Source organism: Akkermansiaceae bacterium, assembly GCA_019634595.1.
Classification (GTDB): Bacteria; Verrucomicrobiota; Verrucomicrobiia; order Verrucomicrobiales; family Akkermansiaceae; genus Luteolibacter.
The window spans coordinates 1-107,405 of the sequence record JAHCBC010000008.1; the positions used below are offsets into that span (position 1 = coordinate 1).

Here is a 107,405-nt window from a genome sequence, read left to right on the forward strand (position 1 = left end):
ACTATGGAACCGAAGAAGATCACCGCGTCCGGGCTGATCTGGATCGGTGATGAAGGGGCGACGTCCAACGCGCTGCTAGTTCCGGTGGAGGTGGTGACTCCCGCGTTGAACCACAATGAGGAGGAGATCTTCGACCGCCTGTTCGGTGCGGAGGAATTGAAGGTGGCGAAGATGGAAGATTCGCTAGACGAGAATGGGGTCCTAGACATCGACGCCGATCCGCATCGGTTCCATGTCCGGATCCCGTCGAGATTGGGAGGGAAGCCGGTCACGGCGAAGCTTGGGACATCGGGGAACTTAGGACTGGGATACAACGATCCGGTGACGGAGATCCCGCTGACGGCGAATCCGTTCCAGCAGGAATCGCAATCGCAGTTGTTGGTGTCCGACGAGGTGGACGACAACGCGGACGTTCAGGACGAACAACCGGGTGACCGGACCCACCGGATCATGCCGTATGGGGATGTGGAGATCAGCGAGGTCAAGATCGGATCGGTTAGATATCCGCTCAGCATGAAAGTGCGGGTAAAGCCGCAAAGGATCGCCGAAGTGAGGGTGATTTTCGTCGGGACGGCGAGTGCCTATCAGGGAGAATTCACCGAATTTATCAAGGTCGCCAAAGAACGATTTGCTCAGTCTGGAATCCATCTGGATGTTGATACGAAATCGATACCCGCACCGACCACGATAAATGAAGATGATTTTCATCATGACGATGGCGTGGCAAATAATCATTACGGCGGAGGTAATCTTATTCACCAGAATATGAAGGATGTCGTTGCATTGGCGGATTCAACGGAAGGTGTCGGTCTGCGGACGTTCACTCTTTTTGTCGTGAACAGAATAACTGGAGGTGATGTCGCCGGTCGTGCATTCACCAAAAAATACACCGCTCCAATCGACCAGCCATACACGAATAGGGCGGTCCTATCAGCTGAGCATATCATTGAGAATCCACAGGATCCGGGAAATCCTAGAAAATATACTTTAGGTCATGAATTGGGTCACTTGCTCACCAATGATGGTCACTACGGCGGCGAATACGGAGGGACGAATCTTCCTTTATACAAGATTCGGCAGAATCTGATGAAAGAAAACCCCGATCCGGTTGATGCGCTGGATGGGCCGAAGCGACTTACCATCGAACAGGAAAAGAAGATCAAAAAAACCTTAGATGATTTAAATAAATGAAAGTGTTCCGTATTTTTCAATTCCTGCTGATATACACCTCGGTTATCTCATCCGGTGTCTATTCGGCAACGATTTATCCTGAATCGGAAGATCCCAATGAGTTCTCCCGCCAAGTGGAAGAGTTTATAATCGCCCGATCAAGCTCCGGCGGACTAAGAGATGTTTACGACCGCACCAATGAAAATTTGCTGAAGGAAGATAAACGCGATTGGGAAGAGACCTTCGCGCGAATGATGAGAAAACCACAAGATTACGGAATCAATCGATCATTTTTGGCCTTTGAGGCGGCACGTTTCAGGGGCAAAGCAAAGGACGCTAGGATCGTCGCCGCCCTTCCACCACTGCTGAGTGCGTGCATTCAAGATGCGGAAGAAAGATATAGCCGCTATGCAGCACAAGGTAAATCCGACTATCCGTTGATCCGTGCCGGGCTAGCAGGGTTCATACCCGGTGCCCTCGAATCTGGTTCACCTGAAATCCTCCAGTCTATCCTTGATTTCATGATTTCACCAGCCGACCAGCGTATTAATCTAACGGAAAGCAAGTCGACGGACCACGTTGTTTCCGCGCTTCAGGAATATGGTAATCCAAATCACATCGAAGCGGCCACAATACTTTCCGAAAAACTTCGCGAAAAAGGCAAGGCAGATATTGCCGATGACATCGTACGGTCCGTGGAACGCATCAAGAAGCACGCTGGAAGGAAACAAGCCACCTCAACCGGAAGAACCGGCGAATCATCCAATGACGCTTCCACTCCGGATGGCGAAGCAACGAAATCCGCCAGCGAAAAGCCCCTGTGGCCATGGATTGCCGCCGGGGGGGCGCTCATCGCCGCGCTGGTGGCGTATCTCAGGATGAAACGCACCCAAGCCTGATTTCCACAATCCTTTTCCCGCTCACTCCTCAACCGGCACGGCCCGGAGGGCGGGACGCTCCTCTTCCACGGGCAGTGCCCTGCGGATGCGGGGCTCTTCCTGGACGGGGACGGCGCGGCGGGGTGGTTCCTCGCGCTGCGCGGGGCGGGGTGAGGGGGAATCCTGTACCGGCCTGGCACGCGGGGCGGCGGGCGGCTCGTTGAGATCTTCCTCGCGCACGATCTGCGCCCGCGCTGGGTGGATGGGGCAGAGGTCTTCGCGGGGCAGGGCGATGTCGGCGGGCACGGAGTCGTTGTAGGCGGTGCCCGCTTCCTCGCAGCCGGCGGTGGCGCGTTTGCTGGAAAGCCGGCACAGGCGGCAATCGACCAGATTGACCTTGGTGGTGAGGTTGCCCGCCTTGTAGCCCAGCCGGTCCGCGGTCTTCATGATGTCCACCCATACCGGCAGGGCGAGGGTGCCGCCGTAGCCACCCTGGATGGTCTTTTTCGGCTGGTCGAAGCCGACCCACACCGCGCAGGTGAGGGAGGAGGTGTATCCGGCGAACCAGGCGTCCTTGAAGTCGTTCGTCGTTCCCGTCTTGCCGCCGCAGGGTTTGTCAAAGCCCAGCTTCTTGACGGAGGCGGCGGTGCCGGTGGAGGTCACCTGGTTGAGGATCTTCGAAATGGACCACGCGGAGCCGGAGGACGCGGCCTGGTAGGAGAGCGGCTGATTCGGGTAGAGGACGTTGCCTTCCTTGTCCTTGATCTCGGAGATCAGGTAGGTGCGGTAGCGCACGCCGTCATTCGGGAAAATGGTGTAGGCACTGGCGATCTGGCGTGGGGTGGCTTCCCACGCGCCCAGGAAGGAGGCGGGGTTCTCCGGCATCGGCGTGCTGAAGCCCACCATGCGGCTGAATTCCTTCACCTTGCCGATGCCCGCGTAGTTCCCCACGCGGATGGACATGGTGTTCCGGGAGCGGATCAGGCCGTAGGAAACCGGCTCCATGCCGCCGAATTTCCCGTCGGAGTTCGCGGGACGCCAGTTGCCCCCGCCCTTGATCTCTCCGGGTAGCAGCGGTCCGTCGCTGATGCGGGTGTCCGGCCGCAGGCCCTCGTCGAAGGCGGCCAGATAGACGAAGGGTTTGAAAAGCGAGCCGATCTGGCGGAGCGCCTGCGTCGCCCGGTTGTAGCGGGATTCATCCGCATCCCGTCCGCCCACCACGGCCAGGATCGCCCCGGTGCGGTTCTCCACCACCACCGCCGCGCCCTGGATGTAGTCCGGCTCCTTGCCCAGCCGCTTGTCCTCCGGCAGGTCGCGCCACGCGCCGCGGGTGCGGTGCGGGTAGCCGGAGTAGCGCTCCACCTCGCGCAGTTTCTTGTCCAGCGCCTCCTCACCCCGCTGCTGGATGCGCATGTCGATGGTGGTGACGATGGTCAGGCCCCCCAGCTCGATGTTTTCCTTCTCCAGAATGATCTCCAGGTCATTCCGGATGGCATCCATGGCGTAGGATTCCTCATGTTCCCGGCGCCACATCGGGCGCACGGAGATTTCGTCCTTCTTGGCGGTGTCCGCCTGTTCGCGGGTGATCGCCTTCGCCGCCACCATCCGGTCCAGCGTGGTGTCCCGCTCCCGCCGGGATGCTTCCATGTTTTTGAAAGGATTGTAGGCATCCGGCCCCCGGACGATGCCTGCCAGCAGCGCGGATTCCGACAGGGTCAGTTGCGACGGGTGCTTCTCGAAGTAGATCCGGGAGGCCTCGCCGATGCCCTTGATCTGCCGCCCCCAGTTGATCTGGTTGATGTAGGCTTCCAGGATCTCGTCTTTTTTCATCCGCTTTTCGATGCGGAAGGCGATGCCGATCTCGAGGAACTTCCGGTCCAGTTGTTTGATCCGGTCGCCGTTTTCGCCCCGCTTCAGTTGGAAGATGTCGGAGGAAAGCTGCTGGGTGATGGTGGATGCGCCCTGCCGCTTGCCCTGCAGGTTCATGATGACCGCCCGGCCGATGCCGATGAGGTCGATCGCGCCGTGCTTGTGGAACCGCTCGTCCTCCCGGGCGAGGATCGCCTTGCGGAAATCCTCCGAAACCTGCTTCAGCGGGACGATCGAGCGCTTTTCTCCGTGGATCCGCCCGATTTCCTGACCCTGGCGGTCGAGGATGATCGAGCGTTCCGGCATCGCATGCAGTCTGGAAAGATCATAGCGGGAGGCGCGGAAGCCATAGACCACCGCCAGCACGCCCAGGCCGTAGAGTCCGGCGACCAGCGGATACCCCACCATCCGGGACAGGAGCCGCACGGGGGTTCCGAAGGGCCGCGTCAGCGCGTTGAACAGGTGGAAAGGCCAGAAGATCAACAGCGAGAGCAATCCCGGCGAGCTGCGGCGACGGTTCGAATCAGACGGGTTGCGTTTTGGCATCGGCATGTGAAGATTAGCGCGTCATGGAACAAGGTTCCACCTCAGATTGCGGGAGAGACGAAACATTCGTTTCGCGCCGCTGTTGAACTATTAAAACGATGAAGACGCCCCTCGTATTCACCCTGGTTCTGGGATGGTCGCTGGCATGGCTGGCAGCCCGGGAGCCTGCCCGGAACATTGAAGACCTGATGAATCTGGAGCGGAAGGTTTCCGATGTCGCCATCAAGGCGATGCCGGCGACGGTGGCCCTGGTTTCCGACAAGCTCGGCTCGTCCGGTTCCGGTGTGATCGTCAGCGAGGACGGCCTGATCCTGACCGCCGCCCACGTCATCCAGGGGGCGAAGGAAATCAGCGTCGTCTTTCCGAATGGCAGGCAGACGGAGGGCAAGGTGCTGGGTGCCAACTATTCGAAGGACATCGGCATGGTCCAGATCCTGGAGAAAGGCCCGTGGCCGCACATGGAGCAAGGGGTTTCCAAAAGCCTTGAGGCCGGGGATTGGGTCGTGGCGATGGGGCATGCCGCCGGCTACGATGCCGCGCGCACCCCACCCATCCGCTTCGGGCGGGTGATGTCAAAGGGGCCGGGGAATTTCCTGACGACGGATTGCAAGCTCATCGGCGGTGACTCCGGCGGGCCGCTTTATGATCTGGAGGGCCGCGTGGTCGGGATCAATTCCTCCATCGGTGTTTCGCTCCAGAACAACAACCATGCCGGGATCGACGGATTCAAGGCGGACTGGGAACGGCTGCTGGCCGGTGAGTCGTGGGGGGAACTCCAGATGAACCCGCTGATGAACCAGGAGCGTCCGGTGCTGGGCATCAGGACGGCGGAAACCAGGGGGCGGGGCGTCGGTGTCTCCAGCGTGAGCCAGGATGGCCCGGCCGCCAAGGCGGGGCTCAAACGCTATGATGTCATCGTCTCCATCGATGGGACCGAGATCCGCGACCGCTCGGATCTTGAGGAAAACCTCATCAAACGGCAGGCGGGGGACAAGGTGAAGGTCGGCGTCATCCGGGATGACAGGACCCTCGAACTGGAGGCCGAACTTGTGACGCTGGAGTCGCTGACGAAGAAATAAATGAAACCGTTTCCGAAAATGAAACCACTTCCCCTGCTTTTGTCCCTCCTCCTGGTGCCAGGGCTGTTGCCCGCCCAGTTCCCGGGCCAGCGGCAACAGCGGGAGGAGGTTGATATCCCCCTGCTCACCCCCGCCGAGCGGAAGACCGTGGAACAGCAGCGCGAGGAATTCGCCAAGGCGGTTGGCCCCGCCCTTTCCGCCGCCTCCAGATCAACCGTCCGCATCTGGTACAAGGGGCCGCGCCGTGAGGTCAGGGCCGCGTATGGCACCGTGATCGGGGATGGCACGAAGATCCTCACGAAATGGAGCCAGGTCATGAAGGCGGTGGACGACTTTCGCGTGGAGGACGGGAACCGGGAGGTCCGTCCTGTTAAAATCACCGGCGTGTACAAGGAGGAGGACCTCGCCATCCTCACCATCGAGGGTGCCCCGCTCACCCCGGTGAAGTGGACCGCAGCTCCCCTGGATCTCGGCGGCTTCCTCGTCGCCGCCCAGCCGGACGGCCGTCCGGCCGGCTACGGGGTGGTCAGTGTGCTGGAGCGGAATCTCCGCACGGAGAGCCGTGGCTTTTTGGGGGTTACCGGGGATGTCAATCACAGCGGCACCGGCGTGAAGATCGGTGGTGTGACCGAAGGCTCCGGAGCGGGTGCGGCGGGCCTCAAGGCCGGAGATGTGATTCTGAAAGTGGGTGACCGGGAGATTTCCGGCTTCAGCGAACTCCAGAACGCCCTCTGGGGAGCGAAGCCGGGCACCGAGGTCGAACTCACCATCCGCAAGGGAAACCGTGAGGAAAACGTCAAGGTCATCCTCGGCAGCCGTCCGGAAATGCAGCAGTTCGCGGAGGGCAGGCTCATGCAGATGGAGCGGATGGGCAGCCGCCTCAATGAGGTGCGGGATGAATTTTCCAGCGTGGTCGAGACGGACATGGTCATCGAGCCGGAACAGGCCGGTGGTCCGGTGGCCAACCTCAAGGGGGAAGTGGTGGGCATCACCATGTCACGCTCCGGGCGCACCCGTTCCTACGTCATGCCCGCCGCGGCGATCGAGGTCTTGTTGAAGCAGGCCTCCACGGATCCCGCGCTCGCCGCCACCGAACGCAACGAGGAGCGGGAGCAGCAGCTCGCCCTGCGGGCGCGTGAGGCCCAGGGCGCCCCACGTGCCAGGATCGTGGAGCCGGATGAGTTCCAGAAAATGCAGCGTCACCAAAGTGACATGGGCAAGCTCGCGGAGCGCATCCAGTCGGAGCTGGAGGCACTGGAGAGAGGGGAATGAAACAAAAACGGCGGCCGTGGCAGGCCGCCGCTTTCCGGTTCCCGGGATCAGAGGCAGATCCGGCGGAACAGCACGTCCAGCGGGAGCTGCATGCCGATGTAGAAGTCCCCGAACTCGGCATACCGGGCGGACACTTCGTCAAAGCGCATTTCGTACACGATCGCCTTCACGTCGATGGTGTCCTTCGCCAGCAGGGTGACACCCCATTCATATTCATCCAGGCCGGTTGAGCCGGTGATGAGCTGGAGGATCCGGCCGGAATACGTGCGGCCCACGCGGGCGTGGCCGCTCATCAGTTCGCGGCGTGCATCGTAGTCCAGGGAGTACCAGTTGTCGTTGCCGGTGCGGCGCTTGGACATCGGGTAGAAGCAGATCACCGGCCAGTCAGGCAGCACCGGGTAGAGCCGGTGTTTCAGGTAGTGGGCCATCCGCTCGTCGAACTCCTTGAGTGCCTTTTCGAACTCCTCGCTTCCTTCCGTGAGGCCCTTTTCGGCGACCAGCGTTTCCGCGGCGTATTGCTCGCGGGTGGTGGTGTATTCGGAGCTTTCCGTCTGGGAAAGGTAGGAATAGGCCGGGGTCAGGATCTCCGGTCCCAGGGAAAGCGTGAGTTGCTTTTCATAGGCATTCGCCACCTGGAGGTCCGGGGTCAGCAGCATGAAGCCGAGATCCGCCTTCGGTGTCGCCACGGAGAAGATCAACAGGTGGGTGTCCGGGGTGGCGCGGATTTCCTGGACCAGTTCGGTCAGGCGGGTCTTCGCCTGGCGCTTCTCCTCATCGCTGAAAAGCGACCACTGGGCATGGTCAACGTGGTAGAACAGGTGCATGACGTGCCAGCCTTCGCGCGGCACGATCGGGGTGATTTCCTTCGAGGACATGATTCAGCGTCGTTGGGTTGAAATGGGGATTTCGAAGATCTTCTTGAATTCGTTGCCGGAGGCATTTTCGGAAGTTCCTTCGAGAACTTCAATCTTCCATGGTTTGGTTTCGCCCGTGCGGTAGGCGGCGAACATCCCCTGGTCATCAAAGCCGGCGGTGGCCACGATGGTCACGGTTCCCTTTCCGTTCACGGGGCGCGTCACCCCATCGCCCACGATCGCGCCATCGGAGTCGCGGAAAAGGACGCGGACGGCGCCAGGCCCGCCGGAGACGCCCAGCTCCACCACCGGCAGCAACAAGGTGCCGCGCCGGACCGTTTCCCCGCCTGAGATGTCCGGTTCACGCCAATAGCTGCTGATTTTGTCGGCGGAGATGATCTTTCCGGCGATGGGCAGATCCCCCGGCGTGAGGGGCTTCGGATCTTCGGGGATCTTGTTCACCGAGTAGGCCAGGAAAAAGAGAAGGCCGCCCAACACCAGGGCAAGGAATCCGGCCAAACCCATCCGCTCCACCTTTGAGAGGCTCCTGGAAAGCTCCTTCACCGCGTTGGAGACGGGTGCCGCCGGGCTTGGGGCTTCCTCGTCCTCCACCGGTCCGGGCTTGGTGGTGGACGCTTCGGCATCCGCGTCCCCCGGGGTCTCTGTCCCGCTTCCGGGTGGGGTTGTTCCTTCGGTGGAGTCCGGCGCATCCTGGGTTCCTGCATTCCCAGTGGCGGATTTTTCCAAATCGGCGAAAGCCTCGTCGGGAGCTGTGGCAGTGGTGGTCCGGTCGGAAAGCCCGTCGTCGCCCCCGTCTGCCGGGGCCTGGGGTTGTGGCCGTTTTTTCGGCGGGGATTGCTTGAAAACCAGATCCCGGCGGGTGCTGCGGGGGGTGATGGGAAGCGTGGTGCGGCCTTCCTGGTTCTTTCCTGTCTCCCCGGCGGAGGGTTCCTCCACCTCCGGAGCGTCCGGCTCGGAGGTTGCTGCGGGGGCGGGTTCGTCCAGATCCCAGAGATCCTTTTCCAGGGCGTCTTCGGCACGGTTCTCCTTGATGAAACCGCGGCGCGGTTTGGAGCGTTTGCCGTCGGATTGGGGGTCGGGCTCGGGTTTCATGGGTGCGGGGGGAAGTTATGGACTGGCCGGATGGATAGCCAGAGAGAAAGGCAGGGGCCGGAAATTGTAAATTTCCAGTTGCAAGGCTGGCCCGCCGCCTGCATCCAGAGCACAGCAATCTGTTGAACCTCATGGCGGACATCGAAGACAAGAATGTGGAGAACGTATCCGGCAAGTTCTACGTGGACAGCCAGTGCATCGACTGCGATCTGTGCCGGGAAACCGCACCGAACAACTTCACCCGTGCGGATGACGAGGGGTATTCCTTCGTCTACAAGCAGCCGGAGAACGAAGAGGAGGAATCCCAGTGCGTGGAGGCCATGGAAGGCTGCCCGGTCGAAGCCATCGGTGACAATGGCTAGACCCCCCAGAAAGCGGGGGAGTGGAGATACAGCGCGGCACGCGGCCATCCGCGAGGAAATCCTGCGCGAATGGCGCGGCGGGGATGAGGCGGACGACCTCACCGCCGGGATCCACCTGGCCTCGAAGTGGGTGGATGCCGTCCTCCGGGCCACCGGCACCCATGACGGCCTCCATGAAGACCAGGTCCGGAGCGCCTGGAAGGAGCTCGCCGGTGATTTCATTTCACGCCACGCGGAGCCGGTATCGGTCAAGGACGGCCATCTGGTCCTGCGGGTGACCCAGCCCGCGATGCGCTTCCATCTGGAGCAGATGAAGCCCATGCTGCTCACCCGCATCCGCGAGCAGCTCGGTGCGGAGCGGATCAAATCCGTCAAATTCACTCTGGGCTGAACCGATCCCATGTTCCGCAATCTCATTTTCGACTGGTCCGGCACCATCGTGGACGACCTCGGCCCGGTTATAGAGGCCACTAATTTCGTCCTCGGGAAATACGGCATCGGTCCCATGGACCGGGAGGAGTTCCGGCGGCGGTTCCGCCTGCCCTACCGGGAGTTCTATGACGAGCTGCTGCCCGGCATCGCCCTGGAGGAGCTGGAGGAACATTTCCGCCCGGCCTTCGACGGGGCGACGTCCACGGTCTTCGTCCTTCCGCACGCCCGGGAGAAGCTCGACTGGTGCCGGGAGCTGGGCATCCGCACCTTCGTCCTCACCTCCATGGATGCCGTCGCCTTCGCCCGGCAGTTGGATGAGTTCGGCCTGAAAGGCCACTTCGAGGCGACCTACGCCGGCGTGCTGGACAAGCGCCAGTTGATCCACCGCATTCTGGAAACCCACGGCCTCGCCCCGGAGGAAACCGCCTTCGTCGGGGACATGATCCATGATGTGGAGACGGCCCGGCACGCGGGCATCGCCTCCATCGCCGTGCTCACCGGCTACAATCATCCGGAGGTGCTCGCCGCCGTCCGCCCGGACCTCACCGTGCCGGATCTGGGCGTGCTGCGGGGTGTCCTGTCGAAGCGGAAATCCTCCCGTCCCGTCTCCACCGTCGGCGCGCTGGTCCATGACGGTGCCGGAAAGGTGCTCATGATCCGCACCCACAAGTGGGGGAACCGCTGGGGCATCCCCGGCGGGAAGATCGAGCGGGGTGAGCCATCCGAGGATGCCCTCCGGCGTGAGTTGAGGGAGGAGACCGGATTGGAAATTTCGGACATCCGCTTCGTCATGGTGCAGGACTGCATCGACTCGCCCGAGTTCATGCGGCCGGAGCATTTCATCCTGCTGAACTACGTCGCACGGGCATCCGGCACGGACGTCACCCTCAACGATGAGGCCCAGGAATACCGCTGGGTTTCCCCGGCGGAGGCCTTCGGACTGGATCTGAACGAACCCACGCGCCTCCTGCTCCAGGAAATCCTTTCCAAGAACCTGCTGCCATGACCCAGCCCGACCAGATCGAGATCCGCCGCCTCAAGGTTTCCGCCCACATCGGTGTGCCGGATGAGGAACGGGCGGAGGCGCAGACCCTCCTGCTCACCATCCGGATGACGCCCAGCCGCAGCTTCGATGACCTGGCAGACGATATTTCCCGGACCACCGACTACTACGCCGTGTCATTGGAGATCGAGGCGCTCGCCGCGGAGAAACCGCGCCGCCTGATCGAGACGCTCGCGGTGGAGGTCGCGGAACACCTTCTGACACATCATCCTTTGGAACGTGTGGCGGTCAGCATTGAAAAGCATATCCTCCCCAACACGGAGTGCGTCGCGGTGCATGTTGAGCGGGGGAGGTGAGCTTGCCCAAATTTCTTGTCACCGCAGCGCCGGATCTGATATAGGCGTGATCGATGTCCAACCACTCCACCTCTGGATGGATGTCGCACGGGCGGATGGTCGGGATACTGGCGGCGGTCGTGCTGGTCGGTTCATCACTCGGATGGTTTGGCTCCGCCGCCGCTGTGAAGGTCATTCCATCGCTGGCGGAAGCCCCGCAAAAATCATCCGGCGGGGAAGTTCCGGAAGGCGGTGCGGAACCCCAAGGTAAATGGAAGACGGGGGAACGTCCTGCAAAGCCGCCGGGAAGAAAGCCGCTGTCCCGGGAGGAGATCGCAAAATTCGCGGCGGAAGATGAGAAATTCCGCGCGGAGGCATGGCAGCCTTTTTGGGACGCCGTGCATCGGGAAGCGGAGAGCAATCCCAAGCTGCGCGCTATTCTGGACCTGAGGGAGAGTCTGAGTGGAGATTCCAAGGCGTATGGCGACTTCCGCCGTAGCCTGCGCGATTGGGAGATGGCCGCGGAAGGCATTCAGGAGAAAACCGCACGCAACGGGATGTTTTTCGTCGTGGATGATACCGCTGACCTGCTGTGGAAGATATCCTGGTGGCAGGATGAAAGATTCCGCTCATTCATGGATCCGGATGACATACAGGTCCGGCGGAATCTGGCGAAGGACCTGGTGGACCATGACATCGACCCCCGCGGACTCTTGGGTGAGCCTGCGGAGGCGCGGGCGGCGATCGAGGTGATAGAGCGGCAGTTGCTGGAAAAATTCCACAATGCGGTGGCCGCCAGTGGGACTCCGCGGGATCTTTTCAACGAAACAAACCTGAGGCTGATGGCCAACAGCCATCACTACGGACTCTTGTACGCCGAAATCCTGAAAGAGGTGAGTACGGAAACAAAAGCGCTCGAAAAGACGGCACATCAGGAGATAGCCGCCTACCGGAAGGAGGCCGAAGAGCGGATGCGGGGCGGATCCCCATGATGAAACCATGAACCAGCCCTCATCATCATCTTTCTCCCGCTTCGGGTGGCTCGTTGGCGTCGTGGCGGTTGTTTCAGTCATCGCGGGCTCCGGCTCGTTCTTCGCCGTCCGGCAACTTGGACATGGAAGCGGAGGGACGGAAAAAGGTGGGCAGGCTTCCACTTCCCCGCTGGTCGTCCCGCCGGATCGCCGTGCCCCGGTATCTTCTTCCAAGCGCGATCTCTTCGACCCCGCGAATCCCCTTTCCTCCGCGGAGTACAAGCAACTCTATGAAGAGGCACTGAAGAAAGAGGCACAATCAAATCCCGAACTCGGAAAGGTGCTCGGATTGCACGAAGCCTATCAGAAGGACAATAGGGCACTCGGTCCGATCACGGAGGGGATCAATGCATGGGTGGAGAAAGGTCAGGATGCTGCGGAGAAGACAGCACGGCGTTCGCTCTTCAATGGGATGCATTCCATCACCCACATGCTTGCGACCACCTACCAGTGGAAAGAGAAGGATTTGACCGCCATCACCGATCCTCAGGATGCATTGGCCCGCAGAAATCTCGCCAAACAGTTGATCTCCGAGGGGATCGATCCGGGGCCTCTCCTTGGAGATGTGGAGACGGCACGGGGCGCGATCGATTCCATCCACCTCCAGCTTTATGAGAAACTGGAAGCACGCGTGGCGGAGGCAGGTGCGCCCGGTGAGCTGTTCAACCAGCGAACCTTTGATCTGATGATCAACTACAGCCTCGAGGGTCATTTCAAGGCGAAGAGCTACAGGCTTGCCAGCGAAGAGACCCGGAAACTGGCGGATGCTGAATACCAGATGAGGGTGGGCGGAAAGTTGCTCCGTCCCGGTGAGCGTTGATGAGGATCGGGCATTTCCTGCGATGGAGTTCCCGGAAAAAGGGAGAACAGGGCAATACCCCCCCTCCCCCCATTGGGAGAAAAAAAACGGCGGCGGACCGCGTGGTGTTCTTTCTCCGGAACGGGGTTATGGGAAGGGGGTGACCCTCCGTGCCTTGTTTAGGGTGGCGCACGGACCTAGCCCCTGCCACTCGGTTGTCCCCCATGATGTTGTCGAGGCGGGGGTAGATGGATCTCGGCCGGATTCCCCGCGGCGTCTGTGTCCACGGGCCGGCCCGCCGGGGCATGCGGGATGTTCTCCCCAGGCCGCAGCGGTACTGTGGCCATGGTAGGTGGTGGCGGGATTTCCTGCGAGCAGGGGTTGTTCCGTTGTTGTTCCATCATGGGGATCAAACGGGGAGTTTGACAGATGGGGACGGATCTTGGTGGAGTGTGGGATGATGCGTTGGCAGGGCGTTGCGGTGGTGGCGGTGTTGCTGGCCGGAGCGTTCCTCGCGGGCCGGTGGAGCGTGGATGTGCCGGAGGCTGCGGTTGCTGGTGGTGGCGCGGAAAACAGAACGCGTGCGGGAAGTGGCACGCGCATCGAGGTGGCGGAGGATGCCACGGCACCGCGGATGCGGGTGCGGCGCGAGCGCCAGACGGATGACCGGAAGTTGAAGGCCGCGACGGCGGAGGTGCCGAAGAAGCATCTGGAGGAGATGGTGGCGGCGACCTATTTGCGCGGAGACCTGGATACGATGATGATGGGCGTGGAAGGGCAGGATGGGACGAACTTCGAAGTGGCCCTGCGGATGCTGGGCGCGGGCGAGGCGGAGCGTCGGGATGCGATGGCGGTGATGAAGCAGGCGCGCCAGGAACTGCACCAGGCGGAGCGGCGGATGATCACGGTGAAAAAGGCGGCGACGGTGCCGGACATGATCACCCTGGACCGCAGCGCGATGACGGGGGTGTCCAAAGGTGTGGCGGAAAAGGCGAAAGCCGGGCTGGAACAGGCGCTGCCACCGGGGATCTCAAAAGTGGTGCTGGAAGGGATCAGTTGGGGGACGCTCTACATGAATCCCAGGATGCCGGACGTGAGGCTGACGCTGGAAGGAACAGATGACGGCGGCATGCGGACCAGAATGTTTGACGGATACCGGGAGGATGTGGGTCTCACCCGAACGGACATTCCGAGGAATGGGGACGGGACTTATCCTGCGGAGAAGATCTTCCCGAAGTGGAAAGAACTGGTTGGAGGGATGACATTGATGCCGACGGAGGGGCAGTGATGGTTTGTCACGGAGGATGCTCCGGTGGTGATTGTGACGGAATCGGAACATGAAAAGCAGCGCGGAGGCTGCCCGGATGATGTTTTTGTCACAGCGGGAATGGATTTGATTCCCGGACCGACCATGAGAATCGACATCGTAACGGATACCTTTCTGCCGGATGTGAATGGCGTCGCCATGACGCTGGGACGGATCACCGATGGCCTCCGCGAGCGGGGGCACCGGGTCCACATCATCCGCACGGGTGAGGGGAGCGGCAACCGGGAGACGGTCGCCGCATCGATCCCGCTTCCGGGATACAAGGAGGTCCGCGTGGGTCTTCCCGGGCCATTCCGGCTGCGGAAGCGCTGGCTGAAGAAACGGCCGGATGCCGTGTATGTGGCGACGGAAAGCCCGCTTGGCAGGTCCGCGGTGAAGGCGGCGAAGACGCTGGGCATCCCGGTCGCCACCGGCTTCCACACGAATTTCCACGAGTATCTGGAACAATACCGGCTGGGTGGGCTGGAACCTGCCGCAAAGGCGTGGTTGAAGCGCTTCCACTCCGCCGCGGACTGCACGCTGGCTCCGTCTCCGGAACTGGTGGCCCGCCTGCGTGAGGAAGGTTTCCGCGAGGTGCATCTGCTGGGCCGGGGCGTGGATTCCGTCCTGTTCGCCCCTGAAAAGCGGTGCGAAGCCCTGCGTGCCTCATGGGGCGCGCGGATGGGGGTTCCGGTCGCCATCGTCGTCGGACGGGTCGCTGCGGAGAAGAACCTGGAACTGGCGATGAAGGCGTTCGAGCGCATGTGCCAGACCGTGCCGGATCTGCGCTGCGTGGTGGTGGGGGATGGCCCGGTGCGCGCGAAGCTGGAGGAAAGCCATCCATGGGTCCACTTCGCCGGGGTGAGGACGGGTGAGGATCTGGCGGCGCACTATGCCTCGGCGGATGTGCTGCTTTTCCCCAGTGAGACGGAAACCTTCGGCAACGTCCTGCTGGAAGGCATGGCGAGCGGGCTGGTGACGGTGAGCTACGACTATGCCGCCTCCGAGCGCTACGTGATGGGCGGCGTGAATGGGCTGAAAACCGAGCGTGGCGACGGTGAAGGATTCATCCGCCTGGCGGTGGAGGCGCTGGCGCAATCTCCGGAAATGAGATCCGCCGCCAGGGAGACCTCCGGCAGGCTCGGCTGGAGCGAGGTGGTCCGCGAGTTCGATGAACGCATGCAGCGCATCGCCGCGACCGGCCGCGCCGCGGACCCCATGCGGGTGAAGCGCCGCAAGCTATCCTGCCGCACGCTTTTTCTCTCCGACATCCACCTTGGCATGGCGGACTCGAAGGCGGTGGAGGTCGTCCATTTTCTGAAGCACATCCAGTGCTCGAAGCTGGTGCTCAACGGCGACATCATCGACGGCTGGGCGCTGCGCCGCGGTGGCCGCTGGAGGGGAAGACACAGCCGGGTGATCCGGAAGATCCTCAAGATGATGGAGAAGGATCATACCGAGGTGGTTTATCTCCGGGGGAACCACGATGACATTCTGGAGCGCTTCCTGCCGCTCGCCTTCGGCCGTCTCAAGGTGGCGAAGGAACACATCCACGTTTCACCCACCGGCAAGCGATACCTGGTCGTCCACGGCGATGGTTTCGACAGCGTTTCGACGAAGCACAAGTGGCTCGCCTCCATCGGTGCGGTGGGTTATGACACGCTGCTGAAGGTCAACCGCGTCTATAACAAGTGGCGCTCCTGGCGGGGGAAGGAGTATTTCTCCCTCAGCAAGCGGGTGAAGGCGAAGGTGAAGTCCGCAGTCAGCTTCGTGGACAAGTATGAGGAACTGCTCCAGGAGCTGGCCCGCCACAAGCGGTGCGAGGGCATCATCTGCGGCCACATCCACACGCCCGAGGACAAGCAGGTGGGGGACATCCACTACCTCAACTCCGGTGACTGGGTGGAAAGCCTCACGGCCATCATCGAACACCACGACGGACGCATGGAACTGGTGAAGTACGCGGACTTTTTCCAGGAGTGCGATGAGGTCGCCGAAGCAGGCGTGGTCGCCGCTGCCGTCGCGTAAGCGGAGATTTCACCGCACCTTCATCTTCGTTTCACATTCGGCTGCGATGACAGCCGCATGTTGAAACGCATCGCACTGCTGTTGGTTCCCCTGCTGGCATCCGCCGCTCCGGAAGACACGCCGGGACTGGATGGGGCGGAGGTGAAGATCCCCTACTCCGAGCTGAAGCGGCTTCTTGCCAAGGAGCCGTTGCGGGTGGAGGCCAAGGAGCCGCCGCCGGTTCTCCTGTCGGCGAAATACACGCTCATCGATGCGGATGACGGACCGCTGCTGGAGGCGGAGTTCCAGGTGGCGGCTTTCGGTGGGGCACAGGCCGCGGTACCGTTGGTGAAGTCGGGGGTGGGCATGGAGGTGATCGAGCCGGCGGATGCGAACGTCATCGTCCGTGACGGGGAGATCCAGCTTCTTTCCGACAAGCCCGGCAGGCAGCGGATCAAGGCGCGTCTTCTGCCCGTGGTGGATGGCGGGGCTTTCGTTTTTTCGCCCGCCGGATGTCCCTTGGTGACCTTCGGGGCCGGGGAGATCCGTGACGGTCGTTCCGTGCGCCTGTCATCCGGCGGAGCGGTGAGAGTGCTGGGCGCGGGCCAATCGGTTCCGCTTATCGGGATGGATGGGGAAATCGAGGTGAGGTTCCTGGGAGAGGAAGAGATGCGTGAGGCGACGAAGCCTCCGGAACCCTCCGAATGGTCATGGCATCACGAGGCACTGGTCCTGCCGGGAGAAAGCGTGATCTCGTACCGCGTGATCTCCCGGGCATCATCGGTGGCGGGTTCGGGTGTGGCGGCGTCGCTCGTCCTGCCGCCGGGTTCCCGCGCGGTGCGCGTGACGGGTGATGACCTTGCGGGGCACAGGGTGGTGGGTGGCGCCAACCGGGTGCAGACGCTGGCGGTTGATTGGAAAACCCGCGGACTGCTGGAGCGTGAGATCACGTTGTTCTACGAGGTGCCCTACCGCCCGTCGGACCGCAGTTGGAAGCTGCGGGTTCCGGCTGCGCCCGGATCGGAGGAAACGCTGGCCCGTTACTTCATCCCGGCGGTGCCCGCACTGTCCTACGCCGCGGAGGGATTGGCCGGGCCGATGTCCCCGCGGGGCCTGCCGGAGACATTGTCACGCGAGCTGAAGGGCGCTTCTTATCATGAGATCGAAGGTGTTGCGGAAGTGACGCTGGCGGTCACCCGGCTGCCGGTCGCCGCGGTGTCCGACGCCACGATGGATGATGCGGCATGGTCGGTGAAGGTGGAGCCGGACGGATCGGTGCTGTTGGAGGGCGTGATGACCGTGACCCACAGCGAGGCGGCGGCGCTCCTGTTTGACACGCCCGCCGGACTGTCCCTGTTGAAGTGCTCCGTGAACGGCCGGCCGGTCGCCCCCGTGAGCATCGAGGGAGGAAAGCTGGAACTCGCGCTTCCCGCGGAAGGCCGGCCGGCGAAGGTCGAGTGCTCCTTCACCGGTGGCATCGGTGCGCTTGATCCGGTGGAAGGCACTTTCTCAATCGGACTGCCAAAGACGCCGATGTTCATCCGCGCGCTGCAGTGGAGGATCGATCTCCCGCCCGCCTACCAAGCGGAGATTTCCGGCAATATCACGCGGGTGAAACCAACGGCGGATGATCCCCCTTCGCGGGTGGTGGTCCGGAAAAACCTGTGCCGTGACGAGCGTCCGGAAGCCCATGTGTTCTACACGCGCAAAAGCTCCGGCTTCTGATTTCTCCGATTCTCCTCCAACCCATACATTTTGACATGAAACTGATCCACATCGTCGTTTCCGTGGCCATCGTCGCCTGCACTGCCATCGCGTGGTTTTTACTCGGTTCCGTTCTTTCTGAACGCACCCGGAAATCTTCTTCGGACATGGCGGCGGAGGTCGCCGGTGTCTGGGGGCCTGCCTTGGTGCAGAAGCACCCGGAGGCATGGTTCGAAACCCCCAACGCGCCCGGCGGACGGGCGATGTTGCCGCCATCGTCGTCAAAGATCACCGTGGACCTGAAGTCGGAGCCGAAACGCCGTGGTCTGGTGTGGCACCGGACCTACCGGGTGGACTTCAGGGCGGAGTATGTTTTCACCAATCCCACGCGCATCCCGCAGACGGTCTATGTTTCGTTCCCGCTGCCGGACCACTCCGCCGGACTGAACGGCTTCCGCTTCCTGCTTGATGGAACCTCTCCGGCGGAGCAGGTTCCTGCGGCATCCGGCGGGATGGCGCGGGCGGTGGTGGTGCCCGCGCTTGGCTCGGTGACGCTGCAGGCCGGCTACGGCACGCGTGGTGCGGACAGCTTCAGTTACCGCTTTCCGGACAACCGGCGGGTGACGGGGTTCGACCTGGTGATGAGGACGGATTTCGAAGAGATCAACTTTCCCGTCGGCACCGGATCTCCGGGGGAAAGGGCGCGTAGCGGAGATGGCTGGGAACTCCGCTGGCTCTATCCGGATGTGCTCGGCGCGCCCTCCATCGGGATGGACATGCCGAACTTGCTCAACGCTGGTCCGGTCGCGGCGAGGATCGCCTTTTTCGCGCCGGTGTCGCTGCTTCTGTTCGTGGTGGTGGTGCTGCTGATCGCCGCGCTGAAAGGGGTGCCGCTGCACCCGGTGCATGTGTTCTTCGTCTCGGCGGGCTTCTTCGCCTTCCACCTGTTGTTCGCCTATCTGGTGGATCTGCTGCCGCTGCCACCGGCTTTCGGGATCGCGACGGTTGTCTCCGTGATGCTGGTGTGCGGCTACCTGAAGGCCGTCGGTGGACGGACCCTGTTCAGGATCGCGCTGCCCGCCCAGCTCGGCTACCTGGTGTTGTTCAGCCTGTCGTTTTTCTTCGATGGTCTGACGGGCATCACACTGACGGTCTGCGCGGTGCTGACGCTGGCCTTGCTGATGGCATTGACGGCCAAGGTGGACTGGAGGGCGTTTGAAAAGGGGCGTGCCGCATGAAAAAACCTCGGCGCTTGGCAAACGGGTGATGGCTCTGCAAGAGTGGAGACGTATCACCAACTCCGGATCATGAAACCCATCGCCGCCGTTCTCCTATTCGCCTGCATCGCCACCGCCCAGGATCTGAAACCACCGGCGCGGGCGTTCCCTCCGGTGGGTGACAAGCTCAGCGAAGCGGACCGTGCCACTCTTGCGGAGGAACTCAGGCTGGTCCAGGAGGAGTTCGACACGCTGCCGAAGAAAAAGGAGAACGCGAATGCGGAGATTTTCCTGAAGGCGATCCGCTACGCTCTGGACTACACGGAATACTACAAACCGTCCGATGCCGGCGCCGACCGTGGATTGCTCACGGAGGCCCGCAAGCGCATCGCCGCGCTGAAAAACGGCGAGCAGCCATGGATGACCGCCAAGGGGCTGGTGGTGCGGGGTTACTACAGCCCCATCGACGGTTCGCCGCAGCCGTTCGCACTGGAGATTCCCCAGGACGCGCCGGATCAGAACGCCCCGGCGTGGCTCTGGCTACAGGGCCGCGGTGAGACCCGGACGGACCACCATTTCATCGAGGAACGCCTCGGAAAGCCGGGCCAGTTCCGTCCTCCGGGCACCATCGTGGTACATCCCTGGGGACGCTACTGCGTCGGCACGAAGAACGCGGGCGAACAGGATGTCCTCCACGTGCGCGAGTTGCTGGTGGCCGAGGGCCGCATCGACCCGAAGCGGGTGGCCCTCTGCGGATTTTCCATGGGCGGTGCGGGTGCCTGGATGCTGGGCGCCCACTATACGGACAAGTGGACGGTCGTGCATGCCGGGGCGGGATTCGTGGAGGTGCGGAAATTCCAGAACCTGAAGGATGAGGTGGTCGCGGCCATGCCTCCGTGGGAGATCACTCTCTGGGGCCAGAACGACGTGCCGGACTACGCCCGCAACCTGCTCAACGTCCCGCTCGTCGCCTACAGCGGTGAGAACGACAAGCAGCGGCAGGCCGCCGAGATCATGACCGAGGTGCTGGCCAAGGAGGGCCTCACGCTGAAGCACCTCATCGGCCCGAAGACCGAGCACAAGTATGAGCCGGAGGTCAAAAAGGAGGTGGAGGCGGAGATCCAGAAGGTGCTCCTCAATCCTCCCGCATCCTACCCGCTGAAGCTCACCTACCAGACGAAGACGCTGGACTACTCGGAGATGTATTGGATCGAGGCCACGGGTCTGGAGGAACACTGGAAAGACAGCCGGATCGATGCCTCCATCGACGCGCCGTTGCCCTCCGCAACAAAGGCGGAGATCAAGACGAAGAACATCACTTCGTTGAAGTTGCGTTCCTGGAACGGCGAGAATTTCGGTGGCCCGCTCGCGGTTAGCATCGACGGTCAGGATCTCACCGCCAACGGTGGCGGAAAAGCCATCCTGCTGACGAAGGCGGATGGTAAATGGACCGCCGGTGCCGCGGAAGATACCAACACCCTCCGCAAGCGTCCCGGACTGCAAGGCCCCATCGATGATGCCTTCACCGGCCCATTCCTGTATGTGCTGCCGGACGGTCCGTGCGCCACGCCGGAGGCGGAGGCATGGGTGAAGGCGGAGCTGGCGTACCAGACCGACCGCTGGAGGTACCTCATGCGCGGGGATGTCCGGACGAAGAAGGCGTCGGAAGTCACGCCGGACGACGTGAAGAACTATAACCTCATCCTCTGGGGTGACCCGAAGGCGAATCCGCTGATCCGGACCCTGCTGCCACGCCTGCCCGTCCAGTGGACGGCGGAGAAGATCAGCGTGGGGGAAAAGAGCGCGGCATCCGCCGGACACATCCTTTCCATGATCTATCCCACCCCGGCCGGGCGCTACATCGTCCTCAACAGCGGCCTCACCTTCCGCGAGAACCACAAGAGCAATGCGGTGCAGAATCCGCAGCTTCCGGATTGGGCGATCATCGATCTCTCCGTGCCGCCGGATGGCAACGCGCCGGGCAAGGTGGTCGCAGCGGATTTCTTCGACGAGAACTGGAAACCAAAGAAGTGACCCTCCCATGAAACTCCCATCCATGCTGTTCCTGCTGGCTTTCGCCCCGCTGGCGGCCCACGCCCAATCCAACGCCGAGATGAAAGAGGAGGCCGGTGGCATCCTCGACAAGTCCGACAAGGCGATGAACAAGGCCTACCAGCAGTTGCTCTCGATCCTGGGGGATGAAGGGAAAAAGCGGCTGCGTGAGACGCAGCGTGCCTGGCTCGCCTACCGGGACGCCCAGGCCGGTTTCGACTCCCACCACATGGCAGGGGGGACGGGGGAGGGGCTGGAGCGGCTGGGCAGCCTCAACATGCTCACGGAAGAAAGGACGAAGCGCCTGCAGGAGGACTACAAGCGCTTCAAGGAACTGCAGTAGGTCCGGATTATTCCGCGGACAGCTTGCAGTCTTGGATTTCCTGCTCGCCGGTCGCCTTGTCCACCTGTTCGGGGATGATGTGGCCGGCGATGAGACCCGGACGGACCTTGCTGCGGACAAAGGCGGACTCGCCCGGTTTCACGGTGATGGTCGCCTTGTGGGTCCACTCCGTGGACATGGAGACCACGTGCTGGCCCGGCTTCTGGTCGGAGTAGATGAATCCCTGTCCTTCCGAGGTGCCCACTGCCGTGCCATCGATCTTCACCGAAGGTTTGATGGCAGCTCCGAAGGAACTCGGACGGTAGATGAAGACCCTGCTGTGGCCTTTCGCCACGGCGGGAAGGGTTGATTTCGCCTCGGCATAGCTCGGGCCGCTCGCGCAACTGACGAAGCCGAGGGAACCGGCAAGGAGGGCGGAGGCGAAAAGGGCGCGTTTCAGGGTGACTGGCATCCGCGGACTTTCGGCGCGGAGTCGTGGCCCATCAACCCCAATCATCCCTTTCCATCAGATAGTCATGTCCCGGACGTCTTTGTGGTGAACAGGTTAAACCGGGTTCATCACGGTGACGGTTGGCCCGTTCACTCGATGTCCATCCGTTTGAAGATCGGCTTCAATGCTTCCGCCCAGACCTGGTAGCCCGGCTCCGCGAGGTGCAGCTTGTCCGCCGCGAAGTGCTCCGGATTGGCGGGCTTGCCCTCCTTGTTGGCATAGAGGGTGAACAGGTCCAGCACCTCGAAGTCCTTGCCGGGCTTGCCCAGCTTCAGGATGCGGGTGTTGATGTCCGCATAGGCTCCCGGCTTGGCGGGTGCGTCCGCCTTGTCGCGTGGAGGGATGGTGCAGACGATGATGGGCACGCTGGCTTTGTAGGCCCGCGCCTGTTTGATCAGTTCCTGGATGTTGGCCTCGATGGTGGCGGGATCCCCGTGGGCGCTCAGGTCATTCGAGCCGATGTTGATTACGATCGCCGCCGGTTCCAGATCCAGCACATCCTCCTTGAAACGGAACACCACCCCGCGGCTCACATCCCCGCCGATGCCGCGGTTCGCCACTTTCAGTCCGGGGAATGAGGCGGCCAGGGATTTCCAGCTTCCGGTGAGCGAGTCACCGACAAAGACGACCGCGCCCTTGTCTTTCTGGCGTTGGGTCCAGAAATAGTTCCGGTTATCCGTCATCCAGCCGTGGACCCGGATGACGCCCTGTCCCGGCCAGGCGGATGCTTCCTTCGCATCCGGAAATGGGGTGGGTCCGTCGGCTGCCGCGGCTGGCAGCAGGGAGGCCGCGAGGATGGCTGCGGTGAGGATGGGGACGGTCAGGCGGTGGAGATAGGGTTTCATGGGTGCCGGCAAAAATGGCATCCCGTGACGATCATTGCGAGGAGCTTCTTTTCTATCGAAACCAGCCGCCGCATGGGCTTTCATGATGGCATGCTCTGCCGGTTGGAAATCAGGGATCGCAAGCTCGCGGAGACCGGTGACGAAAATGCGCCGATCCTGCTCTACACGGATCCCACGGAGGAGGAACGTGCATACCTCATCGACGGGCTTGGCATCGACCGCCATACGCTCGCCTCTGCGCTGGACCCGAACGAACTCGGGCGCGTGGAATTCGAGCCGGACCATGCCGCGATCATCATCAAGCGGCCCAAGCAGTATTGCTCCGACGACAACTTCTTCTTCAAGATCAGCTCGGTCGGCATCTTCATGTTCGGGGAGCGGTTGGTGTTCGTCGTTTCCGAGGAAGGGTTGCGTTTCGAGGGGAAGCATTTCCAGCAGATCCGCAACCTGGGGGACGTGATGCTGAAGGTGATCTTCCGCTGTGTGTGGCATTTCGAGGAACACCTCAACGTCTTCAACATGATCGCCGAGGAACTGGAGCAGAAGGTGAACACCTCCATGGAGAACAAGCACCTGCTCCATATGTTCACGCTGGAAAAAAGCCTCGTCTATTACCTCAACGCCATCGGCAGCAACGGCAGGGTCATCGAGCGGCTGAAGGCGTCCATCAGCCGGCTGCGGCTCACCCCGGAGGACTGCGAGTTCCTCGATGACCTCACCATCGAGAACGCCCAGTGCCAGGAAATGGCGAGCACATACAGCCAGGTGCTCTCCGGTCTGGTGGGGGCCAGGGTCAGCGTGGTCAGCAACAACCTGAACGTGACCATGAAGCGGCTCATGCTGGTGACCATCGGCCTGATGGTGCCCACCGCCATCTTCAGCATCTTCGGGATGAATGTGAAACTGCCTGTCGTGGAGCATAGCGGCGCGCTCGGATTCTGGGTCATCCTCGTCTTGGCGGCTGCGTCCGCGGGAGCGGTCTTCGTGGTTTCCAAGTGGATGAAGTGGTGAGGCCGCGGCCTAACGGAATCTAACGCACGCGCGTAGCCGCGATGGCGTAATGGTGGCCGGGCCGGTTTTGTGACAGTCTATCCCTGTCAGCGCGGACGGCCCCCGACGGACGCGAAGACAAACTCCCCCCACACACATCCCCCCGAAAGCAGATCGGCAGAAAGTCCCCCCGGCTTGTCTGCCGATTCGCTTTTCAGGATACCGTCCCGGGACCTACGCGGGCACGTAGCCATGATGGCGTAATGTTGGATTGGCCGGTTTTGTGACAATCTCTCCATGTTAGCGCGAACGACTTTCCCCCCACGTGAGCGCAGGGCTGGAACTCCCCCCGAACAGCCCCCCGACAGAACCGGCAGATGAAGCCTCCCCCCCGGGCTCATCTGCCGGTTTGCTTTCAGGCTCCCAGCACGCGCCTGACCTCCGCGTGGGTGGCCAGCACGTGGGGATCCCGCCGGAGTGTTTCCGCGTAGGTGGTGCCGAAGCCTCCATCCTTCGCGTCCGCTTCCAGCAGCGCGCGGATCTCCCCTTTCAGGGCCTCCGCGCGTTCATCCGTGATGGGCTCCTTTTTGTCGAAAAGCGCGTCATCGATCCGGGCGATCAGGCGGGTGAACGGTTGCAGCCACTCGAACCATGGGTCATGGGCGAGCAACTGGAGGAACGCCCCGGCGGACGGGATGGGCCCGGCGGCGTGTTCATACACCGCCCGTTCCGACGTGATCAGTTCCCGGTGCAGCTTCAGCAGGCCGTTGCGTGCGGCCTTCAGTTGGTCGATGGAGTTCATGATGAGGTTTGTTTGAGCCAGTTCCGTGTTGCGTCCAGTTCCGCGGAGGTGAGCTGATGGCCGGTGGGGATCTCCACGTGTTTTACCTCCGCCCCCGCGCCCCGCAGCATGGCCGCGAGACGGCGGGCATTTTCGAGAGGCAGGATCGGGTCCGTGATGCCGCTTGCCAGAAAGACATCCGTCCCGGTGAGGTCCGGTGCCTGGTCCGGAGTGAGCGGCACCATCGCCCGCAGGAGGACGGCGCGGTGCAGCACGCCGGGACGCAGCAGCATCAGGCTGGCGGCGATGTTCGCGCCGTTCGAGTAACCGAGGGCGGTCACCCGCTTCGCGTCGAAGCCGTACTGCCCCGCCGCCGTCGTGATGAAGTCCGCCAGTTCGTGCGTGCGGTGGATGAGGTCCTCTTCATCGAAGACGCCCTCCGCCAGCCGCCTGAAAAACCGCGGCATGCCGTTCTCCAGGATCTTTCCCCGCGGGCTGAGCACGTTGGCCTCCGGTGCCAGCGAGCGGCCCAGCCCGATGAGGTCGTCTTCATTTCCCCCGGTGCCGTGAAGCAGCAGCAGGGTGTCCGCCCCCGCCACATTGGTGGCGGGGATGAAACGGTGGATGAATCCCAGGTCGTTGGAGGTGGTGTTCATGATTGCGGTGCGGTGGAGGGTTGGTAGTCGAGTGGCTTGATGTTCGCTTCGATGGAGGCGCGGTGGGGTTCCAGGAATGGAGGCAGGGCCAGCGTTTCACCGAGGTGCTCGGGATCCTCACCGTCAGCGGCGAAGCCCGGACCGTCCGTGGCGATCTCGAACAGGATGCCGCCGGGGATGCGGAAGTAGAGGGACTTGAAATAGTGCCTCTCCACTTCCCCGGAGGTCTGGTAGCCGTGGCTTTCGATGTGCCTCTTCCAGGCGATCAGTTCGTCCTCGTCGCGGACCCTCCATGCCACGTGGTGTACGCCACCCGCGCCTTGCAGGCCGCGTTGGGTGGAGGCGTCCAGCCTCAGCTTCGCGCCCACACCGCCGTCCCCGGTTTCAAAGAGGGAGGCATCGGCGGAGCTTTGGCGGAAGCCCAGCACTCCGGTGAGGAAGCGGGCGGTTTGGTCGAAGTCCGCGACGGTGAGGTTCACGGAGCCGAGACCCACGATGGCGGCTTCCAGCGGCACGGGGCTGCCGTGCCATGGATGGATCTCCCCGGCCACCGTCGTTTCGGCGATGAGCCGCAGGTGCTGGCCTTCCCCGTCCTGGAAAGGAAGCGTGGGCAGGCCGTCCACGGTTTCGATCTCGCCGCGGGTCACACCCTGGGAGTCCAGCCACTTCACCCAGTGGGCGAGGGAGGCTTCGCCGCCGGAGACGCGCAGGCCGGTTTCGGACACGGTGCCCGCTCCGTTCCGTGCGGGGCGGATGCCCGCCCAGTCGAAGAACGTGAGGTCGGTGCCCGCGCTGCCGACAGCGTCTGCATAGAACAGGTGGTAGGCGGAAACGTCGTCCTGGTTCACGGTGCGCTTCACCAGACGGAGGCCGAGCGTCTTCGTGTAGAAATCGAGGTTGGCCTGGGCGTTTGCGGTGACGGCGGTGACGTGGTGGAGACCGTGGAGAACCGGATGTGTGGTGGTTTTCATGGCCGCAGGATGCACCGGACGGGCGGTTTTGGATAATGCGGAGATGTATGGCTGAGGATGCGCGGAAGTATGACCCCATCCGTGACAAGGTGCAGCTTCCTTGACGGGATTCCACCTCCGGATAGCGTGGCCGGAATGAAATCCATCAGAACGCTTTTCCGGATCTCCGCCCTTTCCCTGGTGGTGGCCTGTGCCGCCACCCTCCATGCGGAACCCGCCCCCCTCAAGCTGAAGGACAATGATCTCTGGGTAATGGTGGGGGACAGCATCACCGCCCAACGCCAGCACTCGAACTACATCGAGATGTACTACCGCACGCGCCACCCGGAGCTGAAGCTGCACTTCCGCAACTCCGGCATCGGCGGCAACCGCACGCAACATGTGCTCGACCGCTTTGACTACGATGTCGCTGCCTGGAAGCCCACCATCGTCAGTGTCGAGCTGGGCATGAACGATGTCGGCGGGGAGTTCGCCAAGACGCTGCCCGCTTACGTGAACGGGATGAAAAAGATCATCGCGAAGATCCGGGAGATTCCCGCCACGCCGATCCTGATTTCCTCCAGTCCCGTCGATGACGGCAGCAAGATGAACGACTGGCGGGGTGACCGCTGCAAGACCATCCACCCGTTCACGGAGGCGCTGCAGAAACTGGCGGCGGAGGAGGATGTCCTGTTCGTGGACCAATACCATCCGCTCATCGACGTATGGGGCGACAACCGCCGGAAAGGCGCGGAACTCGCCGCGAAGAATCCGCAGCCGGAGCCAACCCCCGCCCCGTCACCCGATGGCAAGCCCGCCAAGCCGAAGCTGCCCCCTTCCCTCATTCCCCTCGGCGGGGACCCCGTCCACCCCGGTCCTGTAGGCCAATACACGATGGCGGCTGTCATCCTGAAAGGCCTGGGTGCCGGCGGCGAGGTCAGCTCCGCCACCGTTTCCGCGGATGGAAAGGTCGGCGAGACGAAGGGATGCAAGATCAGCGATGTGTCCGCTGAGGGAGGGAAGCTTTCCTTCACCCGTCTGGATGAGACGGGATTCTGGCCGGTCCTGTCGTCGGGCAAGGCAGCCTTCGACCTGCTGCCCTCGGGACTGGATCTGTCGCAATATCTGCTCAAGGTCACCGGCCTGCCGGAGGGCGAGTATAACATTTCCATCGATGGCAAACCGGCTGCGAAGGCGACCTCCAGACAACTCGCGGAGGGCTGGAACATGACCCTCGCCATGACCGAACGCTCCTCCGCCATCGGCAAGCTGGTCCAGCAACTCCAGTCGCCCCTCAACCAGGCCTGGCGCAAGGCGAGCAAGGAAAAGGACGCCGAAAAGATCGCCGCAGCGCAGGCTGCCATCGAGGCGTGCGAGAAGGAACTGCAGGCCCTCGTCCAGCCGGTGCCGGTGAAGGTCGCCATCAGCAAGTGAGGTCCTGCCTGGGCGCGCCATTCCGTGATTCCATATCCGTTGCGGTGGGGTAGGATGCCGGGATGGGCAGACCCTATCGCAAGGCAAGCCGCCAGACACTCGTCTGGCTGGTCATCTGTCTCTGCGGTGTCGCGGGGCAGATCGCGCTGATGATGTCGGTCCCGGCCTTCAAGACCATGGGGCCGGTGCAGGCTTTCGCGCTGGGGTCGCTTCCATTTTTCGTGGCGCTCGCCCTTGCGTATGTCGTGACGGGCCGCCTGAAGCGCGGACGTTTCAGGAGAATCTCGGGAACGCTCACGCCGATGGGGTTCGATCTCGCGCTGAAGCCTGGTCCCGAAGGAAAGAAGGAATTTTTCGCCCCGCTGGAGCCGTTGCAAAAATGGATGGACCTCCGGCCCGGCGCGGACGGCATCGAATGGTTTGGCACGCGTACCGGGCAGCACGGGGAGGTCAGGTTGTTCGAGTATGAATATGTCACCGGCACCGGAAAAGGGACGCAGATCCACATGCGGACCATCGTCGCGTTTCCAGCGGATCGTCAGGTTCCCACCGGATGTGCGCTGGGGCGGCTGGATGGATTCCGGGTTGCCAGGATGTCGTGGTGGACGCGGAGGCTGTGGGCGAAGCACTCCCTGAAGGATGGGGTGTTCGGGCGGTTGGACGGCTGGGTGTCCACCGGAGATGCGGAGACGGGACGGCTTTTCCTCTCTCCCGGAGTGATGGATCAACTCAGGTCCGCGCCACGGGGAGAGTCATGGTATATCGGCGGCGGATGGGTCTGTTGTGTCTATGACGATCCACTGGAACCGCAGGATCTGGTCAAGTTCATGGACCGGGCATGGCATGTCTTTTCCGCCGCTGGTGCGGCGGGCTGACAAATGTGGAAGGCGGACGCCGGATCACTTTTTGAGCATGTCGATCAGGAAGGCCTCGGCAGTGGGATGTTTCACATCCGGAGCGCCGGGATAGACGAATTCGCACGGCACTTTCAGCGCGGTGAGCTTTTCATGCAGCGGCACTCCGTAGTTCGCCGAGTGCGTGGGATCCTTTTCCACCTGTCCCATGGCGGGAGGGGTGCTGTAGATCAGATAGATGGGAGGATCGTCCGCGCTGGCGTGCTCGATCGGTGAGTATTCCTTGATGAGCGGCAGCAGTTCCTCCCGCTTGGTGAGGAATTCGGCGAAGCGGGTGTCGCGCGACTTCACGCTGGCGGGGTCCATGAAGCCGAAGGCGTGGCCGCCGTAACGGCTGTTCGGCGTCCATTCCTTGCATTGCTTCGGGTCGAGAGATGTCTGGCCGCGGGTGCCCGCCGCGCACAGCAGGCGGGTGGATTCGCGTGAGATGGGGTCACTGCTTTTCGGATCGGCCATGTCGTCGTGCATCGCCAGCCAGAGGCTGGTGCATGCGCCTGCGGAGCCTCCGGTGGCCGCCACGCGGGTCTTATCGATGTTCCACTCCGCCGCCTTCGAGCGGACGAACTGCAGCGCGCGCGCCGCATCCTCCAGCGGTGCCTTCACCGGCGGATGGATGCCAGCGACCTGCGCCTGCCAGGTGTAGCGGTAGTTGATGGAAACGACGGAGATCCCCTTGTCCAGATAGGCGCGGAAGTCGGTCTTCTTGTCCTTGTCTCCCGCCGTCCATCCGCCGCCATGGACGAAAAACAGGAGCGGCGTGGGCTTGTCGGAGTCCGTCTTGTAGAAATCCAGCACCTGCCGTTGATGGGTGCCGTAGGCGACATCGGCCATGGTGGGAGGCACCGCCGGTGCGGCGGGCTTCGCGGGAGTTTCCGCCGCGATGGCGGCCAGCGGCATCAGGGCGAGCAAAAGGGTTTGGCGCATGATCGGAACATGGCGACCCACGGCGCGGAGATCAACAGGGGAAACACGCTCCCATTTCACGGCAGCAGGAACCGGTGTCGCTCCGCATGGGAAATGCCCAGCGCCAGCAGCGAGTCCGCATCCGCCCCCAGCTCCCGGCCCACGATCTCGTGTTCGTGCCTCAGGTTCGTGTGCACCAGATACGGATTGTCCGTGTTGATGCAGTAGGCGATGCCTTCCTTGGAAAGATCCCTGACGAAATCACCCACGCAGGCGAAATCCGGCACCACCCGCGTCACGCGGTTCACGGTCGGGCAGAGTTCCAGGCAGATGTCGTGTTCCTTGAGGATGGAAATGATCCGTTCCCGCTGTTTCCCCTCCGCCTTCCGCAGCTCGATCCCGTGGCCGATGCGATCCGGCCGCACCGCCTCAAGCACGCGCAGCATGCCCTCCGGTCCGGTGCCTTCGCTTTCGCCCACGTGGTAGGTGATTTTCAACCCGGCGTCGCGAGCCTTCTCCATCATCGCCGCCACCTCGCTCATCCATGGCTTGCTCAGCTCCAGCGAGCGGGACTCCGGCCCTGCCATGTCGATGCCCACCACGCCATTCGCGCCGTTGAGCGAGCCGCGGCTTTTCCATTTCACCGCCGCGTCGATGATCTGCCAGTTCGCCTCCAGCGGCAGGTCCCGCCCAAGGGAAAGGATGATGCCCGTAGCCACCCCGTAGTGGAGGGAGGCCCGCTCCAGCCCCTGCATGACCGCGAGGATGATGGCGTCCATGGTGTGCAGCCCGTGGCGCATGCGCTTCTGCGGGTTGAAGCGCAGCTCCAGCGACTGCACCCGCGCCCGGCGGTAGGCCTTTGCCACCACCTGGTAGGCGGACACGCTCGCGGCGGAAGGGGAGGACTGGATCTCCTCCGTCACCTGGAAATAGCGGCCCAGGAAGTCATCGAGCGATTTCACCTCGTCGGGCTTCGCCGTCAGGGAGGCGTGGAAGGTGTTGAAATCCACATACTCCGTCCTCAGTCCGTTGTCGCAGAGGATCTCCCAGAGCACGGAGGACGGAACCGCGCCGCCAAGGTGGATGTGCAGGTCGTGCATGCGCCATTGTGCCGGAGCGCATGCCGCTTGGCAACCCGCATGCCGCCATGGTGCGATCCAAGATGATGGGGGTGATGACCACTGATTTCACTGATTTACTGATTCCGGAAAGAGGGGATTTTTCATTCCCAATCAGTAAATCAGTGGTATCGAATCCTCCCCGGTTCTTGTGTTTCCCAAACGACCTGGTGTTGGACATGCCTCGATCCGTCTCTCCCATCCGCGTGCATCCCCGTTTATTTGGCTCCGCCCAGTCCACTGCGGTTGAATCTTCCATCCGACATCCATTTTGTTGCGTGACTCCGGCGTGTTCCGGGACATCTTGCGCGCGTGTCTGAGACGGATTCCCACCATCGGTTCGGCGGCATTGCCCGGCTTTACGGCCAGGCGGCGCTGGAGCGTTTCCTGAAATCCCGCGTCGCCGTCATCGGCATCGGCGGGGTGGGGTCGTGGGCGGTCGAGTCGCTGGCGCGTTCGGGCATCGGCCACCTGACCCTGGTCGATCTGGATGAGATCTGCCTGACCAACGTGAACCGCCAGCTCCACGCGATGGATGGCCAGATTGGCCGGCAGAAGGCGGATGCGATGGCGGACCGCGCAAAGGCCATCCACCCGGACTGCGATGTGCGGATCCTCCATACCTTTTTCACGGAACGGAATGCCGGGGAGATCCTCGATCTGGGTTTCGACGCCGTGCTCGATGCCATCGACTCCGTGAAGCACAAGGCCCTGCTGGTGGCGGAGTGCCACCGCCGGGGCATCCCCGTCGTCACCTGTGGCGGGGCGGGCGGCAGGAGGGATCCCACCCGCATCCGGGTCACGGACCTGGCCTACAGCGGAAAGGACGCGCTGCTCCACCAACTGCGCCGCACCCTGCGGGCGGACCATGCTTTCCCGAAGACGCCCATCAACAGCAAGCCGGACCCGCTGGGCATCGACGCCGTCTTTACCGATGAGCCGCCGCTGTTCCCGCAGTGCGATGGCTCCGTCTCCTGCGAGCGTCCGGAAGGCACCAACCTGCGCCTCTCCTGTGAGTCCGGCTACGGCACCGCCACGCACGTGACGGCCAGCTTCGGCCTCATCGCCGCGGGCCGGGTGCTGGAAAAGCTCGCCTCGCAGGCATGAAAAAAGCGGCCGGATGGGCCGCTTCCTTCGAAATTTGTTGGATCCGCGTGCGGATTATTTGACGCCCTTCTTCGAGAGGCGGGTGCCGACAGTCGCGCCTTGGCGGGCTTTGAACTTCGGGTTGCTCTTGCAGATGACGTAGACCGTCCCTTTGCGTTTCACGACTTGGCAATCAGCGTGACGGCGTTTCGCGGAGGCGAGGGAAGAGAGAACTTTCATGGCTGAAAAATGGTTGGGGCTGCCGGTGGCGGGCGCGACCGGGACGCGGAAACTACCGGGCGGGACCGGGATGTAAAGCGATTTCTTGTCCTTGGCGGAAAATCACCAGATGCCGGTCCACGGATTTGCCGGGGGCGTCCGGCAGCGGGCGGGACTTCGCGTGCCGCAGGTTTGCCAGCAAGGTGGCTCCCCGGGTCCGCAGCGCGGCGACGAGCAGTTCGTGCTCCCTGTCGAAATAGGACGTGCAGACCAACAAGCCGGACGGCTTCAGCCGCCCCAGCGCATTGCCCAGCAGGCGGTCCCACACGGCGGGCTCATGCCAGTAGTTCTGGTGCCGGATGAAGATGAAGTCGAAGGCGGGCAACTGCCGCATCCGGTCCGTGGCGGCGGCGTCCCCGCAGCGGAACCCGATCTCCCCGTCCGGCAGCGCCCAGCGGGCCGCCGCCTCCGCGATGGCGTCCGGACGGAGGTCGATCCCCAGGTAGAAGCCGATCTGCATCGGCTCCAGTGCCTTGGCCAGCGCGCCGGTTTCGTCCGCCCGGCCACAAGCAAGGTTCAGCACGACGAGCGGTCCCGGTGCCTGGAATCCCGCGGCCCGAAGACCGTCACGCAGCAACGCCTCCAGCCGGACGACGTCCTCGTCCGTGCCCGGGTAGCGGAATGGCCTGCGCTGGATCACGCGCGGAAGTTTCAGGGAAAAGGGAGGATGGTCAATCGTTCGTCAGCGGTTGGTCAGCGGTCAGTGGGGCGGTTGCGTCTTCTCCTAATGACTGTTGACCAATGAACCGCTGACCACTTCCTTGCAAAAATGCGTCGATTTGGTCACAAGTTCCGCGTGCCTCCGACATCGCCGACCCGCCCTATCAATCCGCAAGTCCAGAAGCTGGTGGCGGACATCGGCAACCAATTCGCCGTTCAGGGGGAGTTCGTCCTCGGTGAAGAGATCGACAGCGGCCACATCAACTCGACCTACCGCGCCAGCTACCGGCTCCCGGACGGCGCGGTGGAGCGCTACATTTTCCAGGCGATCAACCGCAATGTCTTCAAGGATCCGTATGCGGTCATGACCAACGTCGAGCTGGTCACCCACCACATCAACGGCAAGGTCCTCCGCCGGAAGCACGACCTGGGCGGGCAGACGCTCAACCTTTTCCCCGCCCGTGTCGGCGGGTTCTGGGTGGAGGACGCGCAGGGCGCGGTGTGGCGCTGCTACAACCACATAGAGGACTGCGTGACCTACAACATCGTGGAGAACGAGCGGCAGGCCTACCAGGCGGCGCACGCCTTCGGCGCGTTCCAGGATCTGGTCAGCGACCTGGACGCCTCCGTCATCATCGACACCATCCCGGACTTCCACAACACGCGGAAACGCTATGATCGTCTGGCGGAAATCATCGCCGCCGACCCCTGCGGGCGTCTCGCGAGCGTCCGGGCGGAGGTGGATTTCATCCAGGCGCGTGAAACCCTCGTGGACATCCTCCTCGATCTCGCCGCCGCCGGGCAGATCCCGCTGCGCGTCACGCACAATGACACGAAGATCAACAACGTCATGATCGACGCCCAGACGGATGAGGCGGTCTGCGTCATCGACCTGGACACCGTCATGCCCGGTCTGGCGCTCTATGACTTCGGCGATCTCATCCGCACCGCCACCAGCCCGGCGGCGGAGGATGAGCAGGACCTTTCGAAGGTGAAGATGCAGATGCCCATGTTCGAGGCACTGGTTCGCGGCTATCTGGATACGGCGGGCGGTTTCCTCAATGAGACGGAGGTCCGCTACCTCGCTTTTTCCGGAAAGCTCATCACGCTGGAGGTCGCCATCCGATTCCTGACGGACTACCTGGAAGGCGACGTGTATTTCAAGACCCACCGCCCCGGCCAGAACCTGGACCGCTGCCGCAACCAGATCCAGCTCGTGCGGGAAATCGAGGCGCAGGAACCGGCCATGAACGCCTTTGTCGAACTCCAGCGCCGCCAGAGCCGATGAAAGTCGCCTATGTGACTCCCTATGCCTCCGGGGATGTCCACGCCTGGTCCGGCTCGGTCTTCCACGTGAGGGAGGCGCTCGCAAATGCCGGGTGTAAGATCCTGCCGGTGGACTCGCTGGCCGAGAAGGGCCGCTATCTTGGCAAAGCCCGGGAGATTCTCATCAGGAAGCTCACGGGAAAAACCTACCTGCGGGATCGCGCGCCAGCGTTGCTGGACAGCTATGCTTCCCAGGTGGCCACCCGCTGTGCGGCGTTGGAGCCGGATGTCATTTTCAGCCCCGGCACCATTCCCATCGCACATCTGAAAACCGGCAAGCCGGTCGTTTTTTGGACGGACGCCACCTTCGCGGGCATCACGGATTACTACGCCGCATTCACGGACCTCAGTCCCCGGACGCTCCGGGAAGGCCGGGAGATGGAGCAGAGCGCGCTCACCAACTGCTCGCTGGCCATCTACACCTCGGAGTGGGCGGCGAAGAGCGCGGTGGACCACTATGATGTCGATCCCGCCAAGGTGAAGGTGGTGCCCTTCGGCGCGAATGTATCCTCCGCCCGGGATGAGGCGGTGGTGCGCGGTCTGGTCGCTGCACGTGATCCGGCAACCTGCGAGCTGCTTTTCGTCGGTGTGGATTGGGAGCGCAAGGGCGGCCCCGTCGCGCTGCGGACGGCGGAGATCCTGAAGTCACGCGGTCTGCCGGTCCGCCTGCATGTCGTGGGGTGTGAGCCTCCCGGGCAACTGCCGGATTTCGTGGTGCGCCATGGATTCATCTCGAAGAAATTCCCGGCCGGCGCGGCTCGGCTGGCGAAGCTGTTTTCGGACGCGCATTTCCTCATCGTACCATCGCGGGCGGAGTGCTTCGGCCTCGTCTTCGCGGAGGCGGGATCGTTCGGCCTGCCATCGCTCGCGGCCATCACCGGCGGAGTGCCATCCGTCGTCACCTCCGGAAAGAACGGAATGCTGTTCCCGCTGGAGGATGAGGGCGGGGGATACGCGGATTTCATCCAGTCGCTGATGGCGGACCCGGTGGCCTACGAAGCGCTCGCGCTCGGATCTTTCCATGAGTTCAAGGCACGCCTGAACTGGGACGTCGCGGGTGAAACCGTCGTCTCGCTGATGCAAGGGCTGGTAGGGTAGCGAACCTCGTGAGAGGTTCGGCTGGGTGGACTCACCATGGCCGACCGGCTCCGGTTCTCCGGTGGACTTCCCCACAGCCGGAAGTCTCACGACTTCCGCTACGGCGTCACGCCTTCACCAGCGTCATCACGCACTCCAGGTGGCGCGTGTGCGGGAAAAGATCGAACGGCTGCACATCCGCCAGTTGGTAGCCGCCTTCGGAGAGCTGCTTCAGGTCACGCACCTGGGTCGCCGGGTCGCAGGAAACATAGACCACGCGTGACGGGCCGAACTTGATGAGCTGGTCCAGGAACTCCGGCGTGCAGCCCTTGCGCGGCGGGTCGATCACCACGGCGGAGTTCGCCGCCGGGAAGCTGATGACGTCGAAGATCGCCTCGGCGGAGGCGGTGAGGAACTCCGCGTTGGTGATGTTGTTGCCCTTCGCGTTCTTGCGCGCCCATTCGCAGGACGTTTCGGAAACCTCGACGCCGGCGACTTTCTCGAAGTGCTTCGCCAGCGTCAGCGCGAACAGACCGGAGCCGCAGTAGGCATCCACCAGGTACTTCGCCCCGGCGGCGACCGCCTGCTTCGCGACGTAGCCGGTGAACAGCGGCAGGATGAACGGGTTGTTCTGGAAGAAGTCGCCCGCGAGGAACTGGAAGGTGAGGTCGCCGACTTTCTCGATGGCGGTCGCCTTCGGGTTAGTCTCCACCTTTTCGGCCGTGGCCCTCAGCAGGATGGTCGCGCCTCGCTTGTAGCGGTGGGTGTTGCCGCGGATGTCCTCGCGGATCGCGGGCAGCGCGGCGTTGATTTCCTTCATCGCGATCGGGCACTGCGGCACGTCCACCAACTGGGAGCGGCGGCCGTTCATCAGGAAACCGATGGGGCCGATGCGGCCATCCTTCTCCTTCTCGAAATGCGGCGTGATCTTCGAGCGGTAGTTCCACACCTGCTCGGAGGAAAGGCAGTGGTTCACCGGATACTCGATGCCCGCCATGTGCTTCATCAGCTCGCCCACCTGGCGGGTCTTCCAAGCCAGTTGCTGGTCGTAGGAAAGGTGCTGGTACTGGCAGCCGCCGCAGTCGCCGAAGATCGGGCAGCCGGGTTCCACGCGCTCCGGAGATGGCTTCAGCACCTCCACCAGATCCGCATGGGAGCAGTTCTTGTCATTGCGGAAGACGCGGGCGCGCACGGTTTCGCCGGGCAGGGAAAACGGCACGAACACCACCCAACCATCCACCCGCGCCACCCCGGATCCCAGGTTGGTGAGGGACTGGATCTCCACATCAATTTCCTGATGGTAGGCGAAAGGATGCGGGACAAACTTTTTGGGCGGGCGCTGCATGGGACAGGGCGGGCGAGCCTGTGCGGGGATCGCGGACGGGGCAAACGAATTTTGTGGGAGCCGAAACCTGCCTTCCGCTTGGAATGGGGAAGGTGGCAGGTCATCAACTCATTCGGTTGAAAGATGGGACGGGAAATCCATGGCCCCATGGAGGATGCGGATCACCTCCACGTTGGTGCCTGTGATTGCGAAAAAGATGACGTGCCTGCCGCTGCGGATGGAACGGCAACCACCGGGCAGATCCGTCCGCAGCCTGAATGCCTCGGGATGGATACGGATCTTCTCAAGTGCCTCCCAGATTGCCTCGAGGTAGCGGGTTTCCTGTTCTTCGCCCCAGGCTTGGAAGGTATGATCGGAAATACCCTGGAGATCGGAAAGAGCGGCTGGAGAAAGGACCAGGTTCATCTCCTGCCACGTGCCCGTGCCATGAAGTCGGCTTTGTTCGTAATGGATACTCCTTCTCCCCGCTTCAGTTGGTCGATGCCCACACCAAGCTCTTCCTTAAGCCGCTGGGTGATGGCATCGCGCTCAAGCATCATCCGCAACGATTCCCGGACGACCTCACTGGCGTTGTTGTAGAGTCCGGATTCGACCTTCAGTCGGACCTGGTGCTCCAGTTCTGGCGTGAGGGAAACATGCATGGAAATGACAACCTCGGATTCCTTGCAGACTAGCTCGTCTCCAAGGATTGTCAATCTTTGGAGGTCGCCGCGGCCGACCGCCGGAATTTAAGGGCCAGGCGTAAGGACCACCGTCGCCTCGTTTGAAATCAGCCCCCGTGAATCGCTCACCGTGTAGCGGAATGAGTCTTCCTTCTTGCCGGTGGCACCCGGGGTGTAAGTCAGTTTTCCGGTGGCTCCGGAAATGCGGATGGTGCCGTGTGCCGGGGCTTCGGTGATGCTCACGCCATGGATGCCCAGCGGGGCGTTGAAGCCGACGTCATTGTCCAGGACGTCGATGGCGGTGGGGCCGGACTTTCTCATCTGGATCTCATCATCCTCCGCCACCGGTTCCTGGTCGGTGGTGGAGGACCGGCGGTAGGCATTCTCAGGAATGATCTCGCGGGTGATGCCCGGGCCGGACCACGCCAGCTTCACCGTCGCTCCTGGGGTCGATTTGTAGAACTCCACCACAAGATCCGCTGGCCTGCCTACGGTGAGCTGGATGGGGCCGGAGCGTTCCGTCGCCGGTTGGTCCGCCCAGGAGTCGATGACCTTCACCCCGTTCACAATCACGCGGATGCCGTCGTCATTGGTGGCGATGAACGTGTAGGTCCCGGATGCCGGGGGGATGACCTCCCCGTGCCAGCGCACGGAGAAATTTCCGACCCCCACTTCCTCGGCGGGGTAGCCGTTGCCCCAATCGAAGTCCACGGCGGGGTCGGTCCGGCTCAGGACCAGTTCGTCGAAACGACTGCCCTTGTAGTAGTCCGCCTGCAGGCCGGGCTGGGTATTGGGCGGAAAGCGATCATCATCCAGGCTGCGGATCCAGTCCTCCACCAGCGCCACCGCCTTCCGGTCCACCACGTTCTTGCCCAGCGGCGGCATCTGTTTGTCCCCCGTCACGCCCATGCGTGCGGCCAGCACGGAGTGCGGGAGATCCCCGGCGGTCACCACGCGGTCCTGCGCCCCGGTGAACGGCCGGTTGACCATCCCGCGCACCAGCTTCTGGGCGGACAGCGGGCGGGTGTAGGTGGCGTCGAAATTCGCGGCCACGCCACCGGGGTGGTGGCAGTGCGCGCAGTTCGCATCGAGGTAGGATTTCACCCGGTCATCGAGCGAGGCATGCGGATCCTGCGGGTCCACCGCCCGGACCAGCGCGTGGGCATCCCGATTTCCGAAAGACTCCCCGAAGTGTCCCATGCGGTTCCAGGATTCCAGTTGCTCCGGAGAGAACTGGTGGGACCGCAGGCCCAGCACGCTGCCCGCCTCCGGGGTGTGGCAGGTGAAGCAATCCGACCTGCTCGGGAACGTCCATGTCTGCGACCGCTTTTTGCCATCCTTGCCGGTGATCTGGAATTTGCGGTTCTCGCGTTTGGAGATCAGCTCCGCATCCGTGCCCGCCTCGTTCCAGCGGTAGGTGACACCGTAGTAGAGGCCGCCTTCGCCATGGACGAAGAATCGCGTCTCGACCGGCTTCACCTGCGCGGGATCTCGGTCATCCACCGGCAGGGCGAAGTGTTTCACCAGCACCGTGCCCACCGGGAAATCCCACTCACCCTGCTCCCGGTAGCGGACTTTTTCCGCACCGGAGGGGAGGGAGATCCAGCGTTGCTTCGCCGCGCCGTCCGTCCACAGCGGGGAGTTCACCGCGTAGGGCAGGAGGGCGGGGGAGGGGGTGAGTGCCGCGGTGTCCGTGAAGGCCCCGGTCTGGGAAAGCAGGCGCGGGGGTTCCGGCACCGGCGTCCCGGAGCGGATCAGCCGGTGGATTTTCCCCGTGTCCGTGCCGGGATCGCCCAGCTCGATGAAATACGGCTCCCCGTCCGGTCCCTCGCTGATGCCGGAAAGCCGCCGCTTGTCCCCGGGCGAGCGCGGCACGCTGGTGAGGAACTCCGCCTCCACATGCTTTGCGTCGGACTGGTCCAGGGCGTAGATCCCGCGCGACGCGTGGTCCCCGAAAATGTATCTGCCGGTCAGCGTCCCGGAGTGGGCGGGGCCGCGGTACACCATCCCGCCGATCACGCAGCCGCCCATCGACCGCGCGTAGTCGAAAACCGGCGGTACTTCCTTCCCGATGAGCTTCGCGGGCTTCTTCAGCGGGCCATCGATCGTGCCTTCCTTGTAGGGCCACTGGTGATTCCCTCCCTTGCGGGCGATGGTGATTTCCTCCCGCGAGTCCTGCCCCACATCCGCCACGAAGATTTCCCCCGTCTCCTCATCCAGGCACATGGAGTGCGGGTTGCGCGTGCCGATGCTCCAGAACTCCTCCAGCACCCCGCCTTTCCGGTCCAGCCACGGGTTGTCATTTGGGATGGAGTAGCCCTGCGTGAAGGTTTCCGGCCACCCAGCCGGGACCGGGATGGCCTTCGGCTTCCGCCTCACCGGGTGCGAACGCTGCGGATCCTGGTCCACGTCGATCCTCAGGATGCCTCCGAAAAGGCGGTCGTTGATCTTCTGGCCGGACTTGTAGAAATCCTTGCTCCCTCCCTCATCGCCGATCGCCAGGTAAAGGAAGCGGTCCTGTCCGAAAAACATCCCGCCGCCCGTGTGCCACGCGTGCCGGTCGAACTGCTGGATCAGCACGAACTCGGAAGCGGGGTCGATCACCCCCGCGCCATCCGCGATGGTGAACCGCGACAGCCTCAGATAGTTCGGCGTGGCGGGGTCGAAATCGCCCGGTTGCTCCGGCACGTATTGGTAGTAGATATAGACATGACCACGGTTAGGGCTGTCCGGGATGTTGAAGTCCGGGTGGAACACCATCGACATCATGCCGGAGTCGCCGAAGCCCAGCGTGTTCGCGCTCAGGTCCAGCGCCAGCACCTTGTCTTCCGGCTTTGCGTCCGGGGAAAAAGGGATGTGCCAGATCTGGCCGTTGCGGCAGACCACGAATGCCTTCGTCGCATCGCGCGGATCCGCGGCGAGCCGCACGGGGTCCACGAAGGTCAGGTGTGGGAAGGCATCCGCCAGCGCCCAGGTGCCGCTCGGTCCCGGTGCTGTTTTCGGGAAGATCCCGTTGAGGAACGGGCCTGTCTCCGCATGTCCGGGAAGGCAGGCGGCGAGCGCCGCGATGGTGAGGAAGCTGATGGAAAATCGACGCATGAACCCGGGCCGGATGCGGAAAGCATTCTCCGGGCCGTCCGTCCGCGCAACCGCGGATGTCCTTTTCAGCGCTTTCTGCGCAGTGCCAGTCCCAGCAGTGCCAGCCCCGGCAGGACCATCACCGATGGCTCCGGAACCGCCGCGACGGAAGCGAGCTGCATGTGGTAGGCCACGCCGTTGAAGGTGCTGTTCACCGATCCGAGGATCATCTCGGAGGCTTTGGCCGCATCGGATACGGAGAAAGTCGGCGGCTGCAGGGAGTCCACGGACGGCCACTTCCATTCATCCGCCGCCAGCATGATCCACTGCGCCATGCCGCTGTTCAGGTCCTTGGTCGTGTAGCCCCAGATGTAGGCCTGCGTATTCTCGGAAAAGGGCGCGGCGTTGCTGCCCAGTGTGGCGGTCTGGATCACCTGGTCCTCCGCTTTGTCATAGGCCGCCGTTTGCAGCACCACCCAGTTCGCGGCCCACTCCGCCGGTGACGCCCCGCGTGGATCAAATCCCACGGCGAAGGTTCCCAGCTCGAACTGGATGTTCACCGGAGAGCCTCCGAAGGTCGTGGTGCCGTCCGCCATCAGGTTCGTGGCGTATGCATCGCTTGCCCATACGATCTGGATGCTCTTCTCGCTTGTGAGGCTTTCGTAGCTTTGGGCGGATGCAGGAATGATCGCGGCAAACAGGATCAGTCCGGCGACCGCGGAAATGGGGGGAATTTCCATGGTTCGGGGGGTGTCAGGGGTTCCAGGGTAGCGGGATCAGGTGGAGATGGGAAGCCTGGTTACGCTTCATAAATGCGGCTTCCGTGGGCGCGAAGATGGGGTTGTCACTGTAGTCCGGACTGCCCGGCACGGTTTCCCGCCATGGGTCCGCGAGCGTCGGATGATCGAGCAGGTAGAAGATCCGGAACGCGCCGTTCCGCATGATCTGGAACTGGTCCGCATTGCCCACGTTGGTGGACGCGGTGAATCCAGCAAGAGGATCACACATGCCGCGCTGCCGGGGTGTCATCGGCAGCGGGAAGGGGGACGCGGTGAGGTTCACCCCCTGCCGGAGCGTCTGGCGGAAGGCGTTCGCCCGCACCTGGCCACGCAGTACGATGCGCGCCGTAGGTACTCCCGCCTGGCGTTTCACGAACACGCCCTCTCCGGCGGAAATGATCCTTCCTCCACGGTCGCCGCCGCCGGGGATGAAGGCGCGCCACTGGTGCGTCGCATTTCCGGGACGTGCGTCCAGCAGGTAGAAAAGCTCGAACTTCGGCTGGGAGGTGCCGTCATTCACATGGAACTGCACTTGGTCCGCCTCTCCCGGGTTGGTGGATCCCCTGAACAGATCCTTCGGAAAAGTCCCGCCCAGGGTATCATGCTGGCACAGCACCAGATTTGCTCCGGCCAGATCCGGCAGGGTGCCAGCCAGTTCGATCTCGTTTCCGGAAATGCCGGTGACGTCGAATCTCCTGCCCTCATGGGTTCCGGTGGTGATCTCCACATAGCCGGAGGTGGCGGGCGGATCTCCCATCACCCTGAGCTTGTTGCCGGTGACCGATGTCACCTTTGACGAGAACACGGCGGTCCTGAACGGATTCCCCAGCGTGCGCGTGCCCGCTCCGAACTCCGCCGCCAGCCAGCCCAGCGGCAGGCTCACCGCACTTCCTCCTGATGGTTCCAGAGTCACCTTCAGCCGTGCGAAGCCACGGTCCGCGGTGAGGCCGGGACGTCCTTCCAGTCCTTGGAAAGCCAGCTTCTCATACCCGCTGCCATCCGGAGAAATGACGGGCGTCCCCGCCAGTGTCCAGGTCACCAGATCGGGGCTGGTGAAGACCTCGTGGCGCACGCCGCTCAGGCCAACCGGACGGCGGACCGTGAACGATACCGCGCCGCTTTGCTCCACCAGCGCCAACGGTTCCCCCGCCGCGAAGGCTCCGCTCTGTGGCGAGCCACCGAGCGCGAATTCCAGCAAATCCGGATAAAGGTCGCCGTCGCCGTTGGAGGCCGCGCTTCCACCCGCGCCGGGTGTGGATGCCGCCCACGCGGCGAAGTCGAACGGGATGGAAAGCGTCACCGTCGCCGTGTTTGATGCGACGCCCTCCGGGTCCGTCACCGTGTAGGTGAAGGAGTCGCTGCGGGAGGAAAGTCCGTTGTGGGTATAGACCAGGCGTTTGCCCGCGCCGTCGATCCTCACGGTGCCATGGGACGGTGGTGTCTTGATCGCCACGCCATGGATGCCCAGGGGTGCGTCCCCGTCCTCGTCGTTTGCCAGCACGTCCAGCGTGGAAGGTGCGCCGTGCGTGACCGTGAAGGCATCATTCCGTGCGACCGGTGCGGCATTGAAGGGCTGCGAGAGGCGGTAGGCGGAGGGCGGGATCGCCTGCTTGGAGATGCCCGGGCCGGTCCATGCCAGGGAGGCCACGGAGCCTCCGGTGGCTTCGTAGTATTCCACCACCAGATCGACCGCCTGATCCGCGGTCAGTGTCACTGTCCCGCTGTGTTCCGTCGGTGGCTGGTCGATCCACGCGTTGATGATGGTGCTGCCGTTGATCTTCACGCGGATGCCGTCGTCACCGGTGGCATGCAGCGTGTAGGTTCCCGTCGATGGCGGGATGAGTTTTCCCTGCCAGCGCACGGAAAAGTCATCCTCACTGACTCCGGCCCCCGGAGGCCCGTTTTCCCAGTTGAAATTCACCGCCGTGTCCACCCGCGAGAAGGCCAGGGTGTTGAAATTACGCCCTGTATAGTAGTCACCGCGGATGCCGAAGGTGGCATCGGGAAAGCCCGCGCTGTCCAGGCTGCGGATCCAGTCCTCCACCAGCGCGACGGCTTTCGTGTCCACCACATTCTTGCCCAGCGGTGGCATCTGGTTGGTCCCCGTCACGGAGAACCTGCCGTGCAGCAGCGAGCGGGCGATGTTCCCCGGGTCCACGACTTTGTCCGTCTGCCCGTTGATCGGCCGGTTGATGAGTCCGCCGACGATGCCCTGGGCGAACAGCGCGGTGCTGAAGGTCGCGTCGAAGTTCGCGGAAACGCCGCTGGGGTGATGGCAGTGGGAGCAGTTCGCGTCCAGGTAGGACTTCACCCGCTGGTCCAGCGACGCGTGCGGATCGTGCGGGTTGACCGCGCGCGGGAGGGTGGCCGGATTCCTGGAGCCGAACGAGGTGCCGAAGATCCCCAGCGAATTCCATGTCTCCAGTTGGTCGGACGTCCGGCCGGTCAGGGAGTAGTAGTGATCCCCGGCGAGCTGGTGGGAGCGTACGCCCAGCACGTTGTCCGATGAAGTGGTGTGGCAGGTGCGGCAGTCCGACCGGCTGGGGAAATCCCAGCGCTGCGTCCGCGTCGTTCCATCCGCTTTGGTCACGGTCATGTCGCGCGATCCACCGGTGGTCATGAGCTGGGCATCGGTGCCCGCCTCGTTCCAGCGGTAGGTCACCCCGTAGTAGGTTCCGTTGGAACCGTGGACGAAGAACCGCGTTTCGACGGGCTTCACGATGGAGGGGTTCCGCTCATCCACGGGCAGGGCGAAGTGTTTCACCAGCACCGTCCCCACGGGGAACTTCCACGCGCCCGTCTCACTGTAGGTGACCTGTTCCGCGGCGGTGTTGTGGGTGCCGTTGTTCGGGATGGCGATCCAGCGCTTCTTCTCCGCGCCATCCGTCCACAGCGGGGAGTTCACATCATAGGGAATCAGCCCTTGGGCCGGGGTCAGGGTCGCCAGGTTGCTGAAAGCCCCCGTTTGGGAAAGCAACTGCGGCGGATCCGCGACCGCACCGCCCGTCCTCACCAGCTTGTAGATCTTCCCGGTGTCCGCGCCGGTGTTCCCCAGTTCCATGAAATACACCTCGCCGTCCGGTCCTTCGCAGATGCCGGACAGACCGGCTTTCGTTCCTCCGGAGCGTTTCACTTCCGTCAGGTACTCGGCGCTTGCGGCCGCACCCTGCGGGCGGTTCAGCGCATAGATGGCTTTCGTGTTGTGGTCCCCGAAGATGTATTTCCCGGTCAGGGAACCGGAGTGGAGGGAACCCCGGTAGACGATGCCACCGATGATGCAGCCGCCCATCGAGCGGCCGTAGTCATAGACCGGCGGATTGTCCTCGCCGATCAGGTTGGCGGGCTTGGCCTTCGGGCCGTTGGCGAGTCCTTCCTTGTAGGGCCACTGGTGGTTGCCTCCTTTTCTGGCGATGGTGATTTCCTCCCGCGTCCCTTGCCCGACATCCGCGATCCAGATGTCGCCGGAAGCCCTGTCGAAGTGCATCGAGTGGGGGCTGCGGGTGCCGACGGTCCAGAACTCCTCCAGAATGCCGCCCGCCGGGTCCTGCCATGGATTGTCATCCGGGATGTAATAGCCCTGTGTGAAGCTCTGCGGCCAACCGCTGGGCATGCTGAGCTGGGCCGGTTGTCTGCGGATCGGGTGCGACTTTTCCGGATCCCTGTCCACGTCGATTCTCAGGATGCCGCTGAACAGGCGGGAGTTGAGCTTCTGCGCCGCGCCGTGGGAATCGTTCGCGTCCCCTTCATCGCCGATCACGATGTGGAGGAACCCGTCCGGGGCGAAGAACATGCCGCCGCCGCCATGCCAGTTGTGGCGGTCGTATTGCTGGATCAACACGTACTCGGAAGCAGGGTCCGCGACCGTTGCCCCGTCCGGCACCGTGAAGCGCGACACACGCATGTAGGAGGAAGATCCCACATTGTTCGCGATGGGGACGGGTATGTATTGGTAGAAGACATAGACGTAGCCACGGTTGGGGCTGCCCGGCACGCCATACTCCGGGTGGAATGCCATGGAGAGCATCCCGGTGTCCCAGTAGCCCCAGGTGTTCGCCTTGCGATCAAGGAACCTCACCTTTTGCGCCGTGGTCGCGGTGGAGGAAAACGGAATCCGCCAGATCTCCCCGTTCCGGCACACGATATAGACATGCGCCGCGCTCAGCGGATCTTTGATCATCCGCACCGGATCGATGAACGTCAGGTTCGGAAACGCATCTGCCGTGCCCCAGGTGCCTGTCGGGCCCGGCGTGGTCTGCGGGAAGACGCCGTTGAGATAGGCACCGACCGGTTGCGGGGCATCCAGACCGGGAGCGGCCCCGCAGATCGCGGAGCAGGAAAGCATCACTGCCAGGGCGAGGAGGAACTTTCTCATTTCACTGCCGGCTTGAGGGTGAAGCGGAAGAAAAGGGTCGGCTTCGCCGGGTCCTTCGTGATGGAGGTTTCCACCAGATCCGGCCGGTCGGTGAGCAGATCGTGATCCACCGGGTGCCAGGTTCTGAGATCGTCGCTGGCTTCCAGCACGTAGCCGCTTTCCGCGTAGGGATTGCGCGCGAGTTTCAATTTCACCTCATCGCCCGTTGCCTCCAGCACCGGAGATCCGGAGGAGGAAGGGTCCTTCGGATCGGTGCCCAGGAAATATTCCAGAGCGTTCGGCAGTCCGTCACCGTCCGGATCCAGATCCGCCGCCATGGAGCCGGTGTCCTTGCCGAAGTGTTCCGTCAGCCAGGTGGATTGCGGAACAGGCACGGGCCGCAGCGCCCGGCTGATGAGATGCTTCCCGTTCCGGCCGGCGTCCCCGACGATGAGCGAGATGGAATGCTCGTCGGTCGTCCACACGACGGCGGGCGACACGGAGGAGGTCGTGGCGGGCCATTGCCAAGGGGCGCTCGTCATCAGCACCCATTCCGGGCCTTTTGTGAGATCATCGCCGTTTTTCGCCCAGAAATGGATCTTCGCTCCTGCGGGCACATCGCCATGCGCATCGGTATCCACCGTTCCGGCGAAACGCTTCTCTTCGGCGTCATAGACCGCCGTTCCGAGTTCGCGCCACTCGGTGGTCCAGCGCTCGCGGTTTTCAAAGGTGGGTGTGAAGCCTTCGCGGAACATGCCGATGGCCATGGAGTATCCGGTGTCCCAGGTGCGGCCCTTGCTGTCGGCGTTCTCGACATATCCCTTGCTGCCCCAGTGGATGGTCCCGGCGTGGCCTTCAAACGGAAGGATCACGATGGCCAGCAGCAGAAAGGGGAGGGATCGGGAGAAAAATATACGCTTCCGACTGGTGTCGGCATGGATATCCTTCTCCGCCGGGGGGGCGTGGAGATAGGTCATGAGGTGGGGGGATAGCGTCCGGATCTTATGAATCCGCACCTGCCCTAACAATACCCGCAATCGCGTAGGCCCCGGAAAAGTAGCGGGAATCCGCCTTTTTCCGGATTTTTACATATCTTCGTCAACGTGCTGCCCGCCCACCGGAGTTCCGGAACAAACGATGCAGCGCTCCAGCCTTGCACCCGGCAGAACCCGGGCACCGGCCCAGATGACCGAATCGATCACCTCCGCGCCGGCACCGATGACGGCACCCTCACCCACGACGGAACCTTCGATCTTCGCTCCGTCCACTTTCGCGGACGGGTGGATGGCGTCCGCCAGCGCCAGCTTCCGGTGGGCTTCCAGATAGGACTCCCGCTCGCCGAGATCCAGCCACTCCCCTTCATCCAGCACCACCGCGCCCAGCTTCCCTTCCCGGGCGAGTTCCAGAAATGCGGGGATCACCGAAATTTTTTCGTCCTTCGGCAGCATTCCGAGGAACACCGGATTGATACAGTAAATACCGGTGAACACATGCGTTCCCTCCGCCTTGCCCAACATCCCGCGGATGTCCGTCACCCGGTCCTCGATATGGTTGAGGGCGATGTGGCGGGCCTCGCCGAAAGATCTCACCGCCAGCGTCACCGGCAGGCCGGACGCCTTGTGCGCCGCCATCAGCTCGTGCAGCGGCAGGGTGGAGTAGATGTCACCATTGTGGACCAGCAGCGGCTCGTCCTGGATCCAGCCTTCGATGTTTTTCAATCCCCCGCCCGTTTCAAGCAGGACCGGCTCATGGAACAGCGTGATGTCCTTTCCGCCGCCGAATCCTTCCCACGCTTCCGGCAGGTGGTGAGTGTTGATGGCGAACCGGCTGATTCCAGCCCGCTCGCAGGCATCCACCGTCCACGCCGCCAGCGGACGCTGGTGCAGCGGTACCAATGGCTTTGGGAGGTGGTCGGTCAGAGGCCGGAGTCTGGTGCCCAGACCCGCTCCCAGAATGAATGCCTGCGTCATGTGGCTTGATTTGTCCCTGCTCTCCATCAATTTCAAGCCGCCTGTGCTATTTCCCTGAGGAAAATACAATTACTCTCCGTATAACCCCGACCCATGCGACCAAGCAGACTGATCCCAACCATTGTCCTCGCACCCGCGCTGTCCAGCGCGTTGCCCGAAGGATTCGTGATCCGCGAGTTCGGCGGCCCGCCGCAGCTCGAGTATCCCACCGCCGTCAGCGCCGCCGCCAATGGCGACGTCTATGTTTCCTCCGACAAGAACGGCTCGCTCGGCCATGAGAAGCATTTCGGAAAGATCGTCCGCGCCCGCGACACCAACAACGACGGCAAGGCGGACGAGTTCGTGGACTTCGTCCCGGACGTGGACAGCCCCCGCGGCGGTCACTACACCGGTGGCACCTTCTACCTCATCCACCCGCCGTATCTCTCCAGCTTCCGGGACACCAACGGCGATGGCATCGCGGATGAGAAGAAAGAACTGGTCAAGGGATTCGGCTGGGGCATCGAGCACCCGCGCGGCGCGGACCACACCACCAACGGCGTCCGCATGGGTATCGACGGCTGGTTGTATGTTGCTGTCGGTGACTTCGGCATGCCGGACGCGGTCGGCTCGGATGGCAAGCGCGTGACCCTCCAGGGTGGCGGTGTCGCCCGGGTCCGCCCGGACGGTTCCGACCTGGAACTCTACACGGTGATGACCCGCAACATCTGCGACGTCGCCATTTCCCCGTATCTCGACCTTTTCTCCCGGGACAACACCAACGACGGCAAGGGCTGGAACACCCGCTTCCACCACTTCACCCATCTCGCGGACGCGGGCTATCCGCGCCTCTACCAGAACTTCATCGATGAAACGGCCCTGCCGCTCGCGGACTACGGCGGTGGTTCCGGTACCGGCGGCCTCTATCTCCATGAGCCCGGCTTCCCGAAGAACTACGGCGACATGACCTACACGACGGACTGGACCACCGGGAACGTCTATTCGCACCCGATGAAGCCCTTCGAGGCGACCTTCGTCACCGAGCAGGAAGTGTTCGAGAAGCTGCCCCGTGCCATCGACATCGATGTGGACGGCTTCTCCCGCCTCTATCTGGCGGACTGGCGCAACGGTGCTTTCAACTTCGACAAGAACAAGAAGATCGGTTTCGTCCAGCAGGTCATCGTCCCCGGTGAGAAACCCGCTGCCTATGTCGATGTGACGAAGGCGACGGATGACCAGCTCATTCCGCTGCTGGCATCCCGCAGCGGTGTGCAGCGCCTGGAAGCCCAGCGCGAGATCCTTGCCCGTGGCAAAAAGCCGCCGTTCGCCCAGGGCATCCTCGCCATCGCGAAGGACCCGAAGCAGGAAGCCTATTCCCGCGTTGCCGCCATCTTCACCCTCAAGCAACTCTTCGGCAAGGACGCGAACAAGCCGCTGCTTGATCTCGTCTCCGATGATGTCGTCCGCGAGTTCGTCCTCCGTGCCGCCACCGACCGTGTCGGCGAGCTGGATGGCATCCCGGCCAAGCCTTACCTGGATGCGCTGAAGGACAAGAACCCACGCGTGGTCCAGCAGGCCCTCGTCGGACTTTCCCGTCTGAAGGAAAAGGCCGCGGGTTCCACCCCGGCCATCCTGGAGGCCTCGGCCGCCTGGTCCCGTGACGAGTCGAAGCTCGGAAAGGGTGAGCACTACCGCCTGCCCCACACCGCCGTCAAAGCCCTCGTCGCCATCAAGGACGTGAAGCCGCTCCTCGCCGCGGTGACGAAGGACCCCGGCCAGCGTGACTACGCGCTGCGCGCGCTCCAGGAAATCCATGGCATGGAAGTCGTGGACGGCCTCATCGCCATTTCCGCTGGCAGCCAGGACAACGCCGTCCTTGAGGGTGTCGTCAAAACACTCGCCCGTCTCTACAACATCGAGAAGCAGTGGGATCTCAAGGATTGGTGGAACACCCGTCCGGATGACCGTGGACCGTATTACAACCCGGTCACCTGGGACGGCACGCCGAAGGTCAAGGCGGCCATCGAGGGCACCTTCGCCAAGCTGCCGGAAGCCTCGCAGATGCCGCTGGTGCAGGTCATCGCGAAAAACCGCATCCCGTTGGGTGACCTCAAGCTCGGCAACCTGGATCCGGTGATCATCGCGCTCGATTCCGACAAGCTCTTTGGTGGCCAGCACACCGTCCTGGAGGACGCCGCGAAGGACTCCAAGCGCGCGTGGGAACAGCGCATCGCCTGCTATGCCGCGCTCAAGAAAGCCGGTGGCGAAGGCTCGCTCAACTCCGCGGTGAACATCCTGGCCCAATGGTCCGGTGAGGCGAACCTTCCGGATGCAGCTTCCCAGGCCATCACCGACTTCATCAACGATCCGAACCGCGGCAAGGAAATCGACGCCCTGCTGAAGCTCGGCTCCAGCGCCGGGGACGCGGGCAGCCGCATCGTCTGGAAATCTCTCCTCACCGTCTTCAAGAGCCCGCTGGCCAAGGACGACGTGAAGGGCAAGATCCAGAAGGGCCTCGACAAGAATCCGCGCGAGATCGGCTTCTTCCAGGCCATCACGGACCTCAAGCTCTCCGGCTTCGACAAGCAGATCGAAGTGGGCATGAACAGCGACAACCGTACGCTCATCGACGCCGCCAAGGCCGCCAAGGAAGCGGGCGCGTCCGGCGGCGCCGGGAAGAAGGTCGCCGAACTCCCCGTCGGGGATGTGTTCAAGCACGCCCTGGACAACAAGGGGGATGTGAAAGTCGGCGAACGCCTCTACACTGCCCAAGGTTGCATCGCCTGCCACGCCATCGACCCGAAGGCGGAGCAGAAGGGGCCTTACCTCGGTGCCGCCGGTGCCAAGTTCACCCGTGACTACCTCATCGACTCCATCCTGGAGCCGAACAAGGTCGTCGCCCAGGGCTTCCGCACCGCCACCTTCGCCATGAAAGACGGCAAGACCATGCACATGGGCTTTGTCACCGGTGAGGCGGACGGCGTCATCTCGCTGCGCGACATCGCCGGCCAGGCCAGCAAGATCAACCGCGCCGATGTGAAGGAAGAGAAAGAACTGCCAACCTCCATGATGCCTCCGGGCCTCGGTGGAACGCTGACCCTTGAGGAGTTCACCTCGCTCATCGAGTACCTCGTCTCCCTCAAAGCCGTCGGCGGCTGAGGAGGGAGGACATTGCGGCAGAGCCGCTATGTCCGCTGCGCTTCCATTCATGTCCTCCAGCTGCAACAGGAAGCCATTTACCAAAGGGAGCGGAGCAATCCGCTCCCTTTTTTATTCGCCAATGCCGCCGGTGGACAAGAGTGTCCACCCTCCTTACTCCCTCCTTACACCACCACCGCCAGCAACTGCCGGGCGCGGCTGACCGCCATGAACCAGGAGAAGTGGTCATAGTCACTCTCCAGGTCCGCATGGGCGGGCAAACCGATGACGATGACCGCCTTCGAATCGAGGCCCTTGGCCTTGTGGATGGAGGTATGGCGGATGGTGTTGGGGGCCTCCTCCTCTTCCGTGCATTCCCGGAGGTTGTGCGTCCCCAGCACCCGGCGGTCGCCCAGCGGGCTGCGGGTGATGTCGGATTGCGCATGGAGGATCAGGACGTCCGATGGTCTACAGAAGCCGGACTTCTCCCAGCGGGTGAGGATCGACTCGACCAGGTCGCAGGCGTCACTTTCGTCGGACAGGGTGTGGACTTCCACGTCCGGGCCTTCCGGCAAATGGTCTCCATTCCCCAGCGCCCCGATCATTCCCATGGTCGCGTTGCTGGGGTGGTCCTTGAGGAACTGCCAGATCGGACGGGTGTAGCGCACGGCCGGTTGCAGCCGCACGTGGGCGGGCTGTGACCATGCCGCTGCCAGTGAAGAGGGATCGAAGCGTTCCGCGGCGCGGAACGGCGGACGCTGGGCGGTGTCGTAGAAGATGCCGGCGCGGGCGTTTTTCCCCTCCTTGAGGAGGGACTGGTAGATATGCCACCAGCCGCCGCTTTCTCCGGGCAGGCTGTCGATCTCCGGATGCCATGCGGTGTCATGGTCCTGCCCTTCGTCCACCACCAGGGCGTCGAAGAGTAGCCATGCCTTCCTCATCTCCGGTTGCCGTGAGATCTCCAGCACCTGGCGGGGCAGGTCCGTTTCATAGAATTTCCGGAATGTCTCCATGCGGCTGCGCGGATGCGGCGTGGCGGCCGGTGTCCCGGCGAGCGAGCAGAGTTCCAGGAAAAGCTCCTCCCATCCGTAAATGACCACTTCCCCCCGTTCGAGCTGGCGGAGGGCCACCACCTTGCGCAACCGCGAGGTGAGCGCCTTGTTGTAGGTCAGGAAAAGCACCCGCCTGCCTCCGTCATGGTCCGCCTGGCGGAAGGCGAACTCCAGCGCGTGCCATGTTTTGCCCGTGCCGGTGCCGCCCTGGATGAGGAGCTGGCGGTTGTCCGAGAGCTGCTCCAGCAGGGCGAAGTGGGAGGTGAACTGCCGCTCGAAAAGCTGCTCCGTATGGTCGATGAAGGCACGCTTTTCCTCCGGCAGGGATCCACGGCCGAATGCCTCCAGGATGGCGCGGCGTTGCAGTGGGTTGACGGGATTCCGCACGCGGTTGCCGAAGATCCTCAGCCAGGTGTCCAGCCAGTTTCCCAGGTCGTTGCCCGTCACCAGCCAGTGCCTGGGCACACCCTGGACATGGTCCACATCGGCGGCGGCATCGATGCCGGGGATGCAGAGGGCCTTTGCGACGAAAGGAGGACTCCCTTTCGCGCTGATGCCCTGGATCACACCTTTCCATTCCGCGTTCAACTGGGCGATGGGATCTCCTCCCCCGGTTCCTTCCCAATGGCCGGTATCCGGAAAGTGGCGCGGCAGGGTGCTTTTCACCTCCAGCACCAACAGCCCGCCCGCAGGTCCCAGAATCAGGAAATCCCCCTCCCGCTGCGTTCCGCCGGAGTCCTGGTAGTAGTAGCCCCAGATGACCGTCCAGGAGTGGGGGGAACCGGCGAGTCCCTTCAGCTTTTCCGCCACCCGCATCTCGGACGGGTGGGTGGTGTGGGGAGGGCGGTGGAGGATCCAGTCGATCATGGGTGTTCTCCCGCACGGGTATCATGTCCGGTGGGTGGGCCACAAGGATCCGCTCAAGGTTCTCTCACTGCCTTGAGCCGGATGAACTCCTTGTCGTTGCCGATGGGGATCAGCGAACGCGCTTTCATTTTCCGGATCAGGCCCGTGTCGCTCAACTCCGTTTCCTCCACGAATCCCGCGCCGTCGCGCCACGTGCTCAGATCAACCGACGTCTGAACCATGCCGGTCAGGCCGTTGCCCGTGACATGGTCGTAGGTGAGGGTGAGATAGGTCTGGCCCGAAATGAGTTCTGTCCCCCGGATGGCCGCTCCACCTTGGTCCGGGGACTTGGGGGCGTGGCCGGTCAGGAACTCCAGCAGGTTGACGATCCCGTCATGGTCGGGATCGGCGTTGTCGCCGGAGATGAGGGGATCAATCAGCTCGGAGGAGGTGAACCGGTTTTTCCGCCAATGATCGAAAGGCAGATCCTCGATCAGCAGCGACGCCTTGTTCGGCGTGGTGGTCGTGTATCCCGGACCTGTGGCGATGCCGATGGTGAAAGTCTCTTCTCCCTCCGGCAGTGCGTCGGCGGTGGGGATGAGATCGAGGGCAACGGAATCCGACCCCGCCGGGATCACCACCGTGGCCGGGATGCTGCCATAGTCCGCGCCATTCGCCGCGCTGCCGCCCAACGTGAGGTTGACCGTCAGTGCGGATGCGGTGGAGCCGCCGCGGGTGAGCGTGATCCGGGATGGCCGGGCCGCGGTTCCTCCCTTCGGTTCCGCCGCACGCTGGTTGTCCGCGCGCAACATGACCGCACCGGACGTGAGCTGGTTGATGGACCCCAGCGCCCGCAGGATGACCGGTGTGACGAAAAGCTGGTAGCCGTTGCTGTTGGGGTGGAGTCCATCGGATGCGTAGGTTTCGAACGAGGACGAACCTTGATCCAGCACCGCCTGCCATGCCGGCATGTGGTCGATCACCATCAGGCCGCGTTCCTTCCCGGCATCCCGGTAGTATTGCTGGCACAGCGCGAGGTTCGGCCGGACCGTTGCTCCGTCAGGACCTGTGGTCGTGTTGATGACCGGATTCATCACCTGCAGGATCACTTCCGCATAGGGGCGCTCTTTCCTGATGCGGTCGAGCATCCCGGCGAGGTTGTCGCGCGCGTCTGCCAGCGTGATGAGGCTGTGGTAGCTCGGCCGGGTCACCGCGTCGTTGACCGCGAACTCGATCATCACCGTGCCGGGAAGTTCCTCATCGAGCTGGTTGATTACCCTGCTGGTCAGGTTGTTCTTTCCCCAGAGGGAATTCTGGCTGCTGCCACCACTGTTGATGAGGGTGAGCAGCCCTGGGTAGGCCGCGTCCAGTCCGGTCTTCACCTGGCCGGGCCATGCACCGTTTTCGGTCAAACTGGTGCCATAGACGATGAGCTTCTGGGGAATCCCTGCGGAAAGGTTCTCGATGAGCTGGCTGCGGGTTCCGGGTGGACCGTCACGGATGGTGACGGTGCCGGTGGTTTCCGCCCCCAGGATATGGGTGGTCCCCGGCAACAGGGTGAGGGTCACCGTTTCATCCGGCTCCACCTCCCGGTCCGCCGCCGGTTTCACCTCGATGACCACCGTGTTGATGTCCGAGGGCAGGGTCACGTACGGCGGGATGTGGAAATCCCTGCCGTTCCTGGCGGTGCCTGTGATCTCCAGCGGGATGGTGACCTGGTGGGTGGAAGCATCCAGCCGGTTGATCCGGAACCGGCCGGTGAGCGGTGCCGCGGCCGTGGGCTCGGTGGCCACGGGATCAAGCACGGTGAGGGAAACCGTGACGGGATCCGGCTCCGGTGGCAGGGGGCCGGTGGGTGTCACCTCCGCCAGGGTGGTCGCGCAGCGCATCTCGTCGAACGACACATCCTGTCCGGGTGAGCCGGCATTGCCGATGCCGAACTGGATGCCTCCGCCGTTGGCCAGGTTGTAGGTAGTCGCCCCGCTGTAGGTCTGGGTGGCCCGGCCGATGAGCTGGCCCGCCTCCGTGCCGAAGGTGGTGACCGCGTCCCATTCGGCTTCGCCGAAGCCCCCGTCGGCATGGTTTTCGAACTGGGCCTCGTTCAGCACATAGGTGGTCGCCGTGCGGGTCCCGGTGCCGCCGACGTTGGTGAACTTTCCGATGACGAGGTAGGTGGGACCCACACTGAGGGACCCGGACCCGATGGTCGTCGGTGTCACGGTCGATCTGCCGTATTGGGTCGCAGTCAGGGAGCTGGCATGCCCGGAATCGGCAAGCGTGACGAAGAAGGAGTCCGCGGCACCGCTCGTGCTGGAGGCATTCATCCGCAAGGTGATGACCGAGTTCACCGTCTTGTCCATTTCCAGTCTCACCAGGTGGCTGGTGTAGAAGGTGGACCCGACGGGCAGCGTGGAGCCGATGTACCGGTAGCCCATGAAGGAGGCTGCGCCCGCCGTGTTCTTGTAACGGCCACGCCCACCCCGCACCTGGAGGCTTCCGAATGTCAGGCCGGTGGACTGGTAGATGTTTGACGTTCCTCCCTGACCGGCCGCGTTGGCTCCCGTGATGGCCGAGCCGACCCCCAGGCTGCCCGCGCTCCGGAGGGCCGGAATCACCCCGACCAGCGTCTGGCCTTCCGTCACCTGCCGGTAGTCGAATCCGTCATACGCAAAGAGCTTGGCGTGGGTATGCTGGAGGCCGCCGAGGGTACAGGCAGCCGCCATGATGAGGCATCGCGGGTTCATGGGATGGGTTTTTCCAGGCGGGAGGGGAAATGCCACCGCCGTAGATGGAGTCCGCGTTTAGCCGTTCCGCCGCCGCCTTGCAAGTTCCCGGAACCATCCATCCTCAGACAGGGAAGCGAATTGGCGGGAATCCACAGGCGTTTCTTGCCATGGGAAACGGGCGGGGTATGGTCGCGCTCACGCCTTCATGACTCCGTTTTTGAGGAAACTGCTGGGGATGAACTGGGTGCTCGTGCTGGTGATGTACGGGCTCCTCATCTTCGGCGTGTTCATGATCGAAAGCGCGGCCCGCCACCTCTCGGTCAGCCACGACATCCTGACGAAATACGGATCTCCGGGAGCCTACTACGCCACCATGCAGAAATGGTGGATCCTCGCCGGCAGTGTCGTCTACTTCGGCGCGGCCCTCATCGACTACAAATGGATCCGCTGGCTGGGGATTCCGTTCTACGTTGTCAGCATCACCCTGATGCTCATGGCCATGCAGCAGGATGACAACGTCCACCGGCTGGTCATCGGCGGATTCAGCTTCCAGCCCGCCCAGTTGGGGATTTCCTCCGGGATCGTGCTCATCGCCTGGCTGGTCCAGGACCTGCCGAAGGTCCATCGGTGGTTCGCGGCTCCGTTCGTCCGCATCGGCCTCATCGGGGTGCTGGCGGCCATTCCTTTCTTCATCGTGATGAAAATGGGCGACATGGGGTCGGCCCTGGTCTGGATTCCGGTCTCGATCGTCGCACTCCTCATCGGGGGTGCGCCTTTCCGGTACATGTCGTTCATGGCGCTGATCGGCGTTGGTTTGCTGCCGTTGCTCTACTTTGTCGCGCTGCCCTTGGTTTCCGAACGGGGGCCGGAACGGATCGACGTCTGGCTGCGGATGTTGAACGAAGAGGAGGTGGACCTGCTCGGCCCGGCTTACGCCCCGCACAATGTTTCCATGGCCGTTGGCAAGGCGGGCTGGAAAGGCGTCGGCTGGAACTCCACGGCTCCGACCTCCCTCCATGAGAAAGGCTTCATTCCGCGGGACACCGCGCACAACGACTACATCTTCGCGGTGATCGCGGAGGAACTCGGGTTCCGTGGCAGTCTCCTGCTCATCACCGCGTTCGCGTTGCTGCTCATCCAAGGGCTTTTCATCGCCTTCTACAGCCGGGATGTGGCCGGGCGGCTGCTGGCCTCGCTGGTGGTCGCGCTCTTTTTCGCCCACGTGTTCGAGAGCATCGGTATGTGCGTCCTCCTTATGCCCATCACGGGTATTCCTCTCCCGCTGGTCAGCTATTCCGGGACATTCGCGGTCATCTGCATGTTCCTGCTCGGTTTGGTCCAGAGTGTCTGGATCCACCGTCATGAACGCGGTTCCTCCGCCGCCGGATGAGAAAAGTTACACGGTTGTTTGACTTCCGGATGGAGTCGCCGGAGTTTGGCTCATGAATGCTGAACTGTTCGCCGCGGCTCCGACGAAGGGGGAGCAAGCCAAGCACCGGCTGTTGCTTGCGGCTCTGGAGAAGATTGGAGAGAAGGGGTATGATGGAGCCTCCGTGCGGGAAATCGCGGAAGCCGCAGGACAGAATGTGGCTGCCATCGCCTATTATTTCGGCAATAAGGAGAGCCTCTACGGCGAGGTCATCGAGGGGATCATCGCTTATCTGAACCGCACGTTCGGAGGATTGACGCAGGAAGCGAAGCGGCTGTTCGAAGGCGGTGGAATGACCGCGGCACAAGGGGCGGAGCTTCTGAAAAGGATGCTGAGGGCCTTTCTGACCGAGCATCTGGAAAGGAATGAAATCGGGAAGCTGCGGAACGTGATGATCCGGGAGCAGGCGTCCCCCACCGCCGCGTTCGGGCGGTTGTATTCCGGAGGCATGGAGCCGTTGCATGAGTTCTTCTCACGCACCCTGTCCGCCGCCTCCGGAGAAGATCCGGAGTCCCATCAGGCGATCATCCGTGCGCATGCCCTGTTCGGCCAGGTGCTGGGATTCACCGTTGCCCGCAGCACCATCCTGCGCCGTCTGGGGGTTCCCAAGTTGGAGAAGGAACATTCGGATCTGATCGCGCGGGTGATCGACGAGCACGTCGATTTCATCTGCGGCGGGCTGTGCGGGAAAGGCGGTGCATCCTGTGGCGGGGCGGGTCCGTCTCAATAGACCCCGGCATCGCGCAGGCCGCGGACCAGCAGTGCCTTGCCATCCGTTTCGATGACATTGCCGTGGCCGACGATGATGCGGTCGAAGTCCTTTGCCAGCAGTTCATCGATGGAGGCGCGGAAGGCGGCCTTGTCCTTGATGAACAGGCGGAAGATCCGGCTCATGCCGGGGTAGCGCCTGAACCCGGCGATGTGGCGGTGGAAGAAGCGGTCCCAACCCTTTTCCTCCGCGGGGAAATTGAAGATGAGGTCCGCCAGGATGAGCGTGCGTGACGGAATGTGGATCATCGCGTGCTCCTCCAGTTTCGGCGCGCCGCGGATGGGCACGACCTCGATCTCTCCCTCCCATTCCAGCGGACCCGGATAAAGCGGCTCAACCGGAAAGCCGACGATCCCACTGAAACCGGGAGGTCCCAGAAAGGGCACGTCCGGGAAGAGACGGCGGCCCTCGCCCGCGTAGGTGTCGTGGAGGAGCATGGACTCCACCAGCCAGCCCGGTTCCCCCAGCGACCGGATGCCTTCCAAGTCCGGAGCGGGGAACGGAGCCATCGAGTGGATGACCAGCTTTCCGCTGGAGAGGCGGATGACGGTGACGTTCCTCCCGTGGTGGGTGCCCAGGACAGACAGCGGATAGCCCTTGATCCAGACATCGTTGGCGAGGCGTTTCATCAGCCTGACATATCATGGAAAGGGGCGGACGGCGATGATTGGTTGTTTTCATTTTCCGGGGACCGGCGATGTTGGGCTGGCTTGAAACTCCCGCATGCACTGGCGATGACCCTGGTGGACGGACTGGCTCCGTCGGTCACCCGTTGGGCGGAGGACCAGCAGCGGAGGATTCTGAGGGATGGTACCGCGCTGGACGCACGGAGTTCTGAGTTCGCCAGATTCCTGGGAATCCCGCATCCGGAGCGGATCCGCGTATTGCGGATGGAGCACATACCCTTGCCGGTGCCCTCCTTTCTGGTGGATCTGGCGGCAAGGTGCGGCATGCCGGTTTTCGCTCCGGGCGGGATGGCGCTGGGGAGGGGGATCTATCTGCTGCCGGGACAAGAGGCCTCCCTGAGGCATGAGCTGGTCCATGTCGCCCAATACGAACGGCTGGGTGGCATCCAGGCGTTCATGCGGGCCTATCTGCTGCAATGTCTCACGGTGGGATACGCGGAGGCGGATCTGGAGGAGGAAGCCAGGGAGCGGTCAACGGGATGAGATTTTACTTTGCATGGCAAAGCAAAAGCGATAGGAAATGGAGGAACGACCAACCGGACCATCCCATGAAAGCGCTTTCCCTCGTGCCATGCCTGCTGCTGTTGTCGCAACTGCCATCCGCGGCGGATGATCCGACGGCGGACCAAGTCAGGCTGGTGAAGCTGGAATTGGAACTGGGTCTGCGAAGGGCGGGAGGATTGAGTGAAAAACACCCCACCATCCGGCGGATCGAGTCCGGCATCCGGATGATCGAGAAGCGTGCCCCACAGGTGAGGAACGAGGGATACCGGAAGCTCCTGAAGCGGAACCAATCCGAGCTGGAGGGCGAGCGGATCCGCCTGATCGACGGTGGCTACGGGGACAGACATCCGCAGCGGCTGGAGATCGACAGGCAGCTCGCGGAAGCGAACCGGCGGCTGGCGGATCTCAAGGTGAGATAAGGTGGCTTTTCTGCCCGTTCATGCCGGCCATACCAGTTTCCGGCTGGTGGCGGTGGATTCCTCCACCCGGAATCCGTGGCGGAGATAGAAAGCGAGGGCGCGTTCATTGGTGAGAAACACGCTCAGGCGGAGGCTGGTTCCGAGTTTCCGCGCTTCGTCCTTGAGAATCCCCATTACCTCACCGCCGATCCCGCATCCCTGGGACCCCGGTAGCAATGCCAGGTTCAGGACGTAGATATGGTCCGGATGCCGTTCCGTCTGCAGGTAGCCTGCGAGGCCGGTTGCGTCATGGATCGCGAGCGTTTCGACACGCTCCCATTCCTCATCGAAGTTGGCGCGTTGCCACGCATCATCCCAGCCCCAGACCTGAGTGATCTGTTCCTTGAACAGAAGCTCGTGGATTGAGAACAGCGCGGTCTTGTCGGTGGCCGCGGGCTTTTCCAGGCGGAACCGGGCCATGGCAGGGTAAGGTTCAGGGAGGATCCTCTTCCGGGGCCTTCGGCAGCTTGTCCACCTCCTCGAGGAGGTTGACGATCTCAACACCGCGGATGGCGGATGCATCATGGCGGAAGGACAGCACGGGCGTGGTCTTGAGCACCACCCGTTTCATGACCTTCTTCTGGATGTCGCCGTGCTGCTTGTTGAGCTTCTCCATCACGGGCTGTGAGGAACCGCCCAGAACGCTGATCCAGACCTTCGCTTCCTTCAGATCCTGCGTGACCTCCACCTCGGCGACGGTCACGAGCTTGCCGTTCCACTCGTAATCCTTCTGCAGGATGGAGCCGATCTCACGGCGGAGCAGTTCGTTGACTCGGTCAAGGCGGCGGGACATGGAAGAAGTCTGAAGTTGGGAGTTGATCGTTGATAGTCTGACGACGACGGGCCGATGGAGCGTGGTGGATCTCTTCCACCATCAACCATCGACCATTCACTATCAACTGTTACAGCGTTTGCGGGATCTTCTCGAGCTTGTAGCACTCGATGACGTCGCCTTCCTGGTACTCGTTGAACTCGCCGAGGCGGATACCGCACTCGTAGCCGTTCTTAACCTCCTCGACCTCGTCCTGGAACCGGCGGAGGGTGGACATGCGGCCGTCGAAGACGGGGACCCCGCCACGGATGACCCGGGCGTGCGCCTTGCGGTGGATCCGTCCGTCGGTGACGTAGGAACCGGCGGCGCGGTTGCGGCCGACCTTGAAGACCTGGCGGACTTCGGCGTGGCCGATGACGGTTTCGCGGCTGAGCGGCTCCAGCAGACCGAGCATGGCCTCGCGGACCTGGTCGATGAGTTCGTAGACGATCGAGTAGAGCTTGATCTCAACACCGGCGGCCTTCGCCGCTTTCACGGCCTTGGCCTCCACCTTCACGTTGAAGCCCAGGATGACCGCTTCCGCGGACTCCGCATAGGCAACGTCGGACTCGGTGATGGGGCCTGCGGCGGCGGTGATGAAAGTACACTCCACCTTCTTCGATTCGATGGTGAGGATGGCTTTCCGGATGGCTTCGACGGAGCCTTGGACGTCGCACTTGAGGATGATCTTGAGCTGGGCCTTGCCGCCGCCATCCCGGACCATGGAGTAGAGATCCTCCATGCGGTTGCGGTGTTGGGGCTTCAGGCGGGCGAGCCGCTGCACTTCCTGACGCTCGGTGGCGAGGGATTTCGCCTCCCGCTCGTTCTTCATCTCGGAAATGTGGTCGCCGACGTTCGGCAGTTCCTCGAAGCCGATGACCTCGACCGGCGTGCCCGGAGGCGCGGCCTTGATCGCCTGACCGCGGTCATTGATCAGCGAGCGCACCTTGCCGGAGTATGGACCGCAGATGAAAGGGGTGCCGACCTTGAGCGTGCCGGACTCCACGATGACGGTGGCGGTGGTGCCACGGCCGGGCACGACTCGGGCCTCGATGACGCCAGCGCGGGCGATCGATTTCGGGTTCGCCTTGAGCTCCAGAACTTCGGACTGGAGGATCATGAGGTCCAGCAGGTCGTCCATGCCTTTGCCGGTGAGGGCGGAAACCTCGGCGAATTCGGTGTCGCCACCGTAGTCCGTGGTCTGCAGGCCGTTCTCAGCGAGCTGCGTTTTCACGCGCTCCACGTTGGCGGAAGGAAGGTCGATCTTGTTGATCGCGACGATGATGGTCTTGTTCGCCTTCTTCGCGTGTTTGATGGCCTCCACCGTCTGCGGCATGATGCCATCATTGGCGGCCACCACGATGATCACGATGTCCGTGATGTCCGCGCCGCGGGCGCGCATGTCGGAGAAAATGGCGTGGCCCGGCGTGTCCAGGAAGGTCAGCAACTGGCCGTTGTGCTCCACCTGATAGGCACCGATGTGCTGGGTGATGCCGCCGGCTTCCCCCGCGACGATGCGGGTCTTCCGCAGGTAATCGAGCAGGGAGGTCTTCCCGTGGTCAACGTGGCCCATGATCGTGATGATCGGCGGGCGGGTCTTGAGCAGCTCCTCCGGCTGGGAAACCGGTGCTTCCGGCTCCTTGATGACTTCCTCCACCTTGTGGAAGCCCTTGTCCTTGTCCCGCTTCTCACGCTCGAAGTGGAAGCCGTGGGCTTCGCAGACCTTCGCGGCGATTTCGGGTTCCAGTGGCTGGGTCGGCGCGATGAAGACGCCGAGCTTGATCAGGTCCGCCATGATCTGGAACGGCTTCAGCCCCAGGCGGGCGGCCAGTTCCGGAACCATGATCGGTGGCTTGATGATGATGAGCTTGGGATCGTCCGATGCCGGTTCCGTGGCAACCGCTGCTTCCACGGCAGGAGCGGCGACCGGTTCAGGAGCCGCTGCGACGGGTTCAGGCGCTGGAGCGGGCGCTTCCTCTTCCAGCAACTTGGAGATGGTTGGCAGGACCGACTTTCCGGCCTTTGCGGCCTTCTTGACCTTGGGCTTCTTGTCGTCCGCGAAAAGATCGAGCGCGTTCTTCTTCGCGGCCTCCACCTTGCTCACCTGAGGTGGCGGCGGTTCCGCCTCCTTGCGCTGCCTTTCGCGGCGCGAAGGTTTCTTGGTGCCGTCGAGGAGATCGAGGACCTTTGGTTTCTCAGGGGTGCTGTCGCTATTTTGGGGCATCCGGCGGTTCTATACGAGTGGAGTCGGTAATCTGTTCAGCGGGGAAATTCATCAGCCAACGAGGGCGCGGGCACGGACGAGGATTGCTTCCGCCTCATCATCGGAAATCTGGAGCGCACCCGCGATGTAGTCGGCGGGCATGTCCACGATCAGTTCAGGATTGAAGCCACCGGCGAAGGTGAGCTTCTCGGCCAGTTCATCGGTGATGCCGAGCTGTTCACCCAGAGTGTGGGCAGCGCCACCGATTTTTTCTTTGAACTGCTCTTCCTTCGACTCGTCGCGGCGGACCTGGACGTCCCAGCCCATCAGGCGGGAGGAAAGGCGGGCGTTCTGCCCCTTGCGGCCGATGGCCTTGCTGAGGTCCGCCTCATCGACGGTCACGTGGACGATCTTCGCGTCCGCGTCCACGGTGATGGACCGGAGTTCGGCGGGCTTCAGCGCCTCGCGCACGAATTCCTTCGGATCCTCCGACCAGCGGATGATGTCCACCTTCTCGTTGTTCAGCTCACGGACGATGTTCTTCACGCGCGCGCCGCGCATGCCGACGCAGGCACCGACGGGATCCACCTTCGGGTCGTTGCTCCAGACCGCCACCTTCGTGCGGAAACCTGCCTCGCGGGCGATGCCGCGGATCTCCACGGTGCGGTCGGAAATTTCATTCACCTCCGCCTCGAACAGGCGGCGGACGAAGTTCGGGTGGCTGCGGGAAAGGATGATCTCCGGGCCGCGGCCCTCATTCTCAACGGCCAGCACGTAGGCACGGATGCGGTCGCCGATGTTGTAGTCCTCGCCCTGCACCCGCTCGCGGTTCGGCATGATGCCCTCGAACTTGCCCAGGTCCACCATCACGTCGTTGCGCTCGAAGCGGCGGACGGTGCCGGAGACGATGTCGCCCGCGCGGTCCTTGAACTCCTCGTAGATCATCTCTTTCTCCGCCTGGCGGAGGCGCTGCATCATCGTCTGCTTCGCGGTCTGCACGGCGATGCGGCCGAAGTCCTTCGGCGTGACGTTGAACTCCATCACGTCACCTGGCTGTGCGCCCGCGTTGCGCTTCTGGGCGACGGCCAGAGGGACGTCGTTGAACTTGTCGGCGGCTTCCCCGTCGGCTACGACATTGAGGGATGCGAAAATCTTCGTCTCGCCCTTCTTCGTGTCCACATCCGCCCGCAGCGTCTCAATGGCTTCCGCTCCGGGGACCATCTTCCGGTAGGCGGAAATGAAAGCGAACTCGAGCGCGGCGACAACCTTGGCGCGGTCGATGCCTTTTTCCTTTTCGTAATATTCGATGAGGGCGACGATGTCGTTGGTCATGGCTTGCTGGGTCTGGATCGACGCGGATGATGTGTAGAGACGCAAAAGAGTGGGTGCGAGACCCACTCCTACTTGCGTCAGAAGTTGTGCGGCCACCCTTCTAATATGGGCAAATCCAGCTTGCAAGCCGAAAGTCCGGCTCCGTCAAGGGCCTACCGTTGGAATCACCCCGCTGGGGGCGCCGGTCCCCAGGCCGGCATCATCACCCGTGGCTGCTGCGTCCCGCAGCAGTCTTCCTCTTCTCCGCCCGCCGCACACTCCGGCTTGCGGACGACCCTCTCCCAACGCATCCCTCTTCCATGCCACGGACGGAACTCCTCCTTTTTGATGCCGCCGGAACGCTCATCGAGCCTGCCGAGCCGGTCGCCGCCGTGTATCGCCGCCATTTCTCCCGGTTCGGCTGGGAGGTGGAGGAGGAGACCCTGAAAGCTGGGTTCCGGAAAGCCTTCTCCGGCATCGGGGAACCACGCTTCGGCCGCGGCCCGGGCGATGACGCGGAGCGCGACTGGTGGCGGGAAGTCGTGGCCGTCACCGCGGAGACCGCCGGGATCGACCGCCGCGCGCCGGGCTTCGGCGAATGCTTCGCCGCCCTTTTTGACCACTACGCCGCGGGCAGCGCATGGGCCGTGTTTCCGGAGGTGGTGGAGGTGCTCGCGGATTTCAGGAAGCAGGGCTTCAAAATGGCGGTCGTCTCCAACTTCGACCGGCGGCTCCACCGGGTGCTGGACGAGCTTGGCCTGGCCGGCTCCTTCGATCTCGTCCTCACCTCCGCCGATGTCTCCGCCCGCAAGCCATCGCCCGTCCTCCTGCAAACGGCCATGAACCACTTCTCCGTTCCCTCGTCGCACACCATCCTGGTCGGTGACAGTCCTGATGCGGACGGAGGTGCCGCCGCAGCAGCCGGAGTGCGGGCCTTCATCCTCGACCGACCCACCACCGACCTCCGCGGCTTCGCCGGAATGGTCGGCGAACTTTTTTGAGAAATGAGCTTGCGCACTCCCGGGGTGGTCCCTATTTCTCCCGCCCCGCCCGCCGGGAAACACATAACGCAAGGGTAGCTCAGTCGGTAGAGCAGTTGGCTTTTAACCAATTGGTCCTGGGTTCGAATCCCAGCCCTTGTACCAAATGAAGGCTCAGTCGCGAAAGTGACTGAGCCTTTGCAGTTTGTGAGTATCGAAAGATGCTGATTAGCAGCATTTCATGAGCCCGTGGTAACCAGGTGCAACCATTCAGTAGCGTCTAACAGTGTTTTTTCCACCTAGCGCAATCCATTGAGGATCGTTCCAAAAAAGGAACCGAATGCGATCTTTTCGGTCCTGGACAGATTTGTCCACAGCACGTCATTACGGTTCATGGAATCAGGAGAATTCAGCTTCTTCCAGCCGCTGCTTCAGCCAATGCAATTTGAGCTAATACCCAAACTCCCGTAGCATCGAGCGAAACTGCTTGAAATCGAACGCGACAGCACTTTTCGGGCTCGGTCAGCCTAGTTCACGATGCACCGGGGGGATCAGGCACGACGCTGGACGACCCGGATTTCGGGTCCCAGATCCGTTGAGCCGCTGGAACCAACGAAGCGATTCGCCGGCTGACGATGTGATCCAGGACGGCATCAAGAATCCCGGCGGCTTATCCTTTCATCCGTGAACGAACTGCCTGACGGCTCATGACACGTGTCTCGGACTGACTCAACGAACATGCGATGCGGTTGGATGAAACATTAGCCTCGGGGAATTGGCATCGACATTGCCCGGAGTTGGGGGCTTTCATTTCTCATGCTTCCATCCGTTTGCCGTGACGAAAACGCCGAATTCGTTATCGATCAGCTCAGTCGCGTGCAATGGATTTCAGGCTACACCTTTAAAGAGGGCCAAGGCTACGAGTTGCAATGGCTGCCTCTGGGTTGCCACAGAATGATACTTCTCCAGATTGCCCTCAGCGGGGACAGATCCGCATCCGGAGAATTGGGCGATTCGACTGGCGATGCGCAGACTAGCGAAGCCATCCGGGACTTTTGGAACGCCTGTACCATGCAGCTTGCGCTTCGCGGAAGAAAGAGGGCGTTACCCGTGTTTGTGAATATCATCAAAAAGTGGACTCCCCGCGGTTAGCTGGGAGGACTTCTCGAGCGGTGAATTCCGCGTCCTCATCGGGTTCTATCTCTTCACCTTGGCTGTTTGCCCAGACCTGGGTGAATTCGGCCCCGAACAACAAAATGATCGATGAGTAATAGACCCATAGGAGGACAAGCGCCAGGGAGCCGGCGGCGCCGTAGGTGGACGCGGTGGCCTCACGTCCCAGATACCATCCAATGCCCGCCTTGCCTGCGGCGAACAGCACTGCGGTGAAGATCGCCCCGACCCACACGTGTCGCCAGCGGACGCGGGCGTCGGGAAGAACTTTGAAAATGGCGGCGAACAGAATCACGATCACTCCTAAGGAAACAACCGAGCTTGCAGCCGCCCAGAGCTGGGGAGGCAGGCTGGCGATGTTACCCGCCCATTCGCTCATGGATTGAAGAATCGCGCTGAGGATCATGGAAGTGAGCAGCAGGAACCCGGTTCCGAGAACCATGGTGAAAGAAAGGAACCGGTCCTTTGCAAGCCCGGCGATTCCGCGGCCCGCTTTCCGCTTCACGCCCCAAACCGTGTTGAGGGCGTCCTGGAGCTGACCGAACAGTCCACCCGCTCCAACAACCAGCATCACGATCCCGCCCAGTGAAACCCAGACATTGGTCTCGGGTTTCCGGGCGTTGGCCACCATGTCCTGGACCGCATAAGCACCACTGGCTCCCAGGCTGCTTCGCAGTTGGTCGTCGAGTTGCCCCCGGACTGCTTCCTCTCCGAAGAAAAAGCCCGCGACGGCAACACAGATAACCAACAGAGGTGCCAGGGAAAACACCGAGTAATAGGCCAGAGCCGCGCTGAGCCGGAGAGCGTCGTCTTCAAAGAATTCGGTGACAGTCTGCTTGAGCGTTGTCCAATGGAATTGCATCCGTTAGAATATAACAGGAGAGTTCCGGTTTCCAGATCGATTCATCCACCGGGGCCGCTCGGGGAAACCGCATCCAGGGCGGAAACAAAATAGGACTCCTCAACGACAAACTGGAGGGAGAGACAGCCATCGGTCCGGGCGGCACGAAGGCCTCCATGACAGTATTCGCAGTTCTGGGCATCTTCATCGTCCCACGCTCTTTCCAACAGTTCGCGGGCGATCCGCTTCAATTCGTCGGGTGCCGGAACGCCTCCTTCCTGATGAGGGCGGGTGTTGATGTTCCATCCTGCCGCGACCGCCGCTGCGATCACCTTGGCGAAGTCAAATTGGGCCATCGTCGTCTCGATGGCCCTTGAACGGAGTTCTTGGGAATCGGGATTCATGGCGCAACCGTGCACCATGATTTTCCCGTTTTCAACGGTGGCGTTCTGCTGCGTTGAGGTCAAAATGTGCTATGCTTGTGTTACCATGAGGTCACTGGCCCCGAAGCATCTTCTTCTCGCAGGAATAGCCCTGGCCGTGCCGGCACTCGCGGACCTTCTCGCGCGGAAAGCGGCCGGCCGGGGTTATCTTGCGTGGACGGGAGAGAGTCCACCACGCAACCCCGCTACAAGAACTGTCTCTTGGTCCCAGGCGATCCTATGGACCGCAATCGCTGGCGCGATCGGAGGCGTGGCCCGGATGGCATCGCGCAAGGTGTTGGCGGAAAGAGGCCTTCCGGCGGAGAAATGAGGCTCGCCAGTGGAATCCATCATTCGCAGCAAACAAGCCGGGTGTGGCGACATGGCCCCACACCAGGCATTTCCCTCGGGATACGGTCAACCCCAGGGTGCGGCTGCCGGGGCAGGGCCACAACCGCCAATTTGCATCTCTTCCTTCGGAAGTTGATGAATTCTGCACGAAACCGTTGCCTTGGAACTGCGGACCGGCTGAATCAGGTTAATCAGGGAAAAGCGGCTCTGGCGGAATCTGGGTGGGAAAGGCGTTTTTGAGCATCTCCGATTGCAGATCGCGCAGAATGGATGCCGCCGAATCGCGTTCGGCCAAGAATTCCTGAAGCATCACGGTGTCGTCCGAAAAGCCCAGTTGTTCGGCGACTCGCGCCACGATTTCGTAATAGGTGATCTCGAACTGTTCGATCCGCAGCATCTGGATCAACGAAATAAGATCGGATTGATCAGGATCGGCGTTCCCAGGAAATTCGTTGTCCGATCCATCAATGATCAGTTTGAATGCTTTGGAGATTCCCTCCTCCGGAATGGCGTCGTGGAGAGAGAACAAACCATCAAGGCGGACCAGATGTGCGGAAGATTCGGCTCCATGCTTCCCGATGAGATGGCGGAGGCCCGGATGATTCACCCTGGCAGCGAAAGTGGGAAGCCAGTGGACAAGTTGTATCTGAACCTGCCGGAGATCGGTGAGCAATTCGGTCAGGAGACTAAGCGCGGATTCGGCCTTCATGGGTGAAAAGGGCATTCGCAAATCATGTGCCATCTCATTCCGGTGGGGTCCGCTTTGCTTCCCGGGGGGATTGGAGCGGGGATGAACTTGGGGCATCGCTCCCTGCAGTCCGCCGATGCACCCGTCATTGATGCCCTTGCCGGCTATCGTGGTTCACTCCCGGCGGGACATCCGCATTGGTTTCACAACCAACTTGCCGATGTTCCCAAACGGGCGAAATTTTCTGATGGAAGCAAGTCAAGGTAGCCGGGGAGAACCTGTGCTCCGCCCGGCTGACGGTGTGGAGGGGGCGGATGTGGCCGCTGGTGCTGCGGTGGCCCAGCGGCGGCATCATCCGGTTCTGAAAACCTTGGGCCACTTTGGGGAGATAGGGGACCAAGGTCCTCTCTACCTCATCGGGACCTCCGTTCTGGTGGCAGGGGTTTTCCGAAAGGACAGCAGATGTTTCGCCGGAGGCCTTGCTGTATTGGCGGCGGTTGCAACAGCCGATCTGATCAAGAGCACGGTGAAGAACAATGTGACCCGCAGCCGTCCTAACCATTCGGTCGAGCAGGAAGAATACCGGTTTGAAACCGGAGGATCTCCCAGAAAGGAGGAACAATCGTTTCCGTCTGGTCACACGGCCTGCACCGTCGCGGCAAGTGAGGCGGCCATCTCATTCTATCCCGGAATGTCGAAGTATTTGCGGCCGCTGGCGGTCATCATGACAGCCAGCCGGCTGGCGAAGGGGCATCACTGGCCGTTGGATCTATTCGCCGGAGTTGTGATCGGAAAATTGTCCCAGAAGGTGGCCTGCCACCTCCTGTATGCTATTGTGAGGATTCTCTCGCGGCCGTTCTGTTGATCTGATCGGTTGGCCATCAATCTGATGGGGGAAGGGGCCACATTGGGAGAGGACGCCCGGGCTGAGCACCAGGATTGGCGGGATCCCAAGGGCACCAAGAGTCCACCATTGCGGGTGGCAGGTTGGCGGCTGTGGGCAGGAAGCATGTTTGGTTGATAGTTCCTGAGTTCCGTTTATCAGATGGGATGCGGGATTTGTTTATAAAAGGAATGGCCGGCGCTGCTCCACGTGGGGGTTTGCACGGTTGTTTCCTATCTGGCCCTGGTTCTGTTCATCCGGATCTCGGGCAAGAGAACAATGGCGAAGCTCAATGCGTTTGATTTCGTGGTGGCGGTGACGTTGGGGTCGACACTTTTGTGAAAAAGGGGAGATTGCGCGGGCTGTCGTCGCTCGACGATCTGGAAGAACCCGGATACAGAGGACAATGAACTTCCATGAGGACTGTCGCCCACGGGTGCCGGTTGAGTCAGTTCCCATACACGCTTGAACGAACCACGTTCAGACCAATCCCAGGATATGGCACTCTGCTCACCTGTCCATCATTGAGGGTGGATGCGAATGATGATTGCGATTTGCGATCCGCGGATTGCAATGAAAAGGACCACCCGTTCCTCGCTCCGCATTTTTAGTTCTGTTTGAACAACGATGGCGGGCGGAAGCCCGGTGATTCATGGATTCGCGCCGTTGGCATCTGGATTGCGATGGCCTCTCCCGGATTCGATCCACCAACAATCAACCAACCACCAACACGATGTCCAAATTGAATACCCTCGGAGAGCTTCTCATCCACAACGTGAAGGATCTCTACAGCGCGGAAACCCAGCTCGTGAAAGCGCTGCCGAAAATGGCGAAAGCCGCGACCGACCCGGATCTCAAAAAGGGATTCGAAGACCACCTGGAAGAAACCAAAGTCCATGTCACCCGTCTTGAACAGGTCGCCGGGTTGCTGGGTGCCAGCCCGCGTGGAGTGAGCTGCAAAGCGATGAAAGGACTGGTGGAGGAAGGGGAGGAGTCCATCAAGGAGGAGGCGGAGGAACACATCAAGGATCTCTCTCTCATCGCGGCCGCCCAGAAGGTGGAACACTATGAGATCTCCGGCTATGGATCGGCCCGCGCCCTCGCCGAAGTGATCGGAAACAAGGAGGTGGCGAAATTGCTCAAGACGACGGAAGATGAGGAAGGCGCGACGGACAAGAAGCTGACCAAGGCGGCTGAAAAGATCATGGCCTCCGCACCTGTCGAAGCTTGATGGATTCGTGAGCTGGGGTGGGGATGCCCGATTCCTGCCCCGCCCGCGGTGTTCACATCAGAATAATCCTCTCATGGAACATTCACTCAATGGATCCCGAATCCTCGTGACCGGGGCCGGTTCCGGCATCGGAAGAGCCGCCGTGGAATTGCTGGCCAAGGAAGGGGCCGATGTCGCCTTGCTCGGGCGGACGGAAAATGAGCTCACGAACGTATTCGATTCGATCCGCGGAGGTGGAGGAGATCACCTTCTCATCACGGCGGATATTTCGGTGGAGGAGGATATGCGCCGCGCCGCCGGAATGATCGGTGAGCGATGGGGATGCTTGAGTGGTGTGGTTGCCAATGCCGGCATCAACGGAGTGTGGGCCCCACTCGCGGAGATCGGACTGGAGGAGTGGAACAAGACACTCGCCATCAATTTGGGAGGGACATTCCTTACGGTCCGGGAGACTTTACCCCTCCTGAGAAAAGGCGGCGGAGGATCCGTGGTGGTGGTTGCCTCCATCAACGGAACGCGCATCTTCAGCAATTCCGGAGCTACGGCTTATGCATGTTCGAAGGCCGCGCAGGTCGCATTTTCCCGGATGTTGGCTCTGGAGTGCGCCAAGGATCGGATCCGGTTCAATACGGTCTGCCCCGGGGCGATTGAAACAAACATCGACGACTCCACGGAGCGGCGGGATCTGGATGGCCTGCATCTGTCAGTTGAGTTCCCATATGGGGATGTACCCCTTACCGGCGGAGCTCCCGGCACTGCGGATCAGGTTGCCCGGGCGATCTGGTTTCTCCTGTCCGGAGCATCGGATCATATTTCAGGAACGGAGATCTATGTCGATGGAGTCCAGTCGCTCCTCCAAGGCTGACCCATTCTTCCCATGGCTGCTTTCATCCATTCCCCTACAGACCTGTTCTTCGATCAGATGAAGGACCTGCGCAGCATGACATCCCAGCTCAGCGGCCATTTGCCGGCTTTGGTGGCGGCCACCACGGATGATGGGCTGCGGGCACTGCTTGGGGACTACTCGCAGGGTGTGGTGCTCCATCATGAGGAAATCATGGATCTCTTCCGTCGTCATGACAGGGAGCCGGGGAGCGACAAGTGCAAGGCAATCGCCGGACTCATCGAAGGTGGGAATGCGCATATTGCTTCGGTGGCGGACCCTGGCACCCGGGACCTCATGATCATCGCCCATGTCCTGAGGGTCTTCGCATATGGGGATGCCGCTTGCGAAATCACCTCGCGTCTCGCCGGGCAGTTGGGTCTCGCCGGGGATGCCGGGGTCCTCCTCGGCATGCAACAGGCCGCCCAACGTGCTGCTGAGGATCTGCTCGCCCTGCAGCCTCCCGTTTTCCAAACCGCATCCGGCCCGTCATGAACAGGTTCTTCAGAAACAACGGTCTGTCACTCGTGCTTGGGATGCTGTTTTTGGTGTTCTCAGCGGGCCAGGCGTCAAGTGGCTGGAAAGTCCATAACGAGGATGCGGCGCTCCACCAACAACCGCCCGTCGATTTTCCCGCCTACCTGCGGTCGGGACATTTCCGGCAGGCCACGGGGGAGAGTTGGGAAAGTGAGTTCCTCCAGATGGGGGCCTATGTGATGCTCAGTATTTTCTTCCGGCAGGAAGGTTCTCCGGAAAGCAAGGAAGTGACGGCTCCGAACTCTGAAACAGGCTGATTTCGCGGCTGGTTATCAAATCAACATCCATGGACAAGGAACTGACACGCTACGTGAATGACCACTTCGCCGGCTCTTCCGGGGCGCTGCTGCTGGTCGGGGAAATCGCACGGAATCATGACGATCCGGATGCCCGCCGGTTCTTCACGGAGCTGAAAGGAAAGATCGAGGAGGATCGCTCCACGCTCGGAGCATTGCTGAAAAGGATCGAGGAGGAGCCCAGCGCCTTGATGAAGGCGGCGGGTGGCATCGCGGCGCGGGTGGGGGGCCTGAAACTGATGTGGGAGAAAGTGGAGCCGGGCAAGCTGGGAATGTTCGAGGCGCTGGAGATGCTCGCGCTCGGAATTCAGGGCAAGCGGCTGCTGTGGATCATCATGCGCGAGATCCAGCCATGGTTCCCGGAGTGGAAGGATCTCAACTTCCAGGATCTGGAGTTGGAGGCGATCCGCCAGCGGGATGAGGTCGAGGAGTGGCGCGTGAGGGCGGGGAAGGCCAGCATGGTCTCCGGGGAACGGGTAGCGGAAAGGGACGGTGTGAGGGCTGGAGCAACGCATCCACGACCATGAGTCCCTCTGAAAAACTGGAGTTGGAGACCTTGGCGGGATCCGACGTGGAGTTCCGGTCGGACACGATGTACTTCCTGGTGCTGGATCGCTTCGAATGTGGGACTCCTGAAAAGGCGCGGGAGAAGGAGGATGAAATGTATGACGGTTCCCACCAGGACTGGCGCAAGTATTGGGGCGGTGATCTCCAGGGGCTGATCGACCGTATCCCTTACTTGCGTTCCTTCGGGATCTCCGCGGTTTGGACGACCCCGTTATTCGAGCAGATCCGTTCCATGACCCGGGGTGGGGAGCCGCACGCTCCGATCCATGGGTATTGGACGAGCGATTTCAAGCGGATCAACCCGCGTTGGATGAACGATCCGTCCGAAAAGCGTCTCTTCACCCGTGACGACACCACCTTTGACCGTCTTCTGGCGGAACTGCACGGGCAGGACATGAAGTACGTACTGGATATCGTCTGCAACCACAGCTCGCCGGACACGGAGGACGGCAAGGGTAAATTGTACGATGATGGTGAATTGGTGGCGGATTTCGACAACGACACGGATCATTGGTACCATCATTACGGACCGACGCTGGACTGGACCGATGAATGGCAGGTGCAGAACGGGGAACTTGCCGGCCTCGCCACGTTCAACGAGAACAACATACTTTACCGCAACTACATCAAGGATGCCATCCGCCAGTGGATCGGAAAAGGGGTGGACGCGCTCCGGATTGATACGGTGAAGCACATGCCGATCTGGTTCTGGCAGGAATTCACGGCGGACGTGGCGACCGCCAACCGCAACCTGTTCCGATTCGGCGAGTGGATCTACAGCCATCCGGAGAACGATGCTTCGGTGGATTTCGCGAACCGTTCAGGGATGAGCATCCTCGATTTCGGCCTTTGCATGGCAATCCGGGAGTGTCTCAGTGGTCAGGACCCTTCGGGCTTCCATGCGCTCCAGAGGATCTTCGATCTTGACGGGAAATACCATGAAGCAACCGAACTGGTGACGTTTTTCGAAAACCACGACATGCCCCGGCTCCAATCGCTCGGAGTGGGCGATGAAGGGATGAACCTCGCACTCGTGCTGCTCCTCACGACCCGGGGCATTCCTTGCCTGTATTATGGTTGTGAGCAATACCTCCACAACGACACGGCGGGCGGTGATGATCCCTACAATCGTCCGATGATGGAAAAGTGGGGGGAAACGGAAGCAACGCGTCTTATCGGGATTCTCGCGGGCGAAAGATCGCGCAACCGGGCGGTCCAGTGGGGTGGACAGTGGCCGAAGTGGGTGGATGAAGAGACCTATGTCTTCGTGAGAAGGTACCGCGATTCGCGATGTCTGGTCATGCTCAACAAGGGTCCGCAACGCACGCTGACGATCGAGAATGTCGAATTTCCCGACGGGGATCACGAATGCATCCTGACGGGGAATCCGGTCGAGGTGAAAGACGACAGAATCGTGATCGATCTCCGTCCTTGGCAATGCGTGGTGCTTGTCCGCCGGGGGGAGGATGTCAGCGCCACGACGGTAGCGGTGATCCAGTTGAACAATGCACCGACAGAGCCGGGGGACCAGCTTGCGATCATCGGAGACTGTCCGGAACTTGGAGGGTGGAATCTGGAAAAGGCCTACTACATGGAATGCGTGAATGCCAACACGTGGTTCGCCGAACTGCCGTTGAACGAATCAGTCAGCAAGGCCATCGCCTACAAATTCGTGATCTTCCGCGCACAGGGTGATCGTCCGCCGGAACGCGAGATCCGCACCGCGCGACGCCGTCTTGTGAACCCGGAGGGTTGCGTGAAATGGCGTGACCGATGGGAAGCTTGAAGAAGAGGGGTTGGGGTGTGGAGATGACAGCCCCCAGCGATGATGCCGCTGACTGGCCGGTGATCGCATTCCAGCGATCATAGGGGCATTTCCGGCTCCGGCCCCCATCCGGAGGCCAGCTTGGAAGAGGATCTTGATCAGCGGGCACCGCGGCCATGTTGATCGATGAGAGTCCTGGCAACCGCGATCCGTTTTCCGTAGAGAGGGTCGTTCGCCAGGTCATCGAGGCTCCAAGGCAGACGGTGCGACCATGCGCCCTCGCCATAGCTTCCTGGAAGATTGAACCGCAAGGGGATACCCAGCAGGTCGGAACACATCAGCACCGCCAGCCGCGAAGAGGTTTGGAACAATCCCGAATGGAATTTGGCGAGCAATTCATCATTGAGGTCGGCGGGAGCGCTTCCCTCCCAGCCGATGAAGGAAAGCAGTCTCTGGAGTTCGAGAGCATCCGGATTGTCCGCATCGCCCCCCGCGTGTTTGGCGAGCTGCGGATAAAGTTGGGCGAGTGGAGCGTTGTCGTGGTTGGCGTAGCTGACCAGGGAGAGTTCCCTGAACCGGTCGGGGGGGATGATGACCTTGCCGCCGGGATCGACCAGCAACTGCGGGAAGGCGAGGTTGGCCAGTTTCCGGTCTTCCAGCGTGCGGGCCATGTATGCGGGCATCTCCCCCATGATCTCAGCGACCAGGTCCATGTCGCCCGAAGCGTCCACCATCCGTGAAATCAGTTCATTGCCCTGGAGGTCGTTCATCCCGGCGGTGATTTCATCGTCGTCCGGACCCGGGACGAACCGGGGCAGAAGCCCTCCCGTCCTCTCGGCAGCCTGGATCTCGTCCAGCGCCGAGAATTCCACGTGGCGCTCCCCGCCAGCCCAGGGGAACATGTAGGCCCTGAAGTAACCCCTCAGATGATCGATTCGGCATCCATGGAAGAAACGCCTCATCCATCGGAAGCGGTCTTCGAACCACTGGAAGGAGGATGAACGATGGTTTTCCCAGCGGTAAGGAGGAAAGCCCCAATTCTGTCCCCAGCGCTCCGCGTCCTTGCTGGTGTCGAAATGAGCGAGCGGGCGCGTGCCCATGCTCCACTCCGTATCGAAGAGCGTGGGTTCCGCCCATACATCGCAACTGTCAGGAGCCATGCCAAACGGCAGATCCCCCACAAGGCGGACTCCCTTGGCGTCGCAGTGGTCTTTCACCGACCTCCATTGGCGGTCGGCCACCCATTGGATGAATGCGAACTCATCCCGGCGCGTTGACAGGCTTTCGTGATCCGGTTGCATCTGCAGCCAGTGAAGCGCTGTCGGGTATGTCCGGTGTTCCGGCCGCCAGTCCTTCCACCGCGTATCCCCGTGATACCTTCCGACCAGAATGCGATACAAGGTGTAGGGTGAAAGCCAGGCGGCCTCCGCTTCTTTGAAGACTGCGAAAGAACGGCGCAGATCGCCATCACCCTCCCTGATGAATCGCCGGTAGGCGGCAACGAGAATTTCGTTCTTCAGCGGCTGGACGACATGATAACTCACGTCGCCGGCCCGTAGCTCTTCCCGCCACACCGGAGGGCAGAGGTGATCCACCGTTTCACGATCAAGACCCGGCACCGCTTCCGGAACAAGGGATAGGAGTGATGGTGAGAGTGCGTGGGAACTGACCGGGCTGTAGGGGCTGGGATCCCCGATGGTTTCAAAGATCGGAAGAAGCTGGAGGACGGTGAAGCCATGGTCCGCGCAGAAATCGACCGCGTTCTTCACGGCAAGCGTATCGCCGATGCCGAAATCATCAGGATGCCTGAGGGCATAAGCGGGGACGAGCAGGCCGGCACGCCGGCGGTCGAATATGGAAGTGTTCATAGGGAGTCGTGGTCGGGCAATCCTGCCGTCCGTCTTCCGCAGGGACCATGCCAAGAGGTGTGTCAACGGATCGACGCCGAAGAACAGACACGGGCCTTCAGCAGGCCCTGCATGTGTTCGAGGGAACGCTTCCGTTTCGCTTCGGACTCCGCGGCAACGCAATCGGAAGGGACTATCAGCGAGAAATCCCGCATGTAGGCGTCATTCGCCGTGTAGAGGACACAGATGTCCGCGGCAAATCCCGTGAGGATCAAAGTGTCAACCGCGAGGTGGGAAAGCAGGACATCCAGTGAAGTGGAGTAAAATCCCGAGTGCTTGGGCTTCAGCACGAAATAGTCATCCGGCCCGGGAAGAAGAAGCGCCGCCACCTCCCGGCCTTTCGAATCTTCCGCCAGGCATCGCTGGATCTGCGCGTTGAAGTCGCACTGCCAATGTCCGAAATTATCATTCACATAAATGACCGGCACACCCTTGGAAGCCACCTTCTTCCGCAGTGCGGCGATGCGGTGTGCAGCGGGTAGGGCTTGCCGGAGAAGGGCGGAAGCTTCTGGAAATGCCATGTCGTTGATGACATCGATGAGCAACAGTGCGGTGTTTTTCCAGGTCATCGGCATGCTATGGCGGAGCTGGCAGACCATCGCACAAGGCCGGACACTCTCAAGGAATCCTCAGGGTTATCCTTGAAATGCAAAATGCGGTGCCAGTCCACTGATTCGCAATTCGGCGCATGGCCGGCGGGATGATGGAATGTTTGTCACCCAAGCATTTCACCAACTGGCATGCCGGAAGCAAGGGAGGGGGCACCCATGAAATCCAGAATCATTTTCATCCACGGCATGTTCCTCACGGTAAAATCCTGGTCCGATTGGATGGGGTATTTCCAATCGGCGGGCTACGATGTGGAAGCCATCGCCTGGCCCTTGCATGACGCCGAGCCGGCCCAACTGCGGGCAAATCCTCCGGCGGGGCTGGGGAAACTGACGCTTAAGGACCTTCATGGATACTACGGCGATGTTTTCCGGCAGGAGGCTGAACCGCCCATTGTCATCGGTCATTCCCTCGGGGGACTGCTCGCCCAAAAGCTTCTCGCTGACAATCTGGTCTCCGCTGCCATCGGGATCTGTTCCGTTGCCCCCAACCGGATGCTGGCCTTTGATTGGGGATTCCTACGCAACAGCGCCTCCATCACCAATCCGTTCGCAGGTGACGATCCTTATGAGATGACACCGGAGGGGTTCCATCAGAATTTCGCGAACACGCTTTCCGAAGCCGAAAGCAATGCCGCGTTCGAAGCATACGCGGTCCATGAGAGCCGCCAAGTGCTCCGGGACATCATGGGCGACGAAGGTCAGATCGATCTCAAGGCACCGCATGCGCCGCTTCTCCTGATTGGCGCGGAAAAGGACGAGATCATTCCGGCCTCATTGGTGCGGCGGAACGCGCATGCCTACGAGGATGAGCGCTCACACCATGAGTATGCCGAATTCACCGGCCGCGATCACTTCATCTGTGGCGCGCCCGGCTGGGAGGAAGTCGCCGCGAAGATCGAAAACTGGCTGGCGGGCCATCTTTCCGCCCTCCGCTCCTAACCAAACAACCATCATTCAAAATGAAAGCTCTCTGTTGGCATGGCAAAGGTGACGTCCGGGTCGATAACGTCCCCGATCCCACCATCCTCGACCCGAAGGACATCATCATCCAGGTGAGCGCATCCGGGATCTGCGGTTCGGACCTCCACCTTTACGACGGCCTCATGCCGACCATGGAGGCCGGGGACATCATCGGTCACGAGCCGATGGGAATCGTCGTTGAGATCGGTTCGGAGGTGAAGAAGTTCCGGAAGGGGGACCGTGTGGTCGTTCCGTTTGTCATCGCCTGCGGTTGCTGCTTCTTCTGCCAGAAGCAACTGTACTCCGCGTGTGACACCACCAATCCGGGTGCCGATCTGGCGAAGGTGGCGATGGGGCATGCCCCCGCCGGTCTTTTCGGTTACTCAGGACTGCTGGGCCGCTATCCTGGCGGCCAGGCCGAGTATCTCCGGGTGCCCCACGCGGATGTGGGACCGATCAAGATCGAGTCCAGTCTTTCGGACGAGCAGGTGGTTTTCCTCTCCGACATCTTTCCCACCGGATACATGGCAGCGGAGAATGCGGGCATCGAACCCGGAGATACTGTTGCGATATGGGGATGCGGCCCGGTCGGACAATTTGCCATCCAGTGTGCCTGGATGTTTGGCGCCGGCCGGGTGATCGCGATCGACCGCGTTCCGGAGCGTCTTGAAATGGCGCGCACCCATGGACGGGCGGAGATCCTGAACTTTGAGAAAGATGAGATCCACGACCGCCTCATCGAGATGACCGGTGGCAGGGGGCCGGACCGCTGCATTGATGCGGTGGGGGCCGAGGCACACGGCACAGGCTCGCTGGATGCGGTGATCGACCGTGCGAAGCAGGCCGTCAATCTTTCCATGGACCGCCCCCACGTTCTGAGGCAGGCCATCATGGCGTGCCGGAAGGCTGGCACCCTGTCGGTCCCGGGGGTCTACATCGGTTTGCTCGACAAGATTCCTTTCGGAGCGTTGGTCAACAAGGGACTCACCGTGAAAACGGGCCAGACCCACGTGCAGCGCTATCTGCAGCCTTTGCTGGAGAAGATCGAATGTGGCGAAATCGATCCCTCGTTCGTCATCACCCATAGGATCGCCTTGGAGGATGCGCCGGATGCCTATGAGAAATTCCGGACGAAGTCCGATGGCTGCATCAAGGTGGTCATCAAGCCCGGACTGCCGCCGGAAAGGAATCTGATGGCAGAGCATGCCGTTCAGGAAGAACCGCAACTGGTGGCCGCGCCCGGCGGAGCCTGAATCACCAACTAACCGAACCTAGAATCCCGACAATGGATCCCCAGAACCAAATCACCCTGATCACCGGCTGCACCAGTGGCATTGGCATGCACCTCGCGCACCAGTTCGCGAAGCACGGCCATCCGCTGATCCTGGTCGCACCCGTGGAGCAGGAACTGCAGCAGCTTAGGACCGAGTTGACCGCCATCTATGGCATCTCGGTCGAGATCATAGCCAAGGATCTTGAGATCCCGACAGCTGCCCGTGAGATCTACGATGATCTCCACCAGCGGGGCATCCACGTGGACATCCTGGTGAACAATGCGGGTCATGGCTACCACGGGGCCTGGTGGCAGCAGTCGATTGATAAGGATCTGTCGATGGTTTGCCTGAACATCGAGGCGGTTCTGCGTCTGTCGAAACTCTTCGTGCCAAGGATGGTGGCTCGGGGTCGTGGAATTCTCTTCACCACGGCCTCGGTCGCCGGGTTCGAACCCGGTCCGACCATGGCGGTTTATCATGCTACGAAGGCATTCGTGCTGTCGTGGAGCGAAGCGCTTTCCGTGGAACTGGAGAACACCGGTGTCCAGGTGACGGCGCTTTGCCCCGGAGCTACGGACACGGATTTCTTCCCGAAGGCTGGCATGGAAGAAGCAAGGATCTTCCAGGAAGGAAATCTCATGGCTCCGCAGGATGTCGCGGAGGCCGGTTACAAAGGGATGGCGGATGGGGATCTCATCATCATTCCCGGGGTGATCAACAAGGCCATGGTCCAGGGCCGCCGCATCCTGACTGAAAAGGCACAGGCCAACCTGAATGCGAAAATGTATGAGGAACTCCCGGCAGCCGACCACAAGCGCAACCGCGGGGACATCGAGAACAAGGACGTTCAGCAAAAGCGGTGATGGCGAATGACCGGTATGAAGTGAGATTGAACGGTATTTCCGTTTGCGGCCGGTCAGGTCTGGCGGACTTTGATGATTATGAACCCGGACGATACAAAACATGGTGCTGAGGTCAGGCCGCCTGCCGAACCCGCGAAGGTGGAGGTGAGAGAGGTCGATCAGGACCTGTCCTACGACAAAGGTGCGAAGCTGGATTCCGCGGCTTTGCACCAGTCGGAAGTCAATGCGCCTGAACATTCCGAGGTGGTCGAGCCAAAGGCCGACGACTGAGCGTCGGAAGTAGGGCAGGGCAGCTTGCCTCAGACGATGGGTGAGGCCGGGGATGTGCTGCTTCACCCATGCCTCATCCACCCCTCGATGAGGATGCGGGCTGTTTCATTGCACGCCTGGAGGCCATAGGAATAAGGACGCAGACCGGTGGTCAGCGGAAAGGAGATGTCATGCAGCCTGGGATCCGGCCTGCCGTCCGCGCGGACAAGACGGTAGAAAGGATCGATGTCCAGTCCGCCGATCCGATAGGCGGGCCTGCCGTCCTCTCCGGTGCATAGCTTCTCCTGCTTCTTTCCGGGCACCTCTTCCGCTTCCGCCGGATCGGCGAACGATGAGCGGGCTTCGCGGGCATCTCCGGCCCGGACGAGGGATGGGAACGGATAGTCGGAGAGTTCCAGTGGCTTCTGGCCGCCGCAGTCGATGAACATCCGGTAGTCGATGATGGCGTCCTTTCTCCCTCCTGAAACGACAATCCGCGTGCTGTCCGCATGCGGCTGCTCCTCCGCCACCTCCACACGCCCCTCCATCATCTCCAGTTTTCCGGCATCGTGGAGCGCCAGCAGGACCTCGCCTGATTCCAAGGGCATCGCTGCGACGACGTTCATCAGGAATGGCATGACCTCACCGGAAAGCCTGATGTGATCCTCCGCCGGCAGGAGCTCCGCATGGAAGTTCAGGGTGTACATCAGGTCGTCCATGTATTCCTTCCAGTGGACGGGCTGGTCATTCTCCACTGAGATTCTCGCTTCTTCCATTTCATGCCGCATGCCCGCGAACGGATCCGCGTAATCGTGCTCATCCGTCATCTTCTCCACGAAATCCCGGAGCCGGAAATCCGGAGCCGAAAGCAGATCCACCATATCCGGCATGCCGTCCTTTTGGAAAGCGCGCAGCAATGCGGGGCGGCAAACCTTGTCGAAGTATCGCTCCAGGCGCAGGAAACCCTGCGCGTCCACCAAAGCCAGCAGTCCTTCCAGACTGACGTGCCGGTGGATTTCCCGCATCGCTTCCTCTTGGGCGAACTGCAGGTGCGGGAGGAGGCCTTCCGCGGAGTGCATGATGATCCTGAAGTCCTCCGTCCCCGGAGCGGCGGCGTAGGTCAGAACTCCATCGTCATTCCGCGAGAAGCTGCCGTGGAGATGGGCGAGGGTGTTCACCACGTCGAAGGCACTGAGGGAGGCTCCCAGCGTGCCGACGGCGAAGTTGAGCAACCCGCCCTTTTCCGGCACCAGCTTGTGGATGGGCCATGGGGAGCTGTAGTAGCCTGCGGCGGGTTTGTCCTTGTTCGGCCAGTGGTGCCCGGTGGCGACCACAACACGGTCAAAGCGGTGTTCGGCACCTTCTCCCGTCACAAGGGTGATTCCGCCGCCCGCCTCGGCACGGATGTCCGAGATCCTGCAACCGGGGAACTCATGGATCTCCACACCCGCCTCCCGCAACCGTTCCACCAGCACCCGATACTGGACTTGGAAGTAACGTCCCAAGGCCAGCCGTGGATAAACCGCCTCCTCATAGACCGGAGGTTCGACACCCAGTTCCTCCAGCGTGGAGGGTAGTTGGGATCGCAACCAATCCGCGAAGGACTGAGGAAGCTCGGGAAGTTCCTCCGACGAAATGTTGGAACGGCTGTGGATGTTGGTCGTTTCCGGACTGTAGGGCATTCCTGTGCCCATGATGTGGCTTTTCTCAAAGATGGAGATCCGCCGTGGAGGGCTCTGGAGCTGGTGGAGGCGATCCAGCAGATTCTTGAGAAAGTAGAGGGCCGACGGGCCGCTTCCGATGACGCCTGACGATGATCTTCCGCTCATGGGTGGGTGCTCCGCCACACTCCGACGGATCGTGAGCCGATCAAGTGAGCCTATGGATTTTGATCGGTTTTTTTCCGGGCTGATGACGTGCAGGCATTACATTGCGGGATGACAGCCGCAGAGGAAGGATTCGCCGGAGTGTGGGATCAGGTGAAGCTGAAGAAGATCTATATCTCCGGCGGCCATGACTACTGGGGCAGGCAGGGCGCGGGCCGCCTGCAGAACGGCATCCGTGATGTGGAAGAGGTGGAGTGCGTGGCGGGGAAGGGCCTCGTGGGCGACCGCTACTTCGGCTACCGGCAGGACTTCAAGGGACAGGTCACCTTTTTCGAGGAAGAGGTGGTGGAGGAAATCCGCGGTCACTTCAAGTTGCCGAAGCTGCCCGCTTCCGTCTTCCGGAGAAATCTCGTCGTTTCCGGTGTGCGGTTGGGCGAATGGTTGGGGAAGCGGTTCGTGTTCCAGGGGATCGAGTTCGAGGGCAGCCAGGAGTGCAGGCCCTGTCACTGGATGGACCGCGTGGTCGAGGATAGGACGGAACGCTTCATGAAAGAGGGCTTCCGTGGAGGATTGCGGGCGAAGGTGATTTCCGGCGGGCTGCTGAAAGTCCAAGCATAAAGGTGATCCGGCATGGCGCCACGGCATATCTGAAACTGTGCCGGGAGGATGTTGGATTTTATCTATGTGGGTTTTCGGAAATGTTGCGGATCTTGGTCTCTTCTCCGGGACTTGACCCCGGAGGAGCGTGGAAAAGGCTGGCGGCCCCGTGTCCTCGTAGTAGCATCGCGCCACTTATTGCACAGCATCGCACCCGCGGTGCTCCCAGGGCGGCATGATCCGATTAACGGACTCATTGCGCCCATGGACCAGACCCCTGACGATTTTCGCTTCCTTCCAGGCCAGCCTTCTCATGAGAGGCAGTGGAAAAGGGATTTCTCTTTTTTGATCAAGGAACTCAAACGGCTATATCCTGACAAGTCGTCGTCGAAAATCCATCTGGCGTTGGAACAGGCACTGGAGGAATTTGCGCCTTCCATGGGCAGAACCGCCGTCCGCCGCCGGGTCAGAAGGATCCTTGATAGCGGCACCGCGGAAAGTGGGTGACAGAGGAAATCCTGGGACTAGGAGCGATGGGTGGACCGAACATGGCATTTTTATTGCAGGTAGGCAGTGCATCCGAAATGGGGGAACTTTTACCGAAGCCACTCATCCAACTCATGAAAATCCAACCGAAATCAATGCTGCCGCTGCTGGCGGGTATCTCCCTTTCCATCGTGTCCTGTGATCAGGAAGCGGCTTCTCCTCCCCCTACACGAGCGGACGGAAACCCGGCTCCGGACATCCGCCGTGATCGTCGTGACGCCCCGGCCACCGCCCCCACCGCAGAAGGATCCGGCACCAGGTCCGACTACAAGCCGACCACGGGTCAGGGCGGCAGGCAGGAAACAGGGCAGTGATTTCCAGCTGTTCCGGCTCGCCAGACGGTGGGCCATAATGCCCCGCCCATATTGCATTTCGCCAACCTACGCGAAGTTTGCGGTCCGCGTTTTCTCATCATTTGGGAAAAATCCGCGTGCCCCGGGCCTAACAGATCCGGCACGGCAAATGCGATGCATGCATCTTACTGCCATGAAAATCTCACCCTCCCACCTCCGTCGCTACAAGGATGTCGCCCGTCTGTTTTTAAAGTATGGGAATGCGGATCTGGTGAACGCGGGCGGTTTTGGCGGCGGTGACGTGGAACTCCCGGAGGCCCGGAAGGACGCGAAGGATCTCGCCGTGGATCTGGAAAAGCTCGGCCCGACCTTTGTCAAAATAGGCCAACTCCTTTCCACAAGGAGCGACCTGCTTCCGCCGGTTTACCTCGACGCGCTGAGCCGCCTTCAGGACAAGGTGGAACCGGTCCCGGCGGAAGAGATCGAGGCGGTGATCAGCGAACAGCTTGGCGTGCGGATCTCGAAGGCGTTCGCGAGCTTTGACAGGACGCCCGTGGGTTCGGCCTCGCTTGGGCAAGTCCACCGTGCGGTGCTGCGGGAGGGCAGGGAGGTGGCGGTCAAGGTGCAGCGCCCCGGCGTCCGGAAGGAGATCCTGGCGGATCTGGATAGCCTGCAGGAAGTGGCGGACTTCCTGGATGAACACACCGACTTTGGCAGGAAATATCATACCGGCCGTTTGCTGGGAGAGTTCCGTGACACGCTTTTGAGGGAACTGGACTACCACAAGGAGGCCAGAAACCTGATGGAGCTGAAGCGCAACCTCTCTGAATTCAGTGAACTGGTGCTTCCTGAAGTCGTGGATAGCTACTCTTCCTCGATGGTTCTGACGATGGACTACCTCCCGGGAACAAAGGTCACGGATCTCGCCGGGCCGGTGCTTCTGGACATCGATGGCGGGAAGCTGGCAGATGAAGTCTTCCGGGCCTACCTGAAGCAGATACTGGTCGATGGGTTTTTCCATGCGGATCCTCATCCTGGCAACCTGCTGCTGACACCCGATCGTAGGATTGCCATCCTGGATCTCGGCATGGTCGGGCGGATCAATGCCCGCGTCCGGGACCAGTTGGTGCATCTGCTTGCCGGTATCAGCCAAGGAGACGGGACACAGGTGGCGGAGGCTGCGCTACGCTTGGGCGAAGCCGAAGATCCTGAAATTGACCGCCGCCAGTTCATCAATTCGATCGAAACCATTTTGGGGGAGTCGAAGGACTCGAAGCTGGTGGATCTACAGATCGGCGGGATCGTGCTGCTCATCATGCAGGCCTGCGCCTCCGCGGGCATCCGCATCCCCGGGGAGATCAGCTTGCTGGGCAAGACCCTGATGAACCTTGACCGGCTGGGGATCGCGCTGTCACCCCAATTCGATCCCCAGGCGGCCATCCGCAGGAATCTGGAAGCGCTTTCTACCTCACGTCTCAAAGACAGCTTCTCGATCGCCGGTATCCTCGGTTCGCTCTCGGAAACAAAGGATTTCCTCACCAAACTCCCACGCCGCGTGAATGAGATCACCGAGCTGGTGGCGACCAACCGGCTGCGGGTGAAAGTCGATTCCATCGACGAGCACAAGCTGATGCTGGGTTTCCAGAAGATCGCCAACCGGATCACGATGGGTCTTTTGCTTTCCGCATTCATCGTCGGTTCTTCGATGCTTGCCAGGGTCGAGACCACGTTCCGGATCTTCGGCTATCCGGGGTTGGCGATGGTATTCTTCTTCATCGCGGCGGTCGGAGCCCTATGGCTGATGCTTCAGATTCTGGTGAAGGATGAATGATCCTGTCACCGCATCGATGGAGACGTCGGAGCATTGGATTCCGAAGTGCAAAACGCGGTGCGAACCGTGGACTTTGCGCCCTGCCTCGGCTGGCATGTGATGGGAATCGAGCAACGGCCTGCCGGAGGCACCCCGCTGACAGCGGCGTGGAAGCTGCTGGAGGACGGCTGGCGAAGACGGGGAATGGCTTGAAGGCTCACCAAGTTTTCGGCCTGGATCCAGCGATGAACCGTTTCCGGCTACGCCGCCAGCCAAATACAACCCCAACAGAATGAGACCTGCCTTTATCCCGAAAACCGCCGCCCGGATGGCGCTTGTCCCCACCGTGATGATGCTGGGATGCCCGTTGTGGGCCCAGAGTGAGAAGCCGCAACCAACCATCTCCAAGGTGGAGGGTCACATTTTCCGTCCCGCCAAGTTGCAGCCCACCGACGCGATGATGGAGAAACTGAAAGTCGCCGAAGGCTATGAAATCACCACGGTGGCGGAGGGATTGCAGGCACCGCGGATGCTGGCGCTCGCACCAGGCGGGGGAATCTACGTTACCAGACGCGCCCCTTTCAACGACGTGCATCTCCTCCGCGACGCGGACGGAGATGGAGTGCTGGAGATGAAGGACAAGCTCGTGACCTTGCCTGATGTGCACGGCATCGCGGTCAAGGACGGAAAGGTGTATCTGGCCGCCATCCGGGATCTGTATGTGGCGGACATTGGTCGTGACGGCACCTTCTCGGAGATGCGGAAGCTTTGTGATGATCTGCCGGACGCCGGCCAGCACCCGAACCGCACCATCGAGTTCAGCCCCGAGGGCGAGCTGTTCCTGTCTGTTGGCAGCACTTCCAACGATGCGCCTGAGCCGAACAAGGAAAGCGCCACCATGCTGAAGGTGAGCCTGGACGGAAAGAAGCGGGAGATTTACGCCACCGGGCTACGGAACACCATTGGTTTCGCCTGGCATCCCCTGAACAACCGTCTCTACGGCATGGACCATGGGATCGATTGGTTGGGTGATGATTCCCAGAGAGAAGAACTCAACGAACTGAAGCCCGGTCTGAACTACGGATGGCCCTTCGTGTTCGAGGATGGGAAGCCCAATCCGGCACGCGACCCTGCGGAAACCACCGGCAAGAGCAGAGCGCAGTACGCGGCGGAGTGCGAGGCTCCGGTGGGCACGCACACAGCTCACAGCGCGCCTATGGCTCTGCTGTTCCCGACCTCAAAGTTCTTTTCCGGTGAAGCGGCGGGCGATGGATTGGTTACTCTCCATGGGTCATGGAACCGGGGCACAGCAAGCGGATACGAAGTCGTCCGAGTAAAGCTGGAGAAGGATGGGTCAAGTGCCACCTTTCATCCCTTCATTTCCGGCTTCTTCCTGGAACAGGAGAAAGGCCAGTTCGGCCGCCCATGTGACCTGATCGAAGACGGCGATGGGTCGGTGCTCATGAGCGATGACAGTGGCGGTCGCATTTACCGTATCACTAGAAAGTGAATTCCTTGCCAGCTGGCTATGGTGGATTGAGCGACCTTTAGCCCGACGAGGAACCTAGAGAGGTGGTTCCCTGAGGGCGTGCCCCTCGGGTGACTGCTACCTGAATGAGTGATAACCTCCAAGAGGGGCCGGAATGGGAGATTAGCGAGAGAGGAGAATTTCAGGGTTTTCGTTGCTCAGCCTTTTCGGCAATCAGATGGAAAGGCACCTTCAGAGCACGAGCAAGATCGTATAGGGCCATTATGCTTGGGATCCGTTCGAGGCGCTCCAGACGGCTGATGATGGCCCGATCCACACCACTTTGGGTGGCCAACTGCTCCTGGGATACGCCAGCGGCCGCACGGATCTCTTTAAGTTCCTCCACAAGGGCTTTCAAAAAGGCATCCGCTTCCTCACTGGGCATTCAATAAGAATGTCATCAGCAGGATGGTCTTGAATACGGGCTGAATGACAGGTGTCAGTTGACATTATTGCGGCAGCGGAGCTAATGATCGGTTGGCCGTTCGAAGAAGAATAAGGCCACCAAACACCCGAACGCCATGGCCCTCATTCCCTGCGCTGAATGCAAAAATCCGATCTCGAAAACGGCAAAAACCTGCCCGTCATGCGGAGCGAAAAACCAAAAGCGCGGAATCGGCTGCCTCGGCTCCGGCGCGATTATCGTGTTCGCGATGATCGCTGTGTTTGCTCTGGGGATTCTGTCCATCTTTTCAGATACAGCCAAGCGGGAGGCTCAAAACTCGAGCCTCCCTCTGTTATCAACGAACCATTCACCTGCTCCGCCAATCCTGCTGGCCAAGCCGACCTCAGTAATTGTGAGAGATGCAGGCAGTGTTGGCCCCGAAACTAAAAGCCCACTGGAAATCCTGGCGGCAATCGTTGCGAAGAACCAGAACACCCAAGTTGTCACGGTCACCGCTAACTACGAGTTTGGTTCCGGAACGGGTTTCGTTAAATACCTCTACGACTCCAAGTCGCACTACCTGTTGAAAATGGAGAGACACTTATTGCCTGGAGTCTCTGTCGCCCACCGATGGTCATTGAGTAGAGAGGTGGGTGCCGCGTCTCTCTCTGAGCGGGCTCTGTGGGGATTGGAGTCCAGGATCCACCATGTGACCTCTCAACCCGCATCTGCAAAGACCTCAGTGCCTCTCCATTATGAATCCAGTCCTTCTTTAACTGCGTGGCCGTAGACGACACCTCCTTCTCAAACCTTCGAGCATTCTCATCGGATGAGATTGCCCCGCTGATCGCCTTCTTCGATCGGTACGACACCGTTGTCCCCTACCAAGGTAGCGAGGTTACCGTGCCCATCAAGTTCAGTACTGAGGATTTGAGTCTGAACGCAAGGTTGCTTCGGGGCGCTGAGAACCACGCTTTTGCCGAGGAAGCCTTCTCTTCGCGCTACCGGATTTGGGCAGAAACCTTGCGGGGAATTCTCCTGTCAGTGGAAGGCGATTTGGCTGCGGGAAAAGTGAGCAATGCCACCTCCGCCAATCTAATAAGATCGCTTAATTCGGTGGCTGCTTTCTGCGAAGTGCTGAGGGCAGTCGCAGCGATCGAAGATCGCGCGTAACCTGGATTTGCAAAGAGCTTAACATTGGTTAACCAACTGGGCTAGGGTTGGGCGGGTGACCTTCGAAAATGAAGGATTTGGGCTCCGATAGGCCAAATTCATTGATAGATTTCCAGTTATGGGAAAGAATCTTCAATATCGAATTGTTAGAAAAGTGCTCTATCGGTTACTTTGTGTTGAAATTCAGTGGGTCATCTTGGTAATACTAGACGGACGTATGCTGTGGAGATTGGCTCCTCTCTGTGGAGAACATCACTGAATCTCAGCAAACGTCGTTGGTTGCAGCCAGACCCGTTTACATACGGATTCCCGAGGCGATACGCACCTTTGGGATTTCACGAGCTAAGCTCTACCAGCTCATCAAAGCAAGAAAGTTCAGATCTATCTCCCTTGCAGAGCCAGGCCAAACGAAGGCGACGAGATTGATCGATTTCGCGTCGCTCACTAATTATTTGGAATCTCTGGCGGAACCTTCCGAACGAGAGTTGGATAATAGATCGGAGGGGACCAGATAATCATCCGTCGAATTCTTCCATTTTCGGCTTCTAGGCCGAGCCGATTTGGTCCTTCACAAATCCGGCGCTGACTGCGACAGCAAATTTCAGGCCTTTGATTGTGCCACGCAGCTACCTCTCGATTGCGCCGCTAAGACGGACAGGGCAGAGGAGGAGGAAAGGGTTCCGCGTCATGCTTGTTGTCCAGGCGCGGGTAATAAGTCGCGGGTGAAAGCCCGGGCAGCCCTTGGATTGGATTGAGTATATAATGCTCAATCAAGCTGGTAATACTGAGACATTCCCGCCGGCGAAAATTCAAGGCTCTTGAGAGAGTGCGGAAAAGACGGGCGGCTCCATGCATGAGATGGCCGAAAGTACGCAGTTGGTCCCTTCTGGGGACAACTGCGTACTTCTCCAGGCTCACCATCATAAGATGTTTTTGTCCGCTGCTTAGGAAATACGATGAGAGTGAATCGGCGGGTAAATAGACGGGTATAAACGCGGGTCCTCCGTGCGCGTCCATGTCTGATTCGATTCCATCGCCCTCTGCCCGGAGCCTGCGCGGTGACCTCCGTCGCAGCGATGAAAAGGCCATGTAAGAAGAAGTCCTGGGAGAGGCAGTTCGCCGCGGATGCTGATAGCAGATGCAGCGTCAAAATGGACGAGAGGAACTTCGGCAGAAACTACACCTTCTGAGCGAACTGACTGTGAATGGCACCAATCAACTGATGACTCGTCTCGCCACAACTCACTACGAAAGGAGACACAGAGGTGGTACCGGACCGCTGGAGGCAGATTGCCATCCCACCGATCTGGCCCGGAAGGTCACGCGGTAGGATTTGAAAGATCCTCCATCAGTAGAAAATGCCAGTATCCCGAGACCCTTTTACAGAGCCTCCTTGTAACCGAAATGCACCTTTTGGATCGTGGACAAATCTGTCCTCGATGCCATAAAATGCTCGTTTTTTATGTATGTCTAATTGTCAGTTGATCACATTGTGTTGGTGGTTCCCTAGTCAGTTCCTGCATTCCCTGGTAGCTTGGCACATCATGCGTACGAGGTGACCTTGACGATGGCAGAAGGAGCTGGGGGTAGCTCCTCCTGGGGAGCGTAGACCAACGGGGATCAGATCGTTAGGGTTCATCTCGATGAAGAAGCTATTGGGACCACTTCCAACGAACACTTTTGTCACAAAAGCGGCCCTGGCTATGGATGGCTATGAAATACCCTCTCGGGGATGTCGTCGTCCCGGAAGCTGTTACCTTATCTCCTCGTGCCTGCAGGCGGATTTTTGATCGGCCTGGCGACGGCTCCAGGGAGACATACGGAAGGGGGCAGGGACGACTCTGCCTTCGGGCATAGGCCGGCCATGTCCCCACGCATGCGGGACGGGCGTGCCTCCGCCGCGCCAATGACTCCGGGACAATTGCTGGCGGAAGCCCGCAGGCTGGTGGAAGCACCGGACAGAAAGAGCCGTCGGACCACTCTGGACGAAACGATCGCGGACTGGACGGATGCGGAGGTGGTGGCCGCGCTGGAGCAGGCCGCGCGGGAGCCGGACCTGCTGCTGGAGCAGGACAGCCTGGCGGGCGACCTGCTGCGCTCCTTCTCGAAACGGGATCCGGAGAAGGCGATGAAGTGGGCGCTGGAGCAGCCGCTGCTGGTGCGGCGGAAATTTGCCGGGCATGTCCTTTCCGCCCTTCTTCCGGGCCGGGCGAATGAGGCACTGGCTATGGCAAAAGCCCACCCGGATGTCTTCGAGGGAAAGGTCCCCACCAATGTGGTGCGGGCGCTGGTGACGACGTCAGCGAAGCAGGGCGCCGGCGCATTTGTCTCCAGCCTGAAGGAACTGATGGCGGACGGCTCCGCTCCATTCATGGAATTCCCTAAGGAGTTCGGGGAGGGATTCGACTTCGCGGCGGTGCTGGATTCCCCGGACTTCGCCCCACTGGCGTCCCATAAGCTGAGGGATTCCATGATCCAGGCGTGGATGAGGAATGACCGCGATGCAGCCTTCGAGTGGGTGCTGGAGAATGACGGCGCGGGCAGGCTGGACACCTTGCGTGACCCGCAGTGGACCTATGCGGAACTCACGGGCCACGTGAAATGGATGGCCGGGAAGGTGGACACTCTGCCGGAGGAGCAGTGGCGGAAATTCCTGCAGTTCAGCGAATATTCGCTCGTCCACCGGGAGGGCCACGCGCAGCTCTGGCTGGACTCCCTCCAACAACCGGCCCTGCGGGAGGCATTCCGCGATGTGGCGACGGGAGGCATCTTCGTCGGCGGCACGGTGCCGATGGAGCGTGGCCTGAAGGCACTGGAGAGCCTGCCGGATGGTGAGGCGCGGCTCAGCAGGTTGGAAACGCTGGCGAAGAATTTCAAGGGCTACCGCAGCCGCGCGGATGCGGGCTCCCTCTTCCTCTTGCGCGGGAAGCTGGAGCACTGGGGGGCGGACGCGGCACGGGCGGACGGGATCGTGGAGAGGCTCTATCCCTCCCAGCAGTGAGCCCTCCGGACACCGGAAAAGAAATCGATACCGACATGAAACCCCTTCCTCGCAATCTGTTTTTCCTCGCGCTGCTCTGCGGCGGCATCTTGGCCGGGCGTGCCATCCCCTCAGCAGGACCGTCCTTCACTCCCCCAGGAGAGTCCGTGGCGGACGGGAAATCCTCCAGGAAGGACCGTCCTCTGCAACGGGAGGCACCACGGACGCTGGCAACGCTGACCGCCCGGGTGAAGGCAGAGGAAACGGCACCGGAGGAACTGCGTGCGGCGGTGGCCCGAGTGAAGACGGCCATACTGAAATCCATCGTCCTGGAGCAGTACGGTGTGCTGGCCGCCATGACGGAGGGAGGAAAGGCGCGCCAGCCGCACCAGAATCTCTACACCGTCGCGATGGAGGAGCTGTGGGTCCGCGAGAAGTTCTCCGCATTCAAGTGGGCGGAGACCCTGGAGGAGCCGAAGGAGCGGGCCATGATGCAGAAGAGCCTGCTGTACCGCGCACTGGAAGAGGATGTGGAGGGTGCGCTGCCGTGGGTGGCGAAGTATCATGAGGAGAACGGCAAGTCGGACACCTACAGCGAATTCAAGACCATCGCCATGCGGGGCGCGGTGAGCCGGGGTGCGGATGCGGTCATCCGCGCGTATGAGGCATTTCCCGATCCCGGAGGTCACACCGCTATCCGGAACGTGGAGTTTCCGGAGGATTTCGACTTTGGGAAGCTCAACAAGGCATTGGGAGCGAAGATGGAAATGACGCATGTCTTCACGCAGTGGGCTCTCCGTGACCGGGATGCGGCCTGGGTGGCAATGGAGCAGCGTCTGGGCGGCTTCCAGGGCCGCCCGGAGAGGGAGATCGGGGAGGGCATGATGAAGGCCGTGCTGGTGAAGGCAGGGGAACCCGCGGGAGTGGCGTGGATGATGGAACGGCTCGCCGTCATGTCACAGCGGGACGGCTCCCGGCACGAGCAGATCCTGGGCAGCATCATCGCCAACAGCAACCTTTCCACGGAGGGGATCGCCATCATTTCGGCGAAGCTCTCCCCGGAGGGACGAGTCACGCACGCGAAAACCGCGCTGTTGTCCCACCCCAGCCATGCCTCCACCGGCCACCTGCTGGCCACGCTGCCGCGTCAGGATCTCATCCGCACGCTGCGGGAGGTGCGGCAGATGACTGCCGGAGGAAGTGCCACGGGAGCCGCCCAGCGGAACCGCAGCTACGCGGACATGCAGAGACGCTTCCAGCTGACTCCCGCTGAGATGGAGGACATCAACGGAGACACGACAAACCAATAAAGGGTAGCCAAGCGTGAAGATTCCCGGCAGCGAGCGCATGGCGGCTCTGCGGGAATGTTCTCCTTGTGGGAGATCCTAAGGTGATGATGTTAAGTGAGCTAGAATGAGGAAACGGAGATTTTCTGCTGGTGGACAGATTTGTCCAACGGCCAAAAGGTCGATTTTGGTTCCTTTTGCTTTCGTATGTTCAGGTGATTTTACGATCCGCATCCTCTTGGTGCCTTCCCTCCGAGAGGCAGTGCCCTTTTACTCCAGAAAAAACCGTTTATCCGACGGTTTCGATCGCATTAACGGTTCTGTGGGGTATAAATCTCGGAAATCCGCAAAAATTCTGATGCTGATTATTAGTGACTTAAGGTAGTTTCTGGAATTTCTGGAGACACTTTGGCCAATCAGAGATCGCGACTCTCAGGATTTCCTTTTTGGTTCGAGAGCCGAATCCGATGAGCCGTGGACAAATTTGTCCACGGCCGAAAAGGTCGATGTTGGTTCGTTTTACCTCGAGCGACGAAGCGGCGAATTTTCCACCTTCTCTGCGCTCAATCAGATCGATGGGCGCAGAAGAAGCCCTGATTGACCAAAAATTGTGGCTTTTGGAATTCCGAGGAAAGATCCAACGAAGTCACTTTCGTCTACCAAAGAGCTTAATTGGACTTTCTGGACACACTCGGAGGTATCACAGCGGAATGTCAGCGAAATTTGGTTCCAAGGACTACCTGAGCTGGATCGCAAAGGGATGCTGAGGCAGCTCCGCGTTACCTAAAGAGAAACCGCAGGGAGATTTTGCACCGCCGCTTTCAAAGCCGACAGCTCTGTATGCGTGTAGATATCGTTGATTTCTCTTGTGCTGTGGCCGGTCAACCGCATGCGGATCTCCTGACTGACGTCTGCATTGGCCAGCCAGCTGTTGAAGGTGTGACGGAGTGAGTGGAAACTCCGGGCGTATTGGGTTCTACCAGCGCCATGCTTGACCTTTTTGATCTCGGCTCGGCTGATTCCTGCGTGTGTCATCAAAGCTCCGAAGCGCAGAGAAAGCCCATTCCTTCCAGCCGGGCTTACTTTAGCGAGCTGTGGGAAAAGAGGAGCTGCAGGATCGTCTGGAACAGGGTAGTCCAGGAAATACTGTTCCAAGGCGATCGAGAGAGGAACCGTAACGACCTTTTTCTTGCGGGAGGTTTTCTGGGGCAGGTAGGTGATGCATTTTTTGGAAAAATCGATGGTTCCCGCCTTTAGAGTCGCTGCATCTCCCAAGCGGAGGCCACCGAACGCTCCCAGCAGAATGAGTCCCTTCCACTCCTTTGACGGCGCGGCGTGAATCAGCTTCTGGACTTCTTCGATCGTGAATGGTTCCCGCGAAACACTGTCTTCTTCAGAAAGGACCGAAACCGTACTCGCCGGATTGCGCGGAAGCAGACCTTCTTTTACTGCGGAAGTAATGCATGAACGAATGTCTTTGAGGTAGCCGTTGCTGGTTTTCGCGCTGCGCCCCTCCGAATGCAACTTGTCCCTGAATTTCTGGATGTCGCCTGAGGTGATTGTTTCAAGGCGCTGGGTCGCGCGCGAGCCCAGGTGGGCTTTGAAGCGAGCTACCGCGTTCTTGTAGCGAGCGAAAGTCGCGGGTTTGGCCGATGCTTTCTTGTTGGCAAGCCAGAACTCCATCCAATCGGTGATGGTGTAGCTGCGAAGGGCGGTTCCAGTGGCGAACTCTGTCATTTTCTCGAGAAATTGCCGGCCCCGGTCGGCCGTGAGTTCATTGCGCGTTGCAAGGGCGGCGGCATCCTTCAAAAGGCGGTAGATCTGCTGACTCTTTTCGTCCGTTGCACCGGCCTCGCGGAGGAATGAATCCCGCAGCATAGCGGCATATTCCTCGGCCTCGCGTTTATTGGTTTGACCCGTTTGGCGCTGAACCTGTTTGGTGCCGCCTTCCGGAGCGGGGATTCTGAATGAACAGTAGTAGCCCGGAAGGGGATTGCCCGTTTTTGGGCTCACGCGCCGGAAGAGTGTCACGCCGATCATGCAAACCAGGTGGTAACAATCAGTGACGTGCTGGCAAGTGAATAAAGTTGTTTATTTCTTATTATAAGTGTGTTGCGAACTTGTCTGACATCGCTGGATGTCCTTGGATGATCGGTTACTAATCCTGGGTTCGAATCCCAGCCCTTGTACCAAATGAAGGCCGGTCACGAAAGTGACCGGCCTTCACTTTTGGTCACCCTTATCCACCGGGGCTTTGTGTTGAAGTTTCGACTTTTCCCCTTCCGAGAGGCTGTTAGAACGGGGGTTGCAAGGTGCCTGCCTGTCGAAAACCGGTCCTTCCCATCGAAGCTCAAACTCGGTAACCTCATCGGCCGGATTTACGAGGCCTAGAAGAACCCATCTATTAAACTGATCTATGGCCTCAACAATTCGCTGGTTGCACCTCTCAGACTTCCATGTTGGAAAAGACGACTATGCGGGATACAAAATGTTCGATTATATCATCGCGCACGTCAAACAAAGGAAGGACGAAGGTTTCACGCCTGACTTCATTTTCGTTACCGGCGACCTCGCAAACAAAGGCCTTGAATCTGAATACACGGACTTCTGGTTGGGATTCATGGATGTCTTACAAGATGCGGTGGGAAATGATATTGTCGGGCGGACCTTCGTCGTTCCTGGAAACCACGATGTCGACCGCGATCTTAACCAAGCGTTCGGACGCGATGAAATGTTGGCCGCGTCGAGCAAGCATTTCGATCCGACTGAGAGGGGGTTAAAAGCTCGGCAAATGCTTATACCGCGTTTCCAGGCTTTCGACAGCAGCGATCAGACCTTGGCGAAAGGGGCCTTCACAAGTATGGCAGGAGCATTTTCTTCAGTGCTAACGCTCCGCGACAAAAAAGTCGGAATTGCGGGTATTAACACTGCGTGGCTATGCAAGGATGAACATGACGATGGGAAGCTGACCCCAGGAAAAGGAATGGTGGAGCAGGCGTTGAACGCCATAAAAGATGCTCATCTTCGTATCGTTCTTGGTCATCACCCGCTTGACTGGCTGTTGCCTGCTGAACAAAAATCCATCAAAAGCCTGTTCGGTCAAAATGGGGTCATTTATTTGCACGGGCATCTTCACGACGAATGGGCAGAGCCTACCTACGGCGGCGGGCATCAATTTTTGGCGATTCAGTCTGGTGCCGCCTTTCAGGCGCGTGAGCGCGAGAAGTGGCGCAATGGCCTCGTGTGGGGCGAGGCCGATTTAGATACGACCGAGATTCGCCTCCAACCTCGCCGTTGGATTTCTGACCAGCAGTCGTGGGTTCCCGCGACAGACGCCTTCCATGAGTATCATCGGAGCGGAGATTGGTGGCACTATCCTATGCCCGGTAGTGAGCCTGCCAAGAAGCTCGGGAAAATAGAACAGCGACCGCCAACATCTACGCCAAAAGGGTGGGCTGTTTCCAAAGCCAGCGAGCTTGCTCTTCATCTTAAACCGCTCGAAACTGAAGCTGCCGTTCGCTTCTTCAACGGTGCAGCTCCCTCTTGGGCAACAGCCCTCTCAACTTCCATTCCTCGCAGGAAGATTGTAGGATCTCTGGCCTCCCGATTTCAGGATGCAGAAGCGGCGGGGCGCCCGCTCGTGGCAGTTTTACTCGCAGCTGGTTGCGAAGGAAAGACGACTGCGATGCTTCAGGCCGCCGGCCAAATAGTGGAGGGCAAACCTGACTGGCGGATTCTCCGCCGTATTGATGACGCCGAACCATTCCTGCCTGACGACATTCTTCCCGAGCTCATCAAGGAGTATCATTGGCTGGTAGTTATTGACGAGGCCGACCGCGCAGCGAAATCAATAACTGAATTTCTGCCCCGACTTAGCCGTGAACTTGATGGTCGCGTTCATTTCTTGTTGGCGTGTCGAGATTCAGATTGGCTGGGGTCACGCGCGGATGATCTCAGATGGAGTGATGTCTCCATTTTCCAAAAGGAGCGATTAGCCGGCCTCGATGCTGACGATGCCAAAGCAATAGTTACGGCATGGGGTGACTTTGGAAACGCAGGTCTTGGCGACATGGTTAGTGTGGATGAAGGTAAGCGAGCAGAGGTTCTTGCTAATCAAGCGCGCGAGGAGGCTAAAACTCAAAAGGGAGCCCTATTCGGAGCATTGCTGGCAGTGCGTCATGGTAGCGATCTCCCGAATCACGCTCGGCTGATGCTCGATAGATTGCGTCAGCGTTCAATTCCAGGAGGGTGCACGCTTCACGAGGCTTTGGCATACGTGGCTGCGATGCACGCAGAAGGACTTGAATTCTTGTCACGGCCGGTGCTCGCCCAAGTGTTAGCGTGTCCATTGAGTCGACTTCACCGAGAAGTTTTGACCCCTCTTGGGCAGGAGGCTGCGGCCACCTCCACATCTTCTTTCATATTCACGCGCCACCGCCGAATTGCGCAAGCATTGGTTGAGGTTCTTGAGAAGGAGTTTGGCGTGGATGTGGGGGATTTGTTCGTCGCATTGGCCGTGGCAGCCATTGATGCAGCAAAGGATGGGCATTACGTGACTGACCTTTCTGAATGGCGATTCAAGTTTGCCAGATACTTCCTAGATGCGGGGAAAGAGGAGCTCGCAATCAAGATCGGCAAAGCCGTTCTATCTCGTGAATCGACCGATTTCAGACAAATTTCCAATCTATCCAGTTTGTATCGACAGACCGGGGCTACGGAGGAAGCGGTCGGACTTTTCCGCTCTCGTCCTGCTTCAATGAGCATGGATCGGGGCTCTTATTTCGAGTGGGGGACAGCTGAGGGGTTAAATGGCGATGCTGTAGGGAGTGTCATTTTGATCGGCTTCTCGCTGAGCGACGACTGCAGCTCTTCGTGGGTAGACAACAACCGCGCAAAACTTGGGCTGGCAGGGTTAGGGGTGGCGCTGGGTGAGCTTTTCGAAAATTATCGTGCAAGCGTTTTTCGTGATGCCCGTGTCGGAGTAGCTGTGCTCGGACAGCAACTCGAACTCGATACGACCACGGCGGCCCACTTTAGGAAGCACATAGATGAAGGAAAAAAAGTAGGAGCGGTTGTGCCAACCGTTGATGAGGCGTTTACTTTGTTTCGTAAGAGTGTCGCTGCAGCTGAGTCTATTGGAGTTAATGAGTTTGTGGACGCGATCGTTCCCGACGCTGCTCACCTGGATTTCGAAGGCTTGAAACGTTTAGTTTATGCCGCTGCCGAATCACGTCACCGTTGCTAGACAAGCGGAAATGCGGGAGTTAACAAGTAGAGAGGGCTGCGCTACGAAGTAGGCACCGGAGTTGGAGGCGCGTTTGAGCAGTAATCGAGTCCTCTGACTATTTTTTCGCTTCGGGCAGGCGGTCGAGGCGGCCATAGGAGGCGAAGGTCTGGAAGTCGCGACGGATCTCGTAGGACTGCTGTCTTGAGTATTCCATGACCTGGTAAGCGTTGAATGCGTTGTTGAGTTCGGATGCCAGTCCGAGTATTCTGAGCGTGTGCTTGACGACCTTGTTTTAGCGGTCATGTCGGAGTCTTTTTTCCGCTTCCCGAATAATCATACCCATGATCGCGTAAGGTATTTGGCCGTGCGGAGTCATGGCAGATCCGGAATTATGGCGCGGGCATGACCCCAATCGCATGATCAACCGAACCAAGATTGGGATGACCATAGCCGCGGGCATTTTCCTGTCCTTGGAGGGAGGAGCGTTCGCGAAGACATGGACCGACCGGTTCGGGCGGGCGTTCGAGACGGAGTTCGTGGAGATGGAGGGGGAGAAGGTGGTGCTTTCTCTCCCGGATGGCCGGACCTTCACGATGGCGGTGGCGGATCTTTCCTTGTCGGACCGGACGGATCTGCAACGGCAGCTCTCCACGTCGATGCCGATCCGGAGGGCGGGGCAGGGACCTGCGGCCCAGCCGGCGGTGCGGAACTTCGGCGGGCCATGGCCGCGGGAGGTCCGGATGGATGGGGCGTCCGCGTGCAAGGTGGTGCTGGAGGATGCGAAGAGCGGACGCTTCGTCTATGAAAGCCCGGGCTACCGATTCACGGCGGATGCGCGGATCACGGATGACGCGCTGCGGAATTTCTCGGTGATGTTCGAGACGACGCGCAAGTATGCCCGCGCGCTGCCGCTTTCGCTTTCCCCGGGTGGCCGGGACGGGAAGCTGGACATCCTGCTTTTCGGAGAAATGTCCGGCTACATCCGGGCAGGCGGCCCACCGGGATCGGCGGGGTGCTATGTGCCGGCCCGGAACATCGTGATGGTGCCGATGGAGAGCCTGGGGCTGAAGAAAGGCGGGACGGGTTACAGCCTGGACATGAAGGTTTCCAATCTGGTGCTGGTCCATGAACTGGCGCACCAGCTCACTCCGGCGGCCTACTATGCCCCCGGAGCGAGGGGATGGTTCAGCGAGGGACTGGCGGAGTACATGGCGGCGACTCCGTATAGCTGGGGATATTTCGCGCCGGACATCCATGGGAACTCGGTGAAGGCGTACGTCACCTCCACCGGCAACAACGGGCTGGGCGGGCGGAACCTCGGGACGCGGATCTCCGCGCCGCGGCTGCGCCATCTTTTCCTCATGGACTACAGCGAGTTCTCCGGGCCGAACGCGGGGACGAACTACGCGCTGGGCCTGCTGGTGACCCATTACTTTTTCCACATGGAAGGCGGCGGGCGGGGCGCGAGGATGAGGACGTTCCTGGAAGGCCTGCACGGTGGTGCCTCCGGCGAGGAGGCGGTGAAGCCGCTGCTGGGCGGTGGCACCTATGAAAAGCTGGAGGCGGAGATTTCCGCGGAATGGGCGAAAAAAGGCGTGATGATCCGGTTCGGCGGCTGATGGCCGACTGGCGGAATACGGCGACTTTGGATGTTTTTCCGTTGCCGGTCCGCAATGGGGTTGCGTCACGGCGCGGGAATCCGGAGAAAAGGGGCGGCCTCCCAGCCATCCCGCAGCCCGAAACAAACCACCATGAGTTCCCGGAGTACGACCAACGCCCGCCTTTCCCTGATGATGTTCCTCCAGTTTTTCATCTGGGGGGCTTTCTTCGTGCCGATGGGCGGTTATCTCGCGGAGCTGTTCAAGGGCCGGGAGGGACTGAATGCCATCATCGGTGAGAGCTACGCGACGCACAACTGGGCGGGCCTGATCGCGCCGCTGTTCGTGGGACTGGTGGCCGACCGTTTTTTCAATGCGGAGCGGGTGAACGGCTTCCTGCATCTGGTGGGGGCGGCGCTGCTCTTCTACTGCTCCACTCTCACGGAGCCGGGGGCGGTGTTCTGGGGCCTGCTCGCGTATTTCATGTGCTATATGCCCACGCTGGCTCTGGTGAACACCATCACCTTCAAGAACATCGAAAGCAGCGAGCGCGATTTCCCAAAGATCCGCCTGTGGGGCACCATCGGCTGGATCGTTTCCGGATTGGTCGTGGCGCAGTCCATGTTTGGTCTGTTCCCTTTCCCGGTGCTGCCGGGCATCGACAATGCGGGGGCCACCTCGTTCCCGATGAAGCTGGCCGCGGTGGTGAGCATCATCTACGGCATCTACAGCTTCACCCTGCCCGCCTGCCCTCCGGGAGCACGGGGAAAGAAGGTGAGCTTCGCGAAGCTGCTGGGACTGGATGCGCTGAAGCTTTTCAAGGACCGCTCCTTCGCGGTGTTCGCGGTCTGTTCCTTCCTCATCTGCATCCCGCTCGCCTTCTACTACGCCCGCACGTATGAGTTCGCGGACAAGATGGCTTTCGGACCCCGGGCGGGCAGTGTCATGGCGCTGGGCCAGGTGAGCGAGATCGTGTTCATGGCGCTGGTGCCGTTTTTCTTCCGCAAGCTGGGGGTGAAGTGGATGCTGCTGGTGGGCATGCTGGCATGGACCGCCCGCTATGCGGTTTTCGGTCTCACCCCGTCGGCACCTGCCATGCTGGTGCTCGGCATCGTGCTGCACGGCATCTGCTATGACTTCTTCTTCGTGACCGGCCAGCTCTACACCGACCGGAAGGCTCCGGAGGAAATCCGGGCGTCAGCCCAGGCGCTCATCGGTCTGCTGACCTACGGTGCTGGTATGCTGGTGGGCAACTACATCCTCGGCTGGTGGGGGGACCGCATCAAGCTGGACCCCACCACCCAGGCTGGCTGGCTGGCCGGGGCGCAGGAATTCTGGCTGCTGCCGGCGGGCATCGCGCTGGTGGTGGCGGTGGTATTCGCCGTCACTTTCCGGGACCGCAGTGCTGACAGCGAAAGCTGAGATGCTCCCATACCCGCCGGGCCGGGCCGCCGCCGCTGATAAATTCCGCGTTATTTTCCGTATCCTGCCCCACGATTTCCGTTTCCGAGACATCCTTTTTTCCAGATCCATGATCCGTAAGCTCCCATTCCTCGCCCTGTCCATTCTTCCCGCTGTTGCCGCGGAACTTCCGCATCCGGACCTGTTGCCAACGACCAAGGCGATCCACGAGAAGATCGCGAAAAAGGCGGACGGGGATGCCGCCTCGATGAAGGCCTACACGGAGACGGCCACCCTGGCGGGAAATGCGACCTATGACCTGGTGCCGATCCCGGGCGGGGAGTTCACCATCGGCTCCCCGGCGTCCGAAGCGGGCCGCAAGGACGATGAAGGTCCCCAGCGGAAGCTGAAGGTGGAACCATTCTGGATGGGCAAGCTGGAGATCACCTGGGACATCTACCGTCCCTTCATGGAGAACGGAAAGAGCCGCAACAAGAACGGCACGCTCAACCGTGACTCCGACATCATGACCCCGGAGCCGCCGACGGTGGGGGATGGCGAGACGTTGAGCGACTCGATCACCCAGCCGACCCCGCCCTACATGCCGATGCACTTCGAGATGGGTGAAGGTTACTCGAAAAGCTACCCGGCGGTGGGCATGACCCACCATGCCGCCAACAAGTTCTGCGAGTGGCTCAGCGAACAGACCGGCCACTTCTACCGCCTGCCCACGGAGGCGGAGTGGGAGTACGCCTGCCGCGCGGGGACCACCACCACCTACAGCTTCGGTGACGACGTGTCGAAGCTGGATGAGTATGCGTGGCACGCGAAGAACTCGGAATACAGCTACCAGAAGGTGGGGACGAAGAAGCCCAACCCGTGGGGCCTCCACGACATGCACGGCAACGTGTCAGAGCACGTGCTCGACCAATATCTCCCTGATGCCTACTCGAAGCTGAAGGACGGGGATGCGGCATCCTTCGTCCCCGCGCCCAATCGCTATCCCACCATCGTCCGCGGCGGGAACTGGGAGGCGGATCCGGAACTCCTGCGGAGTGCGGCCCGGGTGGGGAGTGACCCGATGTGGAAGGTCATCGACCCGCAGGTGCCGAAGTCCATCTGGTATTTCACCAACGCGCCTTTCCTCGGCTTCCGCATCGTGAGGCCGCTGAAGACCCCGACCGTGGAGGAAATGCACGCCTACTGGAACCAAGGTCCGGGACCGACGGAGTGATGGCATGCTGACGCGGCGGAAAGCCCTGCTCCTCATGGCGTCCGCGCTCGGGGTTCCCCGGGCGGGTGCGGCAGTGGAGGAGGGGCGCCGGTTCGAGCGTGGCCTGATGGCCACCCGCTTCATCGTCACCTGTTACCATGGGGATGCGGAACTGGTCGGGAAGGCGGTGGAGGCCGCGTTCGCCGAAGCGGAGCGGATCAACGACACCGCGTCCGACTACATCGCGGACAGCGAGCTGCTTTCCATCGGAAAGGTTCCTCCCGGCACGCCGGTGAGGATACCGCCATTGCTTTTCGGCCTGCTGGAGGAGGCGTGGTCACAGGCGGAAAAGACCGGCGGCTTGTTCGATCCCACCATCGGTCCGTTGTCCCGCCTGTGGAGGGAATCCCGGCGGAGGAAGGCACTGCCGGATGCGGCCACCCTGGCCCGGGCGAAGGCGGCGGTCGGTTGGAGAAAACTGGTGCTGGATCCCGCGGAATTGACCGCCACTTTCACCGTCCCGGACATGCGGCTGGACCTGGGGGGAATCGCCAAAGGACAGGCGGCGGACCGGATGCTGGCGATCCTGGGGGCACACGGTGTTTCCCGCAGCTCCGTGACGGCCGGTGGGGATGTCCGGATGGGGGATCCTCCCCCCGGGAAAGAGGGATGGAACATCGGCGTCCGCAACACGGATGTGGATCATAATGCCGCGGAACTCCTGCTGCGGAACAAGGCGGTGTCCACCTCAGGCGACCTGCGCCAGTTCATCGAGATCGGCGGCGTCCGCTATTCCCACATCATCGACCCGGCGACGGGGCTGGGCCTGACGAAGCCCGCGGCGGCGACGGTCATCGCCGCCAACGCCACCATCAGCGACGCGCTTGCCACGGCCTGCTGCATCGCGGACCGGGAGGCGGGAAAACGGCTCGTGGAGGCCCAGGGGGCGGAGGTTTTCCACGCGGACGGTTAGAGCCGCCTGTTGTAAGGCATGGCCTGCAGTTATCAGAAACGGTGATCCTTGCGGATTTACCATGTCATGACACATAAAAAAGAAGCGATCCGTCTGACTTGCTCCGAGGAAAAACCCTTAACCTGGAAGCTGTCAGGCGGACCGCCTTCTTTGTCTTGCGACAGACGATATTACGCCGTCCGGGAGATGTTATTTCATCTCTCCCATATTTTTCTGATTATTTTTTCGGAGCCTCGTATCCTGGGAGCGGCTTGCCGTTTTCATCCAGTTTTCCGGTGACCCACAGCAGGCCGCGGGTGATGAGGTCCAGATAGCGGGCGTCCTCGATGGTGGCGTTGTTATGGCCGAGGGTGGTGCCGAACACCTTGGTCTTCTTCGGTCCGTAGATGTTGGTCCAGGCGACGACGGCGTGGTTCTTTCCGGGTTGGTCCCCCGCGTCCTGCTTGCCTTCGATGAGCGGATGGGCGTCCGGCCAGTTCTTGAAGTTGCCCTCGATGCCGTGGACGTTGTTATAGAGTTCTTCCTTCTCCGTGGTCCATTCCTCCATCCCGACGGTGATCGGGTGCTTCTTGTCCACGAAGGTGAGGGCGATGGGCTTCTGCGGGCCGTGGCCGGAGGACTGGAGGCCCAGGATGTTGAACCATCCGGCTTCCGGGGCGTCCGGTTTCATCGGGCTTTGGAAGGGGCCGCTGCGGTAGGAGTGCATGGCACAGTGCAGGGCGACCATCGGGAGCCCTTCCTTGTGGGCATTGAAGATGTTGTCGAGATAGGCCTTGTCCGTCACGTCGGCGCAGCATTCGTCATGGATCACCACGTCGAAGGGCTTGCCCCAGTCGGCCTTCTCATAGATCGGGAATTTGCCTTTGGTGCCCTTGTCCGGGGAATACTCGATCTGGACATCGACATTGGCGCGGGCGGAGATGCCATCGGAGAGGAGATACTGCTGCTTCGCGTAGTCGTGGCAGCAGCCGCCGAGGACGAGCAGGACTTTCAACGGCTTGGCGGGTTCGGCGGCCTGGAGCCCGGAAAGGGATGCCAGGGTGGCGAACGCGATCATCTGGAGTTTCTTGATCATGGGGATGTGATGGAGAGGCTGCGCTACGGGACGGCCGGTGGCGATCTTTCTCCGGGGGATAATGTGCTTCCGGGGATGGGTGTTACCCCACAGCATCGATTGCATGAAACAAGGTCTTCTTTTTGATCTGGACGGCACCCTGGTGGACTCCCTGCCGGGTATCACCGCGTCCCTGAACCATGCCTTGGCCGGCATGGGGTTCGCCACCCACGGGGGGCTGGAGGTCCGGCGGTTCATCGGCAACGGATCATGGATGCTGGCGAAGAGGGCCGCCCCGCGGGATTCCCCGGATGAGGTCGTCGCGGCCGTCGAACTGGCGTTCAAGGCGCACTATGACCTGCACTGGCAGGAAGGCACCGCTCCCTATCCGGGCGTTCCGGAGGTGCTGGCGGAACTGCGGGGGAAAGGCCACCCGATGGCGGTCCTCTCGAACAAGCCGCATCCGTTCACCACCGTCATCGTGGAGCGGTTGTTCCCCGGCATCGCGTTTGATGCGGTCGTCGGGCAAAAGGATGGCATCCCGCACAAGCCGGACCCGGCGGGGGCGCTGGAGATCGTCCGTATTTTCGGCCTGCCACCGGAGGACTGTGTGTTGATCGGGGACTCCACCATTGATCTGGAGACGGCGCGCAATGCGGGCATCCGTTCGGTTGCCGTGACATGGGGTTACCATGACCGCGCTCCGTTGCTGGAAGGTGGGCCTGAAAAACTCATTGATGGGGTGGGTGAACTCCCTGCGGCTCTGGAATGATTGGAAACGAAAGATCGTTTCGTATTCGACGTCCCGTCCGGAGGGGTGTTAGGAATGCCTTCCATGAAAAAGGGCATCGGCGTTCTGCTGGTCATCGTCGGACTGATCGTGATCATCGCCTTCTCCGTGAGGGGAACCTACAACAGCCTCGTCGGGCAACAGGAAGGGGTGGACGCGGCGTGGGCGCAGGTTTCCAACCAATACCAGCGGCGCGCGGATCTGGTGCCCAATCTGGTGAAAACGGTGGAAGGTTCCGCGAACTTCGAGAAGTCCACCTTGGAAAGTGTGGTGAACGCGCGCGCCTCCGTCGGGCGCGTGAACATCGATGCCGGCAAGGCGCCTGACGAGGCGGCCCTGCAGAAGTTCCAGGAAGCGCAGGGCCAGTTCAGCAGCGCCCTGTCCCGCCTGCTGGTGGTTGCGGAGAACTATCCGGACCTGAAAGCGAGCGCCGGATTCCGGGATCTGCAGGTGCAACTGGAGGGGACGGAAAACCGCATCGCGGTGGAGCGGGGCCGCTTCAACGAAGTGGTGAGGGACTACAACACCAGTGTCAGGAAATTCCCCGCCGTCCTGTTCGCGGGGATGTTCGGTTTCCAGACGAAGCCCTATTTCAAATCCGACGCCGGGACGGACAAGGTGCCTGAAGTGAAGTTCGGATCCGGTCAATGATCTCCCGGCGTCTATCGGTGTGGCTGGCGGCGTTTTTCGTTTCCGCAGCCATGCTGTGCGGCTGGAGCCTGGCGGCGCCCCTGCCGCCCAGCCCTTCCCCACGCTATGTCCAGGACGAGGCGAAGTGGCTGGGCGCCCACGCCTACTCCGCTCTGGACCTGAAGCTGGAGTGGTTCGAGCGGGAAACCTCCAACCAGGTGATCGTCGGGATCTACCGGCGGCTTCCGGCAGGCGAAGAGTTGTTCGACTACAGCCAGCGTATTTTCGATGCCTGGATGCCCGGGCAGAAGGGGAAGGACAATGGGGTGCTGCTGCTGGTCTTCGCGGCGGACCGGAAGATCCGCATTCATACCGGCTACGGCCTGGAAGGCGCGCTGCCGGATGCGAGGGCGGGCAGGATCATCAGGGAAGTGATCGCACCCGGTATCCTGGCGGGCGACCGGGAGGCTGCGATCGGGGCCGGGGTGGATGCCATCATCGACTCCCTGAAAGGTGAATACGAAGGGGATGGCGGCACGAATCTGGATCACCCGGAAGGCTTCGCCGAATCGGTTTGGCCGGTGGTTCTGGTGGCCGGTTTCCTGCTGCTCGGACTCCGCTTCCCGGTCATTTTTGAAGTGGCTGACGTGATTTTCAGCGCCATGGGTTCTTCAAGAAGCCGCTCGGGAGGGGGATCATGGGGAGGCTCATCCTCTTCCGGTGGCGGAGGTTTTTCCGGAGGTGGTGGCCGCAGCGGTGGCGGTGGGGCCAGTGGCGGCTGGTGACGATCAATTCAAGAATCATGGAACATTTCATCACGGACGAAGAGGAGTTGCTGCTGATCCAGGCGATCCGGGAGCAGGAGGCACGCACCAGCGCGGAGATCCGTGTGTGTGTGACCGACCGCGTGGTGTTCCGGCCGAAGCGGTATGCCTGGCGGGTCTTCGAAAGGAATGGCATGAGGAACACCGCGAACCGGAATGCCGCGTTGATCGTGATGATGCCGCGCGTGAAACAGATCGTGATCCTCGGGGATGCCGGTCTCGATGCCATGGTGCCCGCGGACTACTGGGACAAGGCGGTCGCCGCGATGGTGAAAGGGATGCATGACCATGGCCCGCTCGCCTCCCTGCAGGAAGGGTTGCGCGGCCTGGGGGATGTCCTCAGCAAGCACTGGCCCCGGGGAGAGGGAGACCGGAACGAACTGCCGGATGAACTTCTCCGGGATTGAGCGTATCAAGCCGCCCGGTTGCGCTCATCCACCTGGCTGTTCAGCGTGCAGAAGTCGTACAGATAACCGATGCCGAACAGGCCGAAGGTGAGCAACCAGACGATGCCGCTGACAATTTTTCCAAGGTAGAACCGATGGATGCCGAAGGTTCCCAGGAAAGTCTGGAGAATCCATGCGACCGAATAGTCATAGCGCCCTGCCGTGAAGCGATGGTCCGCCTGGCGGTCCATGGAGGGGATCAGGAAAAGGTCGATGATCCAGCCGATGAACAGCAGGCCGAAGGTGAAAAACCAGATCACACCGGTCACCGGTTTTCCGTAGTAAAAGCGGTGCGAGCCTGTGAAACCGAAAAGCCAGGTCAGGTAACCGATCGTCTTGCTGTGGGTGTCACCACGGGTGGTCATGTGGTGACAGATGACGTGGATCTTGATTTCCCGCCACTTGAATTCCGGACCTTGTTTGTAGGGTCAGAGCTGGTCGGCGATGGCCTCCGCGATGGGGGCGATGGGTGACTCCGTCTGGCTGAGGCGGCGGCGCGGGGAGATGCGGAAGTCCGGCAGGAACACCTTGTCGATGAGTTCCTTCACCTGCCCCGGATCCCGGAAGGAGATGTTCAGCTCCCGGTTGATGCGCATGCTGAGGGTGTCCAGGTTGGCCGAGCCGACGCAGGCCCAGTCATCGCAGATCATCACCTTCATGTGGGTCATGAGAGGGTAGTTATAGACCTTTCCCCCGGCCTGGATGAGACGGCGGGCGACCGCGATGTTGGCGACGTCCATGATGGTGGAGTCCCCACGGGCGGGGAGAATCATGCGGACGTCCACGCCACGGCGGGCGGCCTCCTCGATGGCCATGGTGATGTCGTCATGGGCGACGTAGGGGTTCTGGATCCAGATCCTCTTGCGCGCGGCGCGGATGCCCATGAGCGTGGCCTTGAGGATCTCGTAGCGGCCCTCCGCAGGGTCCGTGCGCAGGATGCGGATGGGGGCGCCATCCCCCACGGGCGGCACGCGCCTGATGAATCTCGGCGGACGCAGCAGGCCGAAGTCGCCATACGGTCCGGCCTTCCGCCAGGTGCGGTTGTAGTCGCGCTGGAAGTCCGCGACGATGGGACCCTCGATGCGGATCATCAGATCGTGCCACTCGTTGAAGTACTCACGGCCGATGTTCATGCCGCCGATGTAGGCGACGCGGTTGTCCACCAGGATAAGCTTCGAGTGGTCCGCCACCAGCCAGGGATTGAGCGTGCGGCGTACCTCCAGTTCCGAACCGGAACGGAGATAGAGGGGCATGTTCGTGGGCGGGACGAATCCCTTCGGGGCCGGAGTCTCCGGCGGGGAGGTCTGGGCGAAGGAACTGCCCATGTCATCGAACATCACACGGACCTCCACGTCCTTGGAGCGCT

97 protein-coding genes and 1 tRNA gene are annotated in these 107,405 nt (G+C 61.3%); 60 read left to right on the plus strand and 38 right to left on the minus strand.

The genetic code is table 11. The features are described from left to right. Positions 1–1,191 (plus strand): hypothetical protein (locus tag KF712_21460; GenBank protein ID MBX3743568.1); only part of this gene is annotated, 1,191 nt, incomplete at its 5' end. After that, on the plus strand, positions 1,188–2,069 hold the full coding sequence (locus KF712_21465) for a hypothetical protein (protein MBX3743569.1): 882 nt from the start codon (positions 1,188–1,190) through the stop codon (positions 2,067–2,069). The genes KF712_21460 and KF712_21465, both read left to right, overlap by 4 nt. Before the next feature lie 21 nt (positions 2,070–2,090). On the opposite strand, the gene KF712_21470 is transcribed toward KF712_21465, so the two are convergent. Next, positions 2,091–4,463, minus strand: a complete 2,373-nt coding sequence (locus KF712_21470; protein ID MBX3743570.1) for a transglycosylase domain-containing protein — start codon at positions 4,461–4,463, stop codon at positions 2,091–2,093. 98 nt (positions 4,464–4,561) lie between these two features. Here KF712_21470 and KF712_21475 point away from each other — a divergent pair, with 98 nt between their 5' ends. Both KF712_21475 and KF712_21480 read left to right on the plus strand, forming a co-directional pair. Then, positions 4,562–5,542 carry a trypsin-like peptidase domain-containing protein gene (locus KF712_21475; GenBank protein MBX3743571.1) on the plus strand — a complete coding sequence of 327 codons (981 nt, stop codon included), beginning with the start codon at positions 4,562–4,564 and terminating at the stop codon, positions 5,540–5,542. Positions 5,543–5,560: 18 nt separating this feature from the next. Then, complete coding sequence (locus KF712_21480; GenBank protein MBX3743572.1) at positions 5,561–6,814, plus strand: PDZ domain-containing protein; 1,254 nt, start codon at positions 5,561–5,563, stop codon at positions 6,812–6,814. A gap of 47 nt (positions 6,815–6,861) precedes the next feature. On the opposite strand, the gene KF712_21485 is transcribed toward KF712_21480, so the two are convergent. Both KF712_21485 and KF712_21490 read right to left on the minus strand, forming a co-directional pair. After that, a complete protein-coding gene (locus tag KF712_21485) occupies positions 6,862–7,689 on the minus strand; it encodes a heme-dependent peroxidase (protein MBX3743573.1) in 828 nt (275 codons plus the stop codon). Positions 7,690–7,692: 3 nt separating this feature from the next. After that, the gene (locus tag KF712_21490) at positions 7,693–8,781 is read right to left on the minus strand and encodes a hypothetical protein (protein MBX3743574.1); all 1,089 of its coding nucleotides are present in this window, start codon (positions 8,779–8,781) and stop codon (positions 7,693–7,695) included. Positions 8,782–8,912: 131 nt separating this feature from the next. Here KF712_21490 and KF712_21495 point away from each other — a divergent pair, with 131 nt between their 5' ends. From KF712_21495 to KF712_21550, 12 genes are all read left to right on the plus strand, one after another. Then, the gene (locus KF712_21495; protein ID MBX3743575.1) at positions 8,913–9,143 is read left to right on the plus strand and encodes a ferredoxin; all 231 of its coding nucleotides are present in this window, start codon (positions 8,913–8,915) and stop codon (positions 9,141–9,143) included. Then, complete coding sequence (locus tag KF712_21500) at positions 9,136–9,534, plus strand: DUF721 domain-containing protein (GenBank protein ID MBX3743576.1); 399 nt, start codon at positions 9,136–9,138, stop codon at positions 9,532–9,534. Before KF712_21495 ends, KF712_21500 begins: the two co-directional genes overlap by 8 nt. A gap of 9 nt (positions 9,535–9,543) precedes the next feature. Continuing rightward, complete coding sequence (locus KF712_21505) at positions 9,544–10,581, plus strand: NUDIX domain-containing protein (GenBank protein ID MBX3743577.1); 1,038 nt, start codon at positions 9,544–9,546, stop codon at positions 10,579–10,581. Next, positions 10,578–10,934, plus strand: coding sequence for a dihydroneopterin aldolase (locus KF712_21510; protein MBX3743578.1), 357 nt, complete (start codon positions 10,578–10,580; stop codon positions 10,932–10,934). The genes KF712_21505 and KF712_21510 overlap by 4 nt, the downstream gene beginning before the upstream one ends. Positions 10,935–10,987: 53 nt before the next feature. Then, positions 10,988–11,905 carry a hypothetical protein gene (locus KF712_21515; protein ID MBX3743579.1) on the plus strand — a complete coding sequence of 306 codons (918 nt, stop codon included), beginning with the start codon at positions 10,988–10,990 and terminating at the stop codon, positions 11,903–11,905. Between the two features lie 7 nt (positions 11,906–11,912). Then, on the plus strand, positions 11,913–12,764 hold the full coding sequence (locus KF712_21520; protein MBX3743580.1) for a hypothetical protein: 852 nt from the start codon (positions 11,913–11,915) through the stop codon (positions 12,762–12,764). 436 nt (positions 12,765–13,200) lie between these two features. Continuing rightward, positions 13,201–14,031, plus strand: a complete 831-nt coding sequence (locus KF712_21525) for a hypothetical protein (GenBank protein ID MBX3743581.1) — start codon at positions 13,201–13,203, stop codon at positions 14,029–14,031. A gap of 123 nt (positions 14,032–14,154) precedes the next feature. Then, on the plus strand, positions 14,155–16,077 hold the full coding sequence (locus tag KF712_21530; protein ID MBX3743582.1) for a glycosyltransferase: 1,923 nt from the start codon (positions 14,155–14,157) through the stop codon (positions 16,075–16,077). Between the two features lie 57 nt (positions 16,078–16,134). Then, on the plus strand, positions 16,135–17,781 hold the full coding sequence (locus tag KF712_21535) for a hypothetical protein (protein ID MBX3743583.1): 1,647 nt from the start codon (positions 16,135–16,137) through the stop codon (positions 17,779–17,781). Between the two features lie 35 nt (positions 17,782–17,816). Beyond that, positions 17,817–18,998: an inner membrane CreD family protein gene (locus KF712_21540; GenBank protein MBX3743584.1), complete on the plus strand. Its 1,182-nt coding sequence runs from the start codon at positions 17,817–17,819 to the stop codon at positions 18,996–18,998. A 69-nt stretch (positions 18,999–19,067) separates the two neighbouring features. After that, the gene (locus KF712_21545; protein ID MBX3743585.1) at positions 19,068–21,011 is read left to right on the plus strand and encodes a prolyl oligopeptidase family serine peptidase; all 1,944 of its coding nucleotides are present in this window, start codon (positions 19,068–19,070) and stop codon (positions 21,009–21,011) included. Positions 21,012–21,018: 7 nt separating this feature from the next. Then, on the plus strand, positions 21,019–21,372 hold the full coding sequence (locus KF712_21550; protein ID MBX3743586.1) for a DUF1311 domain-containing protein: 354 nt from the start codon (positions 21,019–21,021) through the stop codon (positions 21,370–21,372). Between the two features lie 7 nt (positions 21,373–21,379). Here the strand turns inward: KF712_21550 and KF712_21555 are convergent, their stop codons facing one another. Next, the gene (locus KF712_21555; GenBank protein MBX3743587.1) at positions 21,380–21,823 is read right to left on the minus strand and encodes a DUF2846 domain-containing protein; all 444 of its coding nucleotides are present in this window, start codon (positions 21,821–21,823) and stop codon (positions 21,380–21,382) included. Positions 21,824–21,951: 128 nt separating this feature from the next. Continuing rightward, positions 21,952–22,707 (minus strand): hypothetical protein, encoded by a 756-nt coding sequence (locus KF712_21560; protein ID MBX3743588.1) that lies wholly within the window; start codon positions 22,705–22,707, stop codon positions 21,952–21,954. A gap of 72 nt (positions 22,708–22,779) precedes the next feature. Between KF712_21560 and KF712_21565 the strand changes: the two genes are divergently transcribed. Beyond that, positions 22,780–23,718: a magnesium transporter CorA family protein gene (locus tag KF712_21565; GenBank protein ID MBX3743589.1), complete on the plus strand. Its 939-nt coding sequence runs from the start codon at positions 22,780–22,782 to the stop codon at positions 23,716–23,718. Positions 23,719–24,112: 394 nt separating this feature from the next. On the opposite strand, the gene KF712_21570 is transcribed toward KF712_21565, so the two are convergent. The 3 genes from KF712_21570 to KF712_21580 are packed head-to-tail and all read right to left on the minus strand — an operon-like array spanning position 24,113 to position 26,105. Continuing rightward, a complete protein-coding gene (locus KF712_21570) occupies positions 24,113–24,499 on the minus strand; it encodes a hypothetical protein (GenBank protein MBX3743590.1) in 387 nt (128 codons plus the stop codon). Continuing rightward, a complete protein-coding gene (locus tag KF712_21575) occupies positions 24,496–25,134 on the minus strand; it encodes an alpha/beta hydrolase (protein ID MBX3743591.1) in 639 nt (212 codons plus the stop codon). The genes KF712_21570 and KF712_21575 overlap by 4 nt, the downstream gene beginning before the upstream one ends. Then, a complete protein-coding gene (locus KF712_21580) occupies positions 25,131–26,105 on the minus strand; it encodes a ring-cleaving dioxygenase (protein MBX3743592.1) in 975 nt (324 codons plus the stop codon). Before KF712_21580 ends, KF712_21575 begins: the two co-directional genes overlap by 4 nt. Before the next feature lie 135 nt (positions 26,106–26,240). Here KF712_21580 and KF712_21585 point away from each other — a divergent pair, with 135 nt between their 5' ends. Both KF712_21585 and KF712_21590 read left to right on the plus strand, forming a co-directional pair. Beyond that, on the plus strand, positions 26,241–27,518 hold the full coding sequence (locus KF712_21585; protein ID MBX3743593.1) for an SGNH/GDSL hydrolase family protein: 1,278 nt from the start codon (positions 26,241–26,243) through the stop codon (positions 27,516–27,518). A 62-nt stretch (positions 27,519–27,580) separates the two neighbouring features. Next, the gene (locus tag KF712_21590; GenBank protein ID MBX3743594.1) at positions 27,581–28,393 is read left to right on the plus strand and encodes a hypothetical protein; all 813 of its coding nucleotides are present in this window, start codon (positions 27,581–27,583) and stop codon (positions 28,391–28,393) included. Positions 28,394–28,417: 24 nt separating this feature from the next. Here KF712_21590 and KF712_21595 read toward each other — a convergent pair whose 3' ends face one another. After that, complete coding sequence (locus KF712_21595; protein ID MBX3743595.1) at positions 28,418–29,356, minus strand: alpha/beta hydrolase; 939 nt, start codon at positions 29,354–29,356, stop codon at positions 28,418–28,420. 56 nt (positions 29,357–29,412) lie between these two features. Further along, the gene (locus tag KF712_21600) at positions 29,413–30,435 is read right to left on the minus strand and encodes a hypothetical protein (GenBank protein ID MBX3743596.1); all 1,023 of its coding nucleotides are present in this window, start codon (positions 30,433–30,435) and stop codon (positions 29,413–29,415) included. 330 nt (positions 30,436–30,765) lie between these two features. On the opposite strand from KF712_21600, the gene KF712_21605 reads away from it, so the two are divergent. Then, entirely contained in the window at positions 30,766–31,560 is a 795-nt protein-coding gene (locus tag KF712_21605) for a tRNA threonylcarbamoyladenosine dehydratase (GenBank protein ID MBX3743597.1), read from the plus strand. Between the two features lie 54 nt (positions 31,561–31,614). On the opposite strand, the gene ykgO is transcribed toward KF712_21605, so the two are convergent. Beyond that, entirely contained in the window at positions 31,615–31,779 is a 165-nt protein-coding gene (ykgO, locus tag KF712_21610; protein MBX3743598.1) for a type B 50S ribosomal protein L36, read from the minus strand. A 52-nt stretch (positions 31,780–31,831) separates the two neighbouring features. Beyond that, the gene (locus KF712_21615; protein ID MBX3743599.1) at positions 31,832–32,458 is read right to left on the minus strand and encodes a class I SAM-dependent methyltransferase; all 627 of its coding nucleotides are present in this window, start codon (positions 32,456–32,458) and stop codon (positions 31,832–31,834) included. Positions 32,459–32,587: 129 nt separating this feature from the next. Here KF712_21615 and KF712_21620 point away from each other — a divergent pair, with 129 nt between their 5' ends. Together KF712_21620 and KF712_21625 are read left to right on the plus strand one after the other, a co-directional pair. After that, positions 32,588–33,766, plus strand: coding sequence for an aminoglycoside phosphotransferase family protein (locus tag KF712_21620; GenBank protein ID MBX3743600.1), 1,179 nt, complete (start codon positions 32,588–32,590; stop codon positions 33,764–33,766). After that, positions 33,763–34,902: a glycosyltransferase family 4 protein gene (locus KF712_21625; GenBank protein MBX3743601.1), complete on the plus strand. Its 1,140-nt coding sequence runs from the start codon at positions 33,763–33,765 to the stop codon at positions 34,900–34,902. Before KF712_21620 ends, KF712_21625 begins: the two co-directional genes overlap by 4 nt. Before the next feature lie 106 nt (positions 34,903–35,008). Here KF712_21625 and KF712_21630 read toward each other — a convergent pair whose 3' ends face one another. From KF712_21630 to KF712_21665, 8 genes are all read right to left on the minus strand, one after another. Beyond that, a complete protein-coding gene (locus tag KF712_21630; protein MBX3743602.1) occupies positions 35,009–36,226 on the minus strand; it encodes a class I SAM-dependent RNA methyltransferase in 1,218 nt (405 codons plus the stop codon). A gap of 108 nt (positions 36,227–36,334) precedes the next feature. Further along, positions 36,335–36,631 carry a type II toxin-antitoxin system RelE/ParE family toxin gene (locus KF712_21635; protein MBX3743603.1) on the minus strand — a complete coding sequence of 99 codons (297 nt, stop codon included), beginning with the start codon at positions 36,629–36,631 and terminating at the stop codon, positions 36,335–36,337. Continuing rightward, on the minus strand, positions 36,628–36,867 hold the full coding sequence (locus tag KF712_21640; protein ID MBX3743604.1) for a type II toxin-antitoxin system ParD family antitoxin: 240 nt from the start codon (positions 36,865–36,867) through the stop codon (positions 36,628–36,630). Before KF712_21640 ends, KF712_21635 begins: the two co-directional genes overlap by 4 nt. Positions 36,868–36,954: 87 nt before the next feature. Then, positions 36,955–39,987 (minus strand): PQQ-dependent sugar dehydrogenase, encoded by a 3,033-nt coding sequence (locus KF712_21645; GenBank protein MBX3743605.1) that lies wholly within the window; start codon positions 39,985–39,987, stop codon positions 36,955–36,957. Between the two features lie 65 nt (positions 39,988–40,052). After that, entirely contained in the window at positions 40,053–40,706 is a 654-nt protein-coding gene (locus KF712_21650; protein ID MBX3743606.1) for a PEP-CTERM sorting domain-containing protein, read from the minus strand. A 13-nt stretch (positions 40,707–40,719) separates the two neighbouring features. Beyond that, the gene (locus tag KF712_21655) at positions 40,720–45,117 is read right to left on the minus strand and encodes a PQQ-dependent sugar dehydrogenase (protein ID MBX3743607.1); all 4,398 of its coding nucleotides are present in this window, start codon (positions 45,115–45,117) and stop codon (positions 40,720–40,722) included. Beyond that, positions 45,114–46,073: a hypothetical protein gene (locus KF712_21660; protein MBX3743608.1), complete on the minus strand. Its 960-nt coding sequence runs from the start codon at positions 46,071–46,073 to the stop codon at positions 45,114–45,116. The genes KF712_21655 and KF712_21660 overlap by 4 nt, the downstream gene beginning before the upstream one ends. A gap of 108 nt (positions 46,074–46,181) precedes the next feature. Next, on the minus strand, positions 46,182–47,066 hold the full coding sequence (locus KF712_21665; GenBank protein MBX3743609.1) for an NTP transferase domain-containing protein: 885 nt from the start codon (positions 47,064–47,066) through the stop codon (positions 46,182–46,184). A gap of 93 nt (positions 47,067–47,159) precedes the next feature. On the opposite strand from KF712_21665, the gene KF712_21670 reads away from it, so the two are divergent. Further along, on the plus strand, positions 47,160–50,204 hold the full coding sequence (locus KF712_21670; protein ID MBX3743610.1) for a c-type cytochrome: 3,045 nt from the start codon (positions 47,160–47,162) through the stop codon (positions 50,202–50,204). A gap of 164 nt (positions 50,205–50,368) precedes the next feature. Here KF712_21670 and KF712_21675 read toward each other — a convergent pair whose 3' ends face one another. Next, positions 50,369–52,102: a DEAD/DEAH box helicase family protein gene (locus KF712_21675; GenBank protein ID MBX3743611.1), complete on the minus strand. Its 1,734-nt coding sequence runs from the start codon at positions 52,100–52,102 to the stop codon at positions 50,369–50,371. Positions 52,103–52,155: 53 nt separating this feature from the next. After that, positions 52,156–54,825: a hypothetical protein gene (locus KF712_21680; GenBank protein MBX3743612.1), complete on the minus strand. Its 2,670-nt coding sequence runs from the start codon at positions 54,823–54,825 to the stop codon at positions 52,156–52,158. Between the two features lie 217 nt (positions 54,826–55,042). On the opposite strand from KF712_21680, the gene KF712_21685 reads away from it, so the two are divergent. Further along, entirely contained in the window at positions 55,043–56,197 is a 1,155-nt protein-coding gene (locus KF712_21685) for an FtsW/RodA/SpoVE family cell cycle protein (protein MBX3743613.1), read from the plus strand. 52 nt (positions 56,198–56,249) lie between these two features. Continuing rightward, entirely contained in the window at positions 56,250–56,966 is a 717-nt protein-coding gene (cecR, locus tag KF712_21690) for a transcriptional regulator CecR (GenBank protein MBX3743614.1), read from the plus strand. Here cecR and KF712_21695 read toward each other — a convergent pair. Beyond that, positions 56,960–57,634: a hypothetical protein gene (locus tag KF712_21695; protein ID MBX3743615.1), complete on the minus strand. Its 675-nt coding sequence runs from the start codon at positions 57,632–57,634 to the stop codon at positions 56,960–56,962. The two genes, cecR and KF712_21695, sit on opposite strands and share 7 nt — an antisense overlap. A gap of 81 nt (positions 57,635–57,715) precedes the next feature. Here KF712_21695 and KF712_21700 point away from each other — a divergent pair, with 81 nt between their 5' ends. Beyond that, positions 57,716–58,174 (plus strand): hypothetical protein, encoded by a 459-nt coding sequence (locus tag KF712_21700; GenBank protein MBX3743616.1) that lies wholly within the window; start codon positions 57,716–57,718, stop codon positions 58,172–58,174. Positions 58,175–58,239: 65 nt separating this feature from the next. After that, positions 58,240–58,614: a hypothetical protein gene (locus KF712_21705; protein ID MBX3743617.1), complete on the plus strand. Its 375-nt coding sequence runs from the start codon at positions 58,240–58,242 to the stop codon at positions 58,612–58,614. An 18-nt stretch (positions 58,615–58,632) separates the two neighbouring features. Here the strand turns inward: KF712_21705 and KF712_21710 are convergent, their stop codons facing one another. The 4 genes from KF712_21710 to nusA all read right to left on the minus strand — a co-directional run bounded on the left by KF712_21710 (position 58,633) and on the right by nusA (position 62,999). Continuing rightward, a complete protein-coding gene (locus tag KF712_21710) occupies positions 58,633–59,073 on the minus strand; it encodes a GNAT family N-acetyltransferase (GenBank protein ID MBX3743618.1) in 441 nt (146 codons plus the stop codon). A 13-nt stretch (positions 59,074–59,086) separates the two neighbouring features. After that, positions 59,087–59,446, minus strand: a complete 360-nt coding sequence (gene rbfA / locus KF712_21715) for a 30S ribosome-binding factor RbfA (GenBank protein ID MBX3743619.1) — start codon at positions 59,444–59,446, stop codon at positions 59,087–59,089. Between the two features lie 109 nt (positions 59,447–59,555). After that, complete coding sequence (infB, locus tag KF712_21720; GenBank protein ID MBX3743620.1) at positions 59,556–61,688, minus strand: translation initiation factor IF-2; 2,133 nt, start codon at positions 61,686–61,688, stop codon at positions 59,556–59,558. A 51-nt stretch (positions 61,689–61,739) separates the two neighbouring features. Continuing rightward, on the minus strand, positions 61,740–62,999 hold the full coding sequence (nusA, locus tag KF712_21725) for a transcription termination/antitermination protein NusA (GenBank protein MBX3743621.1): 1,260 nt from the start codon (positions 62,997–62,999) through the stop codon (positions 61,740–61,742). A gap of 299 nt (positions 63,000–63,298) precedes the next feature. Between nusA and KF712_21730 the strand changes: the two genes are divergently transcribed. Continuing rightward, positions 63,299–63,979 carry an HAD-IIIA family hydrolase gene (locus KF712_21730; GenBank protein ID MBX3743622.1) on the plus strand — a complete coding sequence of 227 codons (681 nt, stop codon included), beginning with the start codon at positions 63,299–63,301 and terminating at the stop codon, positions 63,977–63,979. Between the two features lie 68 nt (positions 63,980–64,047). Beyond that, a tRNA-Lys gene (locus KF712_21735) sits at positions 64,048–64,123 on the plus strand. Between the two features lie 961 nt (positions 64,124–65,084). Here the strand turns inward: KF712_21735 and KF712_21740 are convergent. Then, on the minus strand, positions 65,085–65,993 hold the full coding sequence (locus KF712_21740; protein MBX3743623.1) for a YihY/virulence factor BrkB family protein: 909 nt from the start codon (positions 65,991–65,993) through the stop codon (positions 65,085–65,087). A 41-nt stretch (positions 65,994–66,034) separates the two neighbouring features. After that, complete coding sequence (locus tag KF712_21745) at positions 66,035–66,376, minus strand: hypothetical protein (protein ID MBX3743624.1); 342 nt, start codon at positions 66,374–66,376, stop codon at positions 66,035–66,037. A 16-nt stretch (positions 66,377–66,392) separates the two neighbouring features. On the opposite strand from KF712_21745, the gene KF712_21750 reads away from it, so the two are divergent. Continuing rightward, entirely contained in the window at positions 66,393–66,725 is a 333-nt protein-coding gene (locus KF712_21750; GenBank protein ID MBX3743625.1) for a DUF4235 domain-containing protein, read from the plus strand. A 207-nt stretch (positions 66,726–66,932) separates the two neighbouring features. On the opposite strand, the gene KF712_21755 is transcribed toward KF712_21750, so the two are convergent. Beyond that, positions 66,933–67,454, minus strand: coding sequence for a DUF892 family protein (locus KF712_21755; protein ID MBX3743626.1), 522 nt, complete (start codon positions 67,452–67,454; stop codon positions 66,933–66,935). 115 nt (positions 67,455–67,569) lie between these two features. On the opposite strand from KF712_21755, the gene KF712_21760 reads away from it, so the two are divergent. The 7 genes from KF712_21760 (at position 67,570) to KF712_21790 (ending at position 73,616) form a co-directional block, all read left to right on the plus strand. Further along, complete coding sequence (locus KF712_21760; GenBank protein MBX3743627.1) at positions 67,570–68,298, plus strand: phosphatase PAP2 family protein; 729 nt, start codon at positions 67,570–67,572, stop codon at positions 68,296–68,298. A 751-nt stretch (positions 68,299–69,049) separates the two neighbouring features. Next, entirely contained in the window at positions 69,050–69,547 is a 498-nt protein-coding gene (locus tag KF712_21765) for a ferritin-like domain-containing protein (GenBank protein MBX3743628.1), read from the plus strand. 73 nt (positions 69,548–69,620) lie between these two features. Beyond that, complete coding sequence (locus KF712_21770) at positions 69,621–70,412, plus strand: SDR family oxidoreductase (GenBank protein ID MBX3743629.1); 792 nt, start codon at positions 69,621–69,623, stop codon at positions 70,410–70,412. 12 nt (positions 70,413–70,424) lie between these two features. Beyond that, positions 70,425–70,925, plus strand: a complete 501-nt coding sequence (locus tag KF712_21775) for a DUF892 family protein (GenBank protein MBX3743630.1) — start codon at positions 70,425–70,427, stop codon at positions 70,923–70,925. Continuing rightward, positions 70,922–71,224, plus strand: a complete 303-nt coding sequence (locus tag KF712_21780) for a hypothetical protein (GenBank protein MBX3743631.1) — start codon at positions 70,922–70,924, stop codon at positions 71,222–71,224. The genes KF712_21775 and KF712_21780 overlap by 4 nt, the downstream gene beginning before the upstream one ends. Before the next feature lie 29 nt (positions 71,225–71,253). Continuing rightward, positions 71,254–71,790, plus strand: coding sequence for a hypothetical protein (locus tag KF712_21785; protein MBX3743632.1), 537 nt, complete (start codon positions 71,254–71,256; stop codon positions 71,788–71,790). Further along, complete coding sequence (locus tag KF712_21790) at positions 71,787–73,616, plus strand: hypothetical protein (protein MBX3743633.1); 1,830 nt, start codon at positions 71,787–71,789, stop codon at positions 73,614–73,616. Before KF712_21785 ends, KF712_21790 begins: the two co-directional genes overlap by 4 nt. Positions 73,617–73,753: 137 nt before the next feature. Here the strand turns inward: KF712_21790 and KF712_21795 are convergent, their stop codons facing one another. Then, the gene (locus tag KF712_21795; protein MBX3743634.1) at positions 73,754–75,463 is read right to left on the minus strand and encodes a 4-alpha-glucanotransferase; all 1,710 of its coding nucleotides are present in this window, start codon (positions 75,461–75,463) and stop codon (positions 73,754–73,756) included. A gap of 62 nt (positions 75,464–75,525) precedes the next feature. After that, a complete protein-coding gene (locus KF712_21800) occupies positions 75,526–76,071 on the minus strand; it encodes a cysteine hydrolase (protein MBX3743635.1) in 546 nt (181 codons plus the stop codon). Positions 76,072–76,269: 198 nt separating this feature from the next. Between KF712_21800 and KF712_21805 the strand changes: the two genes are divergently transcribed. The 4 genes from KF712_21805 (at position 76,270) to KF712_21820 (ending at position 79,480) form a co-directional block, all read left to right on the plus strand. After that, a complete protein-coding gene (locus KF712_21805; GenBank protein MBX3743636.1) occupies positions 76,270–77,052 on the plus strand; it encodes an alpha/beta hydrolase in 783 nt (260 codons plus the stop codon). A gap of 20 nt (positions 77,053–77,072) precedes the next feature. Continuing rightward, complete coding sequence (locus KF712_21810; protein MBX3743637.1) at positions 77,073–78,326, plus strand: glutathione-dependent formaldehyde dehydrogenase; 1,254 nt, start codon at positions 77,073–77,075, stop codon at positions 78,324–78,326. A gap of 32 nt (positions 78,327–78,358) precedes the next feature. Continuing rightward, positions 78,359–79,210, plus strand: coding sequence for an SDR family oxidoreductase (locus KF712_21815; protein MBX3743638.1), 852 nt, complete (start codon positions 78,359–78,361; stop codon positions 79,208–79,210). A 78-nt stretch (positions 79,211–79,288) separates the two neighbouring features. After that, positions 79,289–79,480, plus strand: coding sequence for a hypothetical protein (locus KF712_21820; GenBank protein MBX3743639.1), 192 nt, complete (start codon positions 79,289–79,291; stop codon positions 79,478–79,480). 62 nt (positions 79,481–79,542) lie between these two features. Here the strand turns inward: KF712_21820 and KF712_21825 are convergent, their stop codons facing one another. Further along, complete coding sequence (locus tag KF712_21825) at positions 79,543–81,288, minus strand: FAD/NAD(P)-binding protein (GenBank protein ID MBX3743640.1); 1,746 nt, start codon at positions 81,286–81,288, stop codon at positions 79,543–79,545. 108 nt (positions 81,289–81,396) lie between these two features. On the opposite strand from KF712_21825, the gene KF712_21830 reads away from it, so the two are divergent. The 5 genes from KF712_21830 (at position 81,397) to KF712_21850 (ending at position 86,041) form a co-directional block, all read left to right on the plus strand. Next, positions 81,397–81,903 carry a molybdenum cofactor biosysynthesis protein gene (locus KF712_21830; protein ID MBX3743641.1) on the plus strand — a complete coding sequence of 169 codons (507 nt, stop codon included), beginning with the start codon at positions 81,397–81,399 and terminating at the stop codon, positions 81,901–81,903. 243 nt (positions 81,904–82,146) lie between these two features. Next, the gene (locus tag KF712_21835) at positions 82,147–82,389 is read left to right on the plus strand and encodes a hypothetical protein (GenBank protein MBX3743642.1); all 243 of its coding nucleotides are present in this window, start codon (positions 82,147–82,149) and stop codon (positions 82,387–82,389) included. 113 nt (positions 82,390–82,502) lie between these two features. Further along, the gene (locus KF712_21840) at positions 82,503–82,742 is read left to right on the plus strand and encodes a hypothetical protein (GenBank protein MBX3743643.1); all 240 of its coding nucleotides are present in this window, start codon (positions 82,503–82,505) and stop codon (positions 82,740–82,742) included. A gap of 172 nt (positions 82,743–82,914) precedes the next feature. After that, positions 82,915–84,552 carry an AarF/ABC1/UbiB kinase family protein gene (locus tag KF712_21845; GenBank protein MBX3743644.1) on the plus strand — a complete coding sequence of 546 codons (1,638 nt, stop codon included), beginning with the start codon at positions 82,915–82,917 and terminating at the stop codon, positions 84,550–84,552. A gap of 271 nt (positions 84,553–84,823) precedes the next feature. After that, positions 84,824–86,041, plus strand: coding sequence for a PQQ-dependent sugar dehydrogenase (locus KF712_21850; protein MBX3743645.1), 1,218 nt, complete (start codon positions 84,824–84,826; stop codon positions 86,039–86,041). Positions 86,042–86,201: 160 nt separating this feature from the next. Here the strand turns inward: KF712_21850 and KF712_21855 are convergent, their stop codons facing one another. After that, positions 86,202–86,444 (minus strand): helix-turn-helix transcriptional regulator, encoded by a 243-nt coding sequence (locus tag KF712_21855; protein MBX3743646.1) that lies wholly within the window; start codon positions 86,442–86,444, stop codon positions 86,202–86,204. Between the two features lie 136 nt (positions 86,445–86,580). Here KF712_21855 and KF712_21860 point away from each other — a divergent pair, with 136 nt between their 5' ends. From KF712_21860 to KF712_21880, 5 genes are all read left to right on the plus strand, one after another. Continuing rightward, on the plus strand, positions 86,581–87,234 hold the full coding sequence (locus tag KF712_21860) for a hypothetical protein (protein MBX3743647.1): 654 nt from the start codon (positions 86,581–86,583) through the stop codon (positions 87,232–87,234). Beyond that, entirely contained in the window at positions 87,225–87,617 is a 393-nt protein-coding gene (locus KF712_21865) for a hypothetical protein (GenBank protein ID MBX3743648.1), read from the plus strand. Before KF712_21860 ends, KF712_21865 begins: the two co-directional genes overlap by 10 nt. 242 nt (positions 87,618–87,859) lie before the next feature. After that, positions 87,860–88,132 (plus strand): AlpA family phage regulatory protein, encoded by a 273-nt coding sequence (locus KF712_21870; protein MBX3743649.1) that lies wholly within the window; start codon positions 87,860–87,862, stop codon positions 88,130–88,132. A gap of 1,391 nt (positions 88,133–89,523) precedes the next feature. Further along, positions 89,524–90,618, plus strand: coding sequence for a hypothetical protein (locus KF712_21875; protein ID MBX3743650.1), 1,095 nt, complete (start codon positions 89,524–89,526; stop codon positions 90,616–90,618). Between the two features lie 35 nt (positions 90,619–90,653). Next, positions 90,654–91,907 carry a hypothetical protein gene (locus KF712_21880; protein ID MBX3743651.1) on the plus strand — a complete coding sequence of 418 codons (1,254 nt, stop codon included), beginning with the start codon at positions 90,654–90,656 and terminating at the stop codon, positions 91,905–91,907. Between the two features lie 759 nt (positions 91,908–92,666). On the opposite strand, the gene KF712_21885 is transcribed toward KF712_21880, so the two are convergent. Further along, on the minus strand, positions 92,667–93,923 hold the full coding sequence (locus KF712_21885; protein MBX3743652.1) for a tyrosine-type recombinase/integrase: 1,257 nt from the start codon (positions 93,921–93,923) through the stop codon (positions 92,667–92,669). Between the two features lie 376 nt (positions 93,924–94,299). On the opposite strand from KF712_21885, the gene KF712_21890 reads away from it, so the two are divergent. The 5 genes from KF712_21890 (at position 94,300) to KF712_21910 (ending at position 102,295) form a co-directional block, all read left to right on the plus strand. Beyond that, positions 94,300–97,128 carry a metallophosphoesterase gene (locus KF712_21890; GenBank protein ID MBX3743653.1) on the plus strand — a complete coding sequence of 943 codons (2,829 nt, stop codon included), beginning with the start codon at positions 94,300–94,302 and terminating at the stop codon, positions 97,126–97,128. A gap of 422 nt (positions 97,129–97,550) precedes the next feature. Further along, on the plus strand, positions 97,551–98,729 hold the full coding sequence (locus tag KF712_21895; GenBank protein ID MBX3743654.1) for a hypothetical protein: 1,179 nt from the start codon (positions 97,551–97,553) through the stop codon (positions 98,727–98,729). A gap of 132 nt (positions 98,730–98,861) precedes the next feature. Then, positions 98,862–100,130 carry an MFS transporter gene (locus KF712_21900; GenBank protein ID MBX3743655.1) on the plus strand — a complete coding sequence of 423 codons (1,269 nt, stop codon included), beginning with the start codon at positions 98,862–98,864 and terminating at the stop codon, positions 100,128–100,130. Positions 100,131–100,239: 109 nt separating this feature from the next. After that, the gene (locus KF712_21905; GenBank protein MBX3743656.1) at positions 100,240–101,343 is read left to right on the plus strand and encodes a formylglycine-generating enzyme family protein; all 1,104 of its coding nucleotides are present in this window, start codon (positions 100,240–100,242) and stop codon (positions 101,341–101,343) included. A gap of 4 nt (positions 101,344–101,347) precedes the next feature. After that, positions 101,348–102,295, plus strand: coding sequence for an FAD:protein FMN transferase (locus tag KF712_21910; protein ID MBX3743657.1), 948 nt, complete (start codon positions 101,348–101,350; stop codon positions 102,293–102,295). A 217-nt stretch (positions 102,296–102,512) separates the two neighbouring features. On the opposite strand, the gene KF712_21915 is transcribed toward KF712_21910, so the two are convergent. Continuing rightward, on the minus strand, positions 102,513–103,370 hold the full coding sequence (locus KF712_21915) for a ThuA domain-containing protein (GenBank protein ID MBX3743658.1): 858 nt from the start codon (positions 103,368–103,370) through the stop codon (positions 102,513–102,515). Between the two features lie 103 nt (positions 103,371–103,473). On the opposite strand from KF712_21915, the gene KF712_21920 reads away from it, so the two are divergent. From KF712_21920 to KF712_21935, 4 genes are all read left to right on the plus strand, one after another. Further along, positions 103,474–104,121 carry an HAD-IA family hydrolase gene (locus KF712_21920; protein MBX3743659.1) on the plus strand — a complete coding sequence of 216 codons (648 nt, stop codon included), beginning with the start codon at positions 103,474–103,476 and terminating at the stop codon, positions 104,119–104,121. Between the two features lie 63 nt (positions 104,122–104,184). Beyond that, positions 104,185–104,790, plus strand: coding sequence for a LemA family protein (locus tag KF712_21925; protein ID MBX3743660.1), 606 nt, complete (start codon positions 104,185–104,187; stop codon positions 104,788–104,790). After that, complete coding sequence (locus KF712_21930; protein ID MBX3743661.1) at positions 104,787–105,554, plus strand: TPM domain-containing protein; 768 nt, start codon at positions 104,787–104,789, stop codon at positions 105,552–105,554. The genes KF712_21925 and KF712_21930 overlap by 4 nt, the downstream gene beginning before the upstream one ends. Positions 105,555–105,571: 17 nt before the next feature. Continuing rightward, positions 105,572–106,000: a TPM domain-containing protein gene (locus KF712_21935; GenBank protein ID MBX3743662.1), complete on the plus strand. Its 429-nt coding sequence runs from the start codon at positions 105,572–105,574 to the stop codon at positions 105,998–106,000. Between the two features lie 5 nt (positions 106,001–106,005). Here KF712_21935 and KF712_21940 read toward each other — a convergent pair whose 3' ends face one another. Together KF712_21940 and KF712_21945 are read right to left on the minus strand one after the other, a co-directional pair. Then, entirely contained in the window at positions 106,006–106,404 is a 399-nt protein-coding gene (locus KF712_21940) for a TM2 domain-containing protein (GenBank protein ID MBX3743663.1), read from the minus strand. Positions 106,405–106,467: 63 nt separating this feature from the next. Continuing rightward, positions 106,468–107,405: phosphatidylserine/phosphatidylglycerophosphate/cardiolipin synthase family protein (locus KF712_21945; GenBank protein ID MBX3743664.1), on the minus strand; the 938-nt coding region annotated here is incomplete at its 5' end.

Bases quoted from the DNA above. Each gene is read 5' to 3' on its own strand.
- KF712_21770 (MBX3743629.1), top strand. From the start codon at position 69,621: ATGGAACATTCACTCAATGGATCCCGAATCCTCGTGACCGGGGCCGGT.
- KF712_21830 (MBX3743641.1), top strand. From the start codon at position 81,397: ATGACAGCCGCAGAGGAAGGATTCGCCGGAGTGTGGGATCAGGTGAAG.
- KF712_21890 (MBX3743653.1), top strand. From the start codon at position 94,300: ATGGCCTCAACAATTCGCTGGTTGCACCTCTCAGACTTCCATGTTGGA.
- KF712_21665 (MBX3743609.1), bottom strand. From the start codon at position 47,066: ATGACGCAGGCATTCATTCTGGGAGCGGGTCTGGGCACCAGACTCCGG.
- KF712_21635 (MBX3743603.1), bottom strand. From the start codon at position 36,631: ATGAACCTGGTCCTTTCTCCAGCCGCTCTTTCCGATCTCCAGGGTATT.
- nusA (MBX3743621.1), bottom strand. From the start codon at position 62,999: ATGACCAACGACATCGTCGCCCTCATCGAATATTACGAAAAGGAAAAA.
- KF712_21795 (MBX3743634.1), bottom strand. From the start codon at position 75,463: ATGAACACTTCCATATTCGACCGCCGGCGTGCCGGCCTGCTCGTCCCC.
- KF712_21545 (MBX3743585.1), top strand. From the start codon at position 19,068: ATGAAACCCATCGCCGCCGTTCTCCTATTCGCCTGCATCGCCACCGCC.
- KF712_21680 (MBX3743612.1), bottom strand. From the start codon at position 54,825: ATGAACCCGCGATGCCTCATCATGGCGGCTGCCTGTACCCTCGGCGGC.
- KF712_21595 (MBX3743595.1), bottom strand. From the start codon at position 29,356: ATGCGCCAAACCCTTTTGCTCGCCCTGATGCCGCTGGCCGCCATCGCG.
- KF712_21530 (MBX3743582.1), top strand. From the start codon at position 14,155: ATGAGAATCGACATCGTAACGGATACCTTTCTGCCGGATGTGAATGGC.
- KF712_21550 (MBX3743586.1), top strand. From the start codon at position 21,019: ATGAAACTCCCATCCATGCTGTTCCTGCTGGCTTTCGCCCCGCTGGCG.
- KF712_21875 (MBX3743650.1), top strand. From the start codon at position 89,524: ATGACTCCGGGACAATTGCTGGCGGAAGCCCGCAGGCTGGTGGAAGCA.
- KF712_21930 (MBX3743661.1), top strand. From the start codon at position 104,787: ATGATCTCCCGGCGTCTATCGGTGTGGCTGGCGGCGTTTTTCGTTTCC.
- KF712_21805 (MBX3743636.1), top strand. From the start codon at position 76,270: ATGAAATCCAGAATCATTTTCATCCACGGCATGTTCCTCACGGTAAAA.
- KF712_21580 (MBX3743592.1), bottom strand. From the start codon at position 26,105: ATGAAAACCACCACACATCCGGTTCTCCACGGTCTCCACCACGTCACC.
- KF712_21465 (MBX3743569.1), top strand. From the start codon at position 1,188: ATGAAAGTGTTCCGTATTTTTCAATTCCTGCTGATATACACCTCGGTT.
- KF712_21640 (MBX3743604.1), bottom strand. From the start codon at position 36,867: ATGCATGTTTCCCTCACGCCAGAACTGGAGCACCAGGTCCGACTGAAG.
- KF712_21855 (MBX3743646.1), bottom strand. From the start codon at position 86,444: ATGCCCAGTGAGGAAGCGGATGCCTTTTTGAAAGCCCTTGTGGAGGAA.
- KF712_21660 (MBX3743608.1), bottom strand. From the start codon at position 46,073: ATGACCTATCTCCACGCCCCCCCGGCGGAGAAGGATATCCATGCCGAC.
- KF712_21600 (MBX3743596.1), bottom strand. From the start codon at position 30,435: ATGCACGACCTGCACATCCACCTTGGCGGCGCGGTTCCGTCCTCCGTG.
- KF712_21730 (MBX3743622.1), top strand. From the start codon at position 63,299: ATGCCACGGACGGAACTCCTCCTTTTTGATGCCGCCGGAACGCTCATC.
- KF712_21940 (MBX3743663.1), bottom strand. From the start codon at position 106,404: ATGACCACCCGTGGTGACACCCACAGCAAGACGATCGGTTACCTGACC.
- KF712_21675 (MBX3743611.1), bottom strand. From the start codon at position 52,102: ATGATCGACTGGATCCTCCACCGCCCTCCCCACACCACCCACCCGTCC.
- KF712_21825 (MBX3743640.1), bottom strand. From the start codon at position 81,288: ATGAGCGGAAGATCATCGTCAGGCGTCATCGGAAGCGGCCCGTCGGCC.
- KF712_21860 (MBX3743647.1), top strand. From the start codon at position 86,581: ATGGCCCTCATTCCCTGCGCTGAATGCAAAAATCCGATCTCGAAAACG.
- KF712_21740 (MBX3743623.1), bottom strand. From the start codon at position 65,993: ATGCAATTCCATTGGACAACGCTCAAGCAGACTGTCACCGAATTCTTT.
- KF712_21790 (MBX3743633.1), top strand. From the start codon at position 71,787: ATGAGTCCCTCTGAAAAACTGGAGTTGGAGACCTTGGCGGGATCCGAC.
- KF712_21555 (MBX3743587.1), bottom strand. From the start codon at position 21,823: ATGCCAGTCACCCTGAAACGCGCCCTTTTCGCCTCCGCCCTCCTTGCC.
- KF712_21625 (MBX3743601.1), top strand. From the start codon at position 33,763: ATGAAAGTCGCCTATGTGACTCCCTATGCCTCCGGGGATGTCCACGCC.
- KF712_21570 (MBX3743590.1), bottom strand. From the start codon at position 24,499: ATGAACTCCATCGACCAACTGAAGGCCGCACGCAACGGCCTGCTGAAG.
- KF712_21695 (MBX3743615.1), bottom strand. From the start codon at position 57,634: ATGAAACGCCTCGCCAACGATGTCTGGATCAAGGGCTATCCGCTGTCT.
- rbfA (MBX3743619.1), bottom strand. From the start codon at position 59,446: ATGTCCCGCCGCCTTGACCGAGTCAACGAACTGCTCCGCCGTGAGATC.
- KF712_21920 (MBX3743659.1), top strand. From the start codon at position 103,474: ATGAAACAAGGTCTTCTTTTTGATCTGGACGGCACCCTGGTGGACTCC.
- KF712_21895 (MBX3743654.1), top strand. From the start codon at position 97,551: ATGACCATAGCCGCGGGCATTTTCCTGTCCTTGGAGGGAGGAGCGTTC.
- KF712_21585 (MBX3743593.1), top strand. From the start codon at position 26,241: ATGAAATCCATCAGAACGCTTTTCCGGATCTCCGCCCTTTCCCTGGTG.
- KF712_21780 (MBX3743631.1), top strand. From the start codon at position 70,922: ATGAACAGGTTCTTCAGAAACAACGGTCTGTCACTCGTGCTTGGGATG.
- KF712_21485 (MBX3743573.1), bottom strand. From the start codon at position 7,689: ATGTCCTCGAAGGAAATCACCCCGATCGTGCCGCGCGAAGGCTGGCAC.
- KF712_21900 (MBX3743655.1), top strand. From the start codon at position 98,862: ATGAGTTCCCGGAGTACGACCAACGCCCGCCTTTCCCTGATGATGTTC.
- KF712_21645 (MBX3743605.1), bottom strand. From the start codon at position 39,987: ATGCGTCGATTTTCCATCAGCTTCCTCACCATCGCGGCGCTCGCCGCC.
- ykgO (MBX3743598.1), bottom strand. From the start codon at position 31,779: ATGAAAGTTCTCTCTTCCCTCGCCTCCGCGAAACGCCGTCACGCTGAT.
- KF712_21590 (MBX3743594.1), top strand. From the start codon at position 27,581: ATGGGCAGACCCTATCGCAAGGCAAGCCGCCAGACACTCGTCTGGCTG.
- KF712_21840 (MBX3743643.1), top strand. From the start codon at position 82,503: ATGAAAATCCAACCGAAATCAATGCTGCCGCTGCTGGCGGGTATCTCC.
- KF712_21505 (MBX3743577.1), top strand. From the start codon at position 9,544: ATGTTCCGCAATCTCATTTTCGACTGGTCCGGCACCATCGTGGACGAC.
- KF712_21575 (MBX3743591.1), bottom strand. From the start codon at position 25,134: ATGAACACCACCTCCAACGACCTGGGATTCATCCACCGTTTCATCCCC.
- KF712_21520 (MBX3743580.1), top strand. From the start codon at position 11,913: ATGAACCAGCCCTCATCATCATCTTTCTCCCGCTTCGGGTGGCTCGTT.
- KF712_21850 (MBX3743645.1), top strand. From the start codon at position 84,824: ATGAGACCTGCCTTTATCCCGAAAACCGCCGCCCGGATGGCGCTTGTC.
- KF712_21495 (MBX3743575.1), top strand. From the start codon at position 8,913: ATGGCGGACATCGAAGACAAGAATGTGGAGAACGTATCCGGCAAGTTC.
- infB (MBX3743620.1), bottom strand. From the start codon at position 61,688: ATGCCCCAAAATAGCGACAGCACCCCTGAGAAACCAAAGGTCCTCGAT.
- KF712_21685 (MBX3743613.1), top strand. From the start codon at position 55,043: ATGAACTGGGTGCTCGTGCTGGTGATGTACGGGCTCCTCATCTTCGGC.
- KF712_21510 (MBX3743578.1), top strand. From the start codon at position 10,578: ATGACCCAGCCCGACCAGATCGAGATCCGCCGCCTCAAGGTTTCCGCC.
- KF712_21925 (MBX3743660.1), top strand. From the start codon at position 104,185: ATGAAAAAGGGCATCGGCGTTCTGCTGGTCATCGTCGGACTGATCGTG.
- KF712_21750 (MBX3743625.1), top strand. From the start codon at position 66,393: ATGATTTTCCCGTTTTCAACGGTGGCGTTCTGCTGCGTTGAGGTCAAA.
- KF712_21785 (MBX3743632.1), top strand. From the start codon at position 71,254: ATGGACAAGGAACTGACACGCTACGTGAATGACCACTTCGCCGGCTCT.
- KF712_21670 (MBX3743610.1), top strand. From the start codon at position 47,160: ATGCGACCAAGCAGACTGATCCCAACCATTGTCCTCGCACCCGCGCTG.
- KF712_21810 (MBX3743637.1), top strand. From the start codon at position 77,073: ATGAAAGCTCTCTGTTGGCATGGCAAAGGTGACGTCCGGGTCGATAAC.
- KF712_21470 (MBX3743570.1), bottom strand. From the start codon at position 4,463: ATGCCAAAACGCAACCCGTCTGATTCGAACCGTCGCCGCAGCTCGCCG.
- KF712_21710 (MBX3743618.1), bottom strand. From the start codon at position 59,073: ATGGCCCGGTTCCGCCTGGAAAAGCCCGCGGCCACCGACAAGACCGCG.
- KF712_21650 (MBX3743606.1), bottom strand. From the start codon at position 40,706: ATGGAAATTCCCCCCATTTCCGCGGTCGCCGGACTGATCCTGTTTGCC.
- KF712_21760 (MBX3743627.1), top strand. From the start codon at position 67,570: ATGCACCCGTCATTGATGCCCTTGCCGGCTATCGTGGTTCACTCCCGG.
- KF712_21630 (MBX3743602.1), bottom strand. From the start codon at position 36,226: ATGCAGCGCCCGCCCAAAAAGTTTGTCCCGCATCCTTTCGCCTACCAT.
- KF712_21480 (MBX3743572.1), top strand. From the start codon at position 5,561: ATGAAACCACTTCCCCTGCTTTTGTCCCTCCTCCTGGTGCCAGGGCTG.
- KF712_21515 (MBX3743579.1), top strand. From the start codon at position 10,988: ATGTCCAACCACTCCACCTCTGGATGGATGTCGCACGGGCGGATGGTC.
- KF712_21935 (MBX3743662.1), top strand. From the start codon at position 105,572: ATGGAACATTTCATCACGGACGAAGAGGAGTTGCTGCTGATCCAGGCG.
- KF712_21800 (MBX3743635.1), bottom strand. From the start codon at position 76,071: ATGACCTGGAAAAACACCGCACTGTTGCTCATCGATGTCATCAACGAC.
- KF712_21475 (MBX3743571.1), top strand. From the start codon at position 4,562: ATGAAGACGCCCCTCGTATTCACCCTGGTTCTGGGATGGTCGCTGGCA.
- KF712_21820 (MBX3743639.1), top strand. From the start codon at position 79,289: ATGAACCCGGACGATACAAAACATGGTGCTGAGGTCAGGCCGCCTGCC.
- KF712_21540 (MBX3743584.1), top strand. From the start codon at position 17,817: ATGAAACTGATCCACATCGTCGTTTCCGTGGCCATCGTCGCCTGCACT.
- KF712_21655 (MBX3743607.1), bottom strand. From the start codon at position 45,117: ATGAGAAAGTTCCTCCTCGCCCTGGCAGTGATGCTTTCCTGCTCCGCG.
- KF712_21885 (MBX3743652.1), bottom strand. From the start codon at position 93,923: ATGATCGGCGTGACACTCTTCCGGCGCGTGAGCCCAAAAACGGGCAAT.
- KF712_21910 (MBX3743657.1), top strand. From the start codon at position 101,348: ATGCTGACGCGGCGGAAAGCCCTGCTCCTCATGGCGTCCGCGCTCGGG.
- KF712_21835 (MBX3743642.1), top strand. From the start codon at position 82,147: ATGGACCAGACCCCTGACGATTTTCGCTTCCTTCCAGGCCAGCCTTCT.
- KF712_21705 (MBX3743617.1), top strand. From the start codon at position 58,240: ATGAAAGCGCTTTCCCTCGTGCCATGCCTGCTGCTGTTGTCGCAACTG.
- cecR (MBX3743614.1), top strand. From the start codon at position 56,250: ATGAATGCTGAACTGTTCGCCGCGGCTCCGACGAAGGGGGAGCAAGCC.
- KF712_21815 (MBX3743638.1), top strand. From the start codon at position 78,359: ATGGATCCCCAGAACCAAATCACCCTGATCACCGGCTGCACCAGTGGC.
- KF712_21880 (MBX3743651.1), top strand. From the start codon at position 90,654: ATGAAACCCCTTCCTCGCAATCTGTTTTTCCTCGCGCTGCTCTGCGGC.
- KF712_21845 (MBX3743644.1), top strand. From the start codon at position 82,915: ATGAAAATCTCACCCTCCCACCTCCGTCGCTACAAGGATGTCGCCCGT.
- KF712_21565 (MBX3743589.1), top strand. From the start codon at position 22,780: ATGGGCTTTCATGATGGCATGCTCTGCCGGTTGGAAATCAGGGATCGC.
- KF712_21755 (MBX3743626.1), bottom strand. From the start codon at position 67,454: ATGAAGGCCGAATCCGCGCTTAGTCTCCTGACCGAATTGCTCACCGAT.
- KF712_21560 (MBX3743588.1), bottom strand. From the start codon at position 22,707: ATGAAACCCTATCTCCACCGCCTGACCGTCCCCATCCTCACCGCAGCC.
- KF712_21915 (MBX3743658.1), bottom strand. From the start codon at position 103,370: ATGATCAAGAAACTCCAGATGATCGCGTTCGCCACCCTGGCATCCCTT.
- KF712_21745 (MBX3743624.1), bottom strand. From the start codon at position 66,376: ATGAATCCCGATTCCCAAGAACTCCGTTCAAGGGCCATCGAGACGACG.
- KF712_21490 (MBX3743574.1), bottom strand. From the start codon at position 8,781: ATGAAACCCGAGCCCGACCCCCAATCCGACGGCAAACGCTCCAAACCG.
- KF712_21905 (MBX3743656.1), top strand. From the start codon at position 100,240: ATGATCCGTAAGCTCCCATTCCTCGCCCTGTCCATTCTTCCCGCTGTT.
- KF712_21775 (MBX3743630.1), top strand. From the start codon at position 70,425: ATGGCTGCTTTCATCCATTCCCCTACAGACCTGTTCTTCGATCAGATG.
- KF712_21525 (MBX3743581.1), top strand. From the start codon at position 13,201: ATGATGCGTTGGCAGGGCGTTGCGGTGGTGGCGGTGTTGCTGGCCGGA.
- KF712_21620 (MBX3743600.1), top strand. From the start codon at position 32,588: ATGCGTCGATTTGGTCACAAGTTCCGCGTGCCTCCGACATCGCCGACC.
- KF712_21535 (MBX3743583.1), top strand. From the start codon at position 16,135: ATGTTGAAACGCATCGCACTGCTGTTGGTTCCCCTGCTGGCATCCGCC.
- KF712_21765 (MBX3743628.1), top strand. From the start codon at position 69,050: ATGTCCAAATTGAATACCCTCGGAGAGCTTCTCATCCACAACGTGAAG.
- KF712_21500 (MBX3743576.1), top strand. From the start codon at position 9,136: ATGGCTAGACCCCCCAGAAAGCGGGGGAGTGGAGATACAGCGCGGCAC.